Annotated in this window: 88 protein-coding genes, 3 pseudogenes and 1 riboswitch; of the genes and pseudogenes, 48 read left to right on the top strand and 43 right to left on the bottom strand. The window is 66.9% G+C overall.

The annotated features are described in order from the left end of the window. The first annotated feature begins 184 nt into the window (after nt 1–184). The 4 genes from ACFWPK_RS28055 (at nt 185) to ACFWPK_RS28040 (ending at nt 3,470) form a co-directional block, all read left to right on the top strand. Complete coding sequence (locus ACFWPK_RS28055; protein ID WP_378920760.1) at nt 185–316, top strand: hypothetical protein; 132 nt, start codon at nt 185–187, stop codon at nt 314–316. Between the two features lie 223 nt (nt 317–539). Continuing rightward, a complete protein-coding gene (locus ACFWPK_RS28050) occupies nt 540–1,157 on the top strand; it encodes a YdcF family protein (RefSeq protein WP_378920758.1) in 618 nt (205 codons plus the stop codon). A gap of 174 nt (nt 1,158–1,331) precedes the next feature. Then, a complete protein-coding gene (locus tag ACFWPK_RS28045) occupies nt 1,332–2,141 on the top strand; it encodes an SAM-dependent methyltransferase (RefSeq protein WP_378920756.1) in 810 nt (269 codons plus the stop codon). 36 nt (nt 2,142–2,177) lie between these two features. Beyond that, on the top strand, nt 2,178–3,470 hold the full coding sequence (locus tag ACFWPK_RS28040) for a diguanylate cyclase domain-containing protein (protein ID WP_378920754.1): 1,293 nt from the start codon (nt 2,178–2,180) through the stop codon (nt 3,468–3,470). Between the two features lie 18 nt (nt 3,471–3,488). Here ACFWPK_RS28040 and ACFWPK_RS28035 read toward each other — a convergent pair whose 3' ends face one another. Then, nucleotides 3,489–4,481: an acyl-ACP desaturase gene (locus tag ACFWPK_RS28035; RefSeq protein WP_378920752.1), complete on the bottom strand. Its 993-nt coding sequence runs from the start codon at nt 4,479–4,481 to the stop codon at nt 3,489–3,491. Nucleotides 4,482–4,683: 202 nt separating this feature from the next. On the opposite strand from ACFWPK_RS28035, the gene ACFWPK_RS28030 reads away from it, so the two are divergent. Both ACFWPK_RS28030 and fadD32 read left to right on the top strand, forming a co-directional pair. Beyond that, nucleotides 4,684–5,931 carry a KasA/KasB family beta-ketoacyl-ACP synthase gene (locus ACFWPK_RS28030; protein ID WP_378920768.1) on the top strand — a complete coding sequence of 416 codons (1,248 nt, stop codon included), beginning with the start codon at nt 4,684–4,686 and terminating at the stop codon, nt 5,929–5,931. A 57-nt stretch (nt 5,932–5,988) separates the two neighbouring features. After that, a complete protein-coding gene (gene fadD32, locus ACFWPK_RS28025; protein WP_378920766.1) occupies nt 5,989–7,869 on the top strand; it encodes a long-chain-fatty-acid--AMP ligase FadD32 in 1,881 nt (626 codons plus the stop codon). Between the two features lie 51 nt (nt 7,870–7,920). On the opposite strand, the gene ACFWPK_RS28020 is transcribed toward fadD32, so the two are convergent. The 4 genes from ACFWPK_RS28020 to ACFWPK_RS28005 form a co-directional block, all read right to left on the bottom strand. Further along, nucleotides 7,921–9,435: an LCP family protein gene (locus ACFWPK_RS28020; RefSeq protein WP_378920764.1), complete on the bottom strand. Its 1,515-nt coding sequence runs from the start codon at nt 9,433–9,435 to the stop codon at nt 7,921–7,923. A 74-nt stretch (nt 9,436–9,509) separates the two neighbouring features. Continuing rightward, nucleotides 9,510–10,715 carry an Ig-like domain-containing protein gene (locus ACFWPK_RS28015; protein WP_378920750.1) on the bottom strand — a complete coding sequence of 402 codons (1,206 nt, stop codon included), beginning with the start codon at nt 10,713–10,715 and terminating at the stop codon, nt 9,510–9,512. Nucleotides 10,716–10,868: 153 nt separating this feature from the next. Next, on the bottom strand, nt 10,869–11,063 hold the full coding sequence (locus tag ACFWPK_RS28010) for a hypothetical protein (RefSeq protein ID WP_378920748.1): 195 nt from the start codon (nt 11,061–11,063) through the stop codon (nt 10,869–10,871). Between the two features lie 46 nt (nt 11,064–11,109). After that, on the bottom strand, nt 11,110–12,330 hold the full coding sequence (locus ACFWPK_RS28005; RefSeq protein WP_378920746.1) for an MFS transporter: 1,221 nt from the start codon (nt 12,328–12,330) through the stop codon (nt 11,110–11,112). A 160-nt stretch (nt 12,331–12,490) separates the two neighbouring features. On the opposite strand from ACFWPK_RS28005, the gene ACFWPK_RS28000 reads away from it, so the two are divergent. Together ACFWPK_RS28000 and ACFWPK_RS27995 are read left to right on the top strand one after the other, a co-directional pair. Further along, nucleotides 12,491–13,333: a DUF72 domain-containing protein gene (locus ACFWPK_RS28000; RefSeq protein ID WP_378920744.1), complete on the top strand. Its 843-nt coding sequence runs from the start codon at nt 12,491–12,493 to the stop codon at nt 13,331–13,333. Nucleotides 13,334–13,625: 292 nt separating this feature from the next. Then, the gene (locus tag ACFWPK_RS27995) at nt 13,626–13,991 is read left to right on the top strand and encodes an Rv3235 family protein (protein ID WP_378920742.1); all 366 of its coding nucleotides are present in this window, start codon (nt 13,626–13,628) and stop codon (nt 13,989–13,991) included. A 62-nt stretch (nt 13,992–14,053) separates the two neighbouring features. On the opposite strand, the gene ACFWPK_RS27990 is transcribed toward ACFWPK_RS27995, so the two are convergent. The 4 genes from ACFWPK_RS27990 to ACFWPK_RS27975 form a co-directional block, all read right to left on the bottom strand. Then, nucleotides 14,054–15,427 carry a metallophosphoesterase gene (locus ACFWPK_RS27990; protein WP_378920740.1) on the bottom strand — a complete coding sequence of 458 codons (1,374 nt, stop codon included), beginning with the start codon at nt 15,425–15,427 and terminating at the stop codon, nt 14,054–14,056. Nucleotides 15,428–15,556: 129 nt separating this feature from the next. Further along, nucleotides 15,557–16,081 (bottom strand): DUF4254 domain-containing protein, encoded by a 525-nt coding sequence (locus ACFWPK_RS27985; RefSeq protein ID WP_378920738.1) that lies wholly within the window; start codon nt 16,079–16,081, stop codon nt 15,557–15,559. Nucleotides 16,082–16,242: 161 nt separating this feature from the next. Then, nucleotides 16,243–17,388: an acyl-CoA dehydrogenase family protein gene (locus tag ACFWPK_RS27980; RefSeq protein WP_378920736.1), complete on the bottom strand. Its 1,146-nt coding sequence runs from the start codon at nt 17,386–17,388 to the stop codon at nt 16,243–16,245. Between the two features lie 112 nt (nt 17,389–17,500). After that, complete coding sequence (locus ACFWPK_RS27975; protein ID WP_378920734.1) at nt 17,501–18,061, bottom strand: hypothetical protein; 561 nt, start codon at nt 18,059–18,061, stop codon at nt 17,501–17,503. A gap of 423 nt (nt 18,062–18,484) precedes the next feature. On the opposite strand from ACFWPK_RS27975, the gene ACFWPK_RS27970 reads away from it, so the two are divergent. Further along, the gene (locus tag ACFWPK_RS27970) at nt 18,485–19,777 is read left to right on the top strand and encodes a hypothetical protein (RefSeq protein ID WP_378920732.1); all 1,293 of its coding nucleotides are present in this window, start codon (nt 18,485–18,487) and stop codon (nt 19,775–19,777) included. Nucleotides 19,778–19,841: 64 nt separating this feature from the next. Here the strand turns inward: ACFWPK_RS27970 and ACFWPK_RS27965 are convergent, their stop codons facing one another. Next, nucleotides 19,842–21,221 (bottom strand): AIM24 family protein, encoded by a 1,380-nt coding sequence (locus ACFWPK_RS27965; protein ID WP_378920730.1) that lies wholly within the window; start codon nt 21,219–21,221, stop codon nt 19,842–19,844. Between the two features lie 215 nt (nt 21,222–21,436). Between ACFWPK_RS27965 and ACFWPK_RS27960 the strand changes: the two genes are divergently transcribed. Beyond that, the gene (locus ACFWPK_RS27960; RefSeq protein ID WP_378920728.1) at nt 21,437–22,861 is read left to right on the top strand and encodes an amidase; all 1,425 of its coding nucleotides are present in this window, start codon (nt 21,437–21,439) and stop codon (nt 22,859–22,861) included. Between the two features lie 45 nt (nt 22,862–22,906). Here the strand turns inward: ACFWPK_RS27960 and ACFWPK_RS27955 are convergent, their stop codons facing one another. Both ACFWPK_RS27955 and ACFWPK_RS27950 read right to left on the bottom strand, forming a co-directional pair. Then, a complete protein-coding gene (locus ACFWPK_RS27955; RefSeq protein ID WP_378920726.1) occupies nt 22,907–23,140 on the bottom strand; it encodes a hypothetical protein in 234 nt (77 codons plus the stop codon). Between the two features lie 199 nt (nt 23,141–23,339). Next, nucleotides 23,340–23,780 carry a MarR family winged helix-turn-helix transcriptional regulator gene (locus tag ACFWPK_RS27950; RefSeq protein WP_378920724.1) on the bottom strand — a complete coding sequence of 147 codons (441 nt, stop codon included), beginning with the start codon at nt 23,778–23,780 and terminating at the stop codon, nt 23,340–23,342. 79 nt (nt 23,781–23,859) lie between these two features. Here ACFWPK_RS27950 and ACFWPK_RS27945 point away from each other — a divergent pair, with 79 nt between their 5' ends. The 5 genes from ACFWPK_RS27945 to ACFWPK_RS27925 all read left to right on the top strand — a co-directional run bounded on the left by ACFWPK_RS27945 (nt 23,860) and on the right by ACFWPK_RS27925 (nt 27,253). After that, nucleotides 23,860–24,234, top strand: coding sequence for a cupin domain-containing protein (locus ACFWPK_RS27945; protein ID WP_378920722.1), 375 nt, complete (start codon nt 23,860–23,862; stop codon nt 24,232–24,234). Between the two features lie 67 nt (nt 24,235–24,301). Next, a complete protein-coding gene (locus tag ACFWPK_RS27940) occupies nt 24,302–25,240 on the top strand; it encodes a metal ABC transporter substrate-binding protein (RefSeq protein ID WP_378920720.1) in 939 nt (312 codons plus the stop codon). Beyond that, nucleotides 25,237–25,971, top strand: a complete 735-nt coding sequence (locus tag ACFWPK_RS27935) for a metal ABC transporter ATP-binding protein (RefSeq protein ID WP_378920718.1) — start codon at nt 25,237–25,239, stop codon at nt 25,969–25,971. Before ACFWPK_RS27940 ends, ACFWPK_RS27935 begins: the two co-directional genes overlap by 4 nt. Continuing rightward, entirely contained in the window at nt 25,968–26,852 is an 885-nt protein-coding gene (locus ACFWPK_RS27930) for a metal ABC transporter permease (protein ID WP_378920716.1), read from the top strand. Before ACFWPK_RS27935 ends, ACFWPK_RS27930 begins: the two co-directional genes overlap by 4 nt. 62 nt (nt 26,853–26,914) lie before the next feature. After that, entirely contained in the window at nt 26,915–27,253 is a 339-nt protein-coding gene (locus ACFWPK_RS27925) for an MmcQ/YjbR family DNA-binding protein (RefSeq protein ID WP_378920714.1), read from the top strand. 15 nt (nt 27,254–27,268) lie between these two features. Here the strand turns inward: ACFWPK_RS27925 and ACFWPK_RS27920 are convergent, their stop codons facing one another. After that, the gene (locus ACFWPK_RS27920; RefSeq protein ID WP_378920713.1) at nt 27,269–27,700 is read right to left on the bottom strand and encodes a hypothetical protein; all 432 of its coding nucleotides are present in this window, start codon (nt 27,698–27,700) and stop codon (nt 27,269–27,271) included. Between the two features lie 87 nt (nt 27,701–27,787). Between ACFWPK_RS27920 and ACFWPK_RS27915 the strand changes: the two genes are divergently transcribed. Both ACFWPK_RS27915 and ACFWPK_RS27910 read left to right on the top strand, forming a co-directional pair. After that, nucleotides 27,788–28,330 (top strand): YaeQ family protein, encoded by a 543-nt coding sequence (locus tag ACFWPK_RS27915; protein ID WP_378920711.1) that lies wholly within the window; start codon nt 27,788–27,790, stop codon nt 28,328–28,330. A gap of 100 nt (nt 28,331–28,430) precedes the next feature. Further along, entirely contained in the window at nt 28,431–29,333 is a 903-nt protein-coding gene (locus ACFWPK_RS27910) for an alpha/beta hydrolase fold domain-containing protein (RefSeq protein ID WP_378920709.1), read from the top strand. Nucleotides 29,334–29,339: 6 nt separating this feature from the next. On the opposite strand, the gene ACFWPK_RS27905 is transcribed toward ACFWPK_RS27910, so the two are convergent. Then, on the bottom strand, nt 29,340–29,921 hold the full coding sequence (locus tag ACFWPK_RS27905) for a TetR/AcrR family transcriptional regulator (protein ID WP_378920707.1): 582 nt from the start codon (nt 29,919–29,921) through the stop codon (nt 29,340–29,342). Between the two features lie 89 nt (nt 29,922–30,010). Here ACFWPK_RS27905 and ACFWPK_RS27900 point away from each other — a divergent pair, with 89 nt between their 5' ends. Then, a complete protein-coding gene (locus ACFWPK_RS27900; protein WP_378920705.1) occupies nt 30,011–31,048 on the top strand; it encodes a beta-ketoacyl-ACP synthase 3 in 1,038 nt (345 codons plus the stop codon). Here the strand turns inward: ACFWPK_RS27900 and ACFWPK_RS27895 are convergent. The 4 genes from ACFWPK_RS27895 to ACFWPK_RS27880 all read right to left on the bottom strand — a co-directional run bounded on the left by ACFWPK_RS27895 (nt 31,045) and on the right by ACFWPK_RS27880 (nt 32,984). Next, nucleotides 31,045–31,557, bottom strand: a complete 513-nt coding sequence (locus tag ACFWPK_RS27895) for a DUF1990 family protein (protein ID WP_378920703.1) — start codon at nt 31,555–31,557, stop codon at nt 31,045–31,047. The two genes, ACFWPK_RS27900 and ACFWPK_RS27895, sit on opposite strands and share 4 nt — an antisense overlap. A gap of 28 nt (nt 31,558–31,585) precedes the next feature. After that, a complete protein-coding gene (locus ACFWPK_RS27890; protein ID WP_378920701.1) occupies nt 31,586–31,915 on the bottom strand; it encodes a hypothetical protein in 330 nt (109 codons plus the stop codon). 154 nt (nt 31,916–32,069) lie between these two features. Further along, complete coding sequence (locus ACFWPK_RS27885) at nt 32,070–32,651, bottom strand: TerD family protein (protein ID WP_378920699.1); 582 nt, start codon at nt 32,649–32,651, stop codon at nt 32,070–32,072. A gap of 54 nt (nt 32,652–32,705) precedes the next feature. Next, entirely contained in the window at nt 32,706–32,984 is a 279-nt protein-coding gene (locus ACFWPK_RS27880; RefSeq protein ID WP_378920697.1) for a hypothetical protein, read from the bottom strand. Nucleotides 32,985–33,369: 385 nt separating this feature from the next. Between ACFWPK_RS27880 and ACFWPK_RS27875 the strand changes: the two genes are divergently transcribed. The 8 genes and pseudogenes from ACFWPK_RS27875 to ACFWPK_RS27840 all read left to right on the top strand — a co-directional run. After that, nucleotides 33,370–34,410: an acetyl-CoA carboxylase biotin carboxylase subunit family protein gene (locus tag ACFWPK_RS27875; protein ID WP_378920695.1), complete on the top strand. Its 1,041-nt coding sequence runs from the start codon at nt 33,370–33,372 to the stop codon at nt 34,408–34,410. A 39-nt stretch (nt 34,411–34,449) separates the two neighbouring features. Next, on the top strand, nt 34,450–36,456 hold the full coding sequence (locus ACFWPK_RS27870; RefSeq protein WP_378920693.1) for a hypothetical protein: 2,007 nt from the start codon (nt 34,450–34,452) through the stop codon (nt 36,454–36,456). 81 nt (nt 36,457–36,537) lie between these two features. Continuing rightward, nucleotides 36,538–37,113 (top strand): TerD family protein, encoded by a 576-nt coding sequence (locus ACFWPK_RS27865; RefSeq protein ID WP_378920691.1) that lies wholly within the window; start codon nt 36,538–36,540, stop codon nt 37,111–37,113. Nucleotides 37,114–37,243: 130 nt separating this feature from the next. Further along, nucleotides 37,244–37,642: a nuclear transport factor 2 family protein gene (locus tag ACFWPK_RS27860; RefSeq protein WP_378920689.1), complete on the top strand. Its 399-nt coding sequence runs from the start codon at nt 37,244–37,246 to the stop codon at nt 37,640–37,642. 127 nt (nt 37,643–37,769) lie between these two features. After that, nucleotides 37,770–38,144 (top strand): SHOCT domain-containing protein, encoded by a 375-nt coding sequence (locus ACFWPK_RS27855; RefSeq protein ID WP_378920687.1) that lies wholly within the window; start codon nt 37,770–37,772, stop codon nt 38,142–38,144. A 55-nt stretch (nt 38,145–38,199) separates the two neighbouring features. Next, complete coding sequence (locus ACFWPK_RS27850) at nt 38,200–40,095, top strand: alkyl/aryl-sulfatase (protein WP_378920685.1); 1,896 nt, start codon at nt 38,200–38,202, stop codon at nt 40,093–40,095. Between the two features lie 51 nt (nt 40,096–40,146). After that, nucleotides 40,147–41,826 (top strand): SulP family inorganic anion transporter, encoded by a 1,680-nt coding sequence (locus tag ACFWPK_RS27845; protein ID WP_378920683.1) that lies wholly within the window; start codon nt 40,147–40,149, stop codon nt 41,824–41,826. A 10-nt stretch (nt 41,827–41,836) separates the two neighbouring features. Next, nucleotides 41,837–42,277, top strand: a pseudogene (locus ACFWPK_RS27840) (DUF389 domain-containing protein); the annotation flags it as partial. A 122-nt stretch (nt 42,278–42,399) separates the two neighbouring features. Here the strand turns inward: ACFWPK_RS27840 and ACFWPK_RS27835 are convergent. Together ACFWPK_RS27835 and ACFWPK_RS27830 are read right to left on the bottom strand one after the other, a co-directional pair. Then, complete coding sequence (locus tag ACFWPK_RS27835; RefSeq protein ID WP_378920681.1) at nt 42,400–42,708, bottom strand: SHOCT domain-containing protein; 309 nt, start codon at nt 42,706–42,708, stop codon at nt 42,400–42,402. A gap of 13 nt (nt 42,709–42,721) precedes the next feature. Beyond that, complete coding sequence (locus tag ACFWPK_RS27830; protein ID WP_378920679.1) at nt 42,722–43,144, bottom strand: DUF6325 family protein; 423 nt, start codon at nt 43,142–43,144, stop codon at nt 42,722–42,724. Nucleotides 43,145–43,333: 189 nt separating this feature from the next. On the opposite strand from ACFWPK_RS27830, the gene ACFWPK_RS27825 reads away from it, so the two are divergent. Beyond that, entirely contained in the window at nt 43,334–43,957 is a 624-nt protein-coding gene (locus ACFWPK_RS27825; RefSeq protein WP_378920677.1) for a DUF4203 domain-containing protein, read from the top strand. On the opposite strand, the gene ACFWPK_RS27820 is transcribed toward ACFWPK_RS27825, so the two are convergent. Beyond that, nucleotides 43,954–44,985, bottom strand: coding sequence for an AraC family transcriptional regulator (locus tag ACFWPK_RS27820; RefSeq protein ID WP_378920675.1), 1,032 nt, complete (start codon nt 44,983–44,985; stop codon nt 43,954–43,956). The genes ACFWPK_RS27825 and ACFWPK_RS27820 overlap by 4 nt on opposite strands. A gap of 107 nt (nt 44,986–45,092) precedes the next feature. On the opposite strand from ACFWPK_RS27820, the gene ACFWPK_RS27815 reads away from it, so the two are divergent. From ACFWPK_RS27815 to ACFWPK_RS27785, 7 genes and pseudogenes are all read left to right on the top strand, one after another. After that, the gene (locus ACFWPK_RS27815; protein WP_378920673.1) at nt 45,093–46,064 is read left to right on the top strand and encodes a quinone oxidoreductase family protein; all 972 of its coding nucleotides are present in this window, start codon (nt 45,093–45,095) and stop codon (nt 46,062–46,064) included. Nucleotides 46,065–46,090: 26 nt separating this feature from the next. Next, nucleotides 46,091–46,956: pseudogene (locus tag ACFWPK_RS27810) on the top strand (TauD/TfdA dioxygenase family protein). A gap of 44 nt (nt 46,957–47,000) precedes the next feature. Further along, nucleotides 47,001–48,053 (top strand): 3-keto-5-aminohexanoate cleavage protein, encoded by a 1,053-nt coding sequence (locus ACFWPK_RS27805; protein WP_378920671.1) that lies wholly within the window; start codon nt 47,001–47,003, stop codon nt 48,051–48,053. Nucleotides 48,054–48,132: 79 nt separating this feature from the next. After that, nucleotides 48,133–49,428 carry an MFS transporter gene (locus ACFWPK_RS27800; RefSeq protein ID WP_378920669.1) on the top strand — a complete coding sequence of 432 codons (1,296 nt, stop codon included), beginning with the start codon at nt 48,133–48,135 and terminating at the stop codon, nt 49,426–49,428. A gap of 26 nt (nt 49,429–49,454) precedes the next feature. Then, nucleotides 49,455–50,029, top strand: a pseudogene (locus tag ACFWPK_RS27795) (RBBP9/YdeN family alpha/beta hydrolase). Beyond that, the gene (locus ACFWPK_RS27790; protein ID WP_378920667.1) at nt 50,026–50,883 is read left to right on the top strand and encodes a CoA transferase subunit A; all 858 of its coding nucleotides are present in this window, start codon (nt 50,026–50,028) and stop codon (nt 50,881–50,883) included. Before ACFWPK_RS27795 ends, ACFWPK_RS27790 begins: the two are co-directional and overlap by 4 nt. Next, on the top strand, nt 50,811–51,425 hold the full coding sequence (locus ACFWPK_RS27785) for a 3-oxoacid CoA-transferase subunit B (RefSeq protein ID WP_378920665.1): 615 nt from the start codon (nt 50,811–50,813) through the stop codon (nt 51,423–51,425). Before ACFWPK_RS27790 ends, ACFWPK_RS27785 begins: the two co-directional genes overlap by 73 nt. 22 nt (nt 51,426–51,447) lie before the next feature. Here the strand turns inward: ACFWPK_RS27785 and ACFWPK_RS27780 are convergent, their stop codons facing one another. Continuing rightward, complete coding sequence (locus ACFWPK_RS27780; protein WP_378920663.1) at nt 51,448–52,086, bottom strand: PadR family transcriptional regulator; 639 nt, start codon at nt 52,084–52,086, stop codon at nt 51,448–51,450. Between the two features lie 119 nt (nt 52,087–52,205). Between ACFWPK_RS27780 and ACFWPK_RS27775 the strand changes: the two genes are divergently transcribed. Together ACFWPK_RS27775 and ACFWPK_RS27770 are read left to right on the top strand one after the other, a co-directional pair. Next, nucleotides 52,206–53,144 carry an ATP-binding cassette domain-containing protein gene (locus ACFWPK_RS27775; protein WP_378920661.1) on the top strand — a complete coding sequence of 313 codons (939 nt, stop codon included), beginning with the start codon at nt 52,206–52,208 and terminating at the stop codon, nt 53,142–53,144. Beyond that, on the top strand, nt 53,141–53,956 hold the full coding sequence (locus ACFWPK_RS27770; protein ID WP_378920659.1) for an ABC transporter permease: 816 nt from the start codon (nt 53,141–53,143) through the stop codon (nt 53,954–53,956). The genes ACFWPK_RS27775 and ACFWPK_RS27770 overlap by 4 nt, the downstream gene beginning before the upstream one ends. Before the next feature lie 37 nt (nt 53,957–53,993). Here the strand turns inward: ACFWPK_RS27770 and ACFWPK_RS27765 are convergent, their stop codons facing one another. From ACFWPK_RS27765 to ACFWPK_RS27750, 4 genes are all read right to left on the bottom strand, one after another. Further along, complete coding sequence (locus tag ACFWPK_RS27765) at nt 53,994–54,764, bottom strand: sulfotransferase family protein (protein WP_378920657.1); 771 nt, start codon at nt 54,762–54,764, stop codon at nt 53,994–53,996. Further along, on the bottom strand, nt 54,761–55,342 hold the full coding sequence (gene cysC, locus ACFWPK_RS27760; RefSeq protein WP_378920655.1) for an adenylyl-sulfate kinase: 582 nt from the start codon (nt 55,340–55,342) through the stop codon (nt 54,761–54,763). Before cysC ends, ACFWPK_RS27765 begins: the two co-directional genes overlap by 4 nt. 154 nt (nt 55,343–55,496) lie before the next feature. Beyond that, the gene (locus ACFWPK_RS27755; protein ID WP_378920653.1) at nt 55,497–57,440 is read right to left on the bottom strand and encodes a potassium transporter Kup; all 1,944 of its coding nucleotides are present in this window, start codon (nt 57,438–57,440) and stop codon (nt 55,497–55,499) included. A gap of 85 nt (nt 57,441–57,525) precedes the next feature. After that, a complete protein-coding gene (locus tag ACFWPK_RS27750; RefSeq protein ID WP_378920651.1) occupies nt 57,526–58,047 on the bottom strand; it encodes a GtrA family protein in 522 nt (173 codons plus the stop codon). 142 nt (nt 58,048–58,189) lie between these two features. On the opposite strand from ACFWPK_RS27750, the gene ACFWPK_RS27745 reads away from it, so the two are divergent. Beyond that, on the top strand, nt 58,190–58,369 hold the full coding sequence (locus ACFWPK_RS27745) for a hypothetical protein (RefSeq protein ID WP_378920650.1): 180 nt from the start codon (nt 58,190–58,192) through the stop codon (nt 58,367–58,369). On the opposite strand, the gene ACFWPK_RS27740 is transcribed toward ACFWPK_RS27745, so the two are convergent. Then, nucleotides 58,357–58,563, bottom strand: a complete 207-nt coding sequence (locus tag ACFWPK_RS27740) for a hypothetical protein (protein ID WP_378920648.1) — start codon at nt 58,561–58,563, stop codon at nt 58,357–58,359. The two genes, ACFWPK_RS27745 and ACFWPK_RS27740, sit on opposite strands and share 13 nt — an antisense overlap. Before the next feature lie 113 nt (nt 58,564–58,676). Here ACFWPK_RS27740 and ACFWPK_RS27735 point away from each other — a divergent pair, with 113 nt between their 5' ends. The 3 genes from ACFWPK_RS27735 to ACFWPK_RS27725 all read left to right on the top strand — a co-directional run bounded on the left by ACFWPK_RS27735 (nt 58,677) and on the right by ACFWPK_RS27725 (nt 61,620). Continuing rightward, nucleotides 58,677–59,927 (top strand): NADH:flavin oxidoreductase/NADH oxidase family protein, encoded by a 1,251-nt coding sequence (locus tag ACFWPK_RS27735; RefSeq protein ID WP_378920646.1) that lies wholly within the window; start codon nt 58,677–58,679, stop codon nt 59,925–59,927. Nucleotides 59,928–60,253: 326 nt separating this feature from the next. Beyond that, the gene (locus tag ACFWPK_RS27730; protein ID WP_378920644.1) at nt 60,254–60,916 is read left to right on the top strand and encodes an MspA family porin; all 663 of its coding nucleotides are present in this window, start codon (nt 60,254–60,256) and stop codon (nt 60,914–60,916) included. 38 nt (nt 60,917–60,954) lie between these two features. After that, a complete protein-coding gene (locus tag ACFWPK_RS27725) occupies nt 60,955–61,620 on the top strand; it encodes an MspA family porin (protein ID WP_378920642.1) in 666 nt (221 codons plus the stop codon). 338 nt (nt 61,621–61,958) lie between these two features. Here ACFWPK_RS27725 and ACFWPK_RS27720 read toward each other — a convergent pair whose 3' ends face one another. Next, complete coding sequence (locus ACFWPK_RS27720; protein ID WP_378920641.1) at nt 61,959–63,377, bottom strand: sensor histidine kinase; 1,419 nt, start codon at nt 63,375–63,377, stop codon at nt 61,959–61,961. Beyond that, nucleotides 63,364–64,071, bottom strand: a complete 708-nt coding sequence (locus ACFWPK_RS27715) for a response regulator transcription factor (protein WP_378920639.1) — start codon at nt 64,069–64,071, stop codon at nt 63,364–63,366. Before ACFWPK_RS27715 ends, ACFWPK_RS27720 begins: the two co-directional genes overlap by 14 nt. A 449-nt stretch (nt 64,072–64,520) precedes the next feature. On the opposite strand from ACFWPK_RS27715, the gene ACFWPK_RS27710 reads away from it, so the two are divergent. Continuing rightward, nucleotides 64,521–65,066: a hypothetical protein gene (locus tag ACFWPK_RS27710; RefSeq protein ID WP_378920638.1), complete on the top strand. Its 546-nt coding sequence runs from the start codon at nt 64,521–64,523 to the stop codon at nt 65,064–65,066. A 60-nt stretch (nt 65,067–65,126) separates the two neighbouring features. Here ACFWPK_RS27710 and ACFWPK_RS27705 read toward each other — a convergent pair whose 3' ends face one another. From ACFWPK_RS27705 to ACFWPK_RS27695, 3 genes are read right to left on the bottom strand one after another with little or no spacing between them, the layout of a single operon-like run. Continuing rightward, nucleotides 65,127–66,116, bottom strand: coding sequence for an alpha/beta hydrolase (locus ACFWPK_RS27705; RefSeq protein WP_378920636.1), 990 nt, complete (start codon nt 66,114–66,116; stop codon nt 65,127–65,129). Then, nucleotides 66,113–67,231, bottom strand: a complete 1,119-nt coding sequence (locus ACFWPK_RS27700; RefSeq protein ID WP_378920634.1) for a hypothetical protein — start codon at nt 67,229–67,231, stop codon at nt 66,113–66,115. The genes ACFWPK_RS27705 and ACFWPK_RS27700 overlap by 4 nt, the downstream gene beginning before the upstream one ends. After that, nucleotides 67,228–68,118, bottom strand: coding sequence for an SDR family oxidoreductase (locus tag ACFWPK_RS27695; protein ID WP_378920632.1), 891 nt, complete (start codon nt 68,116–68,118; stop codon nt 67,228–67,230). Before ACFWPK_RS27695 ends, ACFWPK_RS27700 begins: the two co-directional genes overlap by 4 nt. Nucleotides 68,119–68,199: 81 nt before the next feature. Here ACFWPK_RS27695 and ACFWPK_RS27690 point away from each other — a divergent pair, with 81 nt between their 5' ends. The 3 genes from ACFWPK_RS27690 to ACFWPK_RS27680 are packed head-to-tail and all read left to right on the top strand — an operon-like array spanning nt 68,200 to nt 70,581. Next, the gene (locus tag ACFWPK_RS27690) at nt 68,200–68,844 is read left to right on the top strand and encodes a TetR/AcrR family transcriptional regulator (protein WP_378920631.1); all 645 of its coding nucleotides are present in this window, start codon (nt 68,200–68,202) and stop codon (nt 68,842–68,844) included. A gap of 32 nt (nt 68,845–68,876) precedes the next feature. After that, complete coding sequence (locus tag ACFWPK_RS27685) at nt 68,877–69,566, top strand: response regulator transcription factor (RefSeq protein ID WP_378920629.1); 690 nt, start codon at nt 68,877–68,879, stop codon at nt 69,564–69,566. Continuing rightward, complete coding sequence (locus tag ACFWPK_RS27680) at nt 69,559–70,581, top strand: sensor histidine kinase (RefSeq protein WP_378920627.1); 1,023 nt, start codon at nt 69,559–69,561, stop codon at nt 70,579–70,581. Before ACFWPK_RS27685 ends, ACFWPK_RS27680 begins: the two co-directional genes overlap by 8 nt. Here ACFWPK_RS27680 and ACFWPK_RS27675 read toward each other — a convergent pair. Continuing rightward, nucleotides 70,517–71,170 (bottom strand): cytochrome b, encoded by a 654-nt coding sequence (locus ACFWPK_RS27675; protein WP_378920625.1) that lies wholly within the window; start codon nt 71,168–71,170, stop codon nt 70,517–70,519. The two genes, ACFWPK_RS27680 and ACFWPK_RS27675, sit on opposite strands and share 65 nt — an antisense overlap. Next, nucleotides 71,167–72,159: a catalase family peroxidase gene (locus ACFWPK_RS27670; protein ID WP_378920762.1), complete on the bottom strand. Its 993-nt coding sequence runs from the start codon at nt 72,157–72,159 to the stop codon at nt 71,167–71,169. Before ACFWPK_RS27670 ends, ACFWPK_RS27675 begins: the two co-directional genes overlap by 4 nt. Before the next feature lie 254 nt (nt 72,160–72,413). Between ACFWPK_RS27670 and ACFWPK_RS27665 the strand changes: the two genes are divergently transcribed. After that, nucleotides 72,414–72,890: a nitroreductase family deazaflavin-dependent oxidoreductase gene (locus ACFWPK_RS27665; RefSeq protein WP_378920623.1), complete on the top strand. Its 477-nt coding sequence runs from the start codon at nt 72,414–72,416 to the stop codon at nt 72,888–72,890. Between the two features lies 1 nt (nt 72,891). Here the strand turns inward: ACFWPK_RS27665 and ACFWPK_RS27660 are convergent, their stop codons facing one another. From ACFWPK_RS27660 to ACFWPK_RS27650, 3 genes are all read right to left on the bottom strand, one after another. Then, nucleotides 72,892–74,724, bottom strand: coding sequence for an acyl-CoA dehydrogenase (locus tag ACFWPK_RS27660; protein WP_378920621.1), 1,833 nt, complete (start codon nt 74,722–74,724; stop codon nt 72,892–72,894). 155 nt (nt 74,725–74,879) lie between these two features. Further along, nucleotides 74,880–76,754, bottom strand: a complete 1,875-nt coding sequence (locus ACFWPK_RS27655) for a TetR/AcrR family transcriptional regulator (protein WP_378920619.1) — start codon at nt 76,752–76,754, stop codon at nt 74,880–74,882. A 132-nt stretch (nt 76,755–76,886) separates the two neighbouring features. Continuing rightward, the gene (locus tag ACFWPK_RS27650) at nt 76,887–77,657 is read right to left on the bottom strand and encodes a helix-turn-helix domain-containing protein (RefSeq protein WP_378920618.1); all 771 of its coding nucleotides are present in this window, start codon (nt 77,655–77,657) and stop codon (nt 76,887–76,889) included. Nucleotides 77,658–77,740: 83 nt separating this feature from the next. On the opposite strand from ACFWPK_RS27650, the gene ACFWPK_RS27645 reads away from it, so the two are divergent. Beyond that, entirely contained in the window at nt 77,741–79,171 is a 1,431-nt protein-coding gene (locus tag ACFWPK_RS27645; RefSeq protein ID WP_378920616.1) for an MFS transporter, read from the top strand. A gap of 4 nt (nt 79,172–79,175) precedes the next feature. Here ACFWPK_RS27645 and ACFWPK_RS27640 read toward each other — a convergent pair whose 3' ends face one another. Genes ACFWPK_RS27640 through ACFWPK_RS27630 form a run of 3 tightly spaced genes read right to left on the bottom strand, consistent with a single transcriptional unit; the run spans nt 79,176 to nt 81,236 of the window. Further along, nucleotides 79,176–79,586, bottom strand: a complete 411-nt coding sequence (locus ACFWPK_RS27640; protein ID WP_378920614.1) for a nuclear transport factor 2 family protein — start codon at nt 79,584–79,586, stop codon at nt 79,176–79,178. A gap of 9 nt (nt 79,587–79,595) precedes the next feature. Continuing rightward, nucleotides 79,596–80,393 carry an SGNH/GDSL hydrolase family protein gene (locus ACFWPK_RS27635; protein ID WP_378920612.1) on the bottom strand — a complete coding sequence of 266 codons (798 nt, stop codon included), beginning with the start codon at nt 80,391–80,393 and terminating at the stop codon, nt 79,596–79,598. A gap of 27 nt (nt 80,394–80,420) precedes the next feature. Then, nucleotides 80,421–81,236, bottom strand: coding sequence for an SGNH/GDSL hydrolase family protein (locus ACFWPK_RS27630; protein WP_378920610.1), 816 nt, complete (start codon nt 81,234–81,236; stop codon nt 80,421–80,423). A gap of 114 nt (nt 81,237–81,350) precedes the next feature. Here ACFWPK_RS27630 and ACFWPK_RS27625 point away from each other — a divergent pair, with 114 nt between their 5' ends. Both ACFWPK_RS27625 and ACFWPK_RS27620 read left to right on the top strand, forming a co-directional pair. Then, complete coding sequence (locus ACFWPK_RS27625; RefSeq protein WP_378920608.1) at nt 81,351–81,935, top strand: TetR/AcrR family transcriptional regulator; 585 nt, start codon at nt 81,351–81,353, stop codon at nt 81,933–81,935. A 129-nt stretch (nt 81,936–82,064) separates the two neighbouring features. Beyond that, nucleotides 82,065–82,694 carry a TetR/AcrR family transcriptional regulator gene (locus tag ACFWPK_RS27620; protein WP_378920606.1) on the top strand — a complete coding sequence of 210 codons (630 nt, stop codon included), beginning with the start codon at nt 82,065–82,067 and terminating at the stop codon, nt 82,692–82,694. A 9-nt stretch (nt 82,695–82,703) separates the two neighbouring features. On the opposite strand, the gene ACFWPK_RS27615 is transcribed toward ACFWPK_RS27620, so the two are convergent. From ACFWPK_RS27615 to ACFWPK_RS27605, 3 genes are all read right to left on the bottom strand, one after another. Further along, nucleotides 82,704–83,402 carry a lysoplasmalogenase gene (locus ACFWPK_RS27615; protein WP_378920604.1) on the bottom strand — a complete coding sequence of 233 codons (699 nt, stop codon included), beginning with the start codon at nt 83,400–83,402 and terminating at the stop codon, nt 82,704–82,706. 51 nt (nt 83,403–83,453) lie between these two features. Further along, nucleotides 83,454–84,674 carry a lipase family protein gene (locus tag ACFWPK_RS27610; protein ID WP_378920602.1) on the bottom strand — a complete coding sequence of 407 codons (1,221 nt, stop codon included), beginning with the start codon at nt 84,672–84,674 and terminating at the stop codon, nt 83,454–83,456. Nucleotides 84,675–84,816: 142 nt separating this feature from the next. Beyond that, on the bottom strand, nt 84,817–85,257 hold the full coding sequence (locus tag ACFWPK_RS27605) for a hypothetical protein (protein WP_378920600.1): 441 nt from the start codon (nt 85,255–85,257) through the stop codon (nt 84,817–84,819). 338 nt (nt 85,258–85,595) lie between these two features. After that, nucleotides 85,596–85,765, top strand: a riboswitch (cobalamin riboswitch). Nucleotides 85,766–86,033: the final 268 nt, after the last annotated feature.

Below are 86,033 nucleotides of genomic sequence, written 5' to 3'. Positions count from 1 at the left end.
GTACTGCACTCGACAGGGTGTGGGAGAGTAGGACACTGCCGGAACATCTTTGCGAAAGGCCCTCCAACTTCGGTTGGAGGGCCTTTTTGCGTTCCCTCGAAGTCGTGACTCTTGTTAACGTCTCGTCGACTGGCCGCGATTCATTGGATGTCCGATGTCCAACCATTCGAAAAAGGGGATGCTCATGGGTTCTAGCGATGCTTTGGCCTGGCTGCGCGACGGCTACCTGGCCGGCGATCCGGTCCGCTCCGCGTTGTTCACGGCGGTGGCCCTCCCGATCATGCTGCTCGGGCTGCTCTCCGGCCAGCCTTTCTGACCTGGTTACCTCTCAGCCCGAGGCGTGTCAGACCACTTGCGAAGGCCCTCCAGCCATGGTTGGAGGGCCTTTTGCGTTCCGCGACAACTGATTTCGCGGGTGCCCTGGCAGCTCGCCCGCAGCAGTCGGGGCCGACCTGAAGCGAAGCGTAAACATTTCAGAAACCGGCGTGCCGGGCGCCTCGGTGCGCGACGATGATCCGACGTCGCTTCGGGAGGTCACCATGGACTGGCTCTTCACTCACCAGACACTGCGCCGTTGTGCGGCAGCCCTCGTGCTGCCTGCCGCATTGATCGGCGCGGTAGCGACCGCTCCACCCGCCACCGCGGCGCCCGCTGCTGACCCGCTGGTCGGCGCGGTCGGTTCGGTCGCCGGCCTCGCCGGGATCGAGCTGCCCGCCACCTACGGCCCCGAGACCGCGATCGTGGTGCTCGGGTACGGTCTGCTGCCGGATGGCACGATGCGGCCCGAACTGGGTAATCGCCTGCACGCGGCGCTGATTCAGGCCTATATGTCACCGGCTTCCCCGGTTATCGTGACCGGCGGCAATCCGCGTAACGGTGTCACCGAGGCGCAGGTGATGGCCGACTGGCTCAATATTCGCGGTGTCGCCAGGCAGCGGCTGCACGCGGAAACCGAAGCCGGTTCCACTGTGCAGAATGCCGAGTTCTCGGCGCGCATGATGGAAGCGCTCGGCGTGACCAAAGCGGTCCTCATCACCTCCGCCGACCACATGCGCCGGGCCCTGGACAATTTCCTGGCCGCAGGCATCCCGGTAGTTGCCACCATGACACCGGACGTAGCGCCCCTATGGGCCCAGCCTTACGGCACAGAGAAGTAGACATGCGATCGGGACCGGACTGTTCATGGTGCCCAGCCCTACGGCACCGTTAGCTGAGTACATGACCCTCGCTAATTGATAGCCGCGCCGATGTCGGTGCCGCCGTTTACGATGCGTGTGGCGTCATCGCGGGTTGCGGTGGCGCAGGGCGGTAATGGCAGACAGGGGAATTCGATGGATCGGCCGGTATGGGCGCCCGAAGGTGTCGATATGCAGCATCCGAGTCCGGCTCGGATGTACGACGCTTTGCTCGGCGGCTCGCACAACTTTGCGGTCGACCGCGACGCTGCTGAGCTGGCGATCAAGCTCGTGCCCGATCTGCCACGGTTGGCGCTGAGCAATCGTGCCTTCCTGCGTCGTGCTGTCCGTTTCATGCTCGACTCGGGGATCAGGCAGTTCCTCGACATCGGGTCGGGCATCCCCACCGCGGGCAATGTGCACGAGATCGTGCACGAGCTCGACCCGGAGGCGCGGGTGCTCTATGTCGATATCGACCCGGTGGCGGTCGCCCATTCGCGAACCATCTTGCAGGGCAACGAGCGCGCGGGTGCGATCGAGGCAGACCTACGCAAATCCGATAACTTGGTCGCCGCGGTACGCGAGACCGGGCTGATCGATTTCGAGCAGCCGGTGGGATTGCTGCTGATCGCGGTGCTGCATCTGGTGCCCGATATCGACGATCCGGTCGGCAAGGTGTCCGCGCTGCGCGAAGTGGTGGCGCCGGGTAGTTTCATAGCCATTTCACATCTCACGTCCGAGCTTCGGCCCGATGACGCCGGTAAACTTGGAACGCACTCGGTGAACCAAACCAAGGTCGGTATTCATTTCCGGACCAAGGATGAGATCGTCGCCTTGTTCGAGGGATGGGATTCGGTCGAGCCCGGCGTCGTCGAGCTGCCGCTGTGGCGCCCCGAATCCGAGCGTGATCAGCACGAGAAGCCAGGCCGTTCGCTCGGTATGGGCGGAGTCGCGATCAAAGTGTAAGCCGCCTGACATGGCGGTGCGATAGACAAATGACAGGTGGATGAAGCAGTGAGGTCGTGGGAGCTGGCGCAGCGTTGGGCAGATGCCCTCGACGGCGTTGTAGCTCCTACCCTCAACCGCTCCCAGATCGAAGAGATGCTGGCCGCCCTGTGCACCGGTCTGATCGACGCGGCGCGTGGCGGGGAGGATCCCGATATCGCGCGCCGCGCCGCGCGGATGCTGGTCGCCGCCAACTATCGTGATCCGTCGGCGGTCAGCCGTTCGGTGCCGGTGATCTGCGCCGATCTGGTCGAGATCGCCGCCGACGGCCCGGCCGACCCCGCCCTGCCGCAGATCCGCGACCGGGCGATCGGCCTTGCCGCCGACTTCGCGGCGGGCTTCACCGCGGCGTTGCGGGCCGCCGCGCTGGCCGAGCAGGAGGCCACGCTGGCCGCGGTACTCGCCGCCGCCCAGGAAGCTGAAAACCGCCGGGCGTTGTCGGAAGCCCGGTTCGAGGCGGTTTTCGACGGCGCCCTTGTCGGTATCGGCACCGTCAACATGTCGGGTCAGGTGGTGAACTGCAATGCCACCATGGCCCAGATGCTCGGCCAGACCCCGGAGACGATGCCGGGCCGGACCGTCGCCGATATCCTCGGCCCCCAGAATCTGAACTTCGCGTTCGAACAACTCCAGCGCATGGTCGCGGGCGAATCCGAGAGCTTCCGCACCGAGACCGAGCACCTGCACACCGACGGCCGGGTCACCGCGATCGACCTGTCGATGTCGGCGGTGCGTGGCACCGACGGCGGTATCGAGTTCCTGATCGGCGTCGCGGTCGATGTCACCGAGCGCAAGCAACTCGCCGACCGCCTGTGGCACGACGCCAATCACGACGCGCTCACCGGCTTGCCGAACCGCCCGCACCTGTTCAGCAGACTGGCCGACGCGCAACCCCCGATCGGGGTCTGCTATCTCGACCTCGACGGCTTCAAGGAGATCAACGACCTGTGGGGGCACATGGTCGGGGACCGCGTACTCCAGGTCGTGGCCGACCGGATGTGCGACGCGGTGCGCCCGGACGACGCGCTCGCCGCCCGCATCGGCGGTGACGAATTCCTCGTTCTGGTCGAAAACTGTTCCGGTGAAGCACAATTGGCGCGGCTGGCCGACAAGCTGCTGTCCGCACTGACCGAGCCGCTCGGGGTGGACGGACACGTGCTCGCCGTCGGCGCCAGCATCGGTGCCGCCTTCTTCGAGCAATTGCCCACCGCCGTAGACGAGTTGGTGCACGCCGCCGACGCGGCGATGTATCGCAACAAGAACGACGCGCGCCGCGATCCGGCCCGGTAGCGGCCGGGCCGGAGTCGATCAGACCGACTCGTGCTGGCGCTTCGTCGCCCGCGCCAGTGACCGGTCGCGCTGCTCCTCGAAGCGCAGGACATCCCCGCTCAGCCGCTCCAGGAATACCGCCAGATCCTCGCGGGCCCGCTCGCCCCGCGCGCTGAAATCGTTGCGCTCGAAGATGTTCCACTTGCGCAGCACCGGCATCAAGACCTCCTCCAAGTGTTGGCGCAGGTCGTAGATGCCGTGCTTGGCCATCAGCACGCCGTTGCGTCGCCAGCCCGGCATGCCGGCGCCGGGCATCTGGAAATTCTGCACGATGGTGTTGATCGCCTCGATGGTCTGGTCGGGGGCCAGGTCCAGCGAGGCGGCGCACAGATTGCGGTAGAAGATCATGTGCAGGTTCTCGTCGGCGGCGATGCGGGCGAGCATGCGGTCGGCGATCGGATCGTCGCAGACGCGACCGGTATTGCGGTGGCTGACCCTGGTGGCCAGTTCCTGCAAGGTCACGTAGGCGACGGAGAACAGGAATCCGGCACCGGTCGAGGTGTGGATGTCGAAGCCCGGCGCCTTGTCGTCCACGACGGCCATCGCCGAATATCCGTTGGTCATGTGGATAATTCGTGCCTGCTCCAGCGCGACCGGGTCGACCCCGCGGGTCACCACGAGGTAGTCGCGCAACACGATCCCGTGCCGATTCTCCTCGGCGGTCCAGCGGCCGACCCAAGTGCCCCAGGCGCCGTCCTCGGAGAAATTCTCGGCGATCTCACGATGGTAGGAGGGCAGGTTGTCCTCGGTGAGCAGGTTGGTGACCATCGCCGCCTTGGCGAGTTCGCTGAGCGCGGATTGTTCTGGGTCCCAATCGATTCCGCCCATGGACGCGAAGTTGCGGCCATGGTCCCACGGCACATAATCGTGCGGGTGCCAGTCCTTGGTCATCGACAGATGCCGGTCGACATTGCTCGCGGCAATCGGTTCCAGCTCGATCAGTAGTTCCAGTTGGGTCAGGTTCCTGGCCACGCTCGTTGCCCTTTCCGGTTAGTGAAAAGCGAGAGTTGCGTCGGTCCGGTAGTGTTGCCCGACGTCACAATAGACCCGGCGCATGGCGCCTGGAAACGACACGGTGCTCTTACGCGCTGTTCGAAGAATTTGGGCGCGTCGCGCCGTGTGCATATACGCTCCACCAGTTCAGCTCCATCAGCGGTTCCCGTTCAGTCGTGGCATAGCTAGAGAGAGTGAGCGAAAAATTATGACGGACATCGTGGTCACGAGCCTGGCGGCGACCACGTCGATCGCGGGCGACGTCGACTCGACCTGGAAGGGTCTGCTCAACGGCGAGAGCGGGATCGACGTCTTGGAAGACTCCTTCATCGACGACTTCGAACTGCCGGTGCGGATCGGCGGGCACCTGAAGGTGTCGCCCACCCTCTCGCTCACCCGCGAAGAGGCGCGCAAACTGTCCTACGTCGAACAGATGGCCGTGGTCCTCGGCCGCGAGGTGTGGCGCAACGCGGGCAGCCCCGAAGTGGACCGCGACCGGCTCGGCGTCTCGATCGGTACCGGCCTCGGCGGCGCGGAATCGCTGATCTACGCCCGCGACCGGCTCCGCAACGGCGGCTACCGCAAGGTCTCGCCGCTGACCGTGCAGGCCATCATGCCCAACGGCCCCGCGGCCTGTGTCGGCATCGAACTGGGTGCGCGCGCGGGAGTTTCCACGCCGGTATCGGCCTGCTCGTCGGGTTCGGAGGCCATCGCCAACGCGTGGCGGATGATCGTGATGGGTGACGCCGACATGGTGGTCACCGGTGGTGTGGAGGGGTCCATCCAGGCGGTGCCGATCGCGGCGTTCACGCAGATGCGGGCCATGAGTACCCGCAACGATGATCCCAAGGCGGCCTCGCGTCCCTTCGACGCCGACCGCGACGGATTCGTCTTCGGCGAGGCGGGCGCGATGATGGTGATCGAGACCGAGGAGCACGCCAAGGCGCGTGGCGCGACGATTCACGCGCGACTGCTCGGCGCGGGCGTCACCTCCGACGGGTTCCACCTCGTCGCACCGGATCCCGAGGGCACCGGCGCCGCGCGGGCGATGACGCGGGCGATGCAGACCGGCGGGATCAGCCGCACCGATGTCACCCACATCAACGCCCACGCCACCGCGACCCCGATCGGCGACACCGCCGAGGCCAATGCGATCAGCAAGGCCATCGGCTCGCACGCCTCGGTGTACGCGCCGAAATCGGCACTCGGGCATTCGATCGGCGCGGTCGGTGCGCTCGAATCGGTCCTGACGGTGCTCAGTGTGCGCGACAGCATCGTTCCGCCCACCCTGAATCTGGACAATCAGGACCCCGCTATCGATTTGGACGTGGTGTCGGGTCAGGCGCGGCGCGGTCGCATCGATTACGCGGTGAACAACTCCTTCGGTTTCGGCGGTCACAACGTGGCGATCTCGTTCGGGCGGTATTGACGATTCGCCCATCCATGGCGGGTACAGGTCAATGTGCGTTGAAAAGGATTGGGAATGATCGGCGAGACTTTCGACGACTATGTAGACGAACTGGGGACTATCCGGATTCCCGGTGATCAGACCTTGATCGACTTCGTCGACAAACACAGCGAGGCCAACGGGGACGACCTGGCCTATCGCTTCATCGACTATTCGACCGAACGTGAGGGGGAGTACCAGGAACTGACCTGGCGCGAATTCGGCGTGCGGCTGCGCGCGGTGGCCGCGCGATTGCAGCAGGTGACCAAGCCCGGCGACCGGGTGGCGGTGCTGGCACCGCAGGGTCTCGACTATGTCGTCGCGCTGTTCGCGGCGGTGTACGCGGGGAATGTGGCTGTGCCACTGTTCGATCCGGAGGAGCAGGGTCACAGCGACCGGCTGCATGCCGTCCTCGGCGACTGCGAACCCGCCGCGGTGCTCACCGTCGGCAGCGCGGCCGCGGGGGTGCGCAACTTCTTCCGCGAACAGCCCGCCGCGCAACGGCCGAGAATCATCGCGGTCGAGGCGATTCCCGACACCGTCGGCACGCGCTGGCGCAGGCCCGACATCAATATCGACAGCGTGGCCTACCTGCAGTACACCTCCGGATCCACTCGGGTGCCCGCCGGTGTCGAGATCACCCACCGCTCGGTGGGGACCAACCTGCTGCAGATGATCGACGCCATCGGGATCACCGAGAACGCCCGCGGGGTCACCTGGCTGCCGCTTTTCCACGACATGGGGCTGCTCACGGTGATCCTGCCGACCATCGGCGGCAAGTTCATCACGATCATGTCGCCGAGCGCGTTCGTGCGCAGGCCCGCGCGCTGGATCAAGGAGCTGGCCGCCCAGGCCGATGGTGCCGAAATCTATTCGGCAGCACCGAATTTCGCGTTCGAGCATGCCGCGATGCGTGGGTTGCCCAAGGGTAACGAGTCCCTCGACCTGTCGAATGTGATCGGTCTGATCAACGGTAGCGAGCCGGTGTCGGTGGCCTCGATGCGCAAGTTCAACGAGGCATTCGCCCCGTACGGGCTGTCCAAGACCGCGATCAAGCCGTGCTACGGGATGGCCGAGGCGACGCTGTTCGTGTCGGCCACCAAGCGCGACGACGAGGCGCGGGTGGTCTATGTCGATCGCGGGCAGTTGAACGACGGCCGGATGGTGGAGTGCGACGAGCATGCCGCGAACGCGGTGGCGCAGGTGTCGTGCGGACACGTCGCGCGGTCGCAGTGGGCGGTGATCGTCGATCCCGGCACCGGGGTAGAGCGCCTCGACGGCGAGGTCGGCGAGATCTGGTTGCACGGTGACAATATGGGCATCGGGTACTGGGGTCGGTCGGAGGAGACCGCGGAAACCTTCCACAACCGGGTGGTCGCGCGCATGCCGGTCGGTAGTCGCGCCGAGGGCGCGCCCGATGACGCGAAGTGGATGCGGACCGGCGATTACGGTGCCTATCACGACGGCGAACTGTTCATCACCGGTCGCGTGAAGGATCTGGTGATCGTCGACGGGCGCAACCACTATCCGCAGGATCTCGAATACTCGGCGCAGGAGGCCAGTACGGCCCTGCGGCCCGGTTTCATCGCGGCCTTCTCGGTGCAGGCGGGGCAACTGCCCGCGCCGGTGCTCGAGGCCGGGAACCTGTCCGATCCGGCGTCGGAGCAATTGGTGGTCGTTGCCGAAAGAGGCACGGGTGCGGCGAAACTCGAGCCGGGGCCGATCACGGAGATGGTGCGTGCGGCAATCGCACGCAGGCACGGGGTGATGGTGCGGGATCTGTTGCTGGTGCCAGCGGGGTCGATTCCTCGGACCTCGAGCGGAAAGATCGCGCGGCGGGCCTGCAAGGCCGCGTATCTGGACGGAACGCTGCGCGGTGGATACCGGCAGCAGGCGTATCCGGACGCCCCGGAGGAGTGAGAACCGTTCGGCCACTGGATACTCCGGTGGCCGAACGGGGCACCGAACCACTCAGTTGACGCAGGGAATGGTGCTGTCGATATTGGTGGACAGCGGTTTTCCCGCGTCGGGCAGTGGCATCGAGCCGGACGTCGTGGTGGTCGGGGGTGTGGTCGTCGATGTCGCCGGGCTCAGCTCGGTGGGCAGGGTGAAGTCGGCGCCGAGTGCGACCCGGATGCGCCCGTCCTGCACCGACGGCGACGCGGAAACCGGCAGTCCACCGAGGAGTTCCGCCAGTGCGCGAGCGTCGTCGGCGGCACCGAGGCCGTAGGTGATGGTCGAAAACTGACCGTCGCTCGAATCTCCGTTGCCGATCAGGCCCGCGCCGTAGCCCCGGCTTGTCAGCGCGGCCGAGAGCACCGCGGCCTGACCTTTCACAGCGCCCACATTGTGCACATCGACCACGCTCGTCGGAATCGGTGCCGTGGTAGTGGTTTTCGGTCCTTCCTGACCGAAAGCCGCCCGCACCTCCCGTTTGATCGCGGCCGGGTCGACGATATTCACGTCCTGACCGTCGATCACGTCGTAGCGCACCACCGGTAGCGTGCGGAACTCCACCGGCACCGAACCGGCGGCGCCGAGGTCGCGGGCGAAATCGAACAGATTCCAGCCGTTGGAGAGCACCACATCGCGGTGCGCCACATCCATCAGTGCCGACAGCTTGCTCAGGTTGGTCAGCGTTCCGGAGTCCCTGAGCGACTTGGCGACCGAGGTGAGGAACGCCTGCTGGCGGTGGGTGCGGTCGAGGTCGCCGTTGCGCAGGCCGTGGCGCTGGCGGACGAACGCGAGAGCCTGCGAACCGTCGAGATGCTGGGTGCCCGCAGGGAAGACCGCACCGGAGAACTCGCTGTCGTCGACGGCGTTGTTCAGGCACACGTCGACGCCGCCGATCGCGGTGGCCAGGTCGTAGAAGCCCGCGAGGGAGATCTCGGCGAAGCGGTCGATCGGCACCCCGACGAGATTGCGGACGGTGGTGACGATGGACGCGCGTCCGGCCTCGCGGCCGCGGCGCTCGAGCACCACCGGATCCTTCTCGCCCTGCTCGATCAACTTGGCCTGTACCGCCGCCTTTTTCAGGCCGTACGCCTCTTTGATCTTGATCTGCTGGTAGCCGGGGATGCCGGTCACGGCAACGTAGTTGTCGCGCGGGATGGAGAAGGCGACGACCTTGTTCTTGTCGGCCGGAATGTGCAGCAGGATCAGCGAATTCGCGTTGTAGCCGCCTTCGGTGCCGTCACCGGCGTGCAACTGATCGAGTATCTCTTTCGGCAGGTCGTTGCCGTTGAGGTCCTTGCGGGTGTCCAAGCCGATCAGCAGGATGTTGACGGCGCCACCGCCGGAACGTGGGGCATCGGTACCGAGCGCGGTGGAGTGGGTGAAGCCGGAATCGAAGTCCTGCTTGGCCGACCAGGCCAGGCCGGTGCCCGCGAGTACGGCCAGCGCGGTCGTCGCCACGAGCATCCTGGCCATGATCAACCCGGCTCGGCGTGCACGTCCACGCCGGGGCGCGCGGTGGTCGGCGGCGATGTGCCTGCCGACGCGCTGTGGTCCCCGCCGTGTCGTCTCCGCGCGCGGTGGCGCCGGAAAGTTGATGTCCCCGTTCACCGCAGCGCGCTACCTGCCTGCCACTGTTCCCACGGCACGCTCCAGTCGCCGTTCTGCCACACCTCGAGCGGGGCGCCGCCGGTGTTCCTGATGTCGACCACGTCGCCGGGTTGGGAGAAATCGTAGAACCAGCGGGCGTTCTCGCCGCTGAGATTGAGGCAGCCATGTGAGACATTGGTGTTGCCCTGCGCCCAGATCGTGTCGTCGAGCTGGTGCAGGTAGATGCCGTCGGTGCTGATCTTGGTCGCCCAGCCGATGGTTTCCTTGTAGCCGAGCCGGGAGTTCACCGGCAGACCGTAGGTGGAGGAGTCCATGACCACCGGATTGCCTTTCTCCATCACGGTGTAGATCCCCGGCTGGGTCCAGAAGGTGATGGTCTTGCCCGCGACGGTCTGGCTGCCGCCCATGCCGAGCGAGGTAGGCATGGTCTTGATCAGCGTGCCGTTCTCGTACACCCGCACCTGCTTGTCGTTGTCGTCGACGATCGAGACGTGCGAGGGGCCGATGGTGAAGCTGGTTGCGGTGTCTTCCTGGCCGTAGAGGCCACCGCCGAGGTCCTTGCCGTAGATATCGGCGGTGAGGGTCACTGTCGTGCCGGGCGCGTAGTAGTTCGCGGGGCGCCAGTGGGCATTGCGGTTGTCGAGCCAGTACCAGGAGCCGACGACGGGCGGATCGGTGGTGACCGCCAGGTGCTTCTCCGCCGTCGCGCGATCGGGGACGTCCTCGTCGAAGTGCGCGACGACGACGGTGCCGACGCCGAAGGTGCCCGACGGGGAGAGTTCTGTGCCGCCCGTGGTTCGGAAAGAGACCTCGGTCTGGTTGTTCGGCGCGAGGGTGGTGAACGACGAGGTGATCGGCCCGACCTGGCCCGTGACGGTCACCGCCTCGGCCGTGACCGTGTAGGTGCGGCCGTAGCCGAGCGGTTCCGACGGTTTCCATGCCGACCGGTCGGGGGTGAGGATGCCGTCGACCGTGCCGCCCTGCTCGTTGGTCATCGTGACCGCGGTGAGCTGCCCCTCGCTGGTGCTCACCCGGACCGGGCCGAGCGGATCGATCTCGGTCGCGCCGTCTTCCGGCGCCACCGAGATCGCCGGTGCCGGTGGGGCGGCGGATTCGGGCTCGGATCCGGTGGGCGAGCCGCAGGCCGCGACCAGCACCATGAGCCCGGCGGCGAGGCCGGCTCGGAAACGTCGTCCTGACATGCGCCCCTCCTGTGCTCGGTGCCGCTCAGCTCTGCGGGCTGACCTCGACGTCGATCGGCATGGGCTCTCCTCACTCAGCGATCCGGCTGTGGTGGGCCGAACGGGCGTGCAGCGATAGCGCCAACCAGCGTAACCCCGTTCGATGCGGGCGGGTCAGTCCTCGCTGGTGGCGCGTTGGCCGAGAAACCGCAGGAGGGCGGGATCGGCGGAGGTGAAGCGGTCTACTTCCTGTCCGCCGGTGCACTCGTACAGGGCGATGGTCACCGAGTCCGGTCGGCGTCCTACGACGCGCCAGATCGCGCCGGAATCCTGCCAGCGGAGGAGGAGTTCAACGGGGTCGGCGCTCACCTGATTCACCGTAGTGCGCGGCGATCATGGGTGTCGGACTCGTCCGTTATGCCCGCTCGCGGTAGTTGGCGGCTACCAGGGCGAGGCAACTCGCGGCGATCACGGCGGTGACAAGGAACATGGCGGGGTAGCCGAAGCCGAGGCCGCTGTGCAGGGCCGACAGGACCGCGGGCACGCCGAAGCCGAGGTAGCTCACCGAGTAGAAGACCGCGTTCAGACCGGCCAGGTCGCCGGGACCCGCGATGCGTTCGACCTGTTGCAGGCCGGCGACCAGGCCGATGCCGTAACCGCTGCCGAGTACGACGGCGGTCAGCAGCGTCACCCAGATGCTCAGGGTGGCCGCCGTCCATGCGGCCAGGACCATTCCCGTGGTGAGCAGCACCAGCGCGACTATCGCGGCGCGTGCGGTGCCGGGGCGGTCGATGCGTCGGGCCACCGATTGGATGGTGAATCCGCAGCCGAGGGTCACCATGGTGACCAGGGCGGAGAAGGCGATCGGGGCCTGCTGCACGCGCGGCAACATCAGCGTCGGGAGCACGGCGTAGGCGGTGGCATTGGCGGTGAACAGCCACAATGCGATCGGCACCGCCACGCGCAGGAACCGTCGGTGCCCGGCGGCGGGGATCTTCAGGTCGTCACGCAGCCTGCCCGGATTCGCTGGGCGGGTCACGGTTTCCGGCGTTCGGGCCACCCAGAAAGCCGTCGCGACGCAGAGCACCGCGTTGACGAGATAGGCAGTCGAATCAGGCAGCGGACCCCACTGCGCGAGGGTTCCCGCCACCCCCGCGCCGAGGGCGAACCCGGCGGTCAGGCTCATCGCGGATCGGCGAGCTCCCTTGCCCGCGGCGGCCGCGGCGAACGGTGGTTGCGACAGTTCTTTGAGCCAGCTGCCACCGACCGCCATCGCCAGTCCGAGCGCGACACCGCACAGCATCCGCCCGGCCGCCAGCATCGGCACCGAGGCCGCGCCCGCCGCGAGCAGCAGCGACCCGGCCGCGGCGATCAGCGGCGCGGGCAGCATCAGCGGGCGGCGGCCGAACCGGTCCGAGAGCGGGCCGCCGATGAGCAGGGCGGGCACGATGCCCAGAACGTAGTAGAACAGCAGCAGGTCGACCGCGGTCAGCGCGAGACCGTTGGCTTTGTACATCACCAGCAGTGGCGTGAACTCGTTGCCGCCCCACGCGATCGCGACCATGGCGGCGGACACCCCGAGCCAGGCGCGGGTCGCGGAGACAGCACGGGGCCGCTCGGTGGTGAGAATCGCCATCACAGGCCCTTTCCGTCGTGCGCACACCGGAAATCCGGCGTGGATGGGGCGGAGCGTTCGGTCCACTCGCGGACCGTCGATCCCGCCACCCGCGCACAGGGCGAATGGTGGCAACCGGTCTCATTTTAAGCGCGGCCGGTCGCTGTATTACCGTCGGCCTGTGCGTGAGCTGCGGATGGGGTGTGCGATGTGGACCCATACCCAGTGGCAGCAGCGGATGCCTGCGCCCGGGGAGCGGTTGCGTGCCTATGCCGGGCACTGCGGTGCGGTCGAGGGCAACACCACGTTCTACGCGACGCCGTCGGCGTCCACGGTCGAGTCGTGGGCCCGGCAGACCGCGCCCGATTTCCGGTTCGTGCTCAAACCGCCGAGGGCGGTGACCCATGAACGCAGGCTCGTCGACGCCGGTGCCGAACTCGGCGCGTTTCTCGACGTGATGGCGCCGCTCGGGCCGCGGGTACACGCGCTGTGGATCCAGTTGCCCGCGTCGTTCGGGCCGACCGATCTCGGCGCGCTCGCCCGTTTCCAGCGTGAGCTGCCCGGTGGGCTGCGGTGCGCCGTGGAGGTGCGTCATCCGGCCTTCTTCGAAGACGAGCGAGCCGCGGTGCAGCTGGAACGGGTGCTCGGGCGGATCGGGGCCGAATGGGTGCCCTTCGATACGACTGTCCTGTTCGACGGGCCACCGGGTGACCCCTCCGAATTCGAGGCAAGGGCGAAGAAGCCGCGCGTCCCGCGCCGGATGAGGGCGCTGACCGAGTACCCGATCGTGCGCTATCACGGCCGCGCCGACACCGAACGCACCGTCGCGGGCTGGCAGCCGTGGGTGGAGACCGTCGCAGACTGGCTGCGCGAAGGTCGCTCGCCCACGGTCTTCGTGCACACTCCCGACAACGCCGCCGCACGCGGCTTGGCTCGCCGCTTCCACGACGAGGTCCGCGCGATCGTCGGTGAGCTGCCCGAGCAGCCCATCCCCGAACCCGATGAACCGATGACACTGTTCTGAGGGCCTCGGTGGCGGACAACGTGAGGTGACCTGCACCGATTTCACGAAAACTTGTCGTACCCCCGTGTAATGCTGTGCGCCACCACTGGGGAGTGGGTGGACGAACTCGAAGGGGACGAGCATGTCTACGGATGGAATGTTGTTGTCGCCCGCGCCGCACTGCGAGCCGCGGTTGGAGGGCGGGGCCGTGGTGCATCGTTGCGATGCTGTGGATGTTGTTGGGCCCCAGCCGGTCAGGGGATCGGTTCGGCGGAGGGCGTCCGGCGGAACACCGGCTGGTATCCGCAGGGCGGTGCGTGCGTCGTGCCCGCGGGTCGCGCCACCTGCCACCGGATCATCCACGAGTGCGAAGCGATTCACCGAGCAGGTCTTGCGGCTACTGCTCGAGGTCGTCGATCGGCGCAGATCGTCCACCCATCTGCGCGCGTTCACCGACGCGAAGGTGCTCGCCGCCATCAACACAATGCTCGCGCAGGACTCGGCTCCCGACCGAAACCTCGGGACCGCCACCTTGACTCGCGTCCACCTGACCCCGGCGGAGGGTGACGCCGCCGAGGTCTTCGCTTCCTACCAGCGCGGCCCCCGGACGTTGGCCATCGCGGGTCGGATCGAATCATCCAAGGACAGTTGGCGATTGGTCGCGGTTCGAATGTTCTGACGGGGTCGAAGAGATGATGTGGCGACAGGGACGGTGCGGCGTATGGCTCGACTGCGGGCATCTCAGCGCAAGGCGGTGACACCTGAGAAGTCGTGGGATGCACGGTGATTGCGGTCGGGGAGGCTGCCGAGGGCGTGGTCGGGGTGCAGGCCGAAGTATTGCTTGCGGGTCTTGCTGGTCCAGGCCAGTGCGGCCGCGGCGGCAATGCGGTGGAAGTGGACGGTGTAGCCGTGTTCGTAGATGCGCAGGAGCGCGTAGCCGCCGGGATACTCCTTCACGGCCGCTACCTCGAGGTACTCGACCTGGCCGGAATCGGGGCGGCTGCGGCGATTTCGGTGCGTGTGGCCGCTGTGGTGCAGGAAGACGCCGGGGCTCGTTCGGTAGCACGCTTGCAGTGCGGCCGCGCTCGTTCGATCGAGGACGAAACCGGGACCGCCGGGATTGCTCAGTGCCGCATAGCGAGTCGCGGGATGGTGCCCGAAGATCAGGGTCGGGCGATCGGGGTCGGCGGCCAGTATTGTGCGCAGGTGGGCGAGTTGGTCGGCATTGATCGTGCCGCCCGAACCTCGCCTGCGGGTGGTGTCGAGGCCGATCAGGCGCAGGCCGCCCAGTTCCTGGCAGGTGAGCTGGCCGAACGGCTGGAACACCTCGCCCCAGTGATCATCGGTGCCGCGCGGCACATCGTGATTGCCGCGGCAGACGAAGTGGTCGCGACCGGCTGTACCCCAATCATCGAGACGCGCACTGATTCCCGCCGACTGCTCCGCGGTGCCGCAATCGGTGAGATCACCCGCGACAACGAGGTGATCGGCCGCGCGCTCCGGCCTGCGGATGTCGTGCAGCAGTGCCTCGGTCATCACCTGCGGGTAGTGGCCGTCGTCGTGTCGCAGGCCCGGCGGCAGGCCTGCGACGATCAAGCCGCTGCGGTCCTCACCCCAGTGCAGGTCATTGGCGAGCGCGATCGTGCGCAGCAGTCGTCCCTGCGGCGGCGGCGCGGTCAGGAAGATGCCCGTGACCTCGGGAGTTCCGGGGCGTCGGGTCACCCAGGTGCGGCCGGGGACCGCGATTTCGCCGTCGGAGCAGGCAATGAAGCGATAACGGCGGCCGGGCTCGAGCCCGCGCACCTCGGCGTAGTGGTGTGCGGTGCGACGGCCGTCGAGGTAGCGGGTGACGGGAGTGGCCGGGCTGTCGGCAGGCGCGAGCCGCACCTCGGTGTCGGCCGCTGCCGGGCGAAGCTGCCCCGCACGGTCGCGTCGATGGGTGGACCACGTGAGGATCACCGTGTCGTGGGTCACCGTCACGACCTCGAGATCGGTGACCACGAGCCGATCGCGCGTCCACGAATACGGCCGCGCCATCGGCGCCCGAACCGTCGCCGCAGCGGCCCCCGAGGCCGCGTTGACCAACCATGCGGTGTGTAGTCGCGGATCGAGCATGCCGGGCTCCGTTCGCCGTCTGATGCTGACGGTACGGTGCCCGCCTGAACACCCGTGGACGGCGATGTGGCCGTTGATCGCCCAGGTAGCGACCGTGAAGCGATGCGGCCGCGGTGGCCGCACCACCCGCTATTCGGACCGTGGTGTGTTCCGGCTCGGTTGCTCCCCACCGCTTTCCGGAGCGTCGCCGTCGAGTCCGTCGGGCAGCCGACGAGCGCCGCTGGCCACTTCGGCGATGAGATCGTCGTAGCCGCAGGCCAATTCGTGCAGGCGCAGTTGCGCGGCGTGCAGTTCGGCTTCGGCGCCGCAGGCCAGCGCGTGGTAGGTGAGCGCGGCGAAATGGGCCATGCGGTCGACGACGGCGCCGATGCTCTCGGTGTGCATCGGCGCCGAGATCGCCGGGGTGGGGGATCGGATGACGACCCAGCGGTCGATCTCGCAGACCAGACGCGCACGCGCCCAATCGATATCGCTGGTATCGCCGGGGATCTGTTGTTCGCGGCGTTCGTGCAGGGTGGCGAGTTCGTGCGCGGCGGCTAGGACCGGATCGCCGTCGACGGTGACCCCGCAGACCGCCTGCATCATCTGTGCTCGGTCCGGCAGTACCGGTTCCGGTCCGGGTCGTCCCGTCGAACCGCTGCCGTCCGTGTCCACTGTTGCCGCACCGTCCTCGCCGTCGCCAAATGTTGCCGCTTGTCGAAGGACATTCGTCTCGGAAGGGACGGCGGATAGGTCACGAAATGACCCCTCAACAGCGAAAACCGGCCGCGGACAACTGTTCGCGGCCGGTCGGGATCACCGATGGAGTTGGAGTATCACAGGCTCCGGGCGATGATTTCCTTCATGATCTCGTTGGTGCCCGCGTAGATGAGCTGGACGCGGTTGTCGACCCACATGCGCGCGATCGGGTACTCGTTCATGTACCCGTAGCCGCCGAACAGCTGCAGACAGGTGTCGGCGATCTGCATCGCCTTGTCGGTGGTCCACCACTTCGCCATGGCGACGGTCGGGATGTCGAGCTCGCCGCGGATGTGCTTCTCGACGCAGTCGTCGATGAACACGCGCGCGATGCGCGCCTCGGTGGCGACCTCGGCCAGCTTGAACTTGGTGTTCTGGAATCCGAAGACCGGACGGCCGAACGCCTCGCGCTCCTTGGTGTAGCGCAGGGTGTGGTCGAGGGCGACCTCCATGCCGGCGACCGCGCCCATCGACACGATCAGGCGCTCCTGGGGCAGCTGCTGCATCAGCTGGATGAAGCCCTGGCCTTCTTGGGTGCCGAGCAGGTTGGTCACCGGGACGCGCACGTCCTCGAAGAAGAGCTCGGAGGTGTCCTGGCCCTTCTGGCCGATCTTGTCGAGCACGCGGCCGCGACGGAAACCGGCGCGATCGGGCTCGACCAGCACCAGCGAGACGCCGGACGCGCCCTGGGTGGGGTCGGTCTTGGCGACCAGGATGATCAGGTCGGCCTGCGCGCCGTTGGTGATGAAGGTCTTGGAGCCGTTGATGACGTAGGAGTCGCCGTCACGGATCGCCTTGGCCTTGACGGCCTGCAGGTCGGAGCCGGTGCCGGGCTCGGTCATCGCGATAGCGCCGACGACCTCGCCGCTGGCCATCTTCGGCAGCCAGTGCTTCTTCTGCTCCTCGGTGCCGTAGGCGAGGACGTAGTGGGCCACGATGCCATTGTGCAGGCTGACGCCCCACGAGGTGTCGACCGCGCGGGCCTGCTCCTCCATGAGCACGGCCTCGTGCGCGAAGGTGCCGCCACCGCCGCCGTACTCCTCGGGGATCGAGATGCACAGCAGGCCCACTTCGCCCGCCTTGTTCCACAGGTCGCGGTCGACGTGGTGCTGCTCGCGGTACTTGTCGATATTGGGGACCAGTTCCTTGGCCATGAACGCGCGGGTCATGTCACGCAGGGCGTCCAGGTCCTCGTTCATCCAGCTGGACCGATTGGCGGCCATCGAGTCTCCTTGTTCGGCTCGGCACACCACCGGCCCAGGCGTGACCGGTGGTTACAGACACCAGTGTGCCGCAGTATTGGCGCAGTGACAATAGTCCTGCCGAAAAGGCGTCTCACCAGCGCAGCATGGGTAGTGGTGAGAGCGGATGGATGAGCGCGCGCCGTACGGTCAGCTCCACGAGCTTGAAATGGAACCCGCTGTCCGGGTACCGCCGCATCAGCGCGGAGCAGGCCGCGTAGGGCAGGCCGTAGCGACGCGCGCCGAACGTCACGTCGATCAGATCGGCTCGCCGGAACAGCTCGACCGGGTCGGTGGCATTGCCCGCCGAGCACACGCGATGGTGGTCGCGGATCATCTCGGTGACGAGCTCGGCGATGTCCTCACGGTTGTGCGCGATCAGCCAGTCGCCCGCCAGCGCGCACGACGGTTCGAGATAGTCGAACGTGCCCGCGGCCCAGATGCCGAGATCGTGGAAGGTCGCCGCGGTGCGGAACTCCTCGCGCGCACTCGGTGGCGGCCCGGGCTCGCCGCTGCGGGCGAACAGCAGATCGGCCGCGCGCAGTACCCGAAGCACATGATGGAAGTAAGCCTTGCGGTCGGCGCCGAGCCGCGCGGTCCACGGTTCGAGCCGTTCGGCGATCGCTTGGTCGAGTTCGCTTGTGTGCTCGGTCAATTCGTCACTCCGGAGTCGATCTCACGGGGCGTGCACGAACCCCCCGGCACCCCGGCCCAACCCTAGGTGCCCTTGGTTCGCGTCGTCCGGTGAAACGGAGTTCCCGCGAACAGGTCGGCGGTCCGGCGGGGGTTGCCCGCAGTGCGCGGATCCGGTCGGGTCGGGTTGTCCGCGAGCGGTGTTCGGCAACGGTCGGGCACCGAACCTCACCGAAACTCCGGCTCCGGCGGCGGCGGGGGATTATCTTCGCAGATCCGGTCCCCGGTCGAAATTGTTGGGCGTGTCGCGCGCGGCGCGCCGTGTTCGGGGAGTCGTGCGGGAGCATCGGTTTCGCGCTCGAGGGTATATCGACTAAGAATGCGGTGTGCCGTTCACACGTGTGGTCACCCGCCTGCCTTCGCGCGCCCGGGGCGGTGGTCTGGCATGACGATCGAGACAGGTCTCGAGGACGACGTCAGCCAGCTCGCCCAGCGAGTCGAACGTGCCCGTGGGCGCCTCGCCTACCAATTCGATCCGGCTCTGACCGACGCGCTCTCCGAAGACGAGTTGCGCGCCGAACGCGAACTCGCCGAGCGCATCCGCGAACAGGATCGCGAGCAGCGCTGGAAGCACACCCAGGCGATGGCGTCCGCGTCGGACCGGAGCCGACAGACCACCGAAGCGATCGAGAAGGCCGACATGCGAGATCTGCTGCTCGCCAGAAGGGCGATGGCCTCCCAGCGGCGCGAATCGAGCCCGCACGCGAAGCTGGCTTCGCTGTACCGGCACCGATCGTGGTCGCTCAAGGCCCTGGCGGGCGTCGTCGGCGCCGGCATGCTGTGGTCGGCGGTGAACGTGCAGCAGAACATCGCGCCCGGCGGGCCGAGCGATCCGCTGTTCTGGTTCAGCTACCTGCTCGAGGCGATGATCAGCGTGTGTCTGATCATCATCATGGTCGGCACGAACAAGGTCGCCGAGTGGGGCGTGATCGACAACCGTCGGCAGGTCGCGCTCGCCGAGCTCGCGCTGCTCGGCCTGACCGTCACCCTCAATACCTATCCTTACGTGCGCGACGGGCGCTGGTACGACGTCGCCGTGCACGCGGTCGCGCCGGTGATGATCGGTGTCGCGCTGCTGATCCACGACGCGGTCAGTGCCCGCTACGGTCTTGCCATCACCCGCGCGACCAGCCAGGTCAGGGACATGCCCGACCCGGCCGACGGCCTGCTCGCCCGCCAGAGCACCGAGGGCATCCGCCTTACCTACACCCCGCCGATGACGGGTGCGGCTCGTGCCGAAGCGGTCGCCGCCGCCGAAACCGCCGCCACCACCCCGATCACCCGCGAACCCGCCTGGACCCCCACCGAGCCGACCACCAACGGCAACGGCCGCCCGCCGGAGAAGCGCAAGCGGTTCGGCATCGGCAAACCGTCCTCCTCGGACAAAGCCACCGCCAAGAAATCCGTCCCCGCGCCCGTCGTGGCACCGGAGACCCCCAAGGAACCGGTCAAGCCCGAGCCGGCCACCGACTCGGTCCCCGCCGCCCGCAAGAGCGCCATCTCCGACATCGAGGCCCGCGTCGAAAAGGCGTTCGCCGAAGCCAATTTCGGCTACGAGGCGATCGAGCCGACCAGCATCTACGACACCGGCCAGTTCCGCATCGCGGAGAGCCTGGAACAGGAACTCAACGATATGCGTGAGGCCCGTCGCCAGGCCCGCAAGGAGCGCGCGAACTAGCAGACACAGCAGAAAGGCCGATACCCGCGACTGATGTGGGTATCGGCCTTTTCCGCGTCCGGGGTCAGCCGAAGATGCCGCCGCCGGTGCCTGCTTGCTGGCCGCCGCCGGTGCCGCCGATGAGGCCGCCCGGGGGGAGTTCGGAAGGCTGGACGATGACGAAACCGCGGCCGGAGAACGCGAGGGTGCTCGCCTCACCGGTACTGCGGCCCATCAGGCGGCCGAGGCCGAACGAGTCGTTGCGTTTGATACCGGTTTGCAGGCTCGACGACCACGCCACGGCGGCGTTGGGGTCGGCGTAGGTGGCCTGGTCGACGGTGAGGACGACCGGGCTGCCGTGGGTGGTGATGGCGATGCGGCCGCGGCCGGTGAAGACGCAGTTGAACAGGCCCGCGTTGGACGCGTAGCCCGCGGCGCCTTGGACACGGCCGATGTCGTAGCGCAGCGTGGAGTCGAAGGCGAGCACGTTGGCGCCGTTGATGGTGAGGCCGTCGGTGCCGTCGAGGTCGATGATGTGCACGTCGGCGGCGCTGTTGGCCAGAAAGAGGTCGCCGCGGCCGGTCACCTTCATCAGCGGCACACCTTCGCCGGTGAGGTGCTGACGGATGGCGCGGCCGATGCCACCGGAGCCGAGCGCTTCGAATTTCAGGTCACCCTGGTAGGCCACCATCGACCCGGCCCGCGCCATCACCTCCCCGTTCATGCCGACCTTCACCATCTTGCCGCCCTGCTTCTGGATACCGAGGCCGTTGACCTCGGCATGCGAGGGGTCGAACAGGTCGCTGTGCACGGGCGGGGCTCCTTGCTGAGAAGAGAACGAGGGTTGCGGCTGTAGCGCGGGTGGTGGGGCGACCTGGCCCGGTCGACCAGGGGCACCGTGACCGGAATAGGTAGGCGGGGGAGTGACCGGCTGCACCGGAGCGCTCTGTGCGGCGGGAACTGGGGGTTCGTCATCGAGGTTGACGCCGAAAGCCGAAGCGATCCCGGCCAATCCGTCGTCGTAGCCCTGCCCGATCGCCCGGACCTTCCAGGCCCCACTGCGACGATAGATCTCCACACACACCACGCCGCTCTCGGTGGTGAGTCCCGAAATCGGGAAAGTCAGTGCGGTGGAACCGGATTCGATGGTGGTGGTCAGGGCGCCGACCGAGGCGAAGGTCGCGGGCCCACGCCCGTCGAGGCTCGCGGTGACCACCACCTTGTCCACATCGGCGGGTAATGCCGAGGTCTGCACAGCGACCACATCGGGCCCGCCGTTGCCGTGCCGGTACACCACCCCTGGTCCGGTGGGCTGATTGAAGAAGACGAAGTCGGCGTCGGAACGTACTTTGCCCGCGCTGTTCACCAGCAGCGCCGACACATCGACCGACGCCGAACTCGCCACGGTGACGGTGAGCTGATCACCGGGCGCGGGCCGGTTCTCGCCGGGAGCCAGCGCGATCACGACACAGCACCCGAAGCTCGGGCGATTCGTTGGTGTTCCACGATTTCGATAGTGCCGTGTACGGCGTCACCGCGCCAGCCACAACCCGTCAACGTGGCAGGTCGCGACCGCGTACCAGCGCAATCTCCAGGTTGGCGCCACCCCGTGTGGCGCGTGGGCGTTCCGGGAAGCTCGTTACCGCTGCGAAGGGCTGCCTGGTCGGATTACGCTGCGGTATGAGCTCTGCTGTGCACGGATTTACCGACGATGCCCTCGGGACGCTGGACGCGGTCGGTGTCGCCGCGGCGTTGCGCGCGGGGGAGGTGAGCCGGTCGGAGGTGATCGAGGCCGCGATCGCCAGGACTCGGCGGGTCGATCCGAGTCTGGACGCGGTGCAGATGACCTGTTTCGAGCGCGCCGCCTCGACGCCGGAAACCGCGGGTGTGTTCGCGGGTGTGCCCGCGTTCGTCAAGGACAACACCGACATCGCGGGCCTGCCCAGCTGCCACGGCTCGGCCGCGTTCACCCCGCACCCGGCCACGGTGACCGGCGGTCCCGGCGCGCAGTTCCTGCATTCGGGCGTGATCGTGCTCGGTAAGTCGACGCTGCCGGAATTCGGCCTCACCGCGAGTACCGAATTCACCGATCGCGCGCCGACCCGCAATCCGTGGAATACGGAGTACTCGGCAGGGGCGTCATCGGGCGGCTCGGCGGCCCTGGTGGCGGCCGGGGTGGTGCCGATCGCGCACGCCAACGACGGTGGCGGCTCGATCCGCATCCCCGCCGCGGCCAACGGTCTCGTCGGCCTGAAAACCACCCGCAACCGCCTGCTCGACCAGCCGGGTGCCCGCAAACTTCCGGTGCATCTGGTCGCCGAGGGCGTGCTCACCCGATCGGTCCGCGACACCGCCCACTACCTGGCCGCCGTCGAGCGGTTCGGCGCGAAGTCGAACCTGACGCCGGTCGGGCTGGTCGAGGGGCCGAGTGCGCGACGGTTGCGGATCGGCCTGATCACCGCCGATGTGCTCGGCCGGACGGTGCACGTCGACAACGGCGTCATCCTGGCGTCCGCGGCGAAGGTGTTCGAAGGTCTCGGTCACGAGGTCGTCGAGATGCGCCTTGACGTGGATCCGCGCTTCGTCGAGGACTTCAAGCAGTACTGGGCGGTGATGGCCGCGGCGATGGCGCTGTCGTTCCGGCTGGGGCACCGCGGGTACTTCGATCCGCGCAAACTCGACCCGTTCACCACCGGGTTGATCGGGCTGGCCAAGCGCAATCCGCTCGGTGTGGCCGCGTCGACGTGGCGGTTGCGCGGAGGCGTGGCGGCCTACGACAGGCATTTCGCCGACGTGGACGTGCTGCTCACCCCGGTGCTTTCCCATCCCGCCCCGCGCATCGGCGAACTCGCGCCCGGCCAGCCCTTCGACTCGCTGTTCACCAAACTCGTCGACTACGTGGGCTTCACCCCGCTCAACAATGTCGGTGGGGGGCCCGGCATTTCGCTGCCGCACGGTCTGCTGCCGAGCGGTCTGCCCGGGTCGATCCAGCTCGCGGGCCGTCGTGGTGACGAACGGACCCTGCTCGACCTGGCCTACCAGCTGGAAGCGGCGAGCCCGTTCCCACGGATCATCGACCGGACCGCCGCCGCGGGCGCGGCCTGATCAGCCGGTGCGCACCGGCTGATCAGCCGTTTGTCACCGGGCTGATCAGTTGTTGCGCGCCGCGACATTGATCGGGCGCAGCCGTCCGGGGCTGTCGGTGCCCGCGTCGAATGCCCAGTGCTCGCCATCCCAGCCGGGGTATTCGGCACGCCAGCGATCGACCAGGCGCGCGTCCTCGAGCGAGGCGACGACGCCGGCCGAGCCGGTGTACTGCAGCCGCTCGTACTTGTGCCGGGTGACGGTGTCGACGGTGGATGGAACGGTGGCTAGGACTGACATTGACCCTCCGGGATCGCGGCGAACGATGACGTGACGAGTGCGCGACCCGGACCGTCGGCCCGGGTGCCGCGGTGGCGCGTCACCGCTCGATCCGAGAGTATGCCGCTCGCCGTGACACCGCGCAGGTTTTGAAAATCCACTTCTTCGGATTAACGAATACCCACTATGAAATCGTCGGCGCGCGCGGTTTGGTTACGGGTCACCAGCTCGGGCGGACTCGTCCCGGGGTGACAACGCGGCCCAATGCCTTGCTGAGCTGGGTGAGGCCGGTCGCACCGAGGGTGTCCGACCAGCTCAGGGTGAATTCGGCCAGCGCCGCGTCGGCGGCCCTCGTGCACGCCCAGCCGCGGTCGGTGAGGGTGATCAGGCGGGCGCGCGCGTCGCGCGGGTGTGGATTGCGGTCGGCGTAGCCCTTGGCGACCAACTCGTCGACCAGCTGGCTGGCCGCCTGTTTGGTGACGCCGAGGTGCTCGGCGATCTCCCCGACCGTCGCGCCGTCGGGTGCCATGCGCACGAAGGCGAAGCCGTGCGTCGGCCGGATATCGGTGAACCCCGCCGCGGCGACCCCGGCGTGCACCGCCTGGGTCACCTCGGCCGCTGCCGCGAGCAGCAGGAGGGGCAGATCTGCGTTCGCGGGCACGACAGTCATTCTGGCACTTGACACAATAGTCAATCTACTTGACCATATAGACAAGTTGCTTGACCTTATGGAGGTTCGAATGCCGGTAATCCGCTCCGCCGACGCGCAGGTGCACGAGGTGCACAACGCTCGGTTCACCTCGCTCGTCCGTCCCGGCACCGGCAGTGCCGAACTGTGCGTCTGGCAGACCGAGGTCCGTGCCGATTCGGTGGGCGTGCCGCATCGAATCCTGGGGGAGGAGGCCTTCGTTCTGCTGTCGGGCGAGGTGACCATGACGATCGATGGCGAATCCGCGCTGATGACACCGGGTGACGCGGCGGTCGCGCCCGCGGGCTCGATGATCGCCCTCGCGAACTCGGCCGACGAGCCGGCCGCGCTGTTGGTGACCGTGCGCGTCGGCTTCGCCGCGGAACTCCCCGATGGATCGACCTTCACCCCGCCTTGGGCATCCTGAGCCGTCTCGGCGACTGTTTCAAGACCAGAACTTGAAAGTTCGGGTCGCCGAACAATATAATTCTGGAATGAAGGTTGGGTTCTACCGTTCTCCGGTGCGACGCCGGGTGCTTGCGGCATGTGTTCTGAGTGTCATGGCGTTCGCGCTGACTGCCTGCGGTGGGATCACCTCCGATGACGACGGGAAGAAGGTAGTTCTCACCACGTTCACCGTGCTCGCCGATATGGCTCGGAATGTGGCAGGCGAGCACCTGAGGGTGGAATCGATTACGAAGGTCGGCGCTGAGATCCACGGGTACGAGCCGACCCCGGGCGATATCAAGAAGGCGGCCAAGGCCGATCTGATCCTGGACAACGGGCTCAACCTCGAGGCCTGGTTCGGCCAGTTCGTCGCCGATCTCGATGTGCCGCACGCGGTGGTCACCGAGGGGGTGGCGACGATGGATATCAGCGAGGACGCCTACCGGGGCAAGCCCAACCCGCACGCCTGGATGTCGCCGGTGAACGCGCAGATCTACGTCGACAACATGGTTCGCGCGTTCACCGATCTCGACCCCGACCACGCCGATGCCTATCGTGCCAACGGTGACGCCTACAAAACGCAGCTCGGCGCCGTGCACGCCGATCTCGTCGCCGCGGTGAAGACCCTGCCCGCCGACCAGCGTGCCCTGGTCACCTGTGAGGGCGCGTTCTCCTACCTCGCTCGCGACGCGGGGCTCACCGAGAAGTACATCTGGCCGGTCAACGCCGAACAGCAGGCCACCCCGCAGCAGATCGGCTCGACCATCGACTTCGTCCGCCAGCGCGGCGTGCCCGCCGTGTTCTGCGAATCGACCGTCTCCGACGCACCGATGCAACGCGTGGTCGAAGCCTCCGGCTCGCGGTTCGGCGGCGTCCTCTACGTCGACTCGCTCTCGGAAGCCGACGGTCCGGTGCCGACCTATCTGCAGCTGATCCGCCACGACGCGAACATCATCGCGGCCGCACTCGCCGGAGCACCGAAATGACCGCACCGGTTGTCGAAATCCAGGACGTGACAGTCTATTACGGTGATGTGCTCGCGCTCGACAATGTCGAACTGACGTTGAAATCCGGCCGGGTGTGCGGGCTGATCGGCATGAACGGCTCCGGCAAATCGACGCTGTTCAAGTCCGTGATGGGCCTGGTGACGCCCGACCGCGGCCGGGTGCTGATCAACGGTCGCGCCCCGGCTGCCGCGCGCAAGGCGGGCACCCTCGGCTACGTGCCGCAATCCGAGGACGTGGACTGGACTTTCCCGCTGTCGGTGCGCGATGTGGTGATGACCGGGCGCTACGGGAAAATGGGGTTCACCCGCCGGGCGAGCAAGGCCGACCGTGCCGCCGTCGACGAGGCGCTGGCCCGCGTCGAGCTCACCGACCTGGCCGACCGGCAGATCGGCCAGCTCTCGGGTGGTCAGAAGAAGCGCACGTTCGTTGCCCGCGGCATCGCCCAGGAGGCCACGATCCTGCTGCTCGACGAGCCGTTCGCCGGTGTCGACAAGCGTTCCGAGGCGACGATCACCGCGCTGTTGCGCGAGCTCGCCACCGACGGGGCCACGATTCTGGTGTCCACCCACGACCTGCACGCGTTGCCCCAACTGGCCGACGAGGCAGTGCTTTTGAACCGCCGGGTGCTCGAACACGGCGACCCCGATGTGGTGTTGCGTCCGGAGAACCTGGCCAAGGCCTTCGGCCTGGATGTGGACGGAGACCGATGAGCCTCGAGGAATTCCTGATCGACCCGCTGCGCTACGAATTCATGGTTCGCGCGCTGGCTACCACCGTCACGGCGGCGGTGGTGTGCGCGGTGCTGTCGTGCTGGCTGGTGCTGATCGGCTGGTCGCTGATGGGTGACGCGGTCTCACACGCGGTACTGCCCGGGGTGGTGCTGGCCTACATCGTCGGCTGGCCGTTCGCCGTCGGCGCGGTGATCTTCGGGTTCCTGGCTGTCGCGTTGATCGGGGTCGTTCGCGATACGAGCCGCGTGAAAGAAGACGCGGCGATCGGCATCGTGTTCACCACCCTGTTCGCGTTCGGTTTGGTGCTGGTGTCGGTGACGCCGAGCCAAACCGACTTGAACCACATCGTTTTCGGCAATCTGCTCGGCGTGAGCCGCGGCGAGATGATCCAGATCATGATCCTGGCCGCGATCGTCCTGGTCGCCCTCGTCCTCAAACGCCGCGACTTCACCCTCTACGCCTTCGACGCCACCCACGCCCACGCCATCGGCCTCAACCCCCGCGTCCTCGGCACCGCGCTGCTGGCCCTGCTCGCCCTGACCTCGGTGGTCGCGCTGCAGGCCGTCGGTGTGGTCCTGGTGGTGGCCATGCTGATCATCCCCGGCGCCACCGCCTACCTGCTCACCGACCGTTTCTCCCGCATGCTCGTCATCGCCCCCACCGTGTCGGTGGTGTGCGCGGTCACCGGCCTCTACATCAGCTACCACGTCGATACCGCGGCAGGCGGCATGGTCGTGGTAACCCAGGGCGTCGCGTTCACCTTCGTCTACCTCTTCGCTCCTCGCCACGGAGTGATCGGCCGTCGGATCACCGCGGCGCGCGCCCGGAAATCGATGACCACCATCGGGGTGGCCGACTAGCGGTCCCGATCCGGCGACGGCGGATCAGATCGGTGTCGGTGGGTGCTGTCAGGATGTAGAGCATGAATGTCACCGGGGATGACGTCCGCGCCTTCGTCCTGTCGCTACCGCAGACGACAGAGCAATTCGCCTGGGGCATGCCCATTTTCAAGGTCGCGGGCAAGCTGTTCCTCACCCTGCCGGAGGAGGAGACCTCGATGGCGGTGCGCTGCCCGATCGTCGAACGCGACGAGCTGGTACTGGCCGAGCCCGCCAAGTTCTGGATCGCCTCACACGAGGCGGGCAACCCCTGGGTCCGGGTCCGCTTGACCGCCCTCGACGACCGCGAGGAACTGGAAGCCATCATCACCGACTCCTGGCGCCAGGCGGCCCCGCGGTCCTTGCTGGACGCGGACCAGTGAGCGCTGGGCCGTGAGTTACAGCACCGGCGTGATCGTGGCCTCGATCGTTTGGATGGAGTCCACCGGGATGACGAAGGTCTCGGTGATCTCCACGGTGGTCAGGCGGATGTCGGCCACTCCGGTGTCGAGGAGGTAGTGGGTGGTGACCGTGTCGCCGGATTCGGACATGGTGAGGTCGCGAATGCCTTGGATCACGCGGTACTGGAGGCCGTTCTCCAAGTCGGCGCTCAGTTGCGGGCCCGAGTAGCCGGTTTGGAAGCCGACCTCGACGCGGGTGGCGTCGGGGGCGAAGGGGACCGCGCTCGCGTCGTGGGATACCAGGGCGTCGAGGTAGGCGCGGGCAATGGCCTGGCGGGGTGAGTCGGCCGCATTCGGTTCTGCCGCAGCGGTTGCCGTGCCGAGTGCGAGGAAAACGGCGGCCAGAGTCGAAACGTGAGTGATTCTCATGTAAGGATGCTGGCGGTCCGGACCGGTAAGTGCAACCGGGTGCTCGCGAGTAGTCGAGGTCGCGGGCCCGGTAGGGTCGGAGCTCCTATGGCACTCAGCGCAACACTGCACAACTTCGCCGTTCAGCTCGCCGATGTGGATCGGGGGGTGTACGAGGATCTCGAATTGCGGGTGGCTCGGCATCCGTCGGAGACGCTGGAGTACATGGTCACGCGGATCCTCGCGTACTGCTTGCAGTACGAGGAGGGGATCGTGTTCAGCGAGGGTGGGATTTCGGCTACCGACGAGCCCGCGGTGCAGGTTCGGGACATGACCGGGCGGACTACCGCGTGGATCGAAGTGGGCGCGCCCGACGCGGATCGTATTCATCGTGGGAGCAAACTCGCTGGTCGTGCGGCGGTGTACACCCATCGCGACCCGGCGAAGGTACTCGCGCAGTACGGGGGCAAGAAGATTCACAACGCGGCGCAGATCCCGCTGTTCAGTTTCGATCGCGCGTTCATCGATGAGGCGGCGGGGTTGGTCGACCGTCGCAATACCGCCACCCTTTCGGTCACCGAGGGTGTGCTCTATCTGGACCTCAACGGCACCAGCTTGCGGACCGATGTCACCGAGCAACCCCTCGGCTGACGCCGGCACGGAGTAGCTTGGCTGGCACCGGCCACGCTCGGCCCGAGCGCTTCGACTGTGCCGGTCTCGTTGTCGAGTGGAGGTCGCGGTGCCCGGTGTGATGAGTCGGTTCGTGATTCCGGGATTCCTGCGGGCGACCCGGCGCAACCGGAACTACATCGATGCCGAGATGGCCAGGGCTTACGTGCGCGAGCGCGGACTGCGGCCCGTCGCCTACGGTCCACCGCGCAAACTGCGTGGGGTCGAGATCTCGGTGGCGCACGACCGTGGCTGGCCGATCTACACGCTGACTCCGTCGGACGGGATCTCCCGCGGCGGCCTCGTGTACGCGCACGGCGGCGGCTGGGTGGGCGAAATCGCTTCGCAACATTGGCAACTCGCGGCCCGCATCGCCGCGCAGACCCACCTCGTCGTGACGGTCCCGATCTATCCGCTGATCCCCTTCGGCACCGCCGCCCAGGTGATTCCCCGTTTCGCCGAACTGGTCATGTCAGCCCACGAGCGCTACGGCCCGACCTTCCTCGCCGGCGACTCCGCGGGCGGTCAGATCGCGCTGTCCACCGCCTTGTCTCTGCGCGACGCCGGGCACATCGTCCCCCGCACGATGCTGATCTCACCGGCCCTCGACCTCACCCTCGAGAATCCCGAGATCGACGCGGTGCTCCCTCGGGACCCGTGGCTGGGCAGGGACGGCGGTCTGGTGTTCGGCAGGATGTGGAGCGGCGAACTCTCGATGAAAGACCCCCTGGTCAGCCCGCTGTTCGGCGACCTCGGCGGGCTGGGCCCGATCACCGTGTTCACCGGTACCGACGACATCCTCAACCCCGACGCCCGCCTACTGGCGGCGAAGGCGCGCACGGCGGGCGTTGACCTCGACTATCTCGAAGAGCCCGGACTCGTGCACGTCTACCCGCTGACTCCCAGCGCCGAAGGCGCGACGGCCCGGCGCCGGATCATCACCACCCTGCGCGCCGAACTCGATGCGGCGCACAGTATTTCGTGAGACGTATCAGCGCTCGGACAGGTGCACGTTGAACAGGATCGTCAGCTGAGTGACCGCCTGGTCGAACGGGTGTGACGACTTGAGCGCGCGGCTGTGCACGATCGTGCCCTCGATGGTGGTGAGCAGGAAGCCGGCCAGCGACACCGCGGTCGCGCGTTCGATCCCGGTGGCGACGATCCCGTCGGCCAGCCGAGCGGTCCATTCGGCGAAGGCCTGGCCCGCGATGGACTGGACGGCGGGGTCGAGTTCGTCGAGGGCGGCCGCCATCATGAACGAGCCCGCGGCGTAGTCGGACTTTTCCAGCGGGATCCGCCAGAAGGCGAGCAGGTCGGTGAGCCACTGCTGGGCCGACGGCGCGGTCTGGAGGGCGTCGGCCATCGCGCTCACGTGCGAGTACACCAGACGCGCCACGATCCGTGCCGCCGTCTGCACCAATTCGCCCTTGCCGGAAGGGAAGTGCTGATACAGCGAGTTACGTGAAGTTCTGCTGCGCTTGAGTAGTTCACTCAGCGCGGCCGCGTGGACGCCGTGCTCCTGGACGGTGCTGATGGTGTGCTCGATGAGGCGGGCGCGGGGTCCGGCTGCCATCCGATCTACTCCTAGCCCTTGATTGAACCGATCGGTTCATGTTAGACCTATTCCTACGTGAACCGATCGGTTCATATGGAGAGGATGCCATGCCCACCCCCATTGCCACCGCGGTTCCGGTCACCCACGCGGGAATTCTCGGCCTCGGCGTATACCGCCCGCGCCGTGTCGTGCCCAATTCCGAGATCGTCGACGCGATCGAGTCGTCGGACGAATGGATCAAGACCAGGTCCGGGATCGCCGCCCGGCACTGGGCCGAGCCCGACGAGACGATCGTCTCGATGAGTGTCGCGGCCGCGCGTGACGCGCTCACGGCGGCGGGGGTGAGCGCCGAGCAGGTGGATGCGGTCGTGCTGGCGACGTCGTCGCAGATGGTGCTCGGTCCATCGGCGGGCGCGGTGGTGGCGACCGAACTCGGCATGCACGACACTGCCGCCTTCGACATCTCCGCGGGCTGCGCGGGCTTCTGCTACGCGTTGGCCGATGCGGCGAATCTGGTGCGCTCGGGTCAGGCGCGGCAGGTGCTGGTGATCGGGGTGGAGCGGTTGTCGGATCTGCTCGACACCACCGATCGCGGGTGCGCGTTCATCTTCGCCGACGGTGCCGGTGCGGTCGTCGTCGGCGCGGCCGAGCAGGAGGGGATCGGCCCGGTCGCGTGGGGTTCGGATGGCTCGCGCACCTCGGCGATCAAGCAGGACAAGGACTTTCTGGAGTACTTCGCCGAAGTCGCCGCGGCCGAGGCCAGCGGCGGCACAACGCAGCGCCCGTACATCCGGATGAACGGCACTGAGGTATTCCGCTGGGCTGTCACGTTTTTGGAGAAGGCTTGTCGCGACGCGCTCGACCGCGCGGGGCTCACGGCCGCCGACCTCGACGCGTTCGTCCCGCACCAGGCCAATATCCGCATCACCGACGCGCTGGTCCGCACCCTCGGCCTGCCCGAAACCGTCGCCATCGCGCGCGACATCATCGAAACCGGCAACACCAGCGCCGCTTCCATTCCGATGGCCATGGAACAACTCGTGCGCTCCGGTGCCGCCAACCCCGGCGACACCGCGCTGCTGCTCGGCTTCGGTGCGGGTCTGGCGTATGCGGGCCAGGTCGTTCATCTGCCCCCGATCGCCTAGTGCACCAGCGCGCGCAGATATCGGCGACGGTAGAAGCGTTGCGCGAGAAGAAGTATCGGAAAGGTGAAGCGCCATAGTCCGGTCGGTGCGGGTCTGGTCAGTGAGCGAAGGGTGAGCGATACGGCGCCGGTCGAATCCCGGTGCACGACAAAGGCTTCCTCGCCGCTGACCGGATGGCCGGGCAAGGTGCCGTAGGCGAAGCCGCACCGGTTCTCGGTGTCGACCACCGCGACCACCCGAACCGGCTCGTGGACCGAGACCGGTCCCCATCCCGCGCTGATCCGGTACTTCGCATCCGTCGATACCGCACCATCGGGAGCGACACGAAAGCCGCTGCGGCGCTTGATGCCCCACCGCAGCACGGCCTCGGAAGCGGCGGCCCACGTCGGCTCGCCGTGGCCGATCACCACCGTGGTGTCGAACCGGCGGAACCCGGGGTATTCGCCGGTCCAGATCCCGTCGGCGGGGCTGGTCGCGCCGGCCGGGGCGTAGGTGAGTCCCTCGTACATGAGGGTGACGATAGGCGCCGTCAGGTCGTCATGCGTTGGCCTTCTCGCGCAGCGACCGCTCGGTCACCGGTACCGCGTAGGCCGCGCCGTCGCGGATGCCGAATTCGAAGCGGCAGGGGAACAGTGAGGGTAGGCCGGTCGCGCGTAGGTCGAAGTTCGCGGCGAGGGTTTGCATGGCCCAGTTCTGCAGCGAGTCGGGGAGCTGCAGGGTGGTGCCGTCGACGCAGCACACGTAGGCGTGGGTCTGTTCTCCGTCGACGGGAAGTGGGTTGCGCAGACCGACCGCGCCGATTTCCAGAATTCGTCCGGCGTTGTGGGAAGTAGCGACGCTCGGCAAATCCAACTCGATGTCGTCCATGCGAAAAACCGTATCGCAGCAACTATTCAGGGAACACCGAAATCGCGTGGACTCGAGAACTTCGCTGATGTCGCAAATGTGTGAAAGGGCGAGGTCGTCCCCCGCGCCGCGGCGGAGCTCGGCGCGGTGCGCGCCGGGCCCTGCCGCCACGGTGTCAGCCGATCGCGAAGCGCAGCAACGCCTGGCGATCGCCCTGCTTGATCTTGCCCTTGCGGTCGAGGACCTCCAGCTGCCACACCGGACCGTTGCGGAAGGTCCGCGCGATCGCATTGGCGTTGTCCGCGCCGAGCAGTGACGGCCAGATGTCGGCGACGGGCTGGGTATCGCCACCGGTGGCGTCGTAGATCTTGAACGAGACGTTGTTCGCCTTCTCGAAGGAGCTGCCCTTCTTGAACGCGACGGCGACGAAGACGATGGAGTCGATGGCAGGGGGAACATTGCCGAAGGTGACGTGTACGGTCTCGTCGTCGCCCACGGCCGCACCGGTCTGCTCGTCGCCGGTGTGCAGCACCGAGCCGTTGCCGAGCGGGTCGAGCGAATCCAGACCGGCGAACCGCACCGGCTCACCGCCTTGGAACAGCACGGCGATCAGATCCAGGTCGACACCGCGCTTGCGCCGGGCCATTCCGAGAATTCCACCGCTGGCACCCGCCGACGGATCCCAGCTCACCCCCACGCTCATCTTGGTGATACCGGCGAGATCGGCCGCGCCGTCTTCCTTCTTGAGAGTAATCACGATTTTCAGGCTACGGACTTCGCTCGCCACGTGCAGGACGAGACAATTCGGTCGTCAGCCCGAATGCGTCGCGAGGTAGACGAGCGCGGTCACCGCCAGCGCCACCGCGCCGAGGATCCCGCCCGCGATCGTGTCGGCGCGGTTGGTGGCCACGCCGTTCTCGATGCGATCCCAGCCGACGATCGCGGCCGCCACGGCCCCGATACCGGCTGGGGCGGCGACGAACTCGCTGACAACGGGGATGAACGAGACCGCGCAGGCGATGATGCCGAGCACCAACGCCGCGAGGCCGGCACCGTTGCGTGGCGGCGGCAAGGTCTCGGGACCGGGCATGCCCTGAGCGTAGTCGCACCGGGGGGCCGGTGCTGGTCGCGCCGGTCGCAAGCCCCTCGGTCACAGCTTTGTCATGGTTGGATGCCCAGGGGCCGGGTACCCCATTGAAATAGCAGCCCTGCAGGGATTCATTCAGGGTCCTGATTTCGGGGCTGTGGAGTTCGAGGAGGGATAAGGTTTGTCGATTTCAGCTGACGAATCGAAAAGTCGAAACCCGGACAAAGGCTATGTAGCTCTGCTCGGCTGGAGTTTGAACGCCGTCGAGGCGGTTGATCGGTTCGATCGCCGCTATATTGTGGTCGCGCCCGAATGGGCGCAAAGTTATTGCACAGAGCACAACATTCCCTATATCCCCTGGGATTTCGAGCGGCTCAACGATCGTTCGATGGAGATCGCGGAGACCCTGCAGGAAAAGGGGGTCGACGTCGCCATTCCGATCTTCGAGGAGACGGTGGAATGGGCAGGCGCGATCAACTCCGTCCTGCTCGACAATCCACGGCTGCTCGGGCAGTCCATGCTCCTGCGCGACAAGTCGTTGATGAAGCGGCGCGCGCAGCTCGGCGGTATCCGGGTCGGCATCTTCGAAGAGGCGCACGAGCGCGACGACGTGATCCGATTCCTGAAGCGGGTCAATCAAACCCTCCTGAAACTCGACGGTGATCCCAACGATCCGATTCACCTCAAGGCGTTCGACAAGGCGGGCTGCCTCGGTCACCGGATCATCCGGACCCCCGACGAGGTCGACACGATCCCCGACGACGAGTTCCCGATGCTGATGGAATCGCACCTGGACGGCTGGGAGTTCGCGGTCGAGGCGTGGGTCCACAACGGCCGCATCTGCTTTCTGAACATCTCGGAGTACGTGACGCTCGGATATTCGGTGTTCGTGCCCGCGACGCCGGAACTGGAGAAGTACCGGCCCGAGATCACCCGGCAGGTCGAGAAGCTGATCAAGACCTTCGACATCGAATTCGGTTTCATTCATCCCGAGTACTTCGTCACCAGCGACGGTGAGATGTATTTCGGCGAAGTCGCGTACCGGCCGCCGGGTTTCAAGGTGTTCGAGCTGCTGGAACGGACGTACGGTTTCAACGCCTACCATGCGCTGGTGCTGGCCTTCGACCCGAAATCCACCGCCGAGGAGATCGACGCCTTCTTCCCGAAGGAAGTGGTTGATGCCACCGGCCACGCGGGGTGCTTCGGCGTGTATCCGCGTCGGCGCGTTGTCAGTCGACTGAACGTGCCGCCCGAGACCGAGGATCACGATTACTTCGACTCACACGAGCTCACCGCGCCCCAGGCCGAAAAGGTCACCAAACGGACCGCATTCGGTAATCACTGGGGTCTGCTCTATTTCTTCGGCGAAGACCCGTACACTCTGCGGGATCTGTTGAAGCGTCAAGAAGAGCTCGACTTCTATATTTGATCCGTTGCCAGGGGCAACGGTGGGCGAAGGGATCGGCGATTGAGTCCAGACGGCCACGACCCGGCGAGCCTGGACCGGCGCCTCGCCACGGTGGACCACGCCACGCAGTCCCTCGCGGACGCAGGCGATTTCGGTAAGCAGGTCAAACTGCCAAGGGTCATGGAATCGCTTCGGCGGGTGCTGTTGCTGCCCGGTGGGTGCGCCGCGGTGCGCGAACGCGCCGAAAAGCTGGAGACCGCGGGCCTGTTCCTCGGCACGGATTGGGCCCAGCCGCAGATCCTCATCCCGGCGCTGAGTACCGGGTCGTTGCGCAGCGCCAACGCCGACACCATGGTGCTGGAGGCGGTGAGTGATCTGCGGTTGCTCGCGGTCGCCAAGGGCGATTACCAGCACGCGCTGGTGTCGGCCGAACAGGCCGCCGATCATCTGTCGCAGGTACTCGCGGTGAATCTGTCGCTGCTGTTCTCCCCGCCCACCGAGGCGGAGCGGGAACAGCAGGGGCGGATGGCGCAGGTCTCGCGGGAGCTGCTGCACTACCTCGTCGCCGAGGTCGGGTACGAGAAGGTGCTGGAGAACCTGGTCGACGAGATCTGGCGCATCCTGCGGCAGCGGCCGATCCAGGTCGACGGGGTCAAGCGGATGATCACCCAGATCGCCGTCGCCCGTGCCGATCCCGATGTGGATCTCGGTGCCAGTGGGCTCGGCGCCGACCGGCTGATCAGCAGTCTTTACGGCACCACCGAGGGGTGCCGGGAAGACCCCGGGGTCGAGATCTACCGCACGCGTCTGGAATCTATGGACGACAGCGCGTTGCAGTACGAGGCAACGGGATTCGCGCGGTCCATGCACGACACCGGGCTGGTCTCGCCGTATCACGCTGTGCTGCTTCGCTTTCTGCTCACCAAGGGCGAGTACCTGCTCGGCGAGGCGATGGGCCTGTCCAGCACCGGCCGCGACAGTCTGCTCTGCTATCACGAACTCGTGCGCAGTCTCATCGAGCAGGCTGTCCACGTCGAAACGGCGCAGTGCGTCTACGGGCTCACCTTGCTGCTCGAACGCGGCATCCTCTATCAGCCGCCGGTCGCGCCCGCGCTGTGGCGCCAACTGGCGCTTCGGCTTTCACCGCACTCGCGCCAGCGGCTGACCCGGGTGTTCGGGCCCGCACCGGATCCGCGCGCGTGGTTGTTGTCGGGGATGCTGTCGGTTCTCGGCCTGCCGCTGGGGATCGGGCAGGGCGACAACCCCACCTGTCAATCGGCGCGGGCACTGTCGATGTGGGCCTACAACGACCCCGACTATCTGCTGCAGACGGTGGTGTGGGCCGCGCGCGACGACGAGATCGTCATGCACTTCGAGGGGCAGCCGATCTCCTCGCGTGAGACCGGCGACGCGGAATCGACTGTGCTCCAACTGGATCTGGACCCGGTGTCGCTGCTGGTGGTTCCGCACCTGGACCGGATCTACGCGGAGATGGGTCGGCGTTGCCTCGGCCGTGACGGCGATCCACACCGCTGGATCAACCCGGAGTTCCACGGCTGGTGGTCCGGACGCGGGTTCCGGATCAATGTCGACGTGGCCACCGGCCACCTGACCGACCTCGACGAATTCCTGCGCCACTTCTACGCCGGCTACCACCCCTTCTACAACGGCAATCAGCCGGTGATCCATCCGCAGCCCGCCGGTATCGCCGTCACCGACAGTGCCGCCCGCTTCGTCGGCTGGCATGCCATCACCGTGCTCCGGGTCAGCCTCGACCCGCAGGACGTGATGCGGGTGTATTTCTACAACCCGAACAACGACAGCGGCCAGGACTGGGGCGATGGGGTCGTCGTCGGAACGGCCGGGCACGGTGAGCGTTTCGGCGAAGCCTCGCTGCCCTTCGAGCAATTCGCCTCGCGCCTCTACATCTTCCATTTCGACCCGCTAGAGCCGGGCGAGCTGGCCGCCGTCGATCGCGCCGAACTCGACCGGGTGATCGGCTACCTGCACCGCAGCTGGGGCGCCGATCGGCTGCCCGTGGAATCGGGTGCGGCCGAAGGGGATTGATCACAGCAAACGTTCAGAGTCGAACGCTAGGGTGTGGGCGTCGGTGCGCTTCGTGCCGCGATGATCAAGGGGAGTTTCGATATGGGTGTCAGCTTGTCCAAGGGCGGCAATGTCTCACTGACCAAGGCGGCGCCGAATCTCACCGCCGTCGCGGTCGGTCTCGGCTGGGATCTGCGGACCACCACCGGCACGGACTTCGACCTCGATGCCAGCGCCATCGGTCTCGGCGCCGACAAGAAGGTGGTGTCGAGCGGGCACTTCGTCTTCTTCAACAACCTGAAGTCGCCCGAGGGCGCGATCGAGCACGCGGGCGACAACACCACCGGTGCGGGCGACGGCGACGACGAGACGATCAACGTCGACCTGGCCAACACTCCGGCCACGATCGACTCCATCGTGTTCCCGGTCTCGATCTACGACGCGGCGAACCGCAGCCAGTCCTTCGGCCAGGTGCGCAACGCCTACATCCGCGTTCTCGACCGCAGCAACGGTGAGGAACTGGCTCGCTACGACCTCTCCGAGGACGCGTCCACCGAAACCGCCATGGTCTTCGGCGAGCTGTACCGCAACGGCGCCGAGTGGAAGTTCCGCGCCACCGGCCAGGGCTACGCCTCCGGCCTGGAAGGCATCGCCCGCGATTTCGGCGTCAACCTCTGATTCACCGAACAGTGCCGGTCAGCTGCGGAAATGCTCGATCACGCAGCTGACCAGCACGCACGCTCCACCACGCCGGACTGTCGTTCCATTCGTCCAAGACCGGGCGCAAGGCCGGTCCTAGCGTTGGGGCATGACAACATCACGTCCCTCCTCGGACCGATCCGTCGATGACCACCTCCTCGCCGTGCTCGACGAGTGGCAGGTGGCGATTGTCGCCAATGACGCGGACCGGATCGGTTCGTACATGGCCGACGAATGGATCATGGTCTCCGAGAACGGCATCACCACGGCCGAGCAGTTCCTGGCATTCGTCCGGTCGGGCGACCTCACGCATTCGGCGATGGAGCGGGTCGGTGCACCCAGAATCCGTTACCACGGCGAGCTCGCCCTGCTGACGACCCGAATCACCAATACCGCCCACTACCAGGGCATTCGGTTCGACGCCGATGAATGGACCACCGACGCCTTCCGCCGCATCGACGGCCGATGGCGCTGCCTGCTGACCCAGATCACCACCACGAAGAAGTAGCGGGCGGTTGGGGCGGATTCACCCGATTCGGATGATGTGTGCGGCCGGATTCTTCGCCACGATGGCGGTACAGGCGCAATCGTGACACCGGCCGGTGCTCACGCATCACGGAAGCGAGGGTCGAATCATGTCGGTGTGGGACGTTCTCTGGGTCATCATTGTGAGCTTCTGCTTTGTCGCCTACCTGATGCTGATGTTCTACCTCCTCACCGATCTCTTCCGTGATCGGAACACCTCGGGCTGGGTGAAGGCGGTGTGGGTGGTGTGTTTGTTCCTGTTCCCGCTGCTCACCGGACTGGTGTATCTGATCGTGCGCGGCAGCGGAATGGCGGAACGGACCGCCGAGGCGCACAAGCAGGCACGCACGGAGACCGAGGACTACATCCGGCAGGCCGCGGGTACCAATTCCGCCGCCCAGATCGCCGACGGGAAGAAGCTGCTCGACGCCGGAGCCATCACCGAGGCGGAATTCCAGCAACTCAAGGCCAAGGCCCTCGCCTGACATCCGCGAACAACAACGCAATCCAGCGTCGCGCACAGATGGGAAGTGGGATCTGATGACCAGTCAGCAGGCCGCCTCGGCCAGCATCGAAGCCAACAACGAGACATCGTTGCGCACGCTGCCGTTCGGCGACACACAGGATTTCGCCGATGCCGAGCGTGGGTTCGTCGCGGCGCTGACACCCGGGGTGGTGAAGAACGCCGGGGGTGAGGTGGTGTGGAGCAGCGACGCGTTCGCGTTCCTCGACGGCGAGTGCCCGCCCACCGTGCACCCGAGCCTGTGGCGTCAGTCGAAACTGTGCGCGATGCAGGGCTTGTACGAGGTCACCGACGGCATCTATCAGATCCGCGGACTCGACCTGTCGAACATGACACTGGTCGAGGGCGATACCGGTGTGATCGTGATCGATCCGCTGATCTCGGTCGAGACGGCCGCCGCGGGACTCGCGCTGTATCGCGAGCATCGCGGTGACCGCCCGGTGACCGGCGTGATCTACACCCATTCCCACATCGACCACTTCGGCGGCGTCAAAGGCGTCACCACGCAAGACGATGTCGACGCGGGACGGTGCCCGGTCATCGCGCCGGTGGGGTTCGCCGAGCACGCGGTGGAGGAGAACGTGTACGCCGGTACCGCGATGGCCCGCCGGGCCGCCTACATGTACGGCGCGGCACTGCCACCGGGGCCGCTGGGTTCGGTCGGCGCCGGCCTCGGGCCGACGACCTCGACCGGCCAGCCGACCCTCATCACGCCGACGATCTCCATCGACCACACCGGCCAGACCGTGACCGTCGACGGGGTCGCCATCGAATTCCAGATGACGCCGGGTACCGAGGCGCCCTCGGAGATGAACTTCTACTTCCCCGATCGACGAGCACTGTGCATGGCCGAGAACGCCACCCACACCCTGCACAACCTGCTGACGTTGCGAGGCGCGCTGGTACGCGACCCGCACGTCTGGTCGAAATATCTCACCGAGGCGATCAACCGCTACGCGAGCCGCTCCGACGTGGTGTTCGCCTCCCATCACTGGCCGACCTGGGACACCGAGCGGCTCACCGAGTACCTCTCGATCCAGCGCGATCTCTACGGCTACCTGCACGATCAGACGCTGCGAGCACTCAACAAGGGCGCCACCGGTATCGAGATCGCCGAGGACATCCAGCTGCCACCGGCGCTGGAGAACTCGTGGTCCACCCACGGGTACTACGGCTCGGTCAGCCACAACGTCAAGGCGATCTACCAGCGGTACATGGGCTGGTTCGACGGCAATCCGGCCAACCTGTGGCAGCACACCCCGGTCGAGTCCGCGCGCCGCCACCTGGAGTTCATGGGCGGTGCCGACGAGGCCGTCACCAAGGCGCGCAAGTCCTACGCCGACGGCGATTTCCGCTGGGTCGCGCAGGTGCTGAACTACGTGATCTTCGCCGACCCCGGCAATACCGAGGCGAAGGCGCTACAGGCCGACACGCTCGAACAGCTGGGCTACGGCTCCGAGAACGGCACTTGGCGCAATTTCTTCCTGATGGGCGCGTACGAATTGCGCAACGGCAGCGTCGGCACCCCGACGGTCACCGCCGCGCCGGACATCATGGCCGCGCTCTCCGCGGAGCAGGTATTCGACGCGATCGCGTTGCGGGTCGACGGTCCGCGGGCCTGGTCGGCCAGGATCGCACTCGACTGGAAGATCAAGGACACGGGAACCGTGCACCGCGCCCTGCTCCGCAACGGGGTGCTCGTGCATTTCGATGTCGAGGGCGACCTCGCGCCCGCCGACGCGACGTTCACGCTCACCGAAGCCGACCTGCACGCGGCGCTGCTCGGCGGTGCGGATCTGAGCCAGATGATCGGCGACGGCCGTGTGGCGGTCGAAGGTGACCCCGCCGCGCTGGCCGAGCTGGTCGGCTATCTGGACGCCCCCGACCCGGATTTCGCGATCGTGACGCCCTGATCCACCGCGCAATCGCCGTGGAAGGTAATGCGATGGCGAGGCGGCGATCCGGTGGCTGAGGTCGTGCGGCGGGTCCGGGGCTGGTTCGCGACGGAGCGCATGTCGAAAGCCGATGTCGTCGCCGGGATTCCGGGCGCGATCGGCGGGGTGCCGGACGGTATGGCGGCGGGTGTGCTCGCGGGGGTGAGCCCGGTGCACGGGCTCTACGCGAGCATGGCCGGGCGATTCTTCGGCGGGTTCGGCACGAGCACGCAGCTGATGGTGGTCACCACGACCAGCGCGTCCGCGTTGGCGGTGGGCTCGACCCTGACCGATGTCGAACCCGATCAGCGGTCGGGCGCCATCGTGATGTTGACGTTGGTCGCGGGCGCGATGATGATCGTCGCCGCGATCTTGCGGCTGGGCAAGTACACCCGGTTCGTCTCGCATTCGGTGATGACCGGGTTCCTGCTCGGTATCTCGGCCAACATCCTGTTCGGCCAGTTGCCGAGTCTGCTCGGTGCGCCGGTGCGGGGGTCGATCGCGGTGGAGAAGGCGCTGCACGTGGTGCTGCATCCGCTGGACTTCGACTGGCGGGCCGCCGTTGTCGGCGTGCTCGCGATGATCGCGCTCATCGGGCTCTCGTACACGCGGCTGCGCGCGATCGCCGCCCTGTTCGCCTTGATCGTGCCGATGATCGTCGTGCTCGTTCTCGGCTGGAGCAATGTCGGCACGGTCGCCGACACGGGCGATATTCCGACCGGGATCCCGTTGCCGCACCTGCCGGAATGGGGCGCGCTGTCGCCGTCGTTGGTCGCCGGGGCATTGGCGGTGACCGTGATCGTGCTGGTTCAGGGCGCCGGGGTGGCGGAGTCGGCGCCCAACCCCGGCGGTTCACGGACGACGGTCGATCGTGATTTCACCGCCCAGGGCATCGGCAATATCTTCGCCGCGCTGTTTCGCGGAATGCCGGTCGGTGGTTCGGTAGGGCAGACGGCCATCAACGCGTCCGCCGGTGCTCGCGGCCGCTGGGGCGGAATCTGGTCGGGGATCTGGATTCTGGTGATCCTGGTCGCGCTGGCGGGCGTGGTCGGCCGAGTGCCGCTGCCGACGCTCGCCGCGATTCTGATCGTCGCCGCCGCCCGTTCGATCGATCCGGACAGCCTGGTCGCCATCTGGAGCAGCGGCGCGATCTCGCGGACCGCGCTGGTGGTGACCTTCGTCGCGACCCTGCTGTTGCCGGTGACGGCGGCGGTAGGTGTCGGTGTCGGGTTGTCGCTGCTGCTGCAGCTGAACCAGGAGGCCATCGACTTGAAGGTGGTCCGGTTGCGAGTCGACGGTGAGCATCTCGTCGAGGCCAAGGCACCGACCGCGTTGTCCGACAACGAGATCGTGATCCTGGATGTCTACGGCAGCCTGTTCTACGCGGGTGCGCGCACGCTACAGGCTGAGCTGCCCGACCCCGGCAGCGCGCACGACCCGGTCGTCATTCTGCGACTACGCGGGCGCACGAGCGTGAGCGCGACCTTCCTGCACGTGATCGGCGACTACGCCCGACGGCTGGACGCGCTCGGCGGCCGCCTCTACCTCAGCGGTGTCGACCCACGGATTCGCGACGTGTGGACCGACGATCTGCTGCACGCGCAAGGTCTGCACATCGAGTTCTTCCCGGCGACGAGCACGCTGGGCGAGTCCACACTGGCCGCCTACGCCGATGCCGAGGTTCGGATCCACCGCGAGCAGAGGTCGTGAAAGGAACGCCATGCTGAGCTTTCTGGTCCCGCAGGATCAACGTCGATCGCTGGACGAGCTGACCGACAAACTGGATCTGTCGGTGGGCCAGGTCGCGTCGAAGCGGTCGGCGTTCTGGATCATGCTGGTGATGTCGGCGGTGATCGCGATCTCGGGTGTCATCGGCGATTCCACCGCGACGGTGATCGGCGCGATGATCGTCGCGCCGTTGTCGATACCGATCCTGGGTGTCGCGTTGGGGGTGGTGACCGGCCGTGGGCCGCTGCTCGGCCGGAGTCTGCTGCTGGTCGTGTCGGGGATCGTGGTGGTGGTCGCGCTCGGTTTCCTCTTCGCGCAGCTGCTGCCCAATCCGGTGAATGTCTTGTCCAACGCCCAGGTCGTCGGGCGGACCTCGCCGAAGCTGATGGATCTGACCGCGGCGATCGCGACCGGCCTGACCGCGGCGATCGCGACCGGCCTGGTCGCGGCGATCGCGATCACCGCGTGCGGAGTTGCAGCGGAAGGTGAACGAGCTCGTCCCGTGGGACCCGAAGGTCGTCATCATCCACACGGTGGGCGGTCGCGTGCAGTAGCTCAGCTGAGCAGTTTGGCTTTCGCGGCGGCGAATTCGGCATCGGACAGCGCGCCGGCGGAATGTAGCTCGGCCAATTTGCCGAGCTTGGCAACGGTGTCACCGCCGCCGGCAGCGGTGGCGGCGGGCGGTGGGGGAGCCTGCGGCGGGGGTGCCTGCTGCTGGGCGTAGGCCTGTTGTTCGTCGGCCCGCCGCGCGGCGCGGCGGTTCACCGCGTTCGATGTCGCGGTGGCGGTACCGGCGACAACGGCCGTCCTGGCCACGGCGCCGAGCAGTCCTGGTCGCCCGATGCGACCCATCCGAAGTGGCATATCGGTTCCCTTCCTAGGCGAGGGCGAGCGCGGCGTCGACGGACTCGCGCGATACCTGCACGTGCAGCGCGACCTCGCCGTCGGCCGCGCGCACCGCGCCTGCCAGGCGCCGCGCCCACGTTTCCTCGAACACGATCACGACAGCGGTCGTTCCGGGTTCCATCGACGCGCGGACGACGTCGAGGTCGTCGTCGCTGACGAGGTCGATGTCGGCCGCCGTCAGACCGGTCAGACCCACCGCGGAGATGTCGTCGTCGATCTCGCGTTCGATGATGGCGCCCGAGTCGTCCATGGACAGCACGATCAGATCGAGCAGGGTGACAGTGCCCTTCGCGACGATCTCGGCCAGTGCCGCCGAGACGGATTCATCGATCGCGGTGCCGGGAAAGGTGAGCACGAGGAACTCGACCGGTCCGAGCGTTACTGGTGATCCCATGGGCCGAATCATGCCGTCGGTGGGCCCCTTGCTGCTTCACCCGATTCGGATGAAACAGGGGGCGTAGTTCACCCGGAAAGTGTGAGGCGCGCCGGGAACGGCCCTCTTATCGTCGTGTTATGGGCTGAAGAACCGTCGCCGCCGCACTGTCCGGGTCGTGATCGTGCTCGCCTGCCGAAAGGAAAGCAGATGAACGGCATACTGGTCGCCCTCGTCGGAGCGCTGTTGTGCTTCTACGGGATCCGCTCGGTCAACCTGGGCTTGCTCGCGATCGGGTTCGGTCTTGGCTGGCTGATCGCCGACCTGTTCAACGCGAATTTCTGGTGGCTGTTGCTGGTCGCGCTGATCGGCGCGGTCGCGGTCTGGGCCGTCACCTCGCTGATATTCCGTTTCGCCGCCTATTTCATCGGCGGTCTCACCGGCGCGATGATCGGCACCAAGCTGGCGACGGTCTTGCAGCCCGGCGACAAGAACTTCGCCCTGAGCATGATCGTCGCGCTCGCGATGTGTGTGGCGGGCGCGTTCCTGGCGCAGAAGTTCCGGGCCCGCGCGCTGCTGTGGTTGACCTCGATCGGCGGCGCGAGCATGGTCTGCAGCGGTGTCGCGCGGTTCAGCGACTCGCTGTCGTTCCTGCGCGACCCCGAACCCGGCTGGCAGCAGGTCACCGCCACCCTGGCCTGGGCCGGCCTGTCGATACTCGGCTGGATCACCCAGCGTCACCTGTTCGCCGAGAAGCTCGGCATCGAGCACCTGGTCGGCGACGACGACGAGCCGGACATGAGAAACCGCAACGGCGGCTGGCCGACGAGCTAGGTGGTCGGTTCGACGCCCGGTCGGAACGGGACCAGTGGGCGCTGCCGCCACTGTCGAGGGCTGACCCCGTACTTTGCGCTGAACCACCGCGAGAAATTGCTCACCGAGGAGAAACCGAGCAGATCGCCGACTTCGGTGAGGGAGTGACGGCGGTTGGCCACCATCCGTTCGGCCAGTGCGCCGCGGATATCGTCGACCACCGAGGTGAACGTCTTGCCGTCCTGCGCGAGCTTGCGGTGCACCGTGCGCCGATCGACCCCGAGGCTGCGAGCCACCTGCTCGACGGTGCAACGGCCCGTCGGCAACAGCAGTTCGACGAGTTCGCGGACCCGGTCGGCAACCGTGGCCTCCTGCGCGGGCGCCATCGCGCCGAGCAACTGCTGCGCGTAGGCGTGCAGGAGCGGGTCGGCCATGGCGTTCTCGGCATCGAGATCGCTACTGTAAGTGAGGATTCCGTCGAAATCCTGATCGAACTCCACGTGTGGGCCGAACATCTTGAGGTAAGTGGCACGGTCGCGCGGGGCCGGGTGGGAGAAGCACACCTGCATCGGCCGCCAGGTGGGTCCGGCGAACCCGCGCAGCAGTCCGTGCAGCACACCGGTGGTGAGTTCGACCGCCTGCCGGACCGGCGCGGGCCTGCCCACATCGACGCTCACCCGAATCGTGGCCATGCCGTTCGCCTCGACGATCTCGGTGTGCAGGGCCTCGTTGTACATGTGCTCGTGGCGCGCCAGCAGCCGTAGCGCACTGCGCACATCCGGTTCCTCGCGGATGACCAGGCTCAGCGGGCCGAGGTTGGAGAACCGGCGTAGCTGCGCCAACCGCAAACCGAAGTCCTCCCTGCCTGATTCGGCGGCGGAGCGTTCCAGGAGTTCGGCGACGGCCGCGGCCGGAATCCAGCGGTCCTGTGTGCCGAACCCGGCCGGATCGAGTCCGCAGTCGCGGATCAGCCGGGCCGGCTCCAGCCCGAGCGAGCGCGCCAGTTCGACGTAGTCGTTCAACGACGCGTACCTGGACAACGGCTTCATCCGGCACCTCCTTCATGTCCCGAAATGAATAGTTTTCTGTCCCGTGAGGGCAAGTATAGCGATGTGACGCTGCCTACAGTTATGTGCATCACATAGGAGGAGATGCTGTGGCACACGCAATTCGATTCGCTGAAACCGGTGGTCCCGACGTTATGCGGTGGCAGTCCACCGAGGTCGGTGAGCCGGGGCCCGGCGAGGTCCGTATCCGGCACGAGGCGGTCGGGCTCAACTTCGCCGACACGTATTTCCGCACCGGCCTGTATCCGGCAGCGTTGCCGGCGGGACTCGGCGTGGAGGGGGCAGGCGTCATCGAAGCCGTCGGCCCTGGCGTCGACTTCGCCGCGGGTGACCGCGTCACCTACACCGGCAGCCCGCTCGGCGCTTACAGCACCGAACGGATCATGCCCGCCGAGCACCTGATCGCCCTGCCCGAGGGCATCGCGTTCGACACCGCCGCCGCGACCACCATGCGCGGCCTGACCACCGCGTACCTGTTGCGCCGCATCCACCCGCTGCGCGCGGGCGACACGGTGCTGCTGCACGCCGCGGCGGGCGGGGTCGGCCAGCTGTTCACCCAGTGGGCCGCGCTGCTCGGGGTCAGCGTGGTCGGCACGGTCTCCAGCGAGGAGAAGGCGGCGGTCGCCCGCGCCAACGGCTGCGACCACGTGGTGATCTACACCCGCGAGGACGTGGCTACCCGGGTACGCGAGATCACCGACGGCGCAGGCGTTCCCGTGGTCTACGACAGCATCGGCAAGACCACCTTCCAGTCCTCGATCGACTCCCTCGCCCGGCGCGGCCTGCTCGTGTGCTTCGGCACCGCCTCGGGTCCGGTGCCGCCGATCGAGGCGATGCAGCTGGCCGTGAAGGGCTCGCTGTTCGTCACCCGGCCCGCGCTCGCCGACTACATCGCCGACCCGGCCGAACGCGCCGAACTCGCGGGCGAACTGCACGACCACCTCACCGCGGGCCGTCTGCGGGTCGAGATCAACCAGCGCTACGAACTCGCGAACGCCGTGCAGGCGCATCGCGACCTCGAAGCGGGCCGCAGCGTCGGCGCGTCGGTCTTCGCGCTCTGACGCGTCCACCGGAAAGGAACAAACCAATGACCGTTCGAACCGCGATGCGCGCGGTGCCGCTGACCGCGACCATCGGCGCGGAACTGCACGGGTGAACCTCGCCGAGGTCGCCGTCGACGACGCCCTGTTCGCCGAACTGCGCACCCTGCTGCTGCGCCACAAGGTGCTCTTCGTCCGCGATCAGGACATCACCCGCGCCGAACACGTCGCGCTGGCTGAACGTTTCGGCCCGCTCGAGGACCATCCGGCCCTTGGCAGCGATCCCGATCATCCCGGTCTGGTGCGCATCTACAAGGACCTCGACAGTGCGCCCGAGCACTACGAGAACTCCTATCACTGCGATGCCACCTGGCGGGTCAATCCGCCGATGGGCGCCGTGCTGCGCTGTGTGGAAACGCCGCCTGTCGGTGGCGACACCATCTGGGTGAACATGGTCGAGGCGTACAAGCGGCTGCCGCAGACGGTGAAATCGCGGATCGCGCATCTGCGCGCCCGGCACAGTATCGAGGCGAGTTTCGGCGCCGCGCTCACCGAGGAGAAACGACTCGCTCTGCACGAGCGTTTCCCCGACGCCGAACATCCGGTGGTGCGTATCCACCCGGACACCGGTGAGGACATTTTGTTCGTCAATTCCTTCACGACGCATCTGGTCAATTACCACACGCCGGAGAACGTGCGATTCGGCGCCGACTACGCGCCGGGCGCGAGCGAACTCCTCAATTACCTGATGCGCCAAGCGAGTATCCCCGAATACCAGGTGCGCTGGCGCTGGACCGAGAACAGCTTCGCGATCTGGGACAACCGGTGCACCCAGCACTACGCGGTCCAGGACTACTGGCCCGCCGTCCGCAAGATGGAGCGCGCCGGGATCATCGGCGACCGCCCTTTCTGACTTTCATTTTTCGATAACCCCGCAATTCTGATCGGAGCACCCCCATGCATTTTCACGACGACGCACTGTTCCCCGAGAACCAGGAAAAGCTGGTCATCACCGTCGCACCGTACGGCCCGGAATGGGAACCCGACGACTTCCGCGACGACCTGCCGCTGACCATGGACGAGCACGTCAAGGCGGCCGTCGACTGCTACGAAGCCGGCGCCACCGTGCTGCACATCCACGTGCGTGAACTCGACGGCAAGGGCTCCAAGCGCCTGTCGAAGTTCAACGAACTGCTCGGCCGCCTGCGCGAGGCAGTGCCGGACATGATCCTGCAGGTCGGCGGCTCGATCTCGTTCTCGCCCGAAGGCGAAGGCGCCGACGCGAAGTGGCTGACCGACGACGCCAGGCACATGCTGGCCGAGCTCGATCCCAAGCCGGATCAGGTCACCATCGCGATCAACACCAGCCAGATGAACATCGTCGAGCTGATGACCGAAGACGACATCGCGGGTACCTCCTTCGAGCGGCCCGAGGTGTACGAGGCGTACCGCGAGATGTTCGTCCCGGCGGGCCCGACCTGGGTGGCCGAGCACCTGAAGCGCCTGCAGGCCAACGGCATTCAGCCGCACTTCCAGCTGTCGAGCATCCCGCAGCTCGAGACCGTCGAGCGGCTGATCCGGCGCGGTGTGTACACCGGGCCGCTCATGCTGACCTGGGTCGGCATCGGCGGCGGCTTCGACGGCCCCAATCCGTACAACATGATGGAGTTCATCCGCCGCACTCCCGACGGCGCCGTGCTTACCCTGGAGACGCTGATGCGCAGCGTGCTGCCGGTGAACACGATGGCCATCGCGATGGGTCTGCACGCGCGCTGCGGCAACGAGGACACCCTGTGGGGTCGCAAGGGCGAGAAGATGACCTCGGTGCAGCAGGTCGAGCAGCTGGTCCGGATCGCGGGTGAACTCGGCCGTGAGGTCGCTACCGGCAAGGAAGCGCGCGAGATCTACAAGCTCGACGCGCACTACGCCGACGCCGACGAGACGCTCGCCAAGATCGGGTTCGCCCCGAACCGTCAGCCCGGCCAGGTCGGGTTCACCCACCACGCCTGACCCTCCCGGGGGATCACGTTCCCCTCTCGACAACCCGGTGGACGTCAGCGACGACGTCCACCGGTGCGCAGGAGCACCCATGGACCTCACCACCACCGCCGCGAAACCCGCGCAGGCGCCGAGCCGTTCCTCGACCATCCGCCGAAACTATCCCTGGCTGGTGTTCGCACTCGCCTTCGGCCTTCTGCTCGCCGATTACATGTCCAGGCAAGTGCTGAGCGCGGTCTTTCCCTTTCTGAAAACCGAATGGACGCTGTCGGATTCGCAGCTGGCGTCACTGAGCAGTGTGGTCGCGCTGATGGTCGGGTTGCTGACCCTGCCGCTGTCGGTGCTGGCCGACCGGTGGGGCAGGGTCAAGAGCCTGGTGCTGATGGCGGTGGTGTGGAGTATCGCGACGCTGGTGTGCGCACTGGCCGGAAACTATCCGCAGATGCTGGCGGCGCGTTTCTTCGTCGGTGTCGGTGAGGCCGCGTACGGCAGCGTCGGCATCGCGCTGGTGCTCAGTGTGTTCGCCGCGCGCAGGCATGCCGCGCTGAGCGGCGCGTTCATGGCCGGTGGTTCGTTCGGATCGGTGCTCGGCGTCGCCGCGGGCGGGGTGATCGCCGTGCACCTGGGATGGCGGTGGTCGTTCGCGACGATGGCGGTGTTCGGTCTCGTGCTTGCCGTGGCGTTCTGGGCGGTGGTCAAGGAGCATCGCAACGCCGAACACGCCGCCGAACCCACTCCCGAAGTCGCCTTCCGCGCACCGATTTCGACCCTGTTCACCAATCCGGCGGTGCTGTGCGCCTACGTGGGCAGCGGCTTGCAGATGTTCACCGCCGCGGTGCTGCTGTCGTGGATGCCCAGTTTCTTCAACCGCTACTACGGGCTGGCGCCGGATCGGGCCGCTGGTCTGGCGGCCGTGATCGTGACGCTCGTCGGCACCGGCATGGTGGTGTGCGGGGTGATCACCGACCGGGTCGGACGTTCGGAGATGGCCCGCAAGTGGACCACCGCGATAGTGTTCTGTCTGATCTCGCTCGTCACCCTCGGCATCGGCTTCAGCATGAGTACCGGTGTGCCGCAACTGATTCTGCTCGGTATCGGTGCGTTCTTCTCCGGCGGCTCGGCCGGTCCGACCGTCGCCATGGTCGCCAATCTCACCCACCCCTCGCTCCGCGCGTCGGCGTTCGGCACCCTCACCCTCGCCAACAGCCTGCTCGGGCTGGCGCTCGGCCCGTTCGTCGTCGGCGTTCTCGCCGATCACCTCGGCCTGCAGAACGCGCTGCGCATCACCCCGGTGGTGTCGGTGCTCGCCATCGCGGCCCTGCTCCTCGGCCGCCGTGTCTACCCGCTCGGGCTGCGTCAGCTCGCCACCGTGCACGCCCCGCACTGATCGCCTCGAAAGGATTGCCACACATCATGAAATCTGTTCCCGAACCCACCTTCGTCATCGTCCCCGGGCTGCGCGATCACGTCGCCGACCACTGGCAGACCTTGCTCGCCGACACCCTCTGGAAGGTGGCGATCGTGCCGCCACTGGAACGTGACGGCCTGAGTCTGACCGCGCGGGTCGCCGCACTAGACGCGGTGCTCACCGAGATCGACGGCCCCGTCGTCCTGGTCGCGCACAGCGCGGGCGTGATGATCACCGTCCACAGTCCGACCGGCCGGTGCGCGGCGCGCTGCTCGCGACGCCGCCCGACTTCGAAACCCCACTGCCGCAGGGCTATCCGACCGCCGACGAACTCGCGACCAACGGCTGGACGCCGATCCCACGGCGGCAGCTGCCGTTCCCGAGCATCGTATCGGCGAGTAGCACCGACCCACTGGCCACGACTCGCCGTGTCGCAGGCATGGCCGAGGTGTGGGGGAGCAGGCTGGTCGACCTCGGCGATGTCGGGCATCTGAATCCGGCGGCGGGCTACGGTCCGTGGCCGCGCGCCCAGGAGCTGCTCGACGAACTCCTCGACATGACCGGGGAGCTCGCCCGATGACGACGGTGTTCGAGACGGCTGCCGCCGCCGTTGCCGATATCGGTTCCGGATCCTCGCTCGCCGTCGGTGGTTTCGGATTGTGCGGCATCCCCGACGCACTCGTCGCCGCACTGGCGGCAGGCACGGCCGACCAGCTCGAGATCTACTCCAACAACTGCGGCACCGACAGCCGCGGACTGGGGATCCTGTTGGCGCAGAAGCGCATCCGTCGGGTCACCGCGTCCTACGTCGGTGAGAACGCGGAGTTCGCGCGCCAGTATCTGTCCGGTGAACTGGAAGTCGAACTGACACCGCAGGGCACTCTCGCCGAGAAACTGCGGGCCGGTGGGACCGGGATTCCGGCCTTCTTCACCGCCGCGGGCGTCGGCACACCGGTGTCCGACGGGGGATTGCCGTGGCGGTATCGGGCCGACGGGTCCGTCGCGGTCGCCTCGCCCGCCAAAGAGGTCCGCACCTTCAACGGCCGCCGGTTCGTGCTCGAGGAATCCATCACCGCCGATTACGCGCTCGTGCACGGCCTGATCGGTGACACCCGGGGAAATCTGGTGTTCAACAAGGCGGCCCGCAATTTCAATCCGCTCGCCGCGATGGCGGGGAAGGTGTGCATCGCGCAGGTCGAGACGCTGGTGCCCGCCGGTTCCCTCGACCCGGCACAGGTGCATCTGCCCGGCGTGTTCGTCGACCGGATCGTGCACACGGGACCGCAGATCAAACTCATCGAAAGGCGTACCGTGTCATTACCGCATCGACCACCGTGGCGCTCGGCTGGACGCGCACCGAGATGGCCGCCCGCGCCGCACAGGAACTGCGGACCGGCGAGTATGTCAACCTGGGTATCGGGCTGCCGACCCTGATCCCCAATCACCTGCCCGCGGGCGTGGCGGTGACCCTGCATTCGGAGAACGGGATCCTCGGCACCGGTCCCTACCCCAGTGACGTCGAGGTCGACGCCGACCTGATCAACGCGGGCAAGGAGACCGTCACCGTCGCCGACGGCGCCTCGTTCTTCGATTCCGCGCTCAGCTTCGGCATGATCCGTGGCGGTCACATCGACACCGCGGTCCTCGGTGGAATGCAGGTCTCGGCCGCCGGTGATCTCGCGAACTGGATGGTGCCCGGTCAGATGGTCAAGGGCATGGGCGGGGCGATGGACCTGGTCCACGGCGCCCGCCGCGTGATCGTGGTGATGACCCACACCGACAAAGCGGGCACCCCGAAAATCGTGCCTGCCTGCACATTGCCGCTCACCGGTGCGGGCGTCGTCCATCGGATCATCACCGACCTGGCCGTCATCGACGTCGAACCGGCGGGCCTGATCCTGCGCGAATGCGCACCGGGCATCAGCGAGGACCACGTCCGCGCCGTCACCGCAGCACCGCTCACGTTGGTCCGATGACCTTCTTGCGCCCAAGCTCGCGTCAGTGGAGGTCGTCGGGGTGTGGTCCGGTCGCGAACGGGTTCGGCTCGTCCTGGGCGAGGATGCCGACGAAGGGTTCGCCCTCGTCGACGAAGGTGTAGGCGCCGCCTTCGATGCGTTCGATGAGGCCGTGGGTCCAGGCCGCTCCGCTGTCGGCGGAGTGCACCCACATGTTCATGATCTCGCCGATGTGTCCGAGCTGTCCCGGGCCCTCCTCGGGCGTGTAGTACTCGGTGACCGAGCCGCGCCACTGTTCGAGGCCGGTGATCCGTTGCTTCAAGAGTGCGACGGCCTCCTCGCGTGGTAGGTCGACGATGAAACCGATGCCGGCCGAGAGCATGTCCATCTTCTGGTCGTACGAGGTCAGGGCCTCGCGCAGCAGCGCGAGGTATTCCTCGGTGCCCTTGTCGGTGATCTCGTACTCGACGCGGGGCGGACCGCCGACGGTGCTCGGTGCGACCTCGTGTGCGAGGAGGAGTCCTTGCTTGGCCATCTGTTTGAGCGCGTGGTAGATCGAGCCGGGCTTGGCGTTGGACCATTCGTGGGCGCCCCAGAATTCCAGGTCGTTGCGCACCTGATAGCCGTGCGCGCGTCCGTGCTGACGGACCGCGCCGAGGACCAGCAGCCGGATCGCTGACATGGACGTCTCCCTTCCGAGTGAGTGCGACCAAAGTAGCAGTATTCAAGTTTGACTAACCGAACCGGGCTCGGTACCTTGGTCATCTAGTCAAGTTTGATCACTAGGCGTTGGAGGGTGTTTTGACTGACCACGATCTATCGATCGTCGTCGAAGGCCTGCGGAAGAAGTACGGGGCGAAGCAGGCACTCGACGGACTCGATCTCGCTGTCCGGGCCGGTACCGTGCACGCGGTTCTCGGCCCGAACGGCGCGGGCAAGACCACGGCCGTGCGCATCATGTCCACATTGCTCCGCCCGGAGTCTGGGCGTGTCGAGGTGGCGGGCATCGATGTGCGCACCCGGGCCGACGAGGTGCGCACCCGAATCGGGCTGCTCGGCCAGAGTGCGGCTGTCGACGAGGAGCTCAGCGGGCGCCAGAACCTGGAGATGTTCGGGCGCCTCTACCACCTCGGGGCGCGCCGCGCGGGCGTCCGAGCCGATGAGCTCCTTGCGCGATTCGGGCTCGCGGACACCGGAAAGAAGGCGGTCAGGCAGTACAGCGGCGGTATGCGGCGGCGGCTCGACCTCGCGGCGTCCCTTATTTCCGAACCGCAGGTGCTGTTCCTGGACGAACCGACGACCGGGCTCGATCCGCGCGGCCGCGCCGAGGTGTGGAGTTCGGTGCGTTCCCTGGTCGACGGCGGCACCACCGTGCTGTTGACCACGCAATACCTGGAGGAGGCCGATCAGCTGGCCGACCAGATCTCGGTGATCGACCACGGGAAGGTCATCGCCGAGGGCACTGCCGACCAGCTGAAGTCGAAGACCGGCGGCGACCGCATCGACGTGGTCCTGCACGACGTCACCCAGCTGGCACGCGCTGCCGCGCTCATCCCGGGCGAGGCAGTGGTGGACGAGGACCGGCGGCTGGTGAGTGCCGCGGTCGGCGACCGGATGGTGGCACTGACCGAGACCGTCCGGGCGCTGGAGGCGAACGGCATCGAAGCCGAGGACATCGCGATCCGGCGCCCGACACTCGACGAAGTCTTCCTGCACCTGACCAAGGAGCACGCGGCATGAGCGCGACTTACACGACGAACCAACCGGTTTCGACACTGAGCACGGCGCTCACCGATTCCTGGACGATGACCAGACGCGAGCTGGCGCACTGGGCCCGCCAGCCCGTTCAGGTGGTTGTCGGGCTGGTCTTCCCGGTGATGTTGCTGGTGATGTTCACCTATCTGATCGGCGGCGGGCGCGGCATCGACGGGGACTTCAAGGATTATCTGGTCCCTGGAATGCTCACCATGACAATGGCATTCGGCCTCGAATCGACCATGCTCGCGGTCACCCAGGACCTCGGCAAGGGAGTCATCGATCGGTTCCGCTCGATGCCGATGAACTCGGCCGCGGTCCTGGTGGGGCGCAGCGTCGCCGACATGTTGCAGTCGGTGGTCGGGCTGGCCGTGATGATCGCGGTCGGGTACGTGATCGGCTGGCGCTGGCACGACGGCGCCGCCTCGTTCCTGGCGGCCGTGGGACTGCTGTTGCTGTTCCGGTTCGCGATGCTGTGGATCGGCATCTATCTGGCGATGGTCGCGGGCAAGCCCGAACTGGTGCAGGCGGTCCAGATCCTGGTCTGGCCGATCAGCTTTCTCTCCAATGCCATCGCCTCGCCCGAAGCGATGCCGTCCTGGCTGGGCGCGGTCGTCGAGTGGAACCCCATGTCGGCAACCGCCACGGCGGTGCGTGGCCTGTTCGGCAATCCGGGTGCGGTCGGCGACTCCTGGGCCGCGGCACACGCCGAAATGCTGGCGGTGGCTTGGCCGTTGGTCTTGATCGCGGTGTTCTTCCCACTGGCGGTGCGCAGGTTCAGAGACCTGAGCCGCTAGCGGACGGGCCCAGCGGCGCCTGCCACGGGGTGGGGCCCTACGGACGAGCCGGATAGCCCCACTCCCGGCACGCCGACCTCAGTGCGTCGGGGACGGCCGGATCGGCGGGCAGCGGGCGGGCAGGCTGGATGACGCCGGAGCGGATGGTGTCGCTCCAGTCGCCGATACCGCGGATATAGCTGCCGTGGTCGAAACGGCCGTAGTCCAGCATCGAGGGCTGCCACTCGACGTCGAGGAAGCGGCACAGGCCGCGGACGGTTTCCTCGGGCCGGTGGGTCAGGTCCTCGTAGCGCACCTCGTGGCCGTTCAGCGCTACCCGGGCCTCGTTCATCGCCGCGACGAACTCCAGAGTCCGCCGCACCGGGTCGATTTCGTGTCGCTGTGCCCAGGCGCGGCCGAGGGAGTCGGCGATCTGCACCGGGTGGCGCAACAGGAACACATAGCGGGCATCGGGCCAGCACGCGGCGATCCGTCGCCAGGTCAGCACGCTGCTGGTCGTCTTGTTGACCATCCGGTCCTTGCCGCTGCGTTCCAGCTCGTGGTGCAGCAGGCGGTCCCAGAGGAGGTGCTCGAGCTCGCGGATCGTCAGGCCGAGCGCGTCCAGCGAGATGCTCGCGTAGCGCTCGGTGACGTCGTCGGCGGCCCACTCGAGTTCCTGGACGGTCAGCAGGTTCAGATGCAGTTCGTGCGGGGCATGGATGCGCGCATGGCTGTTGAGGACCGAACGCAGCAGGGTCGAACCGGATCGGGGCGCGGACAGGATGAAGATCGGCGCGGGCACGAGGCGGTTGGTGGTCGCCTGCTTCACGGTCGCCCGTTCCGCAGGGGCGGTGCGGCGATCAGTTCCCGGCGAAGCAGGAGGTCGAGCACGCGGTCGGTGGATTCGTCGACCGTCTCGGCAGCGGTGTCCATCCGCAGATGGGGGACCAGTGGTTCCTCGTAGACCGCGTCGACCCCGGTGAGCTGAGTGAGTTCACCCCGCGCCCGCCGCCCGTAGAGGCCCTTGACGTCGCGTTGTTCGCAGGCCGAAAGCGCGGTTGCGACATGGACTTCGGCGAAGCCCAGGCCGGCGTCCTCGTGGCGGATCCGCATCAGCTCACGATCGGCGGCGTACGGCGCGATGGCTGCCACGAGGACCAGCACGCCGTGGCGGGCCAGCATCAGCGCGAGGGTGGTGATCCGGCCGAGGTTCTGCTTGCGGTCGTCGGGGGTCAGGCCGAGTTCCGGCCACAGCCGCCCGCGCACGTCGTCACCGTCGAGTACCTCGACCGCGTATCCGGCCTCGGCCACGCGGGTGCGGGTAGCGGTGGCGATGGTGGTTTTTCCCGAACTCGGCAGTCCGGTCAGTAGAACTGTCCCACCCGGTCTACAGGGCCCGTCGCTCATCAGACATTTCTGACAGGGCGAAATTATGCGTGGGTATCGATTACACGAGCGATACGTAAACGCCTGCTGCCCAGCGGAATTCGTCCTGGGCCGATAACAGATCCGGTGCCACTGATAATGATTCAGCGCCCCTGAACAGCGTATTCCGGTTGTGTCAGACCTCGATATGGGAGCCCATGATGACCGTTCTGTCGCGCGGCAGGGCGAAGTAGTCGGCAGCATCGGCGGTGATGTAGGAGGTGGCGATGAACAGCCGTTTGCGCCAGGTCGCCATGGTCGGCTGGTCGCTGCGGCGGAGTTCGATCTTGGAGACGAAATAGGAGGCATTGTCGAGGTCGAGACGGCCTTCGGTCGCCGACGAATCGAGCAGCCGCAGCGCCTCGGGAATATCGGGCCGTTCGGCGTAGCCGTAGCGGGCGGTGACGTGGACGATGCGGTCGCCGCCGTGCCCGAGGTGGTCCACGCTCAGGCGCTCCGCCGCCGGAATTCGGGGCACCGGGTCGGTGGCGATGCTCACTATCGCGACGTGGTGGTGCCGGATGTGGTTGTTCTCGACATTGGCGCGCATGGCCAGCGGGGTCGTTTTCTTGCCGCGATTGAGGAAGATCGCCGTGCCGGGAACCTCGAACGTGCTCGGTCGCCCTTCGCGGAGTTCGGCGACGAACTCCCGCAGTGGGCCCTCGCGCTGTTCGCGTGCCGCGGTGACGATGTCGCGGCCGCGTTCCCAGGTGGTCATGACGGTGAACGCGACGATGCCGATGAGCAGCGGCAGCCACGCACCGTGCACGATCTTGGTGAGGTTCGCCCCGAGGAACAGCAGATCGATCCCGAGCAGCGGCAGCGCGCCGAGCGCGAGCAGCCAGATCGGGGTCCGCCAACGGGCGCGGGCGACATAGAAGAACAGCAGCGTGGTGATGGTGATGGTGCCCGTGACCGCCATCCCGAACGCGTAGGCCAGCGCGTGGGAGCTGCGGAACGCGAAGACCAAGGTCAGCACCGAGACCATGAGCAGCCAGTTGATCCACGGGACATAGATCTGACCCATGGTGGATTCGGAGGTGTGCACGATCCGCAGTCGCGGCAGATAGCCCAGTTGAGCGGCTTGGGAGGCCACGGAGAACGCGCCGGTGATCACGGCCTGCGCGGCGATGACCGTCGCGGCGGTGGCCAGCAGCACCATCGGCAGCCGGCCCCACCCGGGGACGAGCAGGAAGAACGGGCTCGACACGGCGGTGGGGTCGGTGAGGATCAGCGCGCCCTGCCCCATGTAGCTGAGCATGCAGGCCGGGAACACGAGAAACAGCCAGCCGCGGGTGATCGGTCGTCGCCCGAAGTGGCCCATGTCGGCGAAGAGCGCTTCGGCACCGGTCACCGCGAGCACCACCGCGGCGAGCGCGAAGAACGCGATCCCGAAGTGGCCGAACAGGAATCCCAGCGCGTAGGTGGGTGAGATCGCCTTCAGGATCTCCGGGTTGTCGCTGATGCCCGCGATGCCGCACACCCCGATCGCGGTGAACCAGGCGATCATCACCGGCCCGAACACCCGTCCGACGACGGCAGTGCCCTTGCGCTGCACCAGGAACAGTCCCACGATGATCACCGCGGTGATCGGGATGATGAATTCCTCGAACGACGGCTCGACGACTTTCAGTCCTTCCACCGCCGAGAGCACCGAGATCGCCGGGGTGATCATGGAATCGCCGAAGAACAACGACGCCCCGAAAATGCCGAGTGCCGCGAGGAATACCGCCGTCCGCTTGCCGCCCGGCGCGCTCCAGCGGCGCAGCTGGGTGATCAGCGCCATGATGCCGCCCTCGCCGTCGTTGTCGGCACGCATCGCCAGCGCGACGTAGGTGACGGTGACGATGACGGTCACCGACCAGAAGATCAGCGAGACGATCCCGAACACGTTGTCCTTGCTCACCGGCACCGGATGCGGGTCGGCGGGATTGAACACGGTTTGCAGGGTGTAGATCGGGCTGGTGCCGATATCGCCGAACACCACGCCCAGCGCCGCGACGATCGTGGCAAGACGGACGACCTCACGACCTGTCCCGTGTCCGGTAGCGGAGGAGGTGGACGGCGGCGTTGCGGTCACAGTTTTCCTTCCGTGGACGAGCACCCGACGCGGGCCGCCGTGACGATAACCGCTGTGACGGCGAATCCGAAGGCCGACAAGCGATCTATACGCGATCTATACGGGTGTCGGCGCCGAAGACGAAACTGCGCAGGACCAGGAAGCGCAGTCCGCCGACCACGGCCATGACGGCGATCACGGCGCCCGCCTGCGCGGCTTCGCCGAGATCCGGTGCCAGGAAATCCAATCCGGCCAGCGCCGCCGTGCTGATCCCGAGGCCGAGCAGCGCCAGCCCGCCGCCCTCCCACTGCGCGGTGAACCCGTCGACCCGGCTCCCCGCCCGGAAGGTGAGCTGCCGGTGCAGTTCGTTCGCGATCACCGTGCTCACCATCGACCCGGCGACATTGGCGACCAGCGGGCCGCTGTCGTGCATGGCCATGAACAGCAGCACATAGGCGATGTTGCTGGCACCGCCGACCAGCGCGAAGCGGATCAGCTGGGCGAACGCGTGGTCGCCGCGCAGGTATCGCAGCACGCGGACGAGATCGATGCGCGGCACGGGACCGGCCCACGCGGTGTAGACGCTGGTGGGGAGCATTCCCGGGCGGGTGATCTGCGGGGCGGTCATGTTCGTTCCGATCAAGCATGCGGGATTCGGCGGGATGCCTGGCAACGCTTGTGACTATACGTAGATGTATACGTATAAACAAGTGCGGTCGATCTTCGTACTGGGGATGGCACCCGGGGCGCGGTCGGCGGACACTGGAGAGATGGTTGACAGGGAGCAACGCACACCCTTCTACGGGGTGGTGCTGATTCTGGCAGCGCTCGGCGCGTCGATGGCGGTCAGTTACTACGGGCCGACCTGGGTCCGCGTCACCGTCTACATACTCACGGTGATGGTTGTCCTGGTCGGCGGCGTCATGACGTTCCGGGACTACTCACACTGACGCTGCGAACGCGATGCGCGCCCCGGGCTCGGTGGGGCGGGGCTCAGTGCTGCGAGATCGCGTTGAGCAGGAGCGTTCGCGCCTGGGGCCTCGGCCATCGCGATGGTCAGCGCGTGTGCGGTGTCGACTCCCGCGGCGAGGAGCAATTCGGTGATGATGTGCGCGATGGGCAGGTTGTGGATCTCCCACAGCATGTCGACGGCATCGCGCGGCGTTCCTGCTCGGTGCCGCGGGCATCTACGAGAAATTGGCCGGTCTCCACCCGGCGGTGCGTGCACTGGTACGCGGAAAGAACTGAGGGAAACCGATGTCGAATACCACTGCGGCACTGGCCGATTCCATCGCCCTGCCGTGTGGCGCCGCCCTGGCGAACCGGATCGTGAAGTCCGCGCTGAGCGAAGGGCTCGCGGATGCGGGCAACGCCCCGACCCCTGCCCTCGAGCGGCTGTATCGACGGTGGGCCGGCGGCGGTTTCGGCCTGGTCGTCACGGGCAATGTGATGGTCGACCGGCGTCACCTCGGTGAGCCGGGCAACCTCGTCGTCGAAGACGACCGGCACATGGCCGGGCTCCGACGCCTGGCCGGTGCGTTCGACCACGTCGACACCGCCTGCTGGGTGCAGCTCAATCATCCAGGGCGCCAGTCGAACCCGCTGGCCCGGACCAGGCCCGTGGCACCGAGCGCGATCGCGGCCGATATTCCGGGCGCGTCGCGGCCGACGGCGCTGACCGGACCGCAGATCGAGGAGATCATCACCCGATTCGCCGAATCCGCCGCGGTGTGCGAGGCAGCGGGCTTCGCCGGTGTGCAGATCCACGCCGCGCACGGCTACCTCATCACCCAGTTCCTGTCGCCGCTGACGAACCGTCGTGACGACGAATGGGGTGGCGACCCGGTGCGGCGACGGCGATTCCTGCTGGAAGTCGTTCGCGCGATTCGTGATCGGGTGAGCCCGGAATTCGCGGTCGGGGTCAAACTGAATTCGGCGGACTTCCAACGGGGCGGTTTCACCGAGGACGAATCCCGCGACGTGGTGTCGGCCCTGGTCACCGAGGGCATCGACCTGCTCGAGATCAGCGGCGGCTCCTACGAGAGTCCCGCGATGCTGGGCTCGGTGCGGGCGTCCACCGCGGCCAGAGAGGCGTATTTCCTCGATTACGCGCGCACCGTGGCCGAACTGGCAGGCCCGGTGCCCGTCGCGGTCACCGGCGGTTTCCGCACCGTGACGGCCATGCATGACGCCGTATCCTCCGGCGACTGCGACCTCATCGGCCTCGGCAGACCGACCTGCCTCGACCCCGACGCGGCCACCACAGTGCTGCGGCAGCCCCACAGCCGACTGGCCGTCGGCGAAGTCCGCGTACCGTTCGCGAGTGCGCCGATGATGCGCCAGCTGCAGAGCCTGGTCGAATTGCAGTGGCATACCGACCAGCTGCACCGCCTCGGCAACGGCAAGACCCCCGACCCGGACCGCGCATGGTGGCAGACCGCGATGAGCACGATGTGGCGCACCGGCGCCGATTCCCTACGCCCCAAGCGCGGCGGCGGCGCCCGATAACAGCAGACTCGACCGCACCATCCGATCGCCGAGGCGCGTCAACCGCTCGCGCGACCAGAGAGGTTACTTCCAACGGGATGATCATGGTGAAGACCAGCCCGGCCTGAGTTCACCGCGGAGCGGCGTGGCGGGGTGAATTGTTGCGAACTCTTTACAGCCGCTGTTATGCCACTGCAAAGAGCCGGAAATGTTCTCGTAGTGCGACTTTCATCAGTGGGCTTTCGCACGGGCGTTGGCACGCCACGGTTCCCGGGAAAGCTCGGTCGAGCCCTCGGCACGCGCTCGCGCCGCCGTGGGATGACTGCTCGAACCTGATGAGGGGAAGTATGAATATCAACCGAATCCGTGGTGGCCTGCATGCTGTCGGCACCGGCGTGGCCGTTCTCGCACTGGGTGCGCTCGTGGCCGGTACCGCCGGTGCCGATGCCTTCGTCCCACTGCCGGACGGCGAGCGGGTGGGGCACGGTGTCACGGTGAAGCGCACCGGTGAACACGCCGTGGTTTCCCCGTCGATGGCCGCCAATGGTGCGGGCCGGGTCGCGTGGGTCTCGGCGAACGTGACCGCCGACGTGACGATCACGCCCGAGGGCGAGGTGGGTCCGGCCAATGGTCCGTCCGGAAACGACGGCACCAACAACTCCTCCACTCACGGTGCCTCACAGCTCAACACCGGCTACATCATCGGCTGCCAGGTCTCGATCGGCGACGACGCGATCGCCGCGGGCCTGTCCGGTGGAATCGACCTGTCCGGCTTCAGTGTCGGCGGCTCGGCGGGCATCGAGCTCGGCCCCGGTGAGGTCGAGTTCGTCCAGCTCGAGAAGAAGGACATCCTGAAGCCGGGCGTCTACTCGATCGAGTACCAGGACGTCGAAATCGAGGTGCAGGGCTGCGCCGGATACGCGCAGGCCCGCTCGTACACCGTGGTCGAGATCATCGGCGACCACTACTCCAAGACCACCCTCTACGGTGCCCCGTTCAGCATCGGCTGACCCGCCCGAACCAGACTTCAGATCAGAGGATGAAATATATGTTCGACCGTAAGAATGCGGCGCGTCTGGCCGGTATCGCCTGCGCCGGCGCCGTCACCGTCGGAATGCTGTCGGCCGGTGCGGCCAACGCCGACACCTTCATTCCGCTGCCCGGCGGTGAGATCGTCAAGACGCTGTCCGACGGCACCACCGTCACCGTGCGGCTGGTCGGGGAGTCGGCCAACATCAACCCGTCGATGGGTTCGACCCCCGTGCACCGCAACGCGTGGGTGTCGGGCAGTGCGCAGGTCGAGGTGTCGGGTAACGCCAAGGGTGGCAAGATCCGTCCCGGCTACGTGGTCGGCTGCCAGGTGAACATCGACGGCGGCGGCGTCGAAGGTGGCGTCGAAGGCGAGAGCGACTGGGCGGGCAAGAAGCCCGGTGTGGGTGCCGACACCGGCGCCGAGCTGAGTCTCGGACCGGGCCAGGCGGAGTCGTTCTACATTCTCGACCTCGAGAAGGCCGATGACTACGGCGACGAGGCCCACAGCAAGGACAACAAGTTCAAGGGCAAGAGCGGCTCGGTGACCTGGGCCGACACCACCATCGGTCTGTCCGGCTGTGGTGGCTACGCGCAGGCGCGTGCCTTCGTGAAGGTGAAGGTCGAGACCGACAACGTGACCTCGGTCGTCACGCTGTGGGGTCAGCCGTTCAGCATCGGCTGATCTGATCGGACCGGTATCGAGGCCCGGCGCGTTGTGCGCCGGGCCTCGACGCGTCGGTGGGTATCAGGTCACCGGAATCGGGTGTCGCCCGCTGACAACCGGACGTCGGCCACCGGACGGCAATGTCGAACCGCCCGATGGGTTGTCCTCCTCCGGACCGGTGCCGTGGAATGACAGCGCCGATCCCGGTGACCGGAGTGTGCGCGACCGGGCCCCGGTGGATCGTCGTTCCTGGCACAGAACGTGACCCTCATCGTTGTCCCGCGTGGCGGCGGTCCAAAGGGGCCGAGAACACCACGCGGTGCTCGGCTGCGGCACGAACAGAGAATCGCAGGCAATCATTGCGAGGGTTCCGGTCGATCCTTTGCGATCTCATGACGGCCGACAGTCAAGGCGGGAATGGCCAGTACGAATCTGGCGCCGCCGTGGGGGCTTTCCGTGCAGCGAAGGGTGCCGCCGTGGCCGAGGACGGTTTCGCTGACGAGCGCGAGACCGATGCCGGTGCCCGCGGTCGCGCGCGACGCGGTGACGAAGCGTTCGAAGATCCGTTCGCGGTTCTCGGGAGCCACTCCAGGGCCCGCGTCGTCGACCGTCACCACGATGTCGGGTCCGGCTCGGCCGACGCCGACACCGGTCACCCCACCACCGTGGCGTTCGGCGTTGATGAGCAGATTGACCAGTGCGCGTTCGAGTTCCGTGCGCCGCCCGCAGATCGTCCCTGGGTCGCCGATGTCGAGCAGCTCCGGCGCCACACCACGACCGGCGAGTAGATGGGTGAGCAGCTCCGCCAGCTCGAGTGGGATCTGGTCGGAACGGTGGATCCCTGCTTCCACGCGGGCAAGGGCCAGCATGTCGTCGAGTAGTCCGCGCAGGTACGCGGTCTCCTCCACGAGCAGGCCCAGCGCGGCGCGAGGTCGTTCGGACAGCTCGTCGCGGTGCCCGGTCAGCACTGTCGCCGTGGTGGTGAGGGTGGTCAGTGGCGTGCGCAGCTCGTGGCTGAGATCGGATACAAGCCGCCGTTCGCGCTCGATGCGTAGATGCAGGGAGTCGACCATCGCGTTGAACGCGTCGACGGTGGCCGACAGTTCTTCGTCGTCGGTACGCGGCAGCCGCAGCTCGTGCTCACCGAACGCGATCCGGGAAGCGGTCGCGGCGACCTGACGCAGCGGGCTCAGTGCGCGATGAGCGGCCCAGGCGCCGATCGCGGCGGCGATCGCCACGGCGAGCACGGAGCACGCGAGCAGGATCGTGCGCAGCATCCGGAGGTTGGACTCGAGTTCGAACAGTGGTGCGAACTCGTAGAGGATGGTGCCGTTCTCGACGACCGCCCCTGCCCGGAGATAGGGCTGGCCGCCGATGCGCACCCGGGTGGCGGTGCTGTTCACCGCCTCGACCGGGCTGGGCAGCGGCAGTGCCGACGCCGACGGAAGATCGACATCGGCCCCGACCAGCGACCATCCGGTGTCCTGACGCAACATCGCGATGGTGCCACTCGGCAGATGGAGCGCGTCCATGGCCTGATCACCGGTGACATCCGCGCCGGCCAGCCGCAGACGCAACAGTTCGGCATGCACCCCCACCGCCCGTTCGACAGTGCGAGTCCGCTGCGACTCCATGTAACCGGTGCTGATGCCGTACACCGATCCGGACAGCACAACGGCTACCAGGCTCGCGCTGAGCACGAACATCGCGGTGACGCGGCCGCGCAGCCCGCGAAACCGTGACGGAAAACGTGGCCCGCGTTCAGGATTGGACATCGAGCCGGTAGCCGAGACCGCGCACGGTGACGATCAGCCGCGGGTCGGCGGGATCCCGTTCGATCTTGGTACGCAGCCTGCGCACATGAACGTCGACGATGCGCTCGTCGCCGAAGAACCCGCGATCCCAGATCTTGTCGAGCAGCACCTGCCTGCTCAGCACCAGACTGTCGTTCTGCGCCAGCTCGCACAGCAGCCGGAACTCGGTGAGCGTGAGATGCACGTCCTCGCCTGCCAGCCGCAGCGCGCCTCGCTCCGGAGAGAGGATCAGCCTGCGGTGCGGTGCCGCGTCGAGGACGATCTCGGTGACCTCGCGGTCGGTCATGGTCCTGGTACGCCTGCGCAGCGCCCTGATGCGTGCGGAGAGTTCTTTGACCTCGAACGGCTTGGTGACGAAATCGTCGGCGCCCGCCTCGAGCGCGGCGACCACGTCATGGGTGTCGTCGCGGGCGCTGACCACGATGATCGGCACGTCATGAGCACGACGCACCTCACGGATATAGGTGTAGCCGTCCATTCCGCCGAGCATGAGGTCGACGAGCATCACGTCGGGAGCACCGAGACTGTGGACCTGATCGAGTGCGTTCTCGGCGCAGTCCGCCTCGGCGACGGTGTAGCCCTCGTCTTCCATCGCGAGCCGCAGTGACGCTCGAACCCGGGTGTCGTCCTCGACGATCATCAACTGCGCGTTCATGGTGGGGAGCCTATCGGCCCCCACACAGAACAGTCCCCGGTAGTCTCCATCGAAAACCATGAGTTCAGTCGTCGCTGACAACTCCGGTTATTCGACTGGCTTGCCGGGGGCTTAGCCAGATCCTGAAAATTACGTCACAACCGTCGGCAAACGTCTTCGTCGGCAGTGCGGCTCATTTCCGGTGTTCCGGTATCTATCCAGTCTTCTCCTGATTTGCTCGATGTCAATACCTTCGCGCCAATGAATACGGCGAAATTATCGGTGTTATGAGACCGTCCATCGCATTGTGTCGATCCCCGCATCGGAGGACAGTAGATGTGTCCGGTGGCGCCCACCGGGGCGCCGCCCTTCCTGAAGTAGGAGGTGGCCCCGTGTACGCACGTTCCAGCACATTTGCGGCTCAGCGGTCCTCGATCGACCGCGGTATCGCATACCTCCACAATGCGGTGATGCCGAATATGCCCGAGCTCGACGGGTGGGTAGGCATGTCGCTGATGGTGGACAGGGCGACAGGCCGATGCATCGCCACCACCGCGTGGGAATCCGAGGCCGCGCTGCACGACAGCAGAATGCGCGTCCGATCTCTGCGCGATGGTCTGGCCGAGGCGCTCAACGGCACGGTCGACAATATCGAGGAGTGGGAAGTCGCGGTCATGCACCGCGATCATCTGGCCGGTGCGAGTGCCTGTACCCGGTGTACCTGGGTCCAGGTCGACCCGTCCGGCGTCGACCTGGCGATCCAGACGTTCAAGAACACCCTGCTGCCGGAGCTCGAGAAGATCGAAGGATTCCGCAGCGCCAGCCTGTTCGTCGACCGGGAAACCGGGCGAGCCGTGGGATCGACCGTCTGGGCGAGCCGAGAGGAGCTCGACAACAGCCGCGAACAGGTGGATCGAATGCGGGCCGCGGCGACCCGCACCATGGAAGCTGAGGTTCTCGAGGTAGCGGAGTTCCGGCTCGGCTTCGCTCACCTGCGGGTTCCCGAACTGGTCTGACCTTCGAGACATCCGGCCGGGTGCGAGAACTCCCGGCCGGATCGTCCGCTGCCAACCAGCTCAGCCGTGCATGCTGAGCTGGTCGGTCTCGTTGTCGGCTTCGGGTGCGAGAACGCGGCGCAGGAACTCGCCGGTCAGGCGCAGTGCGTGTCGGCTTTCGGGCAGGAGTGTGTCGAGGACGGGGAAGGCGTGCACCCCTCGGCGCCAGACATGGGTTTCGACGGTCCGGTCCGCGGCCGACAGTCTGCCGGTCAGGGTTCGGATATCGGGCTCCAGCAGTTCGCGTGCCACGCCGGTGAGGAAGGTCGGCGGGAAGGCGACGGGCGCGATGTCGTCGGCGGGCGAGGCCGTTCCTTCCAGCAGGACCGGGCCGCTCGACCAGCGCTTCGCGGCGCGCCGCACCGCGCTGATCGGCTGGTAGGCGTCGCCGCGCAGCAGCGCCGGGTCGATGCGGTCGAGGTCGAGAGTCAGCTGCGGTGAGTAGCCGACGAAGGCCGCGGGCGTGGTGATTCCGTCGCGGTGCGCGAGTTCGCAGATCTTGGCTGCGAGGAATCCGCCCGCCGAGTCGCCGATCAGGATCACCTTGTCCGGGTCGGGCGCGACACCGAGCAGTGCGCGGTAGGCGTCGTAGGCGTCGCGAACCGAGGTGCCGACCCCGGCCTGGGGAAGCTGGCGATAGTCCACCGAATGCACCGGCACCCCGAGCGACAGCGCGAGGCTGCCACACACGCGGCGATGAGTTGCCAGGCCGCAGAACACGAAACCACCGCCGTGCAGGTACAGCACAGTGGCATCGGTGAGCGTATCGATGGCGGTCGTGGGCCCGGCGCTGGTCTCCACCACCACGCCGCCCAGGCTCGACCGCTCGAGGCTCACCGTTTTCGCGTACGGCAGCAGGCCGAGCGTCGTATCGATGAGCCGAAGTGCCCGCAGGCCGTGATCGTTGAGCGGCCAGATCCGATAGAACGGTTTGAGGATCACCCGTGCCAGCACATACAGCAGCGTCGCGCGTCGGCTGGCTGTGCTGTGGAAATGTAGATCGGTTGTCACAGTTCGCCCGACCGATCGGGTACGACGATGGTGCCGTAGTCGAGTCCGCCGTGGCTGTGGGTGGGAACCACCGGCCACTGCCGCTTCCACGGCGCGCATTCCGACGACGGGATGATCTGGAGCCACTTCGGATCCTTGGGCGACGGCGAGGCCAAGGTCTTCTCCTTGACCATCGAGTCGTACTGGTCGAGGGAATCCTCGAGGGTGTTGCTGTTGAGCACCACCTCGCGGCCGTAGAAGTCGGCCTGCTGCTTGACGCCGGGGATCTTCGACAACTCGGGCTGCCAGCTGTCGGCGGCCATCCCGTTCTCCGAGGACACCCATACGCCGTCGGGGGTGTTGACGACCAGCGAGTGATTGCCGTCGGTGTGCCCAGGGGTCCACAGCAGGCTCACGCCGACGCCGAGTTCGACATCGCCGTCGAAGACCTCGAGCCGGTCGGCGGGCACGCCGTCCATCCCGTGCTCGACGTACCACGCCCACTGCATCGGGTGCATGGACTCGAAGGTGCCGAGCTCCTTGCGGTGCACCAGCAGTTTGGCATTGGGGAACAACGGCTTTCGAGGTTCGGTCTCACCCTCGATCGGGGTGTCGGAACCCATGATCATGCGCACGTCCTGCACATGGAGGTGGTCGAAGCTGAGGTAGTCGACGTCGGAATTGCGCAGTCCCAACCGGGGGAGCACGCTGTCGGGATCGTTGTAGTAGGTGACGAACAGCTTCTCGGCTCGCAGACTGCGCGAGAGCTTCTGGAGCTTGCCGTAGAAGGGCGCTTCCGCCGAGCCCGCCGCGACGGTTGGCTCCCACACCAGCGTCTTGAGCTTGCCGTCGAACCCTTCGAATTGGATCACGAACATCCGGTTGATGATCGAGATCATCGGGTTGAGGTTGACCGAGTACCCCTGGAAAGCGAATCGCGCCGGATACGGCGCCGCCGCGATGTCGAAGCTCTTGATCGCGCGGACCTGGCCCTGAGCCAGGAATCGCGCGCGGTACCGCTCGGCGGCGCTGCGCACCGCGGCCAGCCGGTCACCACGTGGCCAGATCTGGTGCACGCCACCGAATTCCGGGATGGGACGCACGGTGTCGAGAGGTGAAGGGGCTGTGTCGGTCATGATTCTCCTCGGGTGGGGCCGTCGTCGCTGAGAAGGTGTGATTCGTAGGACTCGCGGGCGGAGGTTCCCGCGACCGCGGCCACCTGGTCGGGCAGCATCGCGCGGTACAGGAAGTCGCGCGCACGCTGCGGCAGGACCTCGGCCCAGCGGGCGAGCGGGCCGACATAGGCGGGCAGGGTGACCTCGAAGCGAGGCCGTTCGATCACCGACACGACCGCGCCTGCGACGTCGGTGGGTCGCAGCAGTTTCGCGGCGCCGGTCGCGGTGCCCGCCGCCAGCTCGGTGTCCACCACACCCGGCATGATGATCGACATCTGGACGCCGGAGCCCGCGAGCTCGGCGCGCACGCCTTTCAGATAGCCGTACACGCCGTGTTTGGTTGCCGCATAAGTGGATTCGCCCGCGGGGGAGAGCTTCGAGGCGGCCGAGGCGATGGTGACGATGTGACCGTGTCCCCGGTTTCGCATGGCCGGGGCGGCGAGTTTGACGCCTCTGATCACACCGTGCAGGTTGACCTCGAGCTGACGCCGAGCAGCGTTCTCGGGTTCGGCGTCGAAACTGCCGACCCACATCACCCCGGCGTTGTTCACCAGGACATCGATCGGCCCCCATCGGGACTCGATGCCCGCGAGGAACGCTTCGAAGGACGCGGTGTCGGTCACGTCGAGGTCGAACGCTTCGACGGCGCCGGTCGACGATCCGGCGATCTCGCTGTCGAGCGCCGTCGCCGTCGCGCGCACCTCCTTCGCGTCGAGGTCGCCGATGGCTACGCGGGCGCCGGCCGATGCGAGTGTGCGGGCGATCTCGCGACCGATGCCTTTCGCGGCGCCGGTCACGGCCACGACCTGGCCTTTCAGTGCTACCGGCTGCCCGGATCGAGTGCGCATGGGTCTCCTGTTCGCCTTTTTTGACACGATAGCATGTCAAAATGGAGCTGGGTACCCTGATACGGGAGTAGAAGGAGTGTCATGACCGAAGTGCCAGTCAGGCGGCGATACAACGGCCTCGCTCCGGTGGAGCGCACCCGGCAGCGACGCATCGCGCTGCTCGAGGCCGCCCTGGAACTGTTCGGCGTCGACGGGTACCAGGGGACTCCCGTCAAACGGCTCTGCCAGCAGGCGGGTCTCACCGAGCGCTATTTCTACGAGTCCTTCGGTGACCGCGAGGAATGCCTGGCCGCGCTCTACGACGGCATCGTGAGCGACATGCGGGCGGCGACCCTGGCCGCGATCGCCGAGACCACCGAGGCCGGTTCGACGGATATCGCCGCGATAGCCCGCAGCGGCCTGTCCGGCTTCATCGGATACCTCACCGCCGACCCGCGACGGGCCCGCGTGGTGCTCGTCGAGGTCGTCGGCGTCTCACCGGCCATGGAGCAACGGCGCCATGGCGTCCTGCGCGACTTCGCCGACATCGTGATGAGCGTGTGGTCGGCGCTGGATACCGAGCTGACACCGCAACGCGATCACCTCACCGCCGTCGCGCTCGTCGGCGGCGTCAACCACCTGCTCGTGTATTGGTTGATGGAGGGCGGGCACCGTGATCCCGACGAACTCACCACGACCTGCGCGTCCCTGTTCACCGCCGCCTTCCAACGGCGTCACGAGCAGTAGCGGACCCGATCGAAGACGAAGTGGTGACGCCGATGTCCGTTCTGATCGCCGACGACGACCCGATGGTCCGGGATGTGGTGCGCCGCTATCTCGAACGCGACGGCCGCACAGTTGTCGAAGCCGCCGATGGTCCCGCCGCGCTGGCCGCCTTGGCGGTGCGGGGCGACGGTGGCGAGGTCCAACTGGCCGTGCTGGATGTGATGATGCCTGCACCCGACGGCATCGAGATCTGTCGTGCGGTGCGGTCCGGCCCGCGTCCGGACACCCCGATCATCCTGCTCACCGCGCTCGGTGACGAGGACGATCGGGTGCTCGGGCTGGAGGCGGGGGCCGACGACTATGTCACCAAGCCGTTCAGCCCGCGTGAACTGGCGCTGCGGGTGGCCTCGGTGCTGCGGCGGTCACATACGGCGCAGGATCCTCGACGCGAGGTCCTCGGCGACGGCGCGGTCCAGGTTCGCTTGGACTCCCGATCGGTGTCGGTGGCAGGCCACGCGGTCGAGCTGACCGCACGCGAGTTCGATCTGCTGGTGTTCCTGCTGGAGAACCCCCAGCGGGTTTTCAGCCGCACCGAGCTGCTCGCCCTGGTGTGGGGCTGGGAATTCGGCGATCTGTCCACTGTCACTGTGCACATCAAGCGGCTGCGCGCCAAACTCGGCGACCGGCACCGGATCGAAACGGTATGGGGCCGTGGGTATGTCTGGGCTCGCGACGATGCCTGAGGACGCCGGTGAGCTGATCGTCTTGACCCTGGCATGCACGGTGCCGGTGGTGGTGATCGGCGCTCTCGTTCTGCGTGCCACGAGCAATCGTTCCCTGACGACGAGTATGGCTGTGCTGGTGCTGATTCCGACGCTGTCGGCGCTGGCAGGCATCGTCGGGGTGAGTGGGCTGATGTCCAACGGGCTGCGGCGGACCGCGATCGTCCTCGCCGTCGTCGCCGCGGTCACGGTGCCCGCCGCGATCCTGCTCGGCCGTGAACAGGCACGAAAGACCGTGTGGGAAAAGCAGATCCGTGAGCAGGAGCGAAGCGCGGAGCGTTCGCGACGGGAGCTGGTGGCCTGGGTCAGCCACGATCTGCGCACGCCGCTGGCCGGTATCCGGGCGATGGCCGAGGCGCTGTCGGACGGTGTGGTCAGCAGTCAGACCGACGTCGCCCGCTACGCCGATCAGATCGGTTGCGAGACCCATCGGCTCGCGGCGATGGTGGACGATCTGTTCGAGATGTCGAAGATCAACGCGGGCGCCCTGCGGCTCGAGCTGGAGCCGGTGGACCTGCGCGAGCTGATCGACGAAGTGCTCGCCGCCAACCGGCCGAGCGCCGACCGCGCTCGCGTCGCGCTCGACGCCGAACAACCGGAGTCGCGCATCGAAGTCACGGCCAGCGACCGCGCGCTCACCCGAGTGCTGACCAACCTCGTGTCGAACGCGATCGCCCACACCCCGCCCGGCGGTCAGGTCTCGATCTCCGCCGGGTCATGTGACGGCCACGCGTGGGCCAGAGTCGACGATACGGGACCCGGAATCGCCGAAGCGGACCTCCCACGCATCTTCGAAGTCGCTTACCGGGGCACCTCAGCGCGCTCGCCGGTCGCCGCCGCAGGTACCCCGACCGGCAGCGGTATGGGCCTGGCGATCGCGGCGGGCCTCATGGCGGCGCATCGTGGCGAGATCACGGTGGAGAATCGGGACCCGGGGTGTCGATTCGAGGTGCGGCTACCGCTGGTGGCGAACTGACCAGCCGCACCGGCTCGGGTTCGTCGGCAGGCGGCGCCGCCCGTCGGCGTGCGCTGAACAGCATGCGGTCCAACAGCTGATCCCGCAGGATCAAGGTGTGCGCGAGGACTGCGCACATATGCGCGGTAAATGCGACCAGTAGACCGACAGCAAGAATGGTGTGTAGATTGCGCAATGCGTAATAGAGGTGCGCATCAGTCGGGGTAATGGCCGGTATTCGGATGCCGCCGAGTAGGCGGATCGGTGTGCCGGACGCCGAGGCGAGCGCCCATCCGGCGACGGGCTGGGCGATGAACAAGGCGTACATCGAATATTCGGAAGCCGCCGCGATTATTCGCTCGGGCCGTGCGATCGAATCCAGTTGCCGTGGTGGTGTATCACGGAGACGATTCGCGATTCTGATCAGCGCCAGCACAAGAATCGCAACACCGACAGTCTGGTGCAGGATCAGAATACTGTGATAATGGCCGAGCGAGCCGACCAGTGCGGCACCGAGGAAGATCATCCCCACGATCAGTACGGCCATTGTCCAGTGCAGGATTCGAGCGGTGATGCCGAACCTCGCCGGTGGTGTCGCCGGTGAATTCACGCCCGGCCCTCGGTTTCCACCGAGCCGCGGTTGTCCGGCTCGCCTGCCCGCCGACGGAAGGACTCGGCGTAGACGGCCGATCGCGCCGAGAGCAACGGATCGTCGGACGGCGCGATGCCGTTGGGCAGTACCAGCGGGTCGAAATTCACCGTGCGGACGTTGTCCGATGTCTCGGTGGCGATACCGGTCAGCACCAGGGTGCCGACATTCACCGTGGGACGCGTGCTCGGCCACGGCACGGAGGCGTCGTCGGTTCGGTCCTGTCCCCGAACGCCTTGGGTGACCATCATCGTCCAGCGGCACGGACTTTGCCGGATATCGTTCGTGAGCTGGGTGAACAGACTCGCGGGGCGGGGATCGTCGCCAGGGATCGACTCGGTTTCGGGGACCAATTTCCACCTGACCGGGATGGTCGTGCCATCCGGGTCGGTGAATTCGAACGCGTTCAGGCCGTGGAACGTGGTCGTCGCGAAGGTGGGAGCGGGGGCCACGGATTTCGCGATCTTCATGGCCGCGGCGGTGCGCGGATGCGTGGCGAGGTAGTCCGATACCAGCCGCGGGTTCGGTTTGCCGGTCGCCGGGTCGTTGGCGAAGGCAAGGCCACGGTCGTGGAAGTCCTGCGGTGTCGGGTCGAGGAAGACCGGCAGATTGATCATCGCCATCCGCCATTGCTCGCCCGCGGGAAGTCCGACCTGCAGACCGAGACCGCGCACGATGCCCGGATCCTCGGCGATGTGGGGATTGCCGCCCGACAACGAGAACCGCCCCCGCACCGAGTACCTGCCCGTTCGGAAAATGGACGCGGCACACAATTGCGCGCCACTCCCATTGCTTTCGAAATAGCCCTCGACGGCAACGCCCTTGGCATGATTGCGGCGAAATCCAGAATGGGTGCCATGGATATTCTGAAGGCGATCCACGACTCGCCGCGCGGTGAGCCGTTCCGGTCCGATAAGGCTTTCGGCGAAGAGAAATCCACCGATGGTCATTGCCCCCGTGCCCGCGACTGCCATCGCACCGAGGAGTGTTCGCCTGTCCACAGTAGGGATCCGTTTCTGTGCTCGTCTTGTCATGCCTGACAACTCGCCCAGACTGTATTGGTCCAAGACCGTGGGAATCAATCGTTCCGCCGGTATCGCGGGGGTACGTCATGGATTGTTCATTATTTCCCGACCGCAGCTTCTGTGTGGAACCCTGGGAGGGTGAACTGTTCTGCGCCCGTCCACAACTGAAAGGCGCCACCATGGAGATCGTCAAACGCCCCGCGCCGCCGACCGGTATCCGGCGCCTGCTGTTCCGGGCCCCGATCCGTCTGTACCGACTCCGGCTCGGCTGGGTCTTCGGGGATCGGCTGCTCCTGTTGAACCACAGGGGACGCGTCTCGGGCAAGCAGCGCCAGGTCGTGCTCGAGGTCGTCGAGCACGACCGGACCGACGGCAGCTACGTGGTGTGCTCGGGCTTCGGCCCCGAAGCCGCCTGGTACCAGAACATCCTCGCCGCGCCCGAGACCAGCATCCGAGCCGGCGTGCGCACGATCCCGGTCACCGCCCGTCCGCTCGGCACGGACGAAGGCGGTGACTTCATGGCCCGCTACGCCCCTCGTCACCCCGGTGCGGCCCGGAAACTCGTGCGCTTCATGGGCTTTGCCACCGACGGCTCCCAGGAGGACTACCGCGAGGTCGGGCGGCACCTGCCCTTCGTCCGCCTGTCGCCGCGCTGAATCAGAACCCCGCTTCGTCGAGATCCATCACGGCGAGGTCGGTGCCGGAGATGACGGCTCGCTCCGCGGTCAGGTGCGGCAGAACGGTGGTCGCGAAGAACGACGCGACGATGATCTTGCCCCGGTAGAAGGCGGCGTCGGTGGTCTCGTCGGCATCGAGTGCGGCCAAGGCGATTTCGGCGGCGACGAGCAGACGCCATGCCACCAGCAGGTCGCCGACGACGAGCAGGAATCGGACCGCGTTGAGGCCGATCCGGTAGAGCTCGGACGGCTGTTCGGCCGCGGCGAGCAGGTGTGTGGTGAGGTCGCCCGCGATCTCCTGCACATCCTCGAGTGCGTGGGCGAGCAGGATCTTCTCGCCCTTGAGCCGTCCACCGTCGGCATGGGAGTGGGCGGTGGCGCGCACCTGATCGAGCAGATGGGTCAGCGCCACGCCGCGATCGCGGGCGATCTTGCGGAAGAAGAAATCCTGCGCCTGGATGGCGGTGGTGCCCTCGTAGAGAGAGTCGATCTTGGCGTCGCGGATGTACTGCTCGATCGGATAGTCCTGCAGAAACCCGGATCCGCCGAAGGTCTGCAGCGATTCGGTGAGGTACTGGTAGGCGCGTTCGGAGCCGACGCCCTTGACGATCGGCAGCAGCAGATCGTTGACGCGGGCCGCGATGTTCTCGTCGGCGCCGGAGAGGTGGCGGGCGACCGACGGGTCCTGATGGCCCGCAGTGTAGAGGTAGATCGAGCGCAGGCCCTCGGCGTAAGCCTTCTGCATCATCAGCGACCGGCGGACATCGGCGTGGTGGATGATGCTCACCTTGGGCGCCGCCTTGTCCGCACCCTGCGCCAGGTCGGAACCCTGAATCCGGGATTTCGCGTACTCGAGGGCATTGAGATAGCCGGTGGACAACGTGGCGATGGCCTTGGTACCCACCATCATTCGCGCTTCCTCGATCACCTCGAACATCTGCGCGATGCCGTTGTGGATCTCGCCGACGAGGTATCCGACGGCGGGCCCACCGTCGCCGCCGAAGGTCAGTTCGCAGGTCGCCGAGGCCTTCAAGCCCATCTTGTGCTCGACATTGGTGACCAGGACACCGTTGCGCTCGCCGAGTTCGCCGGTGTGATCATCGAAGTGGTACTTGGGGACGATGAACAGACTCAGGCCCTTGGTGCCCGGTCGAGCACCCTCGGGGCGGGCCAGCACGACGTGGACGATGTTCTCGAACAGGTCGTCGGAGTCGGCGGAGGTGATGAACCGCTTGACACCCTCGATGTGCCAGGAACCGTCTTCCTGTTCGACGGCCTTGGTGCGGCCGGCGCCGACATCGGATCCGGCGTCGGGTTCGGTCAGCACCATCGTCGCGCCCCAGTTGCGCTCGACGATGTGGGTGGCCCAGCGCTGCTGCTGCTCGGTGCCGATGCGCGTGAGGATATCGGCCATCCCCGGGCCGGTCAGGTACATGTAGGCCGCGGGCTGGGCGCCGAGTAGCAGTTCGCTGATCGCCCAGCCGAGCATCGACGGCGCGGGCACGCCACCGATCTGCTCGCTCTTGGCGACGCGCCACCAGCCCGCGTCCTGCCAGGCCCGCACCGACTTCTTGAACGGTTCGGGCAGCTGGACGGAGTGGGTCTGCGGGGTGAACACCGGTGGGGTGCGGTCGGTTTCGGCGAAGGAATCGGCGACCGGGCCTTCGGCCAGCCGCGCCGCCTCGGTCAGCATCGTCCGCACCGTATCGCCGTCGAGGTCACCGAAGGCGCCCGCATCGAGAACGGCGTCGAGGCCGAACACCTCGAACAGGTTGAACTGCAGATCGCGAACGTTGCTCTTGTAGTGGCCCACGGCCCTCACCTCTCGACGGGAAGCACGACACATGCCGCGGAGCCATGATGTCGCAGCAGATCCGCTCGTGCAAACTAAGTAACGCGCCGATAAGGGGCTTTGAAGGGCATTTATAGCGCTTGAACTGGCTCGATTGCTTCTACCAATTCTGCAAGTCACTCATCACAAAGTTCTGGCGGTATTTCGGCAAGGGCGATCCGTTCGCCGAGGACGAACAGCAGGTCGGGCAGGTCGGCGCGGCGGGCGAGTCGCGGGTTGAGAACCGTGTCGGTGAGCACGGTGGTGATGGTGTGGATCAGCACCCGCGCGGTGGCCATCGACAGCTCGGGACGGATGGTCTGCAACAGACGGGCCCAGCCGATATTGCCCTCGCGGTGGATCTGGCGATACCGGGCCGCCGCGTCGTCGGGCAGGTGCCCGATCTCGCTGAAAGCCGTGCTCACCAGGTCGGTCTGGTCGATGGCGAATCGAATGTAGTACCGCAACGCCAGGCGTAGCGATGCCTGCGGGTCCCTTGCCTCGGTGCGAGCACGCTGGGTGAAGATCTCGATCCACTGGCTGTTGCGGTCCATGATCTCGGTGAGCAGGTGGGTCTTGCCTGCGAAATGGTGATACAGCGCGGGACCGCTGACGCCGACCGCGGCGCCGATGTCCTCGATACTCACCGCGCCGAAACCACGCTCGCTGAACAACCGGGCGGCGGCGATGATCATCTGTTCCCCGCGCGGGTCGTGCGCGGACTGGATTCTCGCTTCGTCGGCACCGGCGCGGTCGAGCAGGGGCAGCGCTTCGCTGCCGCCGAACGGGATACCGATGACGGCATCCACCACACCGCCGAGTACCTGGGCGAACCGGTCCGCGGGCAGCTGGGTGCGGTGGTTGGACGTGCTCGTCACCGCCGACAGCACGATCCAGCTGAGTGCTTCGTGATCCGCGGTGCTCAGGTCGGGTCGGCGGGCCCGGATGCCCTGCCGGATGAGCATGGTCAGGCGAACCGCGCGGCTCAGGACGCCGACCCGGTCGGCCTCGGTCAGGCTGCGGAATTCGAGCTGCCACAGCCGGGTCAGCCCCCGGATCTCCAAGGCGACCCGGACCAGTTCGGCCAGCGCCGCATCGCTTTCTCGCGTGCCGCCGACCCGGTCGATGATCAAGTCGAGGCTCTCGCGCAGACAGGATCCGAGCAGGTCCTGCTTGGTGCGGAAATGCCGGTACAGCGCGGCGTGGGTGATCCCGACCGCCGAGGCGATATCGGCCATGGACGTGCGGTGATAGCCGTTCTCGGCGAAGGCGCTGGTGGCCGCCTGCAGAATGGTCGCGCGGCGATTGCGTGGCCTGCGGCGCACCGGTGGCCGCGTGACCTCGGTCCCGGGACGCGACGGTTCGGTCGTCCGGTCGGCCGCGCCGAGAATTCCCAGCAGCATGCGCAGCATGGACTCGGCGAACTCGTCGGTGGTGGTGTCGACCCACCCCATCGACCAGTCGTGCATCTGGCCGCTGAGCGCGCCCGCGAAGGCGGCGGCGGTGGGCCGGAAGTCGCGCGGCGCGATCTCCCCGCGGGCGGCGAAGTCGTCGAACAGGTCGCACAGCAGGTCGAGCCGACGTGAGCGGCACCGCGCCCGCTGGGTATCGAGGCGATCGCTGACGCCGATCACCTCGACGAAGGCGATCTTGGCGCGGCGCCGATCATCGGCGAAAGGGGCCAGATAGGCGTGGATCATCGCCGCCGATCGGTCGGTCAGCGGTTGGCCCTTGGTGCGGCCCGCCTCGCCGAGTACCTGCTGTTCGACCATGTCGTCGATGTGCAGGTACAGCTCGATCAGGAGGTCTTCGAGCGTGTCGTACTCCTGGTAGAACTGCCTGGTGGACAGGCCGGTGGCGCGGCACAGATCCACCAGGCGGGTGTGCCGGTATCCGGCGCCCGCGCCGAAGGTCTCCAGCGCGGTCTCGCACAGCCGATCCCTGCGCTCGGTGCGCCGTTCGTCGGCTGTCAGGCCCCCGTAGCGACCTGCTGACGGCGTGATTCTCGCCACCGATTCCCCGATCTCTGCCTCTGTCGTTCTGGTTCGCGCCGTGGACGCGCTCACCCGAATGTAGTCGCGATTCGACAGTTTGGATACCGCAATATTCAGACTTCGCTAGCGTCTGGAGTAGCAGGATCAAGGTCAGGTGAAGGAATCGCCGCCGAGATAATGCTTCGGCGAGGTGCCGACCGTTCGCCGGAAGGCAGCGAGAAATGCGCTGGCCGTGGCGTATCCGACGGTGTGTGCGACGCGGGAGACGGGCTGGCCGTCGGCGAGGAGTGGCAGTGCGGCCTGGAGTCGTGCGTGGGTGCGCCAGCGGTCGAAGCTCATCCCGGTGTCCTGCACGAACAAGCGCGTCATGGTGCGTCGGCTGACACCGACGGACCGGGCGTGCGCTTCGAGGCTTCGTGGATCGGCCGGGTTTTCCAGCAGGGCGTCCGCGACCGCGAGCACTCGCTCGTCGACGGGACGAGGCACGTCGATCGGGGTGGCAGGCAGCGGTTGCAGCAGGTCGAGAACGACCGCCTCGGCGCGTATCCGGTGCTCATCGGCCAATTGCTGCTGGGCGAGGTGGGCGATCAAGTGCGCCAGCAGGCCGTCGACCCGGACCGCCGTGGGTTCGGTCCATGGCACGTCGCAACGGTCCGGTTCGAAATAGAGGCTGCACAGCACGGCATCGCGGCTGGCGCCGGTCTTGTGCACGACTCCCGCGGGCAGCCACAACGCGCGAGTCGGCGGCACGACCCAATTCGCCTCTCCCACCGCGACTCCCAGTACGCCCGTGCGAGTCCAGGCCAGCTGGTGCTGCGGGTGATAGTGCTCGTGGGTCCACTGTCCGGCCGCGAGCGGGAAGCTGCCGACCACGATCGCGCCGACGCCGAGCGGGGCGGGTTCGAAAGCAGGTGCGGACATGCCACCAGGCTATGTCCTCAACACGCTATTACCTGGCCCGGTGACGTATAGCGGCCATGGATATCGCTACCTACCGTCGATGGATGACTTCGATTTCCACGATGAGATCAGCCTCACCAGGAGGCGTTGCCCGCCGCCGGGCGGTGCTGATCATGCTCTGCCTGGTCCAGTTCATGCTGAATCTCGACGACAACGTGGTGAGTGTCGCGCTGCCCACCCTGCGCGATGACCTCGGATTCGGCACCGCCGGTTTGGCGTGGGTCGTGAACGGCTACATCCTCGCCTTCGGCGGATTTCTGTTGTTGTTCGGACGGGTGGCCGATCTGCTCGGCCGGCGTCGGATATTCCTCAGTGGCGTAGCGCTTTTCGGGGTGGCGAGCGTGTTGTGTGGGCTCGCGCAGGAACCGTGGCAGTTGGTGGCGGGCCGATTCATCCAAGGAACCGGGGCCGCGATGGCGAGTCCGGCCGCACTCGCGTTGCTCACCCTGCTCTATCCGGGTGCGCGGGAACGCGCCAAGGCGATCGGCGTCTGGGGTGCGACGGCTGCGGTGGGTGCCACCTCGGGATTGGTGATCTCCGGTGCGCTCACCGAGTTCGCCTCGTGGCGATGGATCTTCCTGATCAATGTGCCGGTCGTCGTCGTGGTCTCGGTACTACTGCCACACGTGGTCGCGGAGAGCAGCAGCGATCGTCGTACGCGCATCGACCTGCCCGGCGCCGTGCTCATCACCGGCGCTCCGGTACTGCTGGTCTACGGACTGTTGCGCGCAGCCGAAACCGGTTGGGGTGAAATCGGTTCCACGGTGGCGATGCTCGCCGCCGCGCTACTGGCCGCGGCGTTCGTCGCGGTGCAGAAGCGCACCGATGAACCGCTGGTTCCGTTGTCCTTTCTGGCTTTTCGGCCACGTGCGGTGGCCAATGCCGCCATGCTGCTGTTCTCCGCGGCGTTCTACGCCATGGCCTTCCTGCTGATGCTGCACATCCAGACCGTCCTCGGCTACGAGCCGTTCACCGCCGGTCTGGCGTATCTCCCGTTCGGGGCGGGCATCCTCGCCGGGATGTGGCTGTCGTCGCGGGCGGTGAACCTGCTCGGTGCGCGTGCTGCGCTGGTGACCGGATTGCTGATCAGCGCGGCGGGTCTGCTGCTGATGACGGGCATCGACGGCCACGACGCCTACGCCCCGGGCGTGCTGCCCGCTTTGCTCGTCACCAGCCTCGGCTGCGGGATGGTGATGCCCGCCCTGACCGTCGCCGCGCTCACCGGCACCACCGGGGACAACGCTGGGATCGGCTCCGCTGTCCTCACCTCCGTCCAACAACTAGGCGGCGCAGTGGGTTTGGCCGTTCTGGTAACTCTCGCCACGCGACGCGACGACGAGCTGGGCGACTCGATCCATCATCAACAGGCCGCCTCGCAAGCGTTCTCCTACGCGCTCACCGTCGCCGCGGCCCTCGTCATCCTGGCAGCGATCCTGATCGCCACGATGCTGCGCGATCGCCGGTCGGCACCGTAGTCGGTTACCCGCCTGCCGCCTCGCGCTCGACCTGGGCAAGCGCTTCGGCTTTGATCTGCTCGAACTGCTCGCCCATCCGGGCCGCGAGCGCGGTGGCGGCCGAGAGCGGACGGACCATCACCATGAAGTCGTCGATGAGGCCGTCGTCGTCGAAGTGCAGGAAGTCGCAGCCGGTGATCTTCTTGCCGTCCACGGTCGCCTCGAAGACGAACGCGTGGTCGGGCCCGTCGGCGATTTCGCGGACGTAGCGGAAGTCCTCGAAAACGCGGATGACGGCGCGCAGGATCGCGGCGGTGATGGCCTTGCCCGGATACGGCTGGAACGCCACCGGGCTGGTGAACACCACGTTGTCGGCCAGCAGGGCCTCCACCGCGTCGGTGTCGCGGGTCTCGACGGCAGTTCGGAAGGGATGCATATCAGTACGTTAGTGCGGGGCGGGGATGCGGGACAGCCAGTTCGCGACGAGGTCGGCCACGATCGCGCCTGCCCGGTCGTTGAGGTGGATGTGGTCGGTGAGCATCGTGAGGCCGTTGCCGCCGGAGATGTCGTCCAAAGAGCGGCGGAACACGTAGTGCTGGACCGCGACTTTCATTGCCAGGCCGAAGCTGAAGGCGAACTTCGGCGTGGCGTTGCCGCGGCCGAGGTGCTCGGCGATCCGCTCGTGTACCGGCAGATAACCGACGCCCATGCGGTCGGCGATGCGCGCCTCGGCGGTGTTGTAGTCGGTGAGGGTCTGGTTGGCCGGGTCGGCCGGGTTCTCGCCCAGGGGCGTGGCTGACAGCAGCGCGATCTGGGCGGTGCTGTGGGTCTGGAGCCTGCCGATGATCGTTTCCAGGTTGGCGCGGAACCGCGCCGGTGGTATCCCGTTGCGGACGTCGTTGGTGCCGACCATGATCGCCACGGCGTCCGGGCGACAGGCCACCACCTCATCGAGCCTGCGGAGAAGATCGGTGCTGGTGTGGCCGTTGACGCCGGCGTTGACGAACTCGTACCCGCCGGGGCCGAATCGGTCGCGCAGGGCGCCGACCCAGTCGGCGCTGAGGGTGGCATGCGTGATGCTGTCGCCGAAGGCGACCATGACGGTGTGGGAGCCGGGACGGCGGCCCTTGGCGAGGAACTTCTTCGGCGCGTTGGTGGCCGGGCGCCTGAAGGCGACGTACATGAGGACGCACAGCTCCGCGGCGAGCAATGCGAGCGGGACCAGCGTGATGGTGAGGGCCATGGTGTTCTCCTGATGTGGTGAGGTGTTTCAGCGGCGATCGCGGGGGAGCGACGAGAGCCAGGTCGAGGTGAGATCGGCGACGATGGCGCCGCCTCGGTCACTCAGGTGGATGTGGTCGACGAGCAGACGTATGCCGCCGTTGCGGGCGACCTGATCCCAGCTCTGTCCGAACAGGTAGTGCCGGGTCGCCGCGGCGAGGGCGCCGACGAAACTGAAGGAGTACTCCGGCCCGGGGGCGGCGACCTGCCGGAGTACCTCGGTCATGCGCTCGTGCAGGGGGAGATAGTTCACGCCCGTGTCGGCCGCGATCTCCTCGATCACGGCGTTGTAGCCGCTGAGGGTGTGGTTGATCGGTGCGTCCAGGTCTTCGCCGAGTGGCGGCAGGGACATCAGCGCGATCCGGGCGGTGGTGCGGGTTTTGACGCGCTCGACGATCGCGCGCAGGTTCTCCCTGTACTGCTCCAGCGGGAGGCCGTCGCGGACGTCGTTGGTACCGATCAGGAGCGTGACCGCGGCGGGGCGGCACGCCACGATGTCGGCGTCGATCCGCTCGAGCAGGTCGGCGGTGGTGTTGCCGTTGATGCCCGCGTTGACGAACTGATGGCCCCGGTGCTGGGGATCGGTACGGAGTGCGCCCACCCAGTCCGCGCCGAGCGTGCCCCTGGTCATGCTGGCTCCGGCCGCGACCACGATGGGTCGGGTGTCGGATGTGCTCGCCGGCGCACAGGCGGCGGCGGGTGGGTTGTCGGCCGGGCGCAGGAAGGCGAGGTAGCCGGCGGTGCCGGTGCCCGTGAGCGCGGCAGCCAGCAGCAGGCACACGAAGACGATGATCTTTCGCTTCATGGTGAGTACCCCAGCGGTTTCATCGGAACTCCATGGTTAGTAAACACTCGCTAACTTGCCTGAATGACGTTAGTGAGCGTTTACTGACCATGTCAAGTGCTGAAGGAGGAGTGGATGGGTACCAGGGACGTGATCCTCGACGCGGCAGCCGAGGTAATGGCCGAGCAGGGTCTGGCCAACGTGACCACACGCCAGATGGCGCGGGCCGCCGGGTTCACCGAGGCGACCCTGTACAAACACTTCGCCAACAAGGCCGACCTGCTCGTCGCGGTGATGCGCGAACGGTCACCCGGCTTCGGCTGGCTCGATGAGGTGCTCCGCGACAAAGTCGGCACCGGAGACGTGGTGGGCAACCTCGCCGCTGTCGCCGAAGGGGCAATCGCCTTCTACGGCAACGGTTTCCCGCTGTTCGCCTCGATGTTCGCCGATCCGGAGACGCTGGCGACCCACAAGGCGGAGTTGGTGCGCCTCGGCGCCGGACCCCACAAGGTCAACGAGGCAGTCGCCGCATACCTGCGAGCCGAACAGCAACAGGGCCGCTTGCGACCGGACGCCGACGTTCATGCCGCGGCGGGACTCCTGCTCGGCGCGTGCTTCCAGCACGCCTTCCTCGGCCACATGTCCACACCCGGTCACCGCGACGACCGCGAAGCGGCAGCGAACTTCGCCCGCACCCTCATCGAACCGCTCGCCTCTTAGGGGCGCGCCGCCGACGTCGACACCGCAAGTTCGCCTCCGCCCGAACTCGTGTCGTTCGTTGTGCAGGCCGTAGCGGACCCGCCGGTCGGGCATTCGGTGTACGGCACGGCCGTCGAGTAGAACTGGACCATGGATCAGAGCGGACGCGATGCCGGCGACAAGCAGTCGGTGACACCAACGGCTCCGCGCAAGCGGACCGGGGGACGCTCGGCGCGTGTGCGCGAAGCGGTGCTGGCCGCGACCCTGGACCAGGTCATCGAGCACGGCATCGAGGGCTTGACCATCGGTGATGTGGCGGCGCGGGCCGGTGTCGCCGAAACGACGGTCTACCGCCGTTGGGGTACGCGCACCGCGTTGATCGCCGAGGCTGTCACCGAGCTCGCCGCTGTCGGTAACCCCACGCCGGACACCGGCACGCTCCGGGCGGATCTGCTGGTGCTCGCGGAGCAGATATCAGAGCTGATCACGCGTCCGGGAATGGCGCGTCTGGTGGGGACCACCGTGGCTCTGTCGTCGGATCCGGAGGTCGACGTCGCGCGCCGCCGGTTCTGGAACGATCGCTTCGAGCGCAGCTCCCAGGTGGTCGCGAGGGCTGTCGAGCGCGGTGAACTACCTGCGACGGTGAATCCTCGCGGAGTCCTCGAAACACTTTCCGCGCCGATATATTTCAGGTTGCTGGTCGGCGACGAGGTGATCGACGACGAGTTCATCGCTCGCTGCATCGATGACACCCTGACCCTCCACGGTCATCGGCCCTGATGCGAGCCGCTAGGTCTTGGTGGCGGGGAAGACCGGCCAGCAGTCCGTACGGACCGTCGGGTCGAAACCGGGTCCGGCGGCGATGGTGACCTTCTCGCGGTCGAGGATGCCGGAGGTCAGCAAGAAGATCGCCGCGATGTAGGTGGCCATGATCGCCAGGCCGGTGCCGGTGGCGTCCTTGTCGATCCGGCCCGCTTCACCGAGCAGGATGATGCCGTCGGAGACCAGGAACAGCAGTCCGCCGATGCCCGCACGGATGTCGGTGGCGAGTGCGGTCACCGCTGTGCCGACGAGCAGCGCCGCATAGATCGGGACAACCGGCTCGAGCGCATCGTCGAGGCCGGACCATCCGTACGCGATCATCGCGATGCCTGCGATGACGAAAGGAGCAACCAGCCAGGGTTTGCGCGCGAGCCGGCCGATGGCGCCGCGGGAGACGAAGAACCGGATGAAGCACAGGTGAGCGACCGCGAACGCAGCCATCCCGACGATGAACAGGTCATCGAACTCGAGAAGCAGATCACCGAGGAAGCAGAACACCAGCGCTGCCGCCAGTAGGCGTGGCCCCTTCTGCTCGATGACCCAGGCGAGGAGCAGGGGAGCGAGCAGGCACTTGGAGATGCTTTCCCACGGCTGCGCCCCGGCGCCGTTGAGCACGAGGTGGACCACCGCCACCACGGCGAAAGCGATGATCCAGGGACTCTTCATGGCGATCACGCTACCGCCGAGCGCCCAGAGCGAACCGTCGTTCGGTCCCGCTCAGCAGGTGCTCGCCGCCGGCTTCGCGGCGAATCGGTCGGCGAGATAGGTCAGGGCCGTCGGCAATCCCACCACGGCTTCGGTCCCGTGCTCGCCGACCGGATTCTCCACCAGTTGCACCGGAATCCCAGCGGCGCAGTATTTCCCGGCCAGCGCCCGAGCCGCACCGATCGGCGCGAACTCGTCGGCGACAGCGTGATGGAGCAGCACCGGCACGGCGGGTGTGCCCGGGCGGAACAGGGGACTGGCCATCCGCACCACCTTGCTCAGTTCTGTGTTGTTCGTGATCGATCCGGGCCAAGCCTCCAGCGCCGCCACATCGAGAAAGGGATACGCGAGAGCGGCGTTGAGCAGGCAATCGCCTTGGCTCGCGGCCAACATCGCGCGGCCGGATTCGTTGAGGTACTGGGCAACATCGGCCTCCGGATAGGACCGGTTCAGCCCCACCAGTCCCACCACAGCCGCGCCGCCGGCGATTCCGCCGTTGAAGCCGGTCATGGTGGCCTCCAGGTCCGCGACGATCCCGCCCAGCGCCACGCCGGTCAATGGCAGATCCGGGGCGTAGGCGCGGTGCGCTTGCGCTGCGATAGCGGTGGCCTGCGCCCCGCCCGAGTATCCCCACATGCCGATCGGCGCCGCCGGGTCGACAGCCGCGGGCGCGAACGCCCTGGCGGCGCGAATACCGTCAAGCACGCCGTGGGCATAACCCTCGGCACCGAACAAATCGGAGTCAGGCCCCTGATAGTCCGGCACGACCAGAGCCCAACCTTGTTGCAGTGCAAGCCGAATCACGCCGGTCTCGGAATACGCGTTGCTCGGGCCGCCGTCGATCCCACCACCCCGCAGCGCGTACGAGGGCGCGCATTTCGACCCGACACCGTCTTCGGCGACCTGGTACGACAGCAGCGGACGCGGACCGTCTCCAGTCCATTCTCCGTGCGGTACGAGAACTGTCGCGATGTAGGCACGAGGCGCCCCATGATTGTCGATCGTCTTGTACTGCACCTGCCACGCCTCCGCGGGCAGCGGCTGCAGAAACGACGCCGGTTCGACCGCCCGGGACGCGAGCACTGTCCCGTTGGCCAGCTCCGCGAGACCAGCAGGTTCGGCGTAGAACGAATCCTGTTCCGGCAGCGGCACCGCCACAGCCCAACCCGCGCACGCCGTCACCAGCGCGAAAACCGCACCGACCACCGTCGCCCGCAATGTAGCGATCTCCATGGCACCCTCCCACCCCGAGAACCTGTTCTAGTTCGCGTCCGTGAGCGTAGTGCATTCTGCACCCCAGCGGCAGGAAGTCCTGATCTAGGGGCCGGGCCACACGGCTGGCTCGCTGACCGCCATCCCCGTGTTTCAACACGTATCAGCAGTCCGTATGAACGAAGATCCGTAGTTTCTCGTTGCCGCCGTCGTGGATGACGACGTATCGTCTCGGATCCCGGTAACCCTCGACCGAGTGCTCGTTTCCGGCGTCAGTCGTCAGCGGATCGTTCATTCCCGTTGCGGCCCAGTAGGGCTTCCACGACGAGGGTGCCCCGGGAGCGAACTCCGCAAATCCGGATAGGCGCTTGAACTCGCCGAATGACCCGATCGGAATGTCGACCACGGCTGCTGAGGTCGACTCTCTGAAACGGGTGTCGTGCTGATACCACACAACATCCGCATCCTCGGGGAAGGATATTTCTGCACACGTCGACAGGTGGCTTATCTCGTCGCCCGGATCGGCGGAACATCCCCCGATCCCGACAGCAATCATGCACGCGGCGGTGTACCGGGCGACAGACTTCCCGCTGAAGTGCCTCACAGTTTCTCGACTCTTTTGAACTGCAGTCGTTCATAGCATTTCCCCTCGGCCCAACGGTAGCAGTGCAGTGAGGTGAATCGCCGAATGATCAAGTCCCACTTGGGACCCCGCGTACGCACGCGGTCTCCAGTGGGTCAAGCGTGTTTCGGTGGGTGCGAGGCGGTGGCGGCCGAGGTCGGTTCGGGGCTCGCACCCTCGGTTCGGGTGATGCCTCTCGGGAGGGACCCGTCGTGTGACTTTTTGTGGGTGCCGTATTCTGTCGGGGCAGCTGGTTCGCCGGTGGCCTGGATGTCGGGAGTCCCCGCTCGGTCGTCGGTGTCGACATCTCGCGCCGCACGGCGGCGTTTCGGGGTGGAGAGGGAACCCGGTGGGAATCCGGGGCTGTCCCGCAGCGGTGAGCAGGAACGAACACCATCAACAGCACTGGGCCTCGCATGTCCGGGAAGCGATGGTCAGTAGGTCGTCCGGGTGTTCCCGGTCGGCGCCCGCGAGTCCGAAGACCTGCCGCTGTGCCGGGCGCGCCGCGTCCGGCGGTCGTCGCCTCGTGGATCGGGTGCACACCGGTATGCTCCCGAATCGCGTTGTGCGAGTACGGGTTCGCCGTTGTGCGCCACAAGGGTGGCGTCCGTTTCTGCCATCCGACGGAGAACACATCGTGGCCAAGTCCGCTACCACCGCCAGTTCGGTGAATACCCAGTCTCTCGGTGAGCTCGATCCCGAGTTGGCCGCCGCGATGGCGGGCGAGCTCGCCCGTGAACGCGACACCCTCGAGATGA

Origin of the sequence: Nocardia sp. NPDC058519 (assembly GCF_042719755.1) — a bacterium.
In the GTDB taxonomy this organism is placed as follows: domain Bacteria; phylum Actinomycetota; class Actinomycetes; order Mycobacteriales; family Mycobacteriaceae; genus Nocardia.
This window is presented reverse-complemented; position numbering and strand designations above follow the sequence as displayed.

Excerpts from the sequence above, each read along its gene's own strand:
- ACFWPK_RS28055 (WP_378920760.1), top strand. The coding sequence starts at position 185 with ATGGGTTCTAGCGATGCTTTGGCCTGGCTGCGCGACGGCTACCTGGCC.
- ACFWPK_RS28050 (WP_378920758.1), top strand. The coding sequence starts at position 540 with ATGGACTGGCTCTTCACTCACCAGACACTGCGCCGTTGTGCGGCAGCC.
- ACFWPK_RS28045 (WP_378920756.1), top strand. The coding sequence starts at position 1,332 with ATGGATCGGCCGGTATGGGCGCCCGAAGGTGTCGATATGCAGCATCCG.
- ACFWPK_RS28015 (WP_378920750.1), bottom strand. The coding sequence starts at position 10,715 with ATGTCAGGACGACGTTTCCGAGCCGGCCTCGCCGCCGGGCTCATGGTG.
- ACFWPK_RS28005 (WP_378920746.1), bottom strand. The coding sequence starts at position 12,330 with ATGGCGATTCTCACCACCGAGCGGCCCCGTGCTGTCTCCGCGACCCGC.
- ACFWPK_RS27990 (WP_378920740.1), bottom strand. The coding sequence starts at position 15,427 with ATGCTCGATCCGCGACTACACACCGCATGGTTGGTCAACGCGGCCTCG.
- ACFWPK_RS27980 (WP_378920736.1), bottom strand. The coding sequence starts at position 17,388 with ATGGCCGCCAATCGGTCCAGCTGGATGAACGAGGACCTGGACGCCCTG.
- ACFWPK_RS27970 (WP_378920732.1), top strand. The coding sequence starts at position 18,485 with ATGACGATCGAGACAGGTCTCGAGGACGACGTCAGCCAGCTCGCCCAG.
- ACFWPK_RS27960 (WP_378920728.1), top strand. The coding sequence starts at position 21,437 with ATGAGCTCTGCTGTGCACGGATTTACCGACGATGCCCTCGGGACGCTG.
- ACFWPK_RS27955 (WP_378920726.1), bottom strand. The coding sequence starts at position 23,140 with ATGTCAGTCCTAGCCACCGTTCCATCCACCGTCGACACCGTCACCCGG.
- ACFWPK_RS27945 (WP_378920722.1), top strand. The coding sequence starts at position 23,860 with ATGCCGGTAATCCGCTCCGCCGACGCGCAGGTGCACGAGGTGCACAAC.
- ACFWPK_RS27940 (WP_378920720.1), top strand. The coding sequence starts at position 24,302 with ATGAAGGTTGGGTTCTACCGTTCTCCGGTGCGACGCCGGGTGCTTGCG.
- ACFWPK_RS27935 (WP_378920718.1), top strand. The coding sequence starts at position 25,237 with ATGACCGCACCGGTTGTCGAAATCCAGGACGTGACAGTCTATTACGGT.
- ACFWPK_RS27930 (WP_378920716.1), top strand. The coding sequence starts at position 25,968 with ATGAGCCTCGAGGAATTCCTGATCGACCCGCTGCGCTACGAATTCATG.
- ACFWPK_RS27925 (WP_378920714.1), top strand. The coding sequence starts at position 26,915 with ATGAATGTCACCGGGGATGACGTCCGCGCCTTCGTCCTGTCGCTACCG.
- ACFWPK_RS27920 (WP_378920713.1), bottom strand. The coding sequence starts at position 27,700 with ATGAGAATCACTCACGTTTCGACTCTGGCCGCCGTTTTCCTCGCACTC.
- ACFWPK_RS27915 (WP_378920711.1), top strand. The coding sequence starts at position 27,788 with ATGGCACTCAGCGCAACACTGCACAACTTCGCCGTTCAGCTCGCCGAT.
- ACFWPK_RS27910 (WP_378920709.1), top strand. The coding sequence starts at position 28,431 with ATGAGTCGGTTCGTGATTCCGGGATTCCTGCGGGCGACCCGGCGCAAC.
- ACFWPK_RS27905 (WP_378920707.1), bottom strand. The coding sequence starts at position 29,921 with ATGGCAGCCGGACCCCGCGCCCGCCTCATCGAGCACACCATCAGCACC.
- ACFWPK_RS27900 (WP_378920705.1), top strand. The coding sequence starts at position 30,011 with ATGCCCACCCCCATTGCCACCGCGGTTCCGGTCACCCACGCGGGAATT.
- ACFWPK_RS27895 (WP_378920703.1), bottom strand. The coding sequence starts at position 31,557 with ATGTACGAGGGACTCACCTACGCCCCGGCCGGCGCGACCAGCCCCGCC.
- ACFWPK_RS27890 (WP_378920701.1), bottom strand. The coding sequence starts at position 31,915 with ATGGACGACATCGAGTTGGATTTGCCGAGCGTCGCTACTTCCCACAAC.
- ACFWPK_RS27880 (WP_378920697.1), bottom strand. The coding sequence starts at position 32,984 with ATGCCCGGTCCCGAGACCTTGCCGCCGCCACGCAACGGTGCCGGCCTC.
- ACFWPK_RS27875 (WP_378920695.1), top strand. The coding sequence starts at position 33,370 with ATGGAGATCGCGGAGACCCTGCAGGAAAAGGGGGTCGACGTCGCCATT.
- ACFWPK_RS27865 (WP_378920691.1), top strand. The coding sequence starts at position 36,538 with ATGGGTGTCAGCTTGTCCAAGGGCGGCAATGTCTCACTGACCAAGGCG.
- ACFWPK_RS27860 (WP_378920689.1), top strand. The coding sequence starts at position 37,244 with ATGACAACATCACGTCCCTCCTCGGACCGATCCGTCGATGACCACCTC.
- ACFWPK_RS27855 (WP_378920687.1), top strand. The coding sequence starts at position 37,770 with ATGTCGGTGTGGGACGTTCTCTGGGTCATCATTGTGAGCTTCTGCTTT.
- ACFWPK_RS27850 (WP_378920685.1), top strand. The coding sequence starts at position 38,200 with ATGACCAGTCAGCAGGCCGCCTCGGCCAGCATCGAAGCCAACAACGAG.
- ACFWPK_RS27835 (WP_378920681.1), bottom strand. The coding sequence starts at position 42,708 with ATGCCACTTCGGATGGGTCGCATCGGGCGACCAGGACTGCTCGGCGCC.
- ACFWPK_RS27830 (WP_378920679.1), bottom strand. The coding sequence starts at position 43,144 with ATGGGATCACCAGTAACGCTCGGACCGGTCGAGTTCCTCGTGCTCACC.
- ACFWPK_RS27825 (WP_378920677.1), top strand. The coding sequence starts at position 43,334 with ATGAACGGCATACTGGTCGCCCTCGTCGGAGCGCTGTTGTGCTTCTAC.
- ACFWPK_RS27820 (WP_378920675.1), bottom strand. The coding sequence starts at position 44,985 with ATGAAGCCGTTGTCCAGGTACGCGTCGTTGAACGACTACGTCGAACTG.
- ACFWPK_RS27805 (WP_378920671.1), top strand. The coding sequence starts at position 47,001 with ATGCATTTTCACGACGACGCACTGTTCCCCGAGAACCAGGAAAAGCTG.
- ACFWPK_RS27800 (WP_378920669.1), top strand. The coding sequence starts at position 48,133 with ATGGACCTCACCACCACCGCCGCGAAACCCGCGCAGGCGCCGAGCCGT.
- ACFWPK_RS27790 (WP_378920667.1), top strand. The coding sequence starts at position 50,026 with ATGACGACGGTGTTCGAGACGGCTGCCGCCGCCGTTGCCGATATCGGT.
- ACFWPK_RS27785 (WP_378920665.1), top strand. The coding sequence starts at position 50,811 with ATGGCCGCCCGCGCCGCACAGGAACTGCGGACCGGCGAGTATGTCAAC.
- ACFWPK_RS27780 (WP_378920663.1), bottom strand. The coding sequence starts at position 52,086 with ATGTCAGCGATCCGGCTGCTGGTCCTCGGCGCGGTCCGTCAGCACGGA.
- ACFWPK_RS27770 (WP_378920659.1), top strand. The coding sequence starts at position 53,141 with ATGAGCGCGACTTACACGACGAACCAACCGGTTTCGACACTGAGCACG.
- cysC (WP_378920655.1), bottom strand. The coding sequence starts at position 55,342 with ATGAGCGACGGGCCCTGTAGACCGGGTGGGACAGTTCTACTGACCGGA.
- ACFWPK_RS27750 (WP_378920651.1), bottom strand. The coding sequence starts at position 58,047 with ATGACCGCCCCGCAGATCACCCGCCCGGGAATGCTCCCCACCAGCGTC.
- ACFWPK_RS27745 (WP_378920650.1), top strand. The coding sequence starts at position 58,190 with ATGGTTGACAGGGAGCAACGCACACCCTTCTACGGGGTGGTGCTGATT.
- ACFWPK_RS27740 (WP_378920648.1), bottom strand. The coding sequence starts at position 58,563 with ATGCTGTGGGAGATCCACAACCTGCCCATCGCGCACATCATCACCGAA.
- ACFWPK_RS27735 (WP_378920646.1), top strand. The coding sequence starts at position 58,677 with ATGTCGAATACCACTGCGGCACTGGCCGATTCCATCGCCCTGCCGTGT.
- ACFWPK_RS27730 (WP_378920644.1), top strand. The coding sequence starts at position 60,254 with ATGAATATCAACCGAATCCGTGGTGGCCTGCATGCTGTCGGCACCGGC.
- ACFWPK_RS27725 (WP_378920642.1), top strand. The coding sequence starts at position 60,955 with ATGTTCGACCGTAAGAATGCGGCGCGTCTGGCCGGTATCGCCTGCGCC.
- ACFWPK_RS27720 (WP_378920641.1), bottom strand. The coding sequence starts at position 63,377 with ATGTCCAATCCTGAACGCGGGCCACGTTTTCCGTCACGGTTTCGCGGG.
- ACFWPK_RS27715 (WP_378920639.1), bottom strand. The coding sequence starts at position 64,071 with ATGAACGCGCAGTTGATGATCGTCGAGGACGACACCCGGGTTCGAGCG.
- ACFWPK_RS27710 (WP_378920638.1), top strand. The coding sequence starts at position 64,521 with ATGCCGAATATGCCCGAGCTCGACGGGTGGGTAGGCATGTCGCTGATG.
- ACFWPK_RS27700 (WP_378920634.1), bottom strand. The coding sequence starts at position 67,231 with ATGACCGACACAGCCCCTTCACCTCTCGACACCGTGCGTCCCATCCCG.
- ACFWPK_RS27695 (WP_378920632.1), bottom strand. The coding sequence starts at position 68,118 with ATGCGCACTCGATCCGGGCAGCCGGTAGCACTGAAAGGCCAGGTCGTG.
- ACFWPK_RS27690 (WP_378920631.1), top strand. The coding sequence starts at position 68,200 with ATGACCGAAGTGCCAGTCAGGCGGCGATACAACGGCCTCGCTCCGGTG.
- ACFWPK_RS27685 (WP_378920629.1), top strand. The coding sequence starts at position 68,877 with ATGTCCGTTCTGATCGCCGACGACGACCCGATGGTCCGGGATGTGGTG.
- ACFWPK_RS27680 (WP_378920627.1), top strand. The coding sequence starts at position 69,559 with ATGCCTGAGGACGCCGGTGAGCTGATCGTCTTGACCCTGGCATGCACG.
- ACFWPK_RS27670 (WP_378920762.1), bottom strand. The coding sequence starts at position 72,159 with ATGACCATCGGTGGATTTCTCTTCGCCGAAAGCCTTATCGGACCGGAA.
- ACFWPK_RS27665 (WP_378920623.1), top strand. The coding sequence starts at position 72,414 with ATGGAGATCGTCAAACGCCCCGCGCCGCCGACCGGTATCCGGCGCCTG.
- ACFWPK_RS27650 (WP_378920618.1), bottom strand. The coding sequence starts at position 77,657 with ATGTCCGCACCTGCTTTCGAACCCGCCCCGCTCGGCGTCGGCGCGATC.
- ACFWPK_RS27645 (WP_378920616.1), top strand. The coding sequence starts at position 77,741 with ATGACTTCGATTTCCACGATGAGATCAGCCTCACCAGGAGGCGTTGCC.
- ACFWPK_RS27640 (WP_378920614.1), bottom strand. The coding sequence starts at position 79,586 with ATGCATCCCTTCCGAACTGCCGTCGAGACCCGCGACACCGACGCGGTG.
- ACFWPK_RS27635 (WP_378920612.1), bottom strand. The coding sequence starts at position 80,393 with ATGGCCCTCACCATCACGCTGGTCCCGCTCGCATTGCTCGCCGCGGAG.
- ACFWPK_RS27630 (WP_378920610.1), bottom strand. The coding sequence starts at position 81,236 with ATGAAGCGAAAGATCATCGTCTTCGTGTGCCTGCTGCTGGCTGCCGCG.
- ACFWPK_RS27625 (WP_378920608.1), top strand. The coding sequence starts at position 81,351 with ATGGGTACCAGGGACGTGATCCTCGACGCGGCAGCCGAGGTAATGGCC.
- ACFWPK_RS27620 (WP_378920606.1), top strand. The coding sequence starts at position 82,065 with ATGGATCAGAGCGGACGCGATGCCGGCGACAAGCAGTCGGTGACACCA.
- ACFWPK_RS27615 (WP_378920604.1), bottom strand. The coding sequence starts at position 83,402 with ATGAAGAGTCCCTGGATCATCGCTTTCGCCGTGGTGGCGGTGGTCCAC.
- ACFWPK_RS27610 (WP_378920602.1), bottom strand. The coding sequence starts at position 84,674 with ATGGAGATCGCTACATTGCGGGCGACGGTGGTCGGTGCGGTTTTCGCG.